Source organism: Pantoea sp. X-Soil-ISGK-275 (genome assembly GCF_059730795.1).
Genome location: NZ_AP035978.1, coordinates 1 through 115,343 on the forward strand (window position 1 = coordinate 1; position 115,343 = coordinate 115,343).

The 115,343-nt window shown below is 54.5% G+C and carries 94 protein-coding genes and 11 pseudogenes (1 of these 105 running past the window's edge); 44 read left to right on the forward strand and 61 right to left on the reverse strand.

Annotated elements, in window-relative coordinates; genetic code table 11:
* Positions 1–269 precede the first annotated feature (269 nt).
* The gene (locus AC6I8A_RS23535; protein WP_497819352.1) at positions 270–1,478 is read left to right on the forward strand and encodes an AAA family ATPase; all 1,209 of its coding nucleotides are present in this window, start codon (positions 270–272) and stop codon (positions 1,476–1,478) included.
* The gene (locus AC6I8A_RS23540; RefSeq protein ID WP_497819353.1) at positions 1,475–2,458 is read left to right on the forward strand and encodes a ParB family protein; all 984 of its coding nucleotides are present in this window, start codon (positions 1,475–1,477) and stop codon (positions 2,456–2,458) included. Before AC6I8A_RS23535 ends, AC6I8A_RS23540 begins: the two co-directional genes overlap by 4 nt.
* Positions 2,459–2,696: 238 nt before the next feature.
* On the opposite strand, the pseudogene AC6I8A_RS23545 reads toward AC6I8A_RS23540, so the two are convergent.
* Positions 2,697–3,742, reverse strand: a pseudogene (locus tag AC6I8A_RS23545) (IS3 family transposase).
* A gap of 1,310 nt (positions 3,743–5,052) precedes the next feature.
* Here AC6I8A_RS23545 and AC6I8A_RS23550 point away from each other — a divergent pair.
* A pseudogene (locus tag AC6I8A_RS23550) lies at positions 5,053–5,944 on the forward strand (RepB family plasmid replication initiator protein); the annotation flags it as partial.
* A 1,587-nt stretch (positions 5,945–7,531) separates the two neighbouring features.
* On the opposite strand, the gene AC6I8A_RS23555 reads toward AC6I8A_RS23550, so the two are convergent.
* Complete coding sequence (locus AC6I8A_RS23555; protein WP_280173333.1) at positions 7,532–8,095, reverse strand: hypothetical protein; 564 nt, start codon at positions 8,093–8,095, stop codon at positions 7,532–7,534.
* A 313-nt stretch (positions 8,096–8,408) separates the two neighbouring features.
* Here AC6I8A_RS23555 and AC6I8A_RS23560 point away from each other — a divergent pair, with 313 nt between their 5' ends.
* Together AC6I8A_RS23560 and AC6I8A_RS23565 are read left to right on the forward strand one after the other, a co-directional pair.
* Positions 8,409–9,125, forward strand: coding sequence for a hypothetical protein (locus AC6I8A_RS23560; RefSeq protein ID WP_497819354.1), 717 nt, complete (start codon positions 8,409–8,411; stop codon positions 9,123–9,125).
* A complete protein-coding gene (locus tag AC6I8A_RS23565; protein WP_497819355.1) occupies positions 9,122–9,709 on the forward strand; it encodes a hypothetical protein in 588 nt (195 codons plus the stop codon). Before AC6I8A_RS23560 ends, AC6I8A_RS23565 begins: the two co-directional genes overlap by 4 nt.
* 214 nt (positions 9,710–9,923) lie before the next feature.
* Here the strand turns inward: AC6I8A_RS23565 and AC6I8A_RS23570 are convergent, their stop codons facing one another.
* Positions 9,924–10,142: a hypothetical protein gene (locus AC6I8A_RS23570; protein ID WP_497819356.1), complete on the reverse strand. Its 219-nt coding sequence runs from the start codon at positions 10,140–10,142 to the stop codon at positions 9,924–9,926.
* Between the two features lie 324 nt (positions 10,143–10,466).
* On the reverse strand, positions 10,467–10,682 hold the full coding sequence (locus AC6I8A_RS23575) for a hypothetical protein (RefSeq protein ID WP_497819357.1): 216 nt from the start codon (positions 10,680–10,682) through the stop codon (positions 10,467–10,469).
* Positions 10,683–10,946: 264 nt separating this feature from the next.
* Here AC6I8A_RS23575 and AC6I8A_RS23580 point away from each other — a divergent pair.
* From AC6I8A_RS23580 to AC6I8A_RS23590, 3 genes and pseudogenes are all read left to right on the forward strand, one after another.
* Positions 10,947–11,398 (forward strand): annotated as a pseudogene (locus AC6I8A_RS23580) (IS3 family transposase); the annotation flags it as partial.
* A 414-nt stretch (positions 11,399–11,812) separates the two neighbouring features.
* Positions 11,813–13,387 carry a sensor domain-containing diguanylate cyclase gene (locus tag AC6I8A_RS23585; protein WP_497819358.1) on the forward strand — a complete coding sequence of 525 codons (1,575 nt, stop codon included), beginning with the start codon at positions 11,813–11,815 and terminating at the stop codon, positions 13,385–13,387.
* A 267-nt stretch (positions 13,388–13,654) separates the two neighbouring features.
* The gene (locus tag AC6I8A_RS23590) at positions 13,655–13,945 is read left to right on the forward strand and encodes a hypothetical protein (protein ID WP_497819359.1); all 291 of its coding nucleotides are present in this window, start codon (positions 13,655–13,657) and stop codon (positions 13,943–13,945) included.
* 886 nt (positions 13,946–14,831) lie between these two features.
* Here AC6I8A_RS23590 and AC6I8A_RS23595 read toward each other — a convergent pair.
* Positions 14,832–16,613 carry a putative bifunctional diguanylate cyclase/phosphodiesterase gene (locus tag AC6I8A_RS23595; RefSeq protein WP_497819360.1) on the reverse strand — a complete coding sequence of 594 codons (1,782 nt, stop codon included), beginning with the start codon at positions 16,611–16,613 and terminating at the stop codon, positions 14,832–14,834.
* A gap of 340 nt (positions 16,614–16,953) precedes the next feature.
* Here AC6I8A_RS23595 and AC6I8A_RS23600 point away from each other — a divergent pair, with 340 nt between their 5' ends.
* Positions 16,954–18,411, forward strand: a complete 1,458-nt coding sequence (locus AC6I8A_RS23600) for a methyl-accepting chemotaxis protein (protein ID WP_497819361.1) — start codon at positions 16,954–16,956, stop codon at positions 18,409–18,411.
* Here AC6I8A_RS23600 and AC6I8A_RS23605 read toward each other — a convergent pair.
* Positions 18,405–18,614, reverse strand: coding sequence for a DUF3606 domain-containing protein (locus AC6I8A_RS23605; protein WP_462063511.1), 210 nt, complete (start codon positions 18,612–18,614; stop codon positions 18,405–18,407). The genes AC6I8A_RS23600 and AC6I8A_RS23605 overlap by 7 nt on opposite strands.
* Before the next feature lie 358 nt (positions 18,615–18,972).
* On the opposite strand from AC6I8A_RS23605, the gene AC6I8A_RS23610 reads away from it, so the two are divergent.
* The 4 genes from AC6I8A_RS23610 (at position 18,973) to AC6I8A_RS23625 (ending at position 23,324) form a co-directional block, all read left to right on the forward strand.
* Positions 18,973–19,212 (forward strand): transcriptional regulator, encoded by a 240-nt coding sequence (locus AC6I8A_RS23610; protein ID WP_280173486.1) that lies wholly within the window; start codon positions 18,973–18,975, stop codon positions 19,210–19,212.
* 526 nt (positions 19,213–19,738) lie between these two features.
* Positions 19,739–21,865 carry a putative bifunctional diguanylate cyclase/phosphodiesterase gene (locus AC6I8A_RS23615; protein ID WP_497819481.1) on the forward strand — a complete coding sequence of 709 codons (2,127 nt, stop codon included), beginning with the start codon at positions 19,739–19,741 and terminating at the stop codon, positions 21,863–21,865.
* Between the two features lie 1,061 nt (positions 21,866–22,926).
* Positions 22,927–23,097, forward strand: coding sequence for a hypothetical protein (locus AC6I8A_RS23620; RefSeq protein WP_497819362.1), 171 nt, complete (start codon positions 22,927–22,929; stop codon positions 23,095–23,097).
* A 68-nt stretch (positions 23,098–23,165) separates the two neighbouring features.
* Positions 23,166–23,324 (forward strand): hypothetical protein, encoded by a 159-nt coding sequence (locus tag AC6I8A_RS23625; protein ID WP_497819363.1) that lies wholly within the window; start codon positions 23,166–23,168, stop codon positions 23,322–23,324.
* Positions 23,325–23,638: 314 nt separating this feature from the next.
* Here AC6I8A_RS23625 and AC6I8A_RS23630 read toward each other — a convergent pair whose 3' ends face one another.
* On the reverse strand, positions 23,639–25,300 hold the full coding sequence (locus tag AC6I8A_RS23630; RefSeq protein ID WP_497819364.1) for a methyl-accepting chemotaxis protein: 1,662 nt from the start codon (positions 25,298–25,300) through the stop codon (positions 23,639–23,641).
* Positions 25,301–26,231: 931 nt separating this feature from the next.
* On the opposite strand from AC6I8A_RS23630, the gene AC6I8A_RS23635 reads away from it, so the two are divergent.
* Positions 26,232–26,624, forward strand: coding sequence for a VOC family protein (locus AC6I8A_RS23635; protein ID WP_497819365.1), 393 nt, complete (start codon positions 26,232–26,234; stop codon positions 26,622–26,624).
* Here AC6I8A_RS23635 and AC6I8A_RS23640 read toward each other — a convergent pair.
* Entirely contained in the window at positions 26,621–28,027 is a 1,407-nt protein-coding gene (locus AC6I8A_RS23640) for an ISNCY family transposase (protein WP_497819366.1), read from the reverse strand. The genes AC6I8A_RS23635 and AC6I8A_RS23640 overlap by 4 nt on opposite strands.
* Before the next feature lie 335 nt (positions 28,028–28,362).
* Between AC6I8A_RS23640 and AC6I8A_RS23645 the strand changes: the two genes are divergently transcribed.
* Together AC6I8A_RS23645 and AC6I8A_RS23650 are read left to right on the forward strand one after the other, a co-directional pair.
* Positions 28,363–29,316 (forward strand): autotransporter domain-containing protein, encoded by a 954-nt coding sequence (locus tag AC6I8A_RS23645; protein WP_497819367.1) that lies wholly within the window; start codon positions 28,363–28,365, stop codon positions 29,314–29,316.
* A 391-nt stretch (positions 29,317–29,707) separates the two neighbouring features.
* A complete protein-coding gene (locus tag AC6I8A_RS23650; protein WP_497819368.1) occupies positions 29,708–29,974 on the forward strand; it encodes a hypothetical protein in 267 nt (88 codons plus the stop codon).
* A gap of 263 nt (positions 29,975–30,237) precedes the next feature.
* On the opposite strand, the gene AC6I8A_RS23655 is transcribed toward AC6I8A_RS23650, so the two are convergent.
* On the reverse strand, positions 30,238–31,107 hold the full coding sequence (locus tag AC6I8A_RS23655; protein ID WP_497819369.1) for a hypothetical protein: 870 nt from the start codon (positions 31,105–31,107) through the stop codon (positions 30,238–30,240).
* 882 nt (positions 31,108–31,989) lie between these two features.
* On the opposite strand from AC6I8A_RS23655, the gene AC6I8A_RS23660 reads away from it, so the two are divergent.
* From AC6I8A_RS23660 to AC6I8A_RS23700, 9 genes are all read left to right on the forward strand, one after another.
* Positions 31,990–33,966, forward strand: coding sequence for an alkyl/aryl-sulfatase (locus AC6I8A_RS23660; protein ID WP_497819370.1), 1,977 nt, complete (start codon positions 31,990–31,992; stop codon positions 33,964–33,966).
* A gap of 163 nt (positions 33,967–34,129) precedes the next feature.
* Positions 34,130–36,016 (forward strand): protease modulator HflK, encoded by a 1,887-nt coding sequence (gene hflK, locus AC6I8A_RS23665; protein WP_497819371.1) that lies wholly within the window; start codon positions 34,130–34,132, stop codon positions 36,014–36,016.
* 61 nt (positions 36,017–36,077) lie between these two features.
* Positions 36,078–37,031, forward strand: coding sequence for a protease modulator HflC (hflC, locus tag AC6I8A_RS23670; RefSeq protein WP_497819482.1), 954 nt, complete (start codon positions 36,078–36,080; stop codon positions 37,029–37,031).
* Positions 37,028–38,113, forward strand: coding sequence for an SPFH domain-containing protein (locus tag AC6I8A_RS23675; protein WP_497819372.1), 1,086 nt, complete (start codon positions 37,028–37,030; stop codon positions 38,111–38,113). The genes hflC and AC6I8A_RS23675 overlap by 4 nt, the downstream gene beginning before the upstream one ends.
* On the forward strand, positions 38,110–40,023 hold the full coding sequence (locus tag AC6I8A_RS23680) for a heavy metal translocating P-type ATPase (RefSeq protein ID WP_497819373.1): 1,914 nt from the start codon (positions 38,110–38,112) through the stop codon (positions 40,021–40,023). Before AC6I8A_RS23675 ends, AC6I8A_RS23680 begins: the two co-directional genes overlap by 4 nt.
* Before the next feature lie 58 nt (positions 40,024–40,081).
* On the forward strand, positions 40,082–40,873 hold the full coding sequence (locus AC6I8A_RS23685) for a hypothetical protein (protein WP_497819374.1): 792 nt from the start codon (positions 40,082–40,084) through the stop codon (positions 40,871–40,873).
* Between the two features lie 47 nt (positions 40,874–40,920).
* Positions 40,921–41,211 carry a YicS family protein gene (locus AC6I8A_RS23690; RefSeq protein ID WP_497819375.1) on the forward strand — a complete coding sequence of 97 codons (291 nt, stop codon included), beginning with the start codon at positions 40,921–40,923 and terminating at the stop codon, positions 41,209–41,211.
* Between the two features lie 10 nt (positions 41,212–41,221).
* Positions 41,222–42,433, forward strand: coding sequence for an OmpP1/FadL family transporter (locus AC6I8A_RS23695; protein WP_497819376.1), 1,212 nt, complete (start codon positions 41,222–41,224; stop codon positions 42,431–42,433).
* Between the two features lie 33 nt (positions 42,434–42,466).
* Positions 42,467–43,270 (forward strand): hypothetical protein, encoded by an 804-nt coding sequence (locus tag AC6I8A_RS23700; protein WP_497819377.1) that lies wholly within the window; start codon positions 42,467–42,469, stop codon positions 43,268–43,270.
* A 73-nt stretch (positions 43,271–43,343) separates the two neighbouring features.
* Here the strand turns inward: AC6I8A_RS23700 and AC6I8A_RS23705 are convergent, their stop codons facing one another.
* Both AC6I8A_RS23705 and AC6I8A_RS23710 read right to left on the reverse strand, forming a co-directional pair.
* Positions 43,344–44,846, reverse strand: coding sequence for an MDR family MFS transporter (locus tag AC6I8A_RS23705; RefSeq protein WP_497819378.1), 1,503 nt, complete (start codon positions 44,844–44,846; stop codon positions 43,344–43,346).
* Between the two features lie 314 nt (positions 44,847–45,160).
* Positions 45,161–54,736 carry an autotransporter-associated beta strand repeat-containing protein gene (locus AC6I8A_RS23710; RefSeq protein WP_497819379.1) on the reverse strand — a complete coding sequence of 3,192 codons (9,576 nt, stop codon included), beginning with the start codon at positions 54,734–54,736 and terminating at the stop codon, positions 45,161–45,163.
* A 535-nt stretch (positions 54,737–55,271) separates the two neighbouring features.
* Here AC6I8A_RS23710 and AC6I8A_RS23715 point away from each other — a divergent pair.
* Entirely contained in the window at positions 55,272–55,526 is a 255-nt protein-coding gene (locus AC6I8A_RS23715; RefSeq protein WP_497819483.1) for a YdgH/BhsA/McbA-like domain containing protein, read from the forward strand.
* Between the two features lie 60 nt (positions 55,527–55,586).
* Here AC6I8A_RS23715 and AC6I8A_RS23720 read toward each other — a convergent pair whose 3' ends face one another.
* On the reverse strand, positions 55,587–56,651 hold the full coding sequence (locus AC6I8A_RS23720; protein ID WP_497819380.1) for a DUF481 domain-containing protein: 1,065 nt from the start codon (positions 56,649–56,651) through the stop codon (positions 55,587–55,589).
* Positions 56,652–56,817: 166 nt separating this feature from the next.
* Between AC6I8A_RS23720 and AC6I8A_RS23725 the strand changes: the two genes are divergently transcribed.
* Positions 56,818–57,603 carry a MipA/OmpV family protein gene (locus AC6I8A_RS23725; protein WP_497819381.1) on the forward strand — a complete coding sequence of 262 codons (786 nt, stop codon included), beginning with the start codon at positions 56,818–56,820 and terminating at the stop codon, positions 57,601–57,603.
* A 513-nt stretch (positions 57,604–58,116) separates the two neighbouring features.
* Positions 58,117–59,151: a tyrosine-type recombinase/integrase gene (locus AC6I8A_RS23730; RefSeq protein WP_497819382.1), complete on the forward strand. Its 1,035-nt coding sequence runs from the start codon at positions 58,117–58,119 to the stop codon at positions 59,149–59,151.
* 8 nt (positions 59,152–59,159) lie between these two features.
* Here AC6I8A_RS23730 and AC6I8A_RS23735 read toward each other — a convergent pair whose 3' ends face one another.
* The 4 genes and pseudogenes from AC6I8A_RS23735 to AC6I8A_RS23750 form a co-directional block, all read right to left on the reverse strand.
* Positions 59,160–59,735 carry a VapC50 family PIN domain-containing toxin gene (locus tag AC6I8A_RS23735; protein WP_497819383.1) on the reverse strand — a complete coding sequence of 192 codons (576 nt, stop codon included), beginning with the start codon at positions 59,733–59,735 and terminating at the stop codon, positions 59,160–59,162.
* Positions 59,732–60,190 carry a helix-turn-helix domain-containing protein gene (locus AC6I8A_RS23740; protein WP_497819384.1) on the reverse strand — a complete coding sequence of 153 codons (459 nt, stop codon included), beginning with the start codon at positions 60,188–60,190 and terminating at the stop codon, positions 59,732–59,734. The genes AC6I8A_RS23735 and AC6I8A_RS23740 overlap by 4 nt, the downstream gene beginning before the upstream one ends.
* A 461-nt stretch (positions 60,191–60,651) precedes the next feature.
* Positions 60,652–60,925, reverse strand: a pseudogene (locus AC6I8A_RS23745) (type II toxin-antitoxin system RelE family toxin).
* Positions 60,922–61,172, reverse strand: a pseudogene (locus AC6I8A_RS23750) (type II toxin-antitoxin system Phd/YefM family antitoxin). Before AC6I8A_RS23750 ends, AC6I8A_RS23745 begins: the two co-directional pseudogenes overlap by 4 nt.
* Before the next feature lie 240 nt (positions 61,173–61,412).
* Here AC6I8A_RS23750 and AC6I8A_RS23755 point away from each other — a divergent pair.
* On the forward strand, positions 61,413–62,573 hold the full coding sequence (locus AC6I8A_RS23755) for a diguanylate phosphodiesterase (protein WP_497819385.1): 1,161 nt from the start codon (positions 61,413–61,415) through the stop codon (positions 62,571–62,573).
* Between the two features lie 80 nt (positions 62,574–62,653).
* Here the strand turns inward: AC6I8A_RS23755 and AC6I8A_RS23760 are convergent, their stop codons facing one another.
* On the reverse strand, positions 62,654–62,926 hold the full coding sequence (locus AC6I8A_RS23760; protein WP_497819386.1) for a hypothetical protein: 273 nt from the start codon (positions 62,924–62,926) through the stop codon (positions 62,654–62,656).
* 367 nt (positions 62,927–63,293) lie between these two features.
* On the opposite strand from AC6I8A_RS23760, the gene AC6I8A_RS23765 reads away from it, so the two are divergent.
* Positions 63,294–63,554 (forward strand): hypothetical protein, encoded by a 261-nt coding sequence (locus tag AC6I8A_RS23765; protein ID WP_497819387.1) that lies wholly within the window; start codon positions 63,294–63,296, stop codon positions 63,552–63,554.
* A gap of 60 nt (positions 63,555–63,614) precedes the next feature.
* Positions 63,615–63,812, forward strand: a complete 198-nt coding sequence (locus AC6I8A_RS23770; protein ID WP_497819388.1) for a hypothetical protein — start codon at positions 63,615–63,617, stop codon at positions 63,810–63,812.
* Positions 63,813–64,284: 472 nt separating this feature from the next.
* Here AC6I8A_RS23770 and AC6I8A_RS23775 read toward each other — a convergent pair whose 3' ends face one another.
* From AC6I8A_RS23775 to AC6I8A_RS23785, 3 genes are all read right to left on the reverse strand, one after another.
* Positions 64,285–64,557, reverse strand: coding sequence for a hypothetical protein (locus AC6I8A_RS23775; protein ID WP_497819389.1), 273 nt, complete (start codon positions 64,555–64,557; stop codon positions 64,285–64,287).
* Positions 64,558–64,663: 106 nt separating this feature from the next.
* Positions 64,664–64,906 carry a regulatory protein YcgZ gene (ycgZ, locus tag AC6I8A_RS23780; RefSeq protein ID WP_497819390.1) on the reverse strand — a complete coding sequence of 81 codons (243 nt, stop codon included), beginning with the start codon at positions 64,904–64,906 and terminating at the stop codon, positions 64,664–64,666.
* A gap of 283 nt (positions 64,907–65,189) precedes the next feature.
* Positions 65,190–65,447, reverse strand: a complete 258-nt coding sequence (locus tag AC6I8A_RS23785) for a hypothetical protein (protein WP_497819391.1) — start codon at positions 65,445–65,447, stop codon at positions 65,190–65,192.
* Positions 65,448–65,743: 296 nt separating this feature from the next.
* Between AC6I8A_RS23785 and AC6I8A_RS23790 the strand changes: the two genes are divergently transcribed.
* Complete coding sequence (locus AC6I8A_RS23790) at positions 65,744–66,001, forward strand: hypothetical protein (RefSeq protein ID WP_497819392.1); 258 nt, start codon at positions 65,744–65,746, stop codon at positions 65,999–66,001.
* Positions 66,002–66,266: 265 nt separating this feature from the next.
* Here the strand turns inward: AC6I8A_RS23790 and AC6I8A_RS23795 are convergent, their stop codons facing one another.
* The 8 genes and pseudogenes from AC6I8A_RS23795 to AC6I8A_RS23830 all read right to left on the reverse strand — a co-directional run.
* On the reverse strand, positions 66,267–66,701 hold the full coding sequence (locus tag AC6I8A_RS23795; RefSeq protein ID WP_497819393.1) for a hypothetical protein: 435 nt from the start codon (positions 66,699–66,701) through the stop codon (positions 66,267–66,269).
* 1,030 nt (positions 66,702–67,731) lie between these two features.
* Positions 67,732–68,016 (reverse strand): hypothetical protein, encoded by a 285-nt coding sequence (locus AC6I8A_RS23800; RefSeq protein ID WP_497819394.1) that lies wholly within the window; start codon positions 68,014–68,016, stop codon positions 67,732–67,734.
* Positions 68,017–68,202: 186 nt separating this feature from the next.
* Complete coding sequence (locus AC6I8A_RS23805; protein ID WP_497819484.1) at positions 68,203–68,430, reverse strand: hypothetical protein; 228 nt, start codon at positions 68,428–68,430, stop codon at positions 68,203–68,205.
* Positions 68,431–68,771: 341 nt separating this feature from the next.
* On the reverse strand, positions 68,772–69,953 hold the full coding sequence (locus AC6I8A_RS23810; RefSeq protein ID WP_497819395.1) for a fimbrial protein: 1,182 nt from the start codon (positions 69,951–69,953) through the stop codon (positions 68,772–68,774).
* Positions 69,954–69,978: 25 nt separating this feature from the next.
* Complete coding sequence (locus tag AC6I8A_RS23815; RefSeq protein WP_497819396.1) at positions 69,979–70,650, reverse strand: DinB/UmuC family translesion DNA polymerase; 672 nt, start codon at positions 70,648–70,650, stop codon at positions 69,979–69,981.
* Between the two features lie 83 nt (positions 70,651–70,733).
* On the reverse strand, positions 70,734–71,144 hold the full coding sequence (locus AC6I8A_RS23820; protein WP_497819397.1) for a Y-family DNA polymerase: 411 nt from the start codon (positions 71,142–71,144) through the stop codon (positions 70,734–70,736).
* Positions 71,145–71,146: 2 nt separating this feature from the next.
* Positions 71,147–71,524: a S24 family peptidase gene (locus AC6I8A_RS23825; protein WP_497819398.1), complete on the reverse strand. Its 378-nt coding sequence runs from the start codon at positions 71,522–71,524 to the stop codon at positions 71,147–71,149.
* A 319-nt stretch (positions 71,525–71,843) separates the two neighbouring features.
* A pseudogene (locus AC6I8A_RS23830) lies at positions 71,844–73,067 on the reverse strand (DUF4158 domain-containing protein); the annotation flags it as partial.
* Between the two features lie 110 nt (positions 73,068–73,177).
* Between AC6I8A_RS23830 and AC6I8A_RS23835 the strand changes: the two are divergent.
* Complete coding sequence (locus AC6I8A_RS23835) at positions 73,178–73,819, forward strand: recombinase family protein (RefSeq protein ID WP_497819399.1); 642 nt, start codon at positions 73,178–73,180, stop codon at positions 73,817–73,819.
* A 228-nt stretch (positions 73,820–74,047) separates the two neighbouring features.
* On the opposite strand, the gene AC6I8A_RS23840 is transcribed toward AC6I8A_RS23835, so the two are convergent.
* Positions 74,048–75,007: an alpha/beta hydrolase gene (locus AC6I8A_RS23840; protein ID WP_497819400.1), complete on the reverse strand. Its 960-nt coding sequence runs from the start codon at positions 75,005–75,007 to the stop codon at positions 74,048–74,050.
* A gap of 240 nt (positions 75,008–75,247) precedes the next feature.
* Complete coding sequence (locus tag AC6I8A_RS23845; RefSeq protein ID WP_497819401.1) at positions 75,248–76,174, reverse strand: alpha/beta hydrolase; 927 nt, start codon at positions 76,172–76,174, stop codon at positions 75,248–75,250.
* A 230-nt stretch (positions 76,175–76,404) separates the two neighbouring features.
* Here AC6I8A_RS23845 and AC6I8A_RS23850 point away from each other — a divergent pair.
* The 4 genes and pseudogenes from AC6I8A_RS23850 to AC6I8A_RS23865 all read left to right on the forward strand — a co-directional run.
* Positions 76,405–76,609 (forward strand): annotated as a pseudogene (locus AC6I8A_RS23850) (IS1 family transposase); the annotation flags it as partial.
* A gap of 66 nt (positions 76,610–76,675) precedes the next feature.
* Positions 76,676–77,221: a hypothetical protein gene (locus AC6I8A_RS23855; RefSeq protein WP_497819402.1), complete on the forward strand. Its 546-nt coding sequence runs from the start codon at positions 76,676–76,678 to the stop codon at positions 77,219–77,221.
* Positions 77,222–77,325: 104 nt separating this feature from the next.
* The gene (locus AC6I8A_RS23860; protein ID WP_497819403.1) at positions 77,326–77,559 is read left to right on the forward strand and encodes a YgdI/YgdR family lipoprotein; all 234 of its coding nucleotides are present in this window, start codon (positions 77,326–77,328) and stop codon (positions 77,557–77,559) included.
* 308 nt (positions 77,560–77,867) lie between these two features.
* Positions 77,868–78,268, forward strand: a pseudogene (locus AC6I8A_RS23865) (IS1 family transposase); the annotation flags it as partial.
* 148 nt (positions 78,269–78,416) lie between these two features.
* On the opposite strand, the gene AC6I8A_RS23870 reads toward AC6I8A_RS23865, so the two are convergent.
* The 3 genes and pseudogenes from AC6I8A_RS23870 to AC6I8A_RS23880 all read right to left on the reverse strand — a co-directional run bounded on the left by AC6I8A_RS23870 (position 78,417) and on the right by AC6I8A_RS23880 (position 79,762).
* Complete coding sequence (locus AC6I8A_RS23870; protein ID WP_497819404.1) at positions 78,417–78,962, reverse strand: YfaZ family outer membrane protein; 546 nt, start codon at positions 78,960–78,962, stop codon at positions 78,417–78,419.
* A 35-nt stretch (positions 78,963–78,997) separates the two neighbouring features.
* Positions 78,998–79,357: pseudogene (locus tag AC6I8A_RS23875) on the reverse strand (MipA/OmpV family protein); the annotation flags it as partial.
* Positions 79,358–79,399: 42 nt separating this feature from the next.
* Positions 79,400–79,762, reverse strand: coding sequence for a hypothetical protein (locus tag AC6I8A_RS23880; protein ID WP_497819405.1), 363 nt, complete (start codon positions 79,760–79,762; stop codon positions 79,400–79,402).
* Positions 79,763–79,882: 120 nt separating this feature from the next.
* Here AC6I8A_RS23880 and AC6I8A_RS23885 point away from each other — a divergent pair, with 120 nt between their 5' ends.
* The 5 genes and pseudogenes from AC6I8A_RS23885 to AC6I8A_RS23905 all read left to right on the forward strand — a co-directional run.
* The gene (locus AC6I8A_RS23885; protein ID WP_497819406.1) at positions 79,883–80,569 is read left to right on the forward strand and encodes a response regulator; all 687 of its coding nucleotides are present in this window, start codon (positions 79,883–79,885) and stop codon (positions 80,567–80,569) included.
* Entirely contained in the window at positions 80,556–81,929 is a 1,374-nt protein-coding gene (locus AC6I8A_RS23890; protein WP_497819407.1) for a sensor histidine kinase, read from the forward strand. Before AC6I8A_RS23885 ends, AC6I8A_RS23890 begins: the two co-directional genes overlap by 14 nt.
* Before the next feature lie 63 nt (positions 81,930–81,992).
* Complete coding sequence (locus AC6I8A_RS23895; RefSeq protein ID WP_497819408.1) at positions 81,993–82,343, forward strand: helix-turn-helix domain-containing protein; 351 nt, start codon at positions 81,993–81,995, stop codon at positions 82,341–82,343.
* A 134-nt stretch (positions 82,344–82,477) separates the two neighbouring features.
* A pseudogene (locus AC6I8A_RS23900) lies at positions 82,478–82,737 on the forward strand (efflux RND transporter permease subunit); the annotation flags it as partial.
* Positions 82,723–83,253 (forward strand): annotated as a pseudogene (locus AC6I8A_RS23905) (hypothetical protein); the annotation flags it as partial. The pseudogenes AC6I8A_RS23900 and AC6I8A_RS23905, both read left to right, overlap by 15 nt.
* A 167-nt stretch (positions 83,254–83,420) precedes the next feature.
* On the opposite strand, the gene AC6I8A_RS23910 reads toward AC6I8A_RS23905, so the two are convergent.
* The 3 genes from AC6I8A_RS23910 to AC6I8A_RS23920 form a co-directional block, all read right to left on the reverse strand.
* Complete coding sequence (locus AC6I8A_RS23910) at positions 83,421–83,762, reverse strand: ASCH domain-containing protein (RefSeq protein WP_497819409.1); 342 nt, start codon at positions 83,760–83,762, stop codon at positions 83,421–83,423.
* A 190-nt stretch (positions 83,763–83,952) separates the two neighbouring features.
* Positions 83,953–84,309, reverse strand: a complete 357-nt coding sequence (locus tag AC6I8A_RS23915; protein WP_497819410.1) for a nuclear transport factor 2 family protein — start codon at positions 84,307–84,309, stop codon at positions 83,953–83,955.
* A 309-nt stretch (positions 84,310–84,618) separates the two neighbouring features.
* Positions 84,619–85,503 carry a LysR family transcriptional regulator gene (locus AC6I8A_RS23920; RefSeq protein ID WP_497819411.1) on the reverse strand — a complete coding sequence of 295 codons (885 nt, stop codon included), beginning with the start codon at positions 85,501–85,503 and terminating at the stop codon, positions 84,619–84,621.
* Between the two features lie 102 nt (positions 85,504–85,605).
* Here AC6I8A_RS23920 and AC6I8A_RS23925 point away from each other — a divergent pair, with 102 nt between their 5' ends.
* A complete protein-coding gene (locus tag AC6I8A_RS23925) occupies positions 85,606–86,700 on the forward strand; it encodes an NADH:flavin oxidoreductase (protein ID WP_497819412.1) in 1,095 nt (364 codons plus the stop codon).
* 38 nt (positions 86,701–86,738) lie between these two features.
* Positions 86,739–87,620 carry an arginase family protein gene (locus tag AC6I8A_RS23930; protein ID WP_497819413.1) on the forward strand — a complete coding sequence of 294 codons (882 nt, stop codon included), beginning with the start codon at positions 86,739–86,741 and terminating at the stop codon, positions 87,618–87,620.
* A 1,293-nt stretch (positions 87,621–88,913) separates the two neighbouring features.
* Here the strand turns inward: AC6I8A_RS23930 and repA are convergent.
* The 25 genes from repA to AC6I8A_RS24055 form a co-directional block, all read right to left on the reverse strand.
* Positions 88,914–89,780, reverse strand: a complete 867-nt coding sequence (repA, locus tag AC6I8A_RS23935) for a plasmid replication initiator RepA (protein ID WP_497819414.1) — start codon at positions 89,778–89,780, stop codon at positions 88,914–88,916.
* Positions 89,773–89,844, reverse strand: a complete 72-nt coding sequence (gene tap / locus AC6I8A_RS23940) for a RepA leader peptide Tap (protein ID WP_369404263.1) — start codon at positions 89,842–89,844, stop codon at positions 89,773–89,775. Before tap ends, repA begins: the two co-directional genes overlap by 8 nt.
* Positions 89,845–90,071: 227 nt before the next feature.
* Positions 90,072–90,326, reverse strand: a complete 255-nt coding sequence (locus AC6I8A_RS23945) for a replication regulatory protein RepA (RefSeq protein WP_497819415.1) — start codon at positions 90,324–90,326, stop codon at positions 90,072–90,074.
* Between the two features lie 134 nt (positions 90,327–90,460).
* On the reverse strand, positions 90,461–90,994 hold the full coding sequence (locus AC6I8A_RS23950; protein WP_497819416.1) for a phospholipase D family nuclease: 534 nt from the start codon (positions 90,992–90,994) through the stop codon (positions 90,461–90,463).
* Positions 90,995–91,211: 217 nt separating this feature from the next.
* Positions 91,212–93,404 (reverse strand): F-type conjugative transfer protein TrbC, encoded by a 2,193-nt coding sequence (gene trbC, locus AC6I8A_RS23955; RefSeq protein WP_497819417.1) that lies wholly within the window; start codon positions 93,402–93,404, stop codon positions 91,212–91,214.
* The gene (locus tag AC6I8A_RS23960; protein ID WP_497819418.1) at positions 93,391–94,521 is read right to left on the reverse strand and encodes a thioredoxin fold domain-containing protein; all 1,131 of its coding nucleotides are present in this window, start codon (positions 94,519–94,521) and stop codon (positions 93,391–93,393) included. The genes trbC and AC6I8A_RS23960 overlap by 14 nt, the downstream gene beginning before the upstream one ends.
* Before the next feature lie 12 nt (positions 94,522–94,533).
* Positions 94,534–95,748 (reverse strand): secretion/conjugation apparatus DotM-related subunit, encoded by a 1,215-nt coding sequence (locus tag AC6I8A_RS23965; protein WP_497819419.1) that lies wholly within the window; start codon positions 95,746–95,748, stop codon positions 94,534–94,536.
* Between the two features lie 110 nt (positions 95,749–95,858).
* A complete protein-coding gene (excA, locus tag AC6I8A_RS23970) occupies positions 95,859–96,521 on the reverse strand; it encodes a plasmid IncI1-type surface exclusion protein ExcA (protein WP_497819420.1) in 663 nt (220 codons plus the stop codon).
* Between the two features lie 66 nt (positions 96,522–96,587).
* Positions 96,588–98,726, reverse strand: a complete 2,139-nt coding sequence (locus tag AC6I8A_RS23975) for a DotA/TraY family protein (protein WP_497819421.1) — start codon at positions 98,724–98,726, stop codon at positions 96,588–96,590.
* Positions 98,727–98,814: 88 nt separating this feature from the next.
* On the reverse strand, positions 98,815–99,018 hold the full coding sequence (locus AC6I8A_RS23980) for an Hha/YmoA family nucleoid-associated regulatory protein (protein WP_497819422.1): 204 nt from the start codon (positions 99,016–99,018) through the stop codon (positions 98,815–98,817).
* Positions 99,015–99,437: a hypothetical protein gene (locus AC6I8A_RS23985; RefSeq protein WP_497819423.1), complete on the reverse strand. Its 423-nt coding sequence runs from the start codon at positions 99,435–99,437 to the stop codon at positions 99,015–99,017. The genes AC6I8A_RS23980 and AC6I8A_RS23985 overlap by 4 nt, the downstream gene beginning before the upstream one ends.
* Positions 99,438–99,466: 29 nt before the next feature.
* Positions 99,467–99,847 (reverse strand): hypothetical protein, encoded by a 381-nt coding sequence (locus tag AC6I8A_RS23990; RefSeq protein WP_497819424.1) that lies wholly within the window; start codon positions 99,845–99,847, stop codon positions 99,467–99,469.
* Positions 99,848–99,858: 11 nt separating this feature from the next.
* Positions 99,859–100,431 (reverse strand): conjugal transfer protein TraX, encoded by a 573-nt coding sequence (traX, locus tag AC6I8A_RS23995; protein ID WP_497819425.1) that lies wholly within the window; start codon positions 100,429–100,431, stop codon positions 99,859–99,861.
* Positions 100,428–101,189, reverse strand: coding sequence for a prepilin peptidase-dependent protein (locus tag AC6I8A_RS24000; protein WP_497819426.1), 762 nt, complete (start codon positions 101,187–101,189; stop codon positions 100,428–100,430). Before AC6I8A_RS24000 ends, traX begins: the two co-directional genes overlap by 4 nt.
* 18 nt (positions 101,190–101,207) lie before the next feature.
* Entirely contained in the window at positions 101,208–102,431 is a 1,224-nt protein-coding gene (gene traW / locus AC6I8A_RS24005) for a conjugal transfer protein TraW (RefSeq protein ID WP_497819427.1), read from the reverse strand.
* Positions 102,432–102,449: 18 nt separating this feature from the next.
* Positions 102,450–105,500 (reverse strand): putative type IV secretion/conjugal transfer ATPase, encoded by a 3,051-nt coding sequence (locus AC6I8A_RS24010; RefSeq protein ID WP_497819428.1) that lies wholly within the window; start codon positions 105,498–105,500, stop codon positions 102,450–102,452.
* On the reverse strand, positions 105,472–106,095 hold the full coding sequence (locus tag AC6I8A_RS24015) for a conjugal transfer protein (protein WP_497819429.1): 624 nt from the start codon (positions 106,093–106,095) through the stop codon (positions 105,472–105,474). Before AC6I8A_RS24015 ends, AC6I8A_RS24010 begins: the two co-directional genes overlap by 29 nt.
* 91 nt (positions 106,096–106,186) lie before the next feature.
* Complete coding sequence (locus AC6I8A_RS24020; protein ID WP_280173394.1) at positions 106,187–106,573, reverse strand: DUF6750 family protein; 387 nt, start codon at positions 106,571–106,573, stop codon at positions 106,187–106,189.
* 77 nt (positions 106,574–106,650) lie between these two features.
* Positions 106,651–107,190, reverse strand: a complete 540-nt coding sequence (traQ, locus tag AC6I8A_RS24025) for a conjugal transfer protein TraQ (RefSeq protein WP_497819430.1) — start codon at positions 107,188–107,190, stop codon at positions 106,651–106,653.
* Between the two features lie 9 nt (positions 107,191–107,199).
* The gene (gene traP / locus AC6I8A_RS24030; RefSeq protein WP_497819431.1) at positions 107,200–107,946 is read right to left on the reverse strand and encodes a conjugal transfer protein TraP; all 747 of its coding nucleotides are present in this window, start codon (positions 107,944–107,946) and stop codon (positions 107,200–107,202) included.
* Complete coding sequence (gene traO / locus AC6I8A_RS24035; RefSeq protein WP_497819432.1) at positions 107,939–109,222, reverse strand: conjugal transfer protein TraO; 1,284 nt, start codon at positions 109,220–109,222, stop codon at positions 107,939–107,941. Before traO ends, traP begins: the two co-directional genes overlap by 8 nt.
* Positions 109,223–109,224: 2 nt before the next feature.
* Positions 109,225–110,232, reverse strand: a complete 1,008-nt coding sequence (locus AC6I8A_RS24040; protein ID WP_497819433.1) for a DotH/IcmK family type IV secretion protein — start codon at positions 110,230–110,232, stop codon at positions 109,225–109,227.
* Positions 110,233–110,236: 4 nt separating this feature from the next.
* Complete coding sequence (locus AC6I8A_RS24045) at positions 110,237–110,929, reverse strand: DotI/IcmL/TraM family protein (RefSeq protein ID WP_497819434.1); 693 nt, start codon at positions 110,927–110,929, stop codon at positions 110,237–110,239.
* A gap of 10 nt (positions 110,930–110,939) precedes the next feature.
* Entirely contained in the window at positions 110,940–111,290 is a 351-nt protein-coding gene (locus AC6I8A_RS24050) for a conjugal transfer protein (RefSeq protein ID WP_455853615.1), read from the reverse strand.
* Between the two features lie 22 nt (positions 111,291–111,312).
* Positions 111,313–115,343 carry the 3' portion of an LPD7 domain-containing protein gene (locus tag AC6I8A_RS24055; protein ID WP_497819435.1) on the reverse strand. Its footprint extends 694 nt past the window's final position, so only the last 4,031 of its 4,725 coding nucleotides appear in the window; its start codon lies off the right edge, out of view; its stop codon occupies positions 111,313–111,315.

Genomic DNA, 115,343 nt, shown 5'->3' on the forward strand with positions numbered 1-115,343 from the left:
ATTACTATATGGAATTTCATCACCATACCTGCACCTGAAGCCCTAATGTGAAGTAAGGCACTCACGTATTAGCTGCTCAATCTCTAAACAACAAAAAGCGAATCTGATTATCAACAGCGAAGGGCGGTCATCAGGAATATCTTAAACATAATAATGGACATCGATGTAGAAAATCATGTCAGTACAACAAATTTATGAATATCAAAAAAAGTTGCACACACAAAATTTAAATGTACACTCGCTTCAATGATTGCCAATGGAGCTAAGTGATGAAAAGTACTTACGGTGGCGTGGATGAAACAGCCCGCAGGGCGACCGCAATGCTACGCAGTATGAGCGATGACATAATAGGTAAGCGTCACGAGTTTGGCCTAGATAAGTATTACCAGACTTACACGCGTAATACTGTGGCAAATATGCCAAAACTGAGTCGCCGCGCGGTAGAGCAGGCGATCGCAGAAATGGAAGAAGAAGGGCATGTGTTCGGAAAAAAAGATGCTGGCAATGCTAGGCACTACGCTCTGACAGTTCAGGACGTCGTGGACATCTATGAACACCGCAAAGTGCCCAAATATCGTGAGCTACACGAAGAGGGTGGTCCGTTCACTATTTTCGTCGTCAATCTTAAAGGTGGTGTGTCCAAGACGGTTAGCACCGTAACGCTGGCGCATGGGCTGCGCGTCCATCCCGATCTCCTGCAATATGACCTGCGTATTTTGGTTGTTGATCTTGACCCGCAGGCATCCAGCACGATGTTCCTTAATCATTCAAGCAGCATTGGTTCCATCATGGAAACCGCAGCGCAGGCCATGTTGAATGATTTGGATGCGGAACAGATAAAGGAAGACATTATTCTTCCTACCATCATCCCCGGCGTAGATATTATTCCGGCGTCCATTGATGATGGCTTCGTGGCCAGTCAATGGAAGGAACTCGTTAGCGAGCACCTGCCTGCAATGAAGCCTTCGGAAGTACTGCGCCGCAATATCATTGATCGCGTCGGTAAGGACTACGATTTCATTTTTATCGACACCGGGCCACACCTAGATGCCTTTATGCTTAATGCTATTGCAGCGAGCGATCTGCTTTTAACACCAACGCCACCAGCTCAGGTCGATTTCCACTCCACATTAAAATATCTGACTCGTTTACCAGAAATGCTGGAGAAGCTTGAGGATGAAGGCATTACTCCAAGAATCAAAGGCAACATTGGATTTATGTCGAAGATGACCTCCAAGCGTGATCATGAAATGACGCATGGTTTAGCGCGAGACGTCTTCACGTCATACATTCTGGACGCGACATTGCCACGCCTTGATGGGTTTGAACGCTGCGGTGAAACCTTTGACACAATTGTCAGTGCCGATCCTCAGTCATATCCAGGTAGTACGGAAGCATTGAAAAATGCAAAGCGCGAGGCGGAACGGTTTACGCAGGCAGTATTCAAAAGAATTGAGTTCGTGAGGGGAATGAAATGAAGAAAGAACTGAAAGGGCTAGGGCGTTCAGTAAGTGAATCCAGCTTTTCTAAAAAATTAAGCGAAACAGACGGCAACCGAACTTTTGTCCTGAAATCAGGTGCGGAAGCAAGTTTTACGCTCACACATGTACTTCACGATGAAATTGAACAGCAAACTTTCGTTGATGCCGGCGTAAACGGCCGTGATCAGTCATTCATCACCAAGGAGTCGGTTAGTGACATTGCCCGCACTATCAAGCTTCAACAATTCTTCCCGGCGATCGGCAGAGAAGTAGAAGGGCGGATTGAAGTACTGGATGGCTCTCGCCGCCGTGCAGCCTGTATATTTAATGGCGCGGCTTTTGATGTTTTGGTGACTAAAGACGATTTATCACTGGCTGATGCCCGTCAACTGGCGATCGATATCCAGACGGCGAAAGAGCACACATTACGTGAACTGGGTAAACGACTAAAGCTGATGTATCCGGAAGGAACGACACAGTCTGAAATGGCGAAGGCAGAGGGCATATCGCCCGCTAAAATCACCCGCGCTTTTCAGGCCGCATCAGTGCCCGATGAAATGATCGGCGTGTTCCCCTTCGTTAACGAGCTTTCAATCAGCGATTATCAGGCTTTGCTTGATGTAGCGGAGAAGGCCAACGTTAAAAACATCTCCATCAGCGACCTTGTGATTAACGTCCTTGAAAAAATGGACGAAGATACCAATTTGAAGGTTGATGAGACGGCTTACAAAGCCAAGATTATTGGTTATTTCCGCACTGAAGTCGCTGGCCTAAAAAGCGGCAAACCAGCCTCTAAAGTCGTGACTATAAAGATGGCGGATTTTGCCGATAAGAAGCAGTTCGCGCGTAAGAAGACTGATTCAGAAAAGCGACTCGTTACATATGAGTTTGCTCGCCTTCCAGCAGTTTATCAGGCCGAGCTCGATGCTGCTGTTAAAGAAGTAATAGCGCGAATGCAGGCTGAAAGTAATAGCTAATTAATACCATCATATGAAAGAGACACTCTTCAGCCTGTGAGCTGTTTGTGTCTCACTCAAGCAATCAGAAAAAGTGAAATGATCTCCCTATAAAAACCCACTGTAACTTCCTGTAATTAGTACAAAGTTTCTAAATATTTCACATTGAAATTCCCAGATAACTGCTGACCTGCCCCAAGATTAGATACAACCTTAAGTTAGTAATGTCGGTTGGTTTTTCTTCATATTTCCCGTTTCGCTAGTCCGTTGCGAATTCTGCTGGTGTCTGGTAATCCAGGATGAATGGAGACGACACTCGCATAATCCTGCCGCCAGTCATTAATCGTTTTCCGGGCATGAAGAATATCGCTGAACCAGTGTTAATTCAGACACTCATCGCGAAAGCGTCCGTTAAAACTCTCAATAAATCCGTTCTGTGTTGGCTTACCTGGCTGGATAAGCCGTAGTTCCACACCATTCTCAAAGGCCCATTGATCGAGCGCGCGGCAGGTGAATTCCATGCCCTAATCGGTTCTTATTGTCGCCGGATAGTCCCGAACCAGCGCGACGCTGTCCAGAATACGCGTGACCTGACGCCTGAAATAACGAAAGTAGCAGTGAGCCTCAGACACTCCTTCGTTAAATCATCCACGCAGGTCGGGTACTTAATCCGGTGGCCGCTGGCAAGTGCATCCATGACAAAATCCATCGACCATGTCAGGTTTGGCGCATCCGGACGAAGAAGTGGAAGCCGCTCTGTTGCCAGCCATTTACGGCGTCGCCTGCGCTTTACGCCCAGGCCGTTGAGATGATAGATGCGATATACCCGCTTATGGTTGACGTGAAAGCCCTCTCGGCGCAGTAGATGCCAGATGCGTCGATAACCAAAGCGGCGGCGTTCACTTGCCAGCTCTGTAATGCGTAGAGACAGTTGCGCGTCAGCAGCCGGACGCTGAGCCGCATAACGACAGGTTCAAAGGGACAGAACAGCTAACCTGCAGGCTCAACGTTGTGACAGATCCGTAGCTTCACACATGGCCTCCACAGCTTCCCGCTTCTGGTCTGTCGTCAGAACTTTCGGCCCAGAGCCACCTGAAGTGCCTTCTCATCCGGCATTGCTTCAGCTAGCAACTTCTTGAGGCGAGCCTTCTCCTCTTCAAGTGAATTGAGCCGCTTTACTTCGAGAACTTCCATACCATCAAGCTTCTTGCGTCAGGTGTAGAAGGTAGCTTCTGAAATAGCATGCTTGCGGCAGAGTTCCCGGGCCGAAACTCCGACTTCGGCCTCGCGGAGAATACTGATGATCTGTTCGTCGGAAAATCGCTTCTTAACGGGACGTCCTCATGTGACTAATGAAGACATTACTAACATCGAGGGGTATTAATAAATGAGGATCTGGTCAACTGGCAGCTGTTGATGGCTTAAAAAACAGCAGCGTTTTCCGTAAATTCAGCTCCTTCATTAAATGCACGTGTTAGCAGACTTTTGTTAGTACTTTTTCAGTGACGACCACTATAGCGAGTAAGTTACTCTCTACAGCGGTCATTTTAAGAAGCAACAAGCACGTCTTGTGTATGAATGCAGACTTCTCAGCCTACAAGATTAGAGAATTTATCTTCTCTCTACAGTGGTCTTCAACCCATAAAAAATGGTCTTAAGGCTTGATTTACAAACCAAGTAATCAGAAAAATTTAATATTCAAACGATGCATTGAGCATCAGTAAGTACCACTCGGTCATCCTCCGATCCCCGACATTTTATTCATAATAACTACCTATTGTCCGTGTTTTGATACACGAAACTAACGAGTCAATTAGCCAAGAGTAAGAACTCTTTCGTGTAGTGGTGCTCCTTGGCTTTTTACGGTTAGGCAGCCCTGTACAAATACGTTAATTCGTAGTCTATAAAGATCGTGCTTAGCTATTATCCTCTAAATCTCCAATATTTTTCATAAGCTAATGGTTATATCGTTCGTCTGGACTTTATCCACGTTATCCACAGGCCAGATCCAATAACTTGATCCTAATATGATCCCATCAAGATCCTAAACAGATCCCTAAATCGCTGCAGGCCATGGTGTTAAAGGCTTAAACCCCTATAGATGACTGCTGTAGAGAGCGTAATGACTATTGTAGCGAGCAACTTGACCGCTATAGAGAGCACTGAGGACCTTTATAATGAGAACATAATGACTGCTATAGTGAGTAACCGCCTGATTTACCGGTTAATAAATCATTTAGATGATTATTTGAGCTTAGCCTTTCTGCTAAAGGGCTCGGCTTCGCTTGTAATCTCTTGGACTCTTAGTTCTAAATAGTTATGCATCGAAAACAGCACCAGAAATTGGCAATAATTCGTTTCTGAAAGTTATCAAATGACTAGATCCGATAACAGATTCATATAAGAACCTAGGTGTTCCTAATAGATCTCGGTACGTTAAGGAGCCTTAATCTAACTGGGTTTACTAATGATCTCCGACCGCTATAGCGAGCAAAAAGACTACTGTAGAGAGTAATTAACCCGCTATAGTGAGTAGAATAACCGCTGTAGTGAGTGCTAGTATCCTCTTTAACGAGTAACGGCGATTATCGCTTGTTCATATCACGGATTTTCAAATGCCGAAAAAAGAACAAGAAATCAACCTGATAGCTGAAGCATTCAGTGAAACGGACAAACGAACTGGTGAAGTTATTCACCTTACGCCCAACAGCAACAATACTGTTCAGCCAGTAGCGTTAATGAGGCTTGGTCTATTTGTCCCAACACTGAAATCCACCGCTAATGGTCGGAAGAATCAGATGTCCTCTATGGACGTAACTGATGAGCTTAAACAACTCTCGATCGTTAAGGCAGAAGGTTATGAAAACATTAAGATCACTGGCGCACGCCTTGATATGGATAACGACTTTAAAGCATGGGTCGGGATCATTCATGCCTTTGCGAAATACAAAGTGCTGGGCGATAGTGTAACGCTCCCCTTTGTTGATTTCGCCAAACTATGTGGCATTCCCTCATTGCGCTCGTCTGCGAAGCTTAGAACGCGTCTGGAGGCCTCTCTAACGCGTATTGCTACCAACACCATCCACTTTGCTAACAAAGAGGGTGAATATTACGTCACGCATCTGGTTCAGTCAGCTAAATACAGTGTCAAAAATGACACCGTGACATTGCAGGCTGATCCTAAGATTTTTGAACTTTATCAGTTTGACCGCAAGGTATTGCTTCAGCTACGCGCTATCAACGAATTAGCGCGCAAAGAGTCCGCTCAGGCACTTTACACATTCATTGAGAGCTTACCCCCCGATCCCGCCCCGGTGTCCATGCAGCGCCTTCAGGCGCGCTTAAATTTGACCTCGCGGCCTAATACTCAATATGCAACAGTCAGAAGGGCTATGGAGCAGCTGAAAGAGATTGGGTATCTCGATTACACGGAGTTCAAACGAGGATCGACGGTCTACTTCTCAATCCACTATCGGCAACCTAAGCTAAGGCCTGCAAATATCCCAATTAGTCTCCCTGAACTTGAAGACGATGAATTGGATAGTGACCATGAAATTGCTCTGGCTAAAAAGCCAGTGAAGCCGAGAACAGCTCCTAAAGCTAAGGAGGGAGCTGCCGGCAAGATGGTCATGTTGTCAGAAGAAGAGCTGGTTATGCTGGAAACCATCAGGAAGCGCAAGAATAACTAAAGTCAAATACTGACAAGATGGCACTCAACTATGAGTGCCTTTTTTAAATTTTGAATAACCAAGACCGCTGTAGTGAGAAGGCTACTCGCTATAGCGGTCTTTAAATGGGTCATAAATGTGACTGTTATCACTCTCACTACAGTGGTCATTTAATCTAACTTTTAGGGGGGTGACTTAAAATAATATTTAAAATTAGTAATTTATCTCGAATCAAAACTAATGGATTTATTGAGAAAACGCTGATTATTGCCCAGTCGGTTTTGACTGCTGTAGCGAGAAGACATAACAGCGTAAGCTTAACTTTTTACAGAGCGTCCTGATGATCACTACCCTTATAATTTTGGTCACAAAGCATGTTGGTAATGACTAACTGTGCGCATTACCATTAGGCTCTATCATTTAATATAAAGCCATCTGTTTGGACTTTAGTCTTTATACTCATCACAGCGGTCATTAATATCTACTCGTTATAGCGGTCATCCTAGTTTTACGTCTCGACTACTCACTACAGCAGTTGTTACTCCCCATAGCGGTCATTGCTTATTACTAACTACTACTCATAAGGTGAATATGTGGAGTCATCCAAGCTCATAGGTAAATCTACCCTTTATTTTGAGCATACAAGGAGCCCATGGCCCACCACGATTTATTCAATTCGTTTAGAGAAGAAGCTGTCCGCCAGATGTTCGAGTGGGGCTATTCCGTCGCCGACTTTTCTGAACATTTTGGCTTCTCGCAACACTGCCTACACAAATAGGGCCGCTACATGATACCAGCTGTTAGCGGGTACCAGGCATGGGATATGCTGCAGGCCTAGACGGAGATACCCCGACTGAAAGCGCAGCTCAAGCGAACTGGGGACAAGCGGGATACACTGAAAATGGCGGCGCGGTACTTTGCAAGAGAGCCCAAATAAAGTGCCGCTTCATTAACGCTCGCCATCAGGTCTGATCGATCACACTGATGTGCCGGGTTCTGAAGGTTCCCCATTCCGATTTTACATCTGGCTCCACTGACCGGTGTCAGCTGAAGAACATCATAATAAGCGATCGCTGACGCTTATCCTCGACTCTTAGACCCTGATTGGCGGTGGTTACGGATCTCCACAGATCCACAACGACCTGCGAGGAACACGAGGACGTCCGTCAGTAACCGCTCCTAACTATCAAGCTGCAGGGCAAGCAGGCCCGGCTTATTAAGCCAGTTCTGTAGAGGCTGATTACCTGAAACTGCTGCATAAATGTCTTGTTTAAAGACTTCTTTTTGAGCGCGACGTCAGCGGCAGCACTTCATTTACCTGGCTCTTTGCAAAGTTAAAACTGAAGCGATTTAAAAGCGTCTCAATGTGGTGAGATCCTGTCATACACCGGGAACACCCGCAAAGCCCTGGAGAAAGTCAGCTTCTTCAGCTTCCACCAATAAGATGCTGGCAACGGTTTTTGGGATCCCAGTTCCGTTTCAGGGGCGTTTTGAAATCTGAAAAGATGCTGGAAGCTTTGGTGTAAGTAGTTACCGGGTAGTCGGACGGAATTTCTCTCGCCCCCAGAGCGGGATCAAGGAAATAGCGTTTACCCGGTTCCGGGATGAATGAAACCCAGCGTGATGCGGTAAATCCGTCTTTATTGAACGTCATTTTCCCGTCAACCAGCGCCCACTGGCCAGCGGAGTAGAGCTGTTGCAGCGCCATCAGCTGGCCGGGTCTGACTTTAGCGGACATCAGTGTTCCTCCGGAGGGAAGAATATTCGAACCCAGCTCGTAGCGCTCTTTTCTGTCGTAGCAGATTCCCGTCTTCTCATACACGGAAAGGTAGAAAGTACCGACAAAACCTTCAGGGTCCTGAGCAAGAACAGTTGCCGCATCCTCACCGGTATAGTTGGTATAGTCACGGGGCAGGAGGGCAGAACAGCCGGCAAGCAGCACGGCCGGGACAAATACAAGGAAGGCGCTGCAGGGGCGCACAAAAGGCATAGGATACTGCTCCATATATCATAAATATGAACATGTATCGGCTTCGTCTTACTAAAGATTAATGATTTCTGGCGGAAAAGCACTTTCCACAAAAAGGCTGAAGTTATGCCCGCTTTGCTTACTTTCAGTACCTTACTTAGTTATTGATTGGTGTAAACCTAACTTCCAATGTAAAAACACTTCTGAAAATCATCATCATTTCTTATAAGAAGCCGATAATCCACGACAGAGGCGTTGGGTCTGCTCTCTGAGATCGGCCATATCCAACGTGATAATAAAGTTAACTCTCCGTCAGTAGAACATTCAGGAGGATATGCATTCAGTGAAACTCTATGAAAACGTGGTCATTGGTAATTTCCTTTACGGGCTGGGCGTTTCTGTGGGGGCCCGGCTGGGAGGAGAGGTACTTCCAGCGTCGGTGAACCTTCTGCAGCAGACGCCGGAAGATAAGGCGCTGGGTGACGTACTCCTTTCCTTCCCCGGCACGCTGCGGCTGATTGAGTTCAAATCTGCGGCAAACCGGTCAGATAAAGAGGAGACCCGCTTCCGAAAGCTCTCCCACGCACTGGAGTGCCGTAAGGGACTGAGTGAGGTCTCTCACCGGATCCACTGGTACGTTGAGACCTCCCCTGACGTTCAGTCTGGCGTAAAAACCTACTATTCGAGCTATCTCAGCGCGCTCTCTCAGCCTGCCCGACAGGCAGAGCCCCTGAACCTTGAGCGCTTTATTGCACAGACGACGCACAGCATCTTTTCAGCTCAGACGGAAGCAGAAGATCCGGTGGCCGTCAGTAACTACCTGAAACTGATCCGGTGGTGCCAGGACGTCGATGAAAAGAGCAGAGCCGGGGCGCTTATCGTCGTGTGTGACGGCCGCGGCAATCTGCACTATGCTGAGCTGAAAAATATCATGGAGCTGTCAATGACGCATGAGAAATGGCTCGAATACAGACTCAGTATGGAACACGGCAAAGAGCTGGAGAGGGAAAAATCAATGGATTACGACAGAGGAATGGATCTGAGCCTGTGAAAAACACAAACATAAATACAATCAGCGACCATGACATACGCCTGTTCTTTGACGCCGCAGACCGGCTGCTTCAGGCCGCGCAGCAGCAGGGAAAAACGGCCGACAGAGCAACGTCAGCGCTGCTTAAGGTCACCGCCGCCCATGAACGACACGTGAGGGAAGTCAGGGATGACGTCATTGGTGCCGTGACGTCCATGGCCGGCTCAACGGCTCAGGAGTCAGCACGGCTTCTGACGGACCATTTCCGCGAAGCCGACAGGGCCGCAGAAAAGGCGGCTGAACGCTATGAGCGGGCCTGTAGATCGCTTGGCTGGCGAAGATGGCTCTGGTTTCTGACTGCGCAGGTGGCGTTTTGTGCAGTAACCATTGGGCTTATCATGACGCTTATCCCCCCGCTGGATGAGATACAGGCGCGGCGGGCAGCGCTGGCGCAGGCGAAAGAAGTGGCCGATCGCTTCCCGCTGCACTGGCGCGACTGCACGGTGGACGGGAAAACAACACGGTGTTTCCGGACCGATGAAAAGGCCGGTGTATTGAGGCTTGATGATGGCAGCATATGGCGTGTTCCGTGGCGTAAGCAGTAGCAGCTCCGAATTTTCAGGAATAAGCACGCCGGCAACCAGGGCCCTCTCTGCCCGGTAAAGTCGCCACGCCTGGCCGAACTTTTCAGCGCTATTGCCTGCACTCCACTGCCAGCTTCGCCTTACACCCCGTGGCTTCAGCTTAGCCGGGTAGCCCGGTGCGAATGGCACCGGGTTACCCCTGAACGTTCAGGCTTATCAGCGATGACAGGCAGCATTACCGCCCGTTCAGCACAAATCCATCCTCAATAAGACTGCTGCCGCGGGTACAGGCGATGATGCCGTCACGGCACATCTCCTGTAGCGCCAGCCAGACGTCTGCCGGCGGCCACTCATCCGGGAGCCAGCAGATCGAGCAGACCTGGTTACGTTCGCGGGTTGCCAGCACTTCGTGGCAGCGCTCCAGAATGGCCTGCTTAAGCTGTGAAATTGTCATGCGTTCGTTTCCTGTGTAGATCTCAGGCCAGCGCCGCCCACTGCTGCACCGTGCCGGATACCTATTCTGCGGAAAGTGTGTTTTCTGAAGGTAAAGGTTTTTTTGATTTTTTTCTGGGCAGATAAAAGGCCTGCGCAGAGCAGAGCCGGAACAGGTCTAGGGGCGCGGACCGCCCGGCAGCAGTAGCCGTTCGGCCTCTCCGGCGTCCATCGAGAACCGCACCCCGAGCTGGCGGTTGACGTCCAGCGCAAACAATCTGGTATACCACTCCGTCGACTTCGCGTCCTTATGCCCCATCAGCGTCTGGATCACCTTCTGCGGCACCTAATGCATTGCAAACGAATCCCTGAACGTCTTCGGCGTCACCGGCCGGATGGAAAACGTCACGCCGTCACGCGCCGCCGCCGCGACCGCCTGCGAAATCCAGCTGCGCGCCGTGTCCTCGCTCTTAATGTCCCACAGCCGGCTGCCCGCCGGCAGCTGCGCCGTCGCAAACCACTCCCGTAGCCGCTGCACGAATCCCGGATCGGTGAGCGGCACCGCGCGCGGCGAGTTCTCGCGGATGGCGGCCTCCGTCTCGCGCTCCGCCTGCTGCTCCTCCTTCGTCGGCCGGCCGCGCCGGCGGCGGTGGCAGGGTCGTCCAGAACGAAGTCCTCCCGCGTCAGGGGAAGAATTTCATTGAGCCGCCCGCCGGTGTTCCACAGCACGTCGATGAACAGGCGTTTACGGAGATCGGTCACCATTGCCAGCAGCACTGCCACCTCGGGGGGCAGCAGGTAGCGGGGCATGTCGGTGCCGTAGGTGGCGGCCAGGCTGGCAGGCCTGTCCCTTCTAACCTGCCATTATGCGGTTCAGCGTCCGGCTGCTGAAGCTCAGCTGTCCCTTCGCATCAGAGAGCTGGCGCTTGAAAGCCGCCGCTTTGGTTACCGGCTGATCTGGAAGTTATTGCGTCGGGAGGGCCTTCACGTCAACCACAAGCGGGTATCACGCATTTATCACTTTAACGACTTGGGTGTAAAGCGCAGGCGACGCTGTAAGGGCTGGCGACTTAGCGGCTTCCACTTCTTAGCCCGGATGCGCCAGACCTGACATGGTCGATGGATTTTGTCATGGATGCACTTACCAGCGGCCGCCGGATTAAGTGCCTGACCTGCTTGGATGATTTCACGAAGGAGTGTCTGAGGATCACCGCCGCTTTCGGTATTTCAGGCGTTCAGGTGGCGCGTATTCTGGATAGCATTGCACTATTTCGTGGCCAGCGCCAGCGGCAGGAACGTCAGTTTCATGGATGCCTCCGGACAGGTTTAAAGGAGGCCATTCAGGGCGGGGAGTGTACGCATTTTATCAGTGTGATACAGGGCCTGTATCAGGAAATAAAAGGGCCGACGCGATAAAAAAATGCCCGCAAGCCTCAACGGCTAATCGTTGATTTATGCCGTGGTGAGACGGCACCGATTTATTAAGCATTTACCGTGACATTAGTCCACGAATATCACGCTAAACAGTGGATTATCAGATTAATTTGAATTAAGAAGAATGAAGTGCGCTAATCTGGCGTGAGCTGGTCCCTGCAATCCTGCCGCGCGGCGCATAAAAGGCGCGCTTTTCTGCCTTTTAACCTGGGCCATTACCATTACACTCTGATGACACCTCAACCGGGTCCTGACGCCATGCCGCTGAAAAAACTCCGTCTTCGTACGCTTCTCCTCACGCTCTCCGTCGGCGGGGTAATCCTGACGTCCTGCCTGCTGCTCGGGGCGCTGCTTATTTTTCAGAAGGGCAACATCGAAGACAGCCTGATGGAGAGCAACATCGCCTACGCGAGGAAGCTCGCCGATACCACCGATCGCTATCTCGGCACGGCTCAGCGTGAGCTTGCCTGGAGCGCCACCCAGATTAAGGGCCTCACCGACCCCGCACTGCTGAGAGGCGAGACCGACCGCCTCCGGCTGCAGTCCGGCTTTTTTAACACGGTGGTGGTGGTGAACCGCGACGCCGTTATCGCCGCTACCTCACCGGAAAGCCTGAGCCTGGTCGGCGTGAAGCTGCACTCTGATGCAAGCCGGCAGGCCATAACCACGCAGAAGCCGTTTATCTCGGCCCCTTTTACCTCGGCCTCGGGCAATTACGTCGTGTTCCTTTCGCAGCCGCTGTTCACGCCGGACGGCGGCTATCTGGGCTACATCGGCGGCACCATTTACCTCAGGAAGCAGAGCATGCTGAGCGATATCCTGAGCCAGCATTTTTACGCCCGCGGCTCTACCGTCAGCATCGTCAGCAATGACGGCCTTATCGTGTTCAGCCACGACCCGTCTCTTGTGGGAACAAGGATGACGCTGAGCCCCGCCCTGATGAAGAGGCTTGCCACGACGGACAGCGGACGGTTCAGCTCCGAGACAGGCGGACAGGCGTTTCTTACAGGATTTGCCAGCCTGCACAAAACGGACTGGAACATTTTTATTGCGGGTACCTCTGAGACGGTCCGGGATATCCTTGTGCGCACGGCAGAAAACGCGCTGTGGTTCCTGCTGGGGATCATCGTGCTCACGGCCGTCGTGGTTGCCCTGATGGCCGGGCGCATCGCTTATCCGCTTGAAAGGCTGGCCGGCATGGTGCGCGATGACGGCGGCGAGGCGTCGCTTGCCTCGGTACCGGCGTGGTATTATGAGGCCGATCGCCTGAAGGAGGCGGTAGAGGAACACCGCCAGGCGGTCGCCGGCCGCATGGCCATCCTGAGCGACGAGGCCATGACCGACCCGCTAACCGGACTCTGCAACCGCCGCGGCTTTACCTTACTGGCGGACAGGTTCAGCGATGACGCCGCGCAGTGCGTAATTGCAATCGACATTGACCACTTCAAAAAAATTAATGACTGGTACGGCCATGATGCAGGCGATGCGGTGCTGGTCAGTCTCGCCGGTCTGCTGCGGCTGGCGTGCCGGACGGGGGACATCGTCAGCCGCTTCGGGGGAGAGGAGTTTATTCTTCTGCTGCCGCAGACCTCTGTGGAGGATGCAGCCCGTACAGCGGAGCGTATCCGCGACGTGGTAAGCACCACGACGTTCCCGTACGTGGGTGCCATGACGGTCTCTGCCGGCGTGGCCGCGCTGTCAGACTGCGGAAGCCGGGACGCGATGCTTCGCCGGGCGGATGAGGCACTGTACGAGGCGAAGGGGGCCGGACGAAACGCGGTGATAATAGCCGCTCCCGGGAGTTTCAGAAGGTATGAAGAGCAGGAGCCATAAGCTCTCTTCTTTTTTGGCTGCATATCTTTCGCTGAGGGGCCGTGATTAGGGTCCGGTGCGGTATGAAAATTTTCTGTGAGGAATGCCCGCTCTGGACGTTTTTCGCTGTTAGAGGCTCGGCATCGGCAAAGAGTGTGAGGAGCGACACGGTTTTTTTTACTGCATTGCTGCATTCAGCGCCATTTATTAACAGAAAATCCCTGTGCGGTTATAATCTGTCGCTTTCAGACGTAGTTCACCGGTTAAGTACAGCACTGTAAAAAGGATATGATGAAACTGGCTCCGAAGCATTTTCGTCTTCTTTTCTTAATGCGGGAAAGAGAATCGGTACCGGCAGACATGATGCCTGCCGTGATGGCGACGCTGGTAAGACTGCGGCTGGCCGAATTTTTTTACGGCGAAGCATGGCGAAGGGTCAGTGAACGCTACCGCCTGACGGCGAGGGGGGAAAAGGTTCTCATGGCGTACGATGCCCGGATTAAGCAGGACCAGCAACGCAGCAAATATCAGGTTGGCATCAGGCGATGCGTAAAAAAACCTGAGTCTGACATAACCTGAGATTTCACCACGATTAAACCAGCTTTCGTCAGCAGCCTGTACTTTCTTTAGGACTGCGTATGCTCCCGCGTATTTTTACTTTTTATAAAAATCGTTTTCTTCTGATTTTTCCTGCGCAGAAAAAATCATTATCGCTGAACGCTGATAGCCGACTGCTACAACGATTAGGGTAGCGGTGGTTTTACTGCATTTATTTACATCTGTACGCTTTAGCTGATTTATATCAGGTTGTTTGTGTGAGGCGTCCCCACACTAAAAGTCAGCTTATCAGTCAGTAAAGTCGTCTGCCTGCACGGTCCGCAGAGTAGGTTAGTCATCGGGCTTGACGAAAGGGCCGCAAAAACTAAGCTTGTCATGATTCCTATAACAACTGCAGTATGAAATCCGCATTGCTGTGCCGCGCCCATCAGCGCGGCTTTTTTTTATGCTGATAATCACCTTCGAGACTGTTAAGACGCTTATCGTCAGGAGTGAAACAAATCATCAACCGTTTTTTCCATCTGTGTTACCGTCATTCCGCGATTATCCCTGTCGCGAATTTCTTTGCTTTTTTTCGCCCGGCATACCTGGTCAGGTTGCGGACTTTTTTATCCTCTCTCCGGTTCAGTACCCCGTTTTTTCCCCTCATACTGCGTCACAAGCTCAACCGGCGCTTCAGTAGCCTGCAGAATCTGACCCGGGTGCGCCGTTAATCTGTCACAGGCTGTTTTTAAGAGAGGTTAGCGTCATCAATTGCCATCAACACCGTTGCACACATCCGCGCTTACCGGCTTAGCACCAGAAACCGTGTTATTGTCGAATCTGAGGCGACGGAAGAGGCAACCTGTAGCATGCGCAGCCAGGGCTGCCTTCCCTCAGCACCAGGCTCATTCCTGAGCTGCCGGCGTCAGCACTGCCCGCGCAGCTTCCAGCCCAGCCACTCGTCGAGCTCCCCTTCCGGCAGCGGCCGGGAGTAGAAGAAGCCCTGCGCCTGGTCGCAGCCGTACTGCGTGAGTGCGGTCACCGTATCTGCATCCTCGACCCCCTCGGCGAGCACCGTATAGTCCAGCTCCTTCAGCATGGCGATGATGCTGCGCGCGATGATGCGCGAGGCGGTGTCGGACGAAATTTCGCTGATGAGCGTGCGGTCCAGCTTGATGACGTCCAGCGGCATGCGCCTCAGATAGCTGATGTTGCTGTAGCCGGTGCCGAAGTCGTCCAGCGAGATGCCAAAGCCCCTGAGCTTCAGCATCTCCAGCCCCTGCATTGCCGCAGGGCTTTCAATGATGCGCTCGGTCTCCAGACACTCAATGCCCAGCAGCGAAGTGGGCAGTTTTGCCTTCAGCATCTTTGCCTCCAGCGCGTCGGCAAAGCCCTCGCGGGAGAAGTCCCTGCTGCTGACATTGATGGTTACCGGGAGCTGGATGCAGCTGTTGCGCAGGCGGGCAAGCCGCGCAATCGTGCGGTCGGTCACCCAGGCCGTCAGCGCGCTGAGCAGCTCGGTCTGCTCAGCCAGCGGCACGAACAGGGCGGGAGAGAGTTCGCCGCGCTGAGGATGATGCCAGCGCACCAGCGCCTCCAGCCCCACAGGCCGGCCGCTGTGCAGGCAGATTTTCGGCTGAAAGGCGAGCCACAGGCCTTTACCTTCCTGCAGCGCGGCCGCCAGGTCGTTCATCAGGGTAAAGTCCTGGGTATGGCGGGCATCGGATGCAGGGCTGAAGCGCATCGAGGGTACTCCGCGCCCGATGGCCTCATGCAGGGCACTGACCGCGCGGCGCAGCACCTCCTGCGCCGTAATGCTGCCCGTGCTGAAGGCTACCTCGCCGGTGTGGGTGCTGAGCGCCACGGCGATGCCGTCGCCCAGATCGGCGCTGATGCCTTCCAGGCGACCCGCCACCCAGTCCGCGCTGAGCGGGCTGTTTTCACGCGTCAGTAACGCAAAGCGGCCGGTGGCAACGGTGTAAAGCATTTCGCCGCTGGCAGGGCGCAGCCGCAGCGGCAGCAACGTGGCGACGTCCTTCAGCAGGCTCTCCACCGGGCTCATGCCCATCGAGCGCGCAAGTTCATAGGCGCGCGGCATATCGATGCAGTCAATCAGCACCAGCCGGCGCGGCGTATCGTCCCCCGCCGCCGCCAGATACTGCAGGTCACGGATGAGGCGCTGGCGGTTAGGCAGTCCGGTCACCGGGTCGGCAAACCCCGCGGAGTGCCAGGCCTCGAGGAACGACATCACCAGCGCGGCCAGCAGCTTCAGGGTAGTGACCTGTTCGGCACTGAAGGGGTGCGGCGCGGTGTCCGTGACGCACAGCGTGCCGAGCACGATGCCTTCGCGGTTTTTCAGCGGCACGCCGGCATAGAAGCGGATGTAGGGGGTGCCCGTGATGAGCGGGTGCGTGACAAAGCGGGCGTCCAGCCAGGTGTCGGGCACCACCACCGCGCTGTCACTGTCCACCGCGTGACGGCAGAGCGAGTCCTGCCGCGAGGACTGCGTGAGGGTGAAGTTGTGGGCGGCCTGCACGTGCTGGTGCTCGTCGTCCAGCACGGAGATAAAGCTGCCGGGGATGCCCAGCGCCTGGCTCGCCAGCCGCACAAACTTGCGCAGCACGTCGTCGCGGCTTTCGTCGGGACTGCGCAGCGCTTTCAGCGCCCGCGCGCGGCGATCGTCGTCGCCGTTAAGATTCATCAGCATGGGCTCCTCCGCTCCGGCCTGATTCCGGTGCGAAATTATAAAGTTAAAATGGACGGTAACGGGGCCGTGTAAAAGGCAATAACTGCGAAAGGGAAAAACGATTAAAGCAATTTTAATGCCGCTTACTATAGGCGCAGCCTGGTCTGATGTCATGTTTATTTTCTTTAGTAAATTATTTAGCGCAGCGCGATTCGTTTATTTTATCGTCTTCCAGTGTCCTTTTTTTAATATTCCTGCCAGACTCCTTTTAAATAAAGGTAGTGCGCAACTTAATCACGCACATAATTAAAGTAAACGATAATAATTCTTATTATTTTAATAGCAACACCGGGGAAATCTTATGCAGTTACTCAGACATTTTACCATCCGCCGCGTCGTGCTGTGGATGATGATCGTTTCATTCAGCGTGGTCGGGTTGGCCGGCGCTAACAGCGCACTAACGCTGCGCGAGATGTACCGCCACGCCGACCGCGCCGACGTGCTGACGCAGGAGCTGACCTTTCTGACCCGCGCGGGCCTTGTCATGCAGGACGGGACCACGGCGGACAGAGCCGCCCTGCTGAACGCCGTTCCGGCAGGCGCAGCGTGGGACGGCTACCGCGCGGCGCTCAGCGCACCGGAGCGCTATCCGGCCGCCGCACGCGAGCGGCTCGGGAGCCTGACGCAGCAGCTCGCGGCCGACGACGCGCCGGTGATGGCTGAGCGCCACCGGCTGGAGATTATTCTCATCAGCGCGCTGCTGGCCGCCGCCGCGCTGCTGGCGTTCTGCGACCGCTATCTGGTGGTACACCTCGTGCGTCCGGTGGCAAAAATCCGCGCGCACCTGAAGACCATCGCGGACGGCGACCTCACGCGCGAGCCGGAAGACCTGGGCCGCAACTGCGTCGGCCAGATGGTGCCGCTGGTTCGCGAGATGCAACACAGCCTGCTCGACGCGGTAACGGCCATCCGTGACAACGCGGTTATCCTCCACCGCGAGGCCGGCGAGATTGCGGCCGGCAACGCCGACCTGTCCGACCGGACCGCCACGCAGGCCGCCGCGCTGGAGCAGACCGCGGCGAGCATGGAGGAAATTACCGCCACCGTTGCACACAACGCGGAAAACGCCCGCGAGGCGCGCGAGCTGGCAGAACGCACCGCCGGCACCACGCAGCAGGGCGCGGAGCAGGTGCAGACCGTGGTTGACGCCATGGGCGGCATCGCGGAGGGCTCAGAAAAAATCCGCCAGTTCACCGCGACCATTAACGGCATTGCCTTCCAGACCAACATTCTGGCGCTCAACGCCGCCGTTGAGGCCGCCCGCGCCGGGGAGCAGGGGCGCGGCTTTGCCGTGGTGGCGGCCGAGGTGCGGTCCCTGGCGCAGCGCAGTGCGGCCGCCTCGAAGGAAATTGAGGGCCTGATTGCCGACACCGTGGCGCGGGTCAGCGACGGACGACGTGCCGCCGACAGTGCCGGCGCCACTATGGCCGGGGTGCTGCACGGCGTCGGCGGGGTCAACGCGCTGATCGGCCAGATTGCCCTGGCCTCGGAAGAGCAGAGCAAAGGCATAGCGCAGGTCACGCTGGCGGTCGCGGAGCTTGACCGCGTCACGCAGCAGAACGCCACCCTGGTGCAGGAAGTCTCTGCCACTGCGGGCAACCTGAGCGGGCAGACGACCGCGCTGGGCGGCGCCATTACCCGGTTTACGCTGCCTGCAGAAGGCGACCACACGGCTGCCGCAGCGTCAGCCCCACCGGTCAGCCCGCGCCGGGTGACCCCGCCATCCAAAGGCGACTGGGTAGCCTTCGGGCATCAGTAACGCGTGGGGCGCGGGGGCGGGTTTTTCTCCAGCCACGCGCGCACGCGGTCGGCTTCCGGGCCCGCCTCCCGCACGGCCCGGGTCAGACGCTCCTGGGTCGTGCGCAGTTCCAGCGTCCAGAAGGTAATCTGCCACTGTTCCCGGATGTCTACGCGGCTCAGGTCAGCGGGTACCCGCCGCTGGATATAATCACGGTTTTTCATCAGGTTATCCTTTTTTCGGTATAGGGTGTGGCGGCGTAATAAATACAGCCACCGTAAGCCCTGCCTATCCTGGCGAATAATCATCCGTAAAATACCGGAATAATCCCTCTGTCAGGATTTCGTAAAAAAAGAAGAGAATTCCTGGCCGTATGGATAATATTCCTCTCGCGCTGAGCGGCTGATTTGACTTAGCGGAATAAAAAATAAATGAAGGGATTGCAGTTAATTACGCCGGGGCCGATTTATGGCGCATTGCATTACGGAATAAAGATTAAGATAATGTAATGAATTACGGTGCGTGCCCCGTATTTTTATCCTGACGGCCCGTTGTGGTCCCCCTGCCTGAAAGGAGTGTTTTCTGGGAAATCAGCTCTCATACCGGCCCGTGGCGGTCGGTTCCGACGTCCGCGAACTCCGGCTTGCCGCCGGCCTGTCGCAGGAGGCCGCCGCCGAGCGGTTTGAGCTCAGCCTGCGCGTCTGGCAGACGAAGGAGGCGGCGAAAAATCCGGCTCCCCTGAGCCAGGGGGAGTATGAGCTTCTCCTGCTGCTCGCCGGGCGTCACCCGCACTATGCCCTTGTGCCGCATAAAAAAAAGTAGCGGCTCTGTCCCACGCTGCCCCCCTGAAGTTCAGTCAGGCCTGGCCGATAAGAGGATAGGGACATGAGTGGAAAATATTACTATGCGGTCCGGCGCGGACGCCCCGCGATCGAAGAAGTGCACTGTGCGGGCTGCAGCGAACTGGCGGAGGCCGGCGGGGGCCGCTTTCTCGGCACGTTTTACTCCCTCAGGCACGCGCTTCAGTCTGCCCGCCTGCGGCACCCCGAATGCGTTATTTGCCTGCGGTGCGCCTCCCTGCAGCCCTGATCCGCAGCCATGAATGGTCCTGAAATGACAGTTTTGTGATGTCCCGTTAGCAGGGCGTCACTGTTATCCCTGACCCCGCCTGCGACGGGGTCAGCTGACGGGCCTTTCTTCCGGCGGCGGGGCAGCAGGCATTTCTGCGGCCCCGCCTGACTGAACGTGTCCCTTTTTGCTGTGTCATGCCGGCCACAGCCCATTCGACATTGGGGGAGAGACCCTGAAACACCCGACATCAGACCACGAGGCCGCGCGCCTCGCGGCGCTGGCATCCTACCAGCAGGCGGATGCGCTGCCGGACAACGCGCTTGACCGGCTCACCACGCTCGCTGCGCGCCTTTTTCGCGTGCCCACCGCCTTCGTCTCGCTGATTGACGACCAGCGGCAGCTATTTGCGTCCCGCTACGGGCTGAACATCACCGGCACCGCGCGCAGCGTCGCCTTCTGCGACCACACGCTGGCGCAGGGGGAGATCCTCTGCGTGCCGGATACACTGGACGATCCGCGCTTTCGCGACAGCCCGCTGGTGCACGGTTACCCGCACATCCGCTTCTACGCGGGGATCCCGCTGGCCACCCCGGACGGGCACCATATCGGTACCGTGTGCCTGACCGACACGCAGCCGCGCCCGCCGCTGACTAACGCTGACCGGCAGCACCTGACCGACATCGCCGCGCTGGTGATGGACCGTATGGAGGTCCACCGGCTCGAACTGCTGCGCCACGCCAGCCAGCAGCGGCTGGAGTCTATCTCGGCCACCTCCCCTGACGCCATTATCTGCACCGACCTACGCCGCGGCATCACCTTCTGGAACCCGGCCGCCACCGCGATGTTCGGTTACGGTGCGCAGGAGATGGCTGGCCAGTACGTGGCCGGGCTTATTCCCGATCGCTGCCAGACCGACTACCGCAACGAGCTGGATCGCCTGACGGCCGACGAGGCGGCGATTTCGCAGCCGCGCACGCTGCAGATATGGGGGCTCAGGCGCGACGGCCGCGAGTTTCCGGCAGAAGTATCATTTTCCGGCTGGCGGGAGGGTGGCGAACGACTGGTGGGGATGATTGTCCGCGACGTCACCGCCCGGCATGAGAGCGAGGCCCGCCTCTGCGAACTCGCCTCGCTGGACATGCTGACCCGGCTGGCGAGCCGCGGTGCCTTTATGCAGCAGCTAGTGCAGCTGACCGACGCTGGCGTGCCCTACACCCTGCTGATGACCGACCTGGACGGCTTCAAAGAGGTGAATGATACGCTCGGGCACGCCGCCGGTGACGCACTGCTGTGTCACGTGGCGGAGCAGATCAGGCGGGTGTGCGCAGACGCGGTCACCGCCGCCCGGCTCGGCGGGGATGAGTTTATTATCCTGCTGTCGGGTGGAAGTACCGATCCCGGCCTGACGGCGGAGCGCCTGGTTGCTGCCGTACAGACGCCTTTCAGCTACCACGGCTCATCCGTTGTGGTCGGCGCCAGCACAGGCATTGCCGCTTATCCCGAACACGGTGAGGACGCGTCGGCGGTGATGTCGGCGGCGGATCTGGCCCTCTACCGGGCCAAGGCCTCGGGCAAGGGCTGCAGCGTCCTGTTCCGGCCTGAATTCCTGGTAGCGGAGCAGCGCCGCCGGCGCTTTGAGCGCGAGCTGGAAACCGCGGTGCGCCAGCAGCAGTTCATTCTGCACTATCAGCCCCGCTATGACGCCGTCAACGGGCGCCTCATCGGCTGCGAAGCGCTGGTGCGCTGGCAGCATCCTGCACGCGGCCTGCTGCTGCCCGAGGAATTCATCGGGATGCTGGTGAAAAGCCCGCTATCCGTTACGCTCGGCGACTGGATCATCCGCACCGCGCTGGCGCAGGTCCGCCAGTGGCAGATCCGCTGCCCGGAGCTTCGGGTCAGCATTAACCTGTTTCCGCGACAGCTGGCCGGGGATGGCCTTGAAAGCGTGCTGCGCGAGTCTGCGGGTGGCGACGCCGCCTTTGTGGACCTGGAGGTAGACGAACCGCTGCTGACGGGGATCGAACAGGATGCACTGGCGCAGTTTGCGGCCATCCGCGGCACGGGGGCCGCGTTCGTCATCGATCACTACGGGCGCACGCTGGGCGCTATCAGCCTGCTGCAGCACGGCTTCGTCAGCGGCTTCAAGATTGACAAGTCGCTGACGCTTAAGCTCGGTACCAGCATGCGCGTACGCATGATGTTCCGGGCCATCTCGGCGCTGGGGAAGAGCCTCGGGCTCAGCGTGGCGGCAGAGGGGGTAGAGGACGCGGGGCAGCGGGCGTTCGTGACAGCCACCCAGTGCGACATCATGCAGGGGAACGGGCTCTGCAGGCCTCTGACGGCGGCGGCGTTTGAGGCGCTACTCAGCGCGGAAGACGACAGCATAACGCTCACGGACAGATGACGAAGCGGGGGCGCTTACCGGCACAGAAGCCAGTGCGCCAGCCTGTCAGGCAGTAGAAAGGGCAGCGAGCCCGGAAGCAGCAGGCCACGCCCGGCCCTGCTCAGAGCACTACTTTCAGAGCAACGGACTCCGCGGTTCCTCCTGAGCGCCAGCCGCTTGAAGTTTGCCAGCTCGTGGTTGGTGGCGGGTGCCAGGCTGAGCAGGACCTTCAGGGCCGCATCCGGGCTTTCGACCGTCAGGCTGCTGTCCCACCTGTGGTAAAGCCGCAGACCGGCTACCGTGAGCGGCGGATCATCCATCTGCCCCACAGCGCCGAGCCTCTCGCGCAGCAGGCGCTGCCGATGCCCGGAAGGTAGCCGCGCTGCAGAGTTGACAGCACGTGCGAGGCCAGTGTCAGCGAACGCACCGAGCTCCGGGACCATTTGAATGGAAAGTGCCCCCCCGGACAGACACAAGGAGGCGGCCCGGCGCGTCAGGCAGAATGTCTGCGGGTAAGCGGCGGACTGTCAGGAAACATTCTACAAAGGGCCCTGCCCCTGTGGCGGCTGACATAAAACGGCTCCTGATGGTATTCAGGGTATCCTGATGTGAGCGGCGCGCGCTGTACAGCAATGCGCGCTCAGCGGGCCATAATTCAGGATAATTTTCACCGGCTGAAACGGTGGTGGTGCAGTTAGTTTAAAAAATCAGTGAATCAGACTCTTCCTGGCATCACTGTCCTGATAACGTAATATATTCATACTACGCTTCCCTGTCTTACTGATGGCGGCCTTGCGCATTATCAGTAAGCACTTTTAGGATGCTGGTACGCCTTTTACACAGCCGGCGTCAGACCGGTTATGTGAAATCCAGCCTTGATCCCGGGTCTGAACATCCCGGGTTACTTTTTGCCGTGTGTCCCGCCACATCAGTTTCCGGCTGTAGTCGCTGTTGCCCCGCGTTGCTCTGTGACACCGTGCAAGGTTATTTATTCCGCCGCCGTCACCTGCTTTACGCTTGCGTGACAGAGTCAGGTCGGGAGTGATAAAACCTAAAAGGTTTAGTTGACAGGAGGCATCCGGATGAAAAATGCTGCCACGCCTTATCGCGAAGCGCTGATACGTCTTTGTGCGCTCAGGTTGCGCTACCGGCGTGCGAGCCGTAATCCGGCAGCCGGAATGGTTGACCTTGCGGCGCTGATGTCCGAGCTCGAAGAGGCAGAACAGGACGTTGAGCGGCATGAAAAGCAGTAAATGCTTCCGGTAGATCGGGCTTTAAAGTTTTACGCCAACAGGCCGATACGAATAAGGTGGCTAATCCGATGGCCGCACTCCACGACACGAGTAAGTCCGTTTATCTCATTGATTTTATTCAGGGGCTGCCTTGCCCCTTTTTTTTCCTCAGGCCTGCCATTGATCCTGATTTTCCCTTTCTGATGAGCGCCCCTGACCGCACCGCGCACCACAACGTCATCCTTTAACTATATATGCAGGCATAACACCGCATCAGTCTGACGTGAATACTACGACCGGTTCATGCCTGACATTTTCTGTCTGGTCAGTTTGATAAAAAATGGCTTCCGGGAGGAAGCCATCAGCACAATCAGTCGCAGTATCGGTTATATGTGCCCTGATGAGGAACACTAAAGATATCGGCAAGCGCAGGCCAGACATATTCGCAGCGACGATGTGTTTATTCTGGCCGGCAGGTATCACGCTTTTAACGTAAAAATGCTGCAGGGCTGAGGAAGGGGCCCTGCCACGTGCTTAAGTCTAAAAAAACGTAGCTTCTGCCTCAGAAGCTCTTCCAGTTATCATCACCCGCTGCCGCAACGGCAGGGATGGGACGTAATGCAGCAACCGCCCTTATTGGCCGGGTTGCCTGAGCGCGCACAGTATCTGCCTGTCCCGAATCGGGAACCAGCGTAAAGGCACTGACCAGTTGGTTCAGCGCCGCCGCCTGCTCCATTAGCGAGCGTGACGCGGCCGAAGCCTCCTCAACCAGCGCGGCGTTCTGCTGCGTCACGTCATCCATCTGGTTTACGGCAATATGGACCTGCCCGATACCCTGAGACTGCTCACTGGCGGCAATGGATATCTCATCGACAAGGTCGGTGACCTGCCGCACGGCGTCGTTCATGCGGGTCATATTCTCCCCTACGCCCTCAGCCTGCGTCGCTCCTGCCTGGACAAAGCCCATGGATGACTCGATCAGCCCCTTGATTTCTCGGGCGGAGGAGGATGAACGCTGCGCGAGGTTACGGACCTCTCCCGCCACCACCGCGAAGCCGCGCCCTTGTTCCCCGGCACGCGCGGCCTCGACGGCGGCATTCAGGGCCAGAATGTTGGTCTGAAACGCAATCCCTTCAATGAGCCCGATAATATCGGTAATTTTTGCAGAGCTCCCCCTGATGTCACCCATGGTGTCCAGCAGCGTGCGTACCCGGCCGGCGCTGTCTTCAGAAGTATCCCGCGCATTCTTCGCCAGCTGACTGGCAAGCTGAGTGTTTTCTGCTGTCTGGCGTACGGTCTCGCTCAGCTCTGACATGCTTGCCGCCGTCTGCTCCAGCGAGGCAGCCTGCTCCTCGGTTCGCGAAGAGAGGTCCTCATTACCGGCTGCTATCTGTGCAGAGGCAGTGCTGACCGACTGTGCAGAGGCCTCCACCTTCGACAGCGAGGCTGAGACATTTTCAATAAGATGATTAAACGCTTTTGCGGTCAGGCCGATTTCATCCCGGCGCGACTCGTCCACCCTGAGCGTCAGGTCAAGCCGCTGGCTGGCGTTTTCCATAGTCTGCCGCATGCCGTTAAGTTGCCCGCGGATACTGAAAACCGTTTTGAGCGCAAAGAAGGCCAGAATGGAAACGGCCAGCGCTGAACCACCTATCAGGCTCCAGACTGTCACCTGATAAGTCCGGTCATTTTCCTGACGCAGGGTGCTGCCGATGTCCACGTTAAGTTTGAACTGTTTCTGGTAGCCCGCAATCAACTGGCGGGCGGCTTCGCCAATGCCGTCATTGCTCTGAAGCGCCCCCAACGCAACGGCGTCATTCTGCGCGCGTGAGCCGGCAAGAAATGCCGGAAGCGAGGATTCCACCTGTTTGATGGTGGAGAACGCTCTCTCTGTCAGCTGCCGGTCCTCCTCGTTCGATATATCGTTATTCAGGTAATACTGGTTCAGTGATTTGATATTACTGATAGCTTCATCGATTTTCTTTTCGACATCAGCCTGCCGCCGAGGGTCTGTTGCGCTCTGGTGACGGTAGAGCCAGATAATAAGGGAGTTACTGCCGTCTACCAGCTTGCCCAGGTCCAGCAGTGAGGCAACGGTATTTTCCTGCACATACTGAAAGCGGGACTGGAATCCGCCGGCAACCATGACGGCCACGATGACCATCGCGACCAGCGCGGCAGAGAGAAGTGAGAAGGTAAGCAACAATCGCTGTGTAATCGTCATCTGTTTTTCCTGCCATTGTAAGTGACTGATACTTTATGAAATCTGAAAATATTAAAAACTTTCAGCATATTTATCGGCAGAGAAGCAGGAAGCGTTATTTAAGATAAAGCGGATCCGGCGAAATAAAGCCTGTCATGGCAATGCCATTGCCTCATTCTGACTTTTCAGGATGTTTACAAATAGCGGCTGCAGCCGTAAATGAATAAAAAGTTCAGAATGTAACCATTTTCGCCCCCTGTGAATTGCTTTACGTCGTGTTGGTGTCTGCATTTAGCTGATGACGCCAGGCAGATAATCACAACTTTCAGCGGCAGGTATGAAAATTAACACGCTAGTTGAGTGAAGTTTTTTCGCAGAAAGACGATAAATATTGTGTGCCTCACCAGGGTACACATAATTGATACTGCGACAGAATGTGATGTGCTTATGGCTTCCTCCCGGAAGCATTAACGGCGAAAGCACGGTTTTAAGTCCAGACTTCACCTGAAATGAACGATTATGTTCACCCTGCACCAAGCATTCACCATATAAGCTTATGTTAAAATTGATAAAAGTTAAGCGGTGAACAAAGTGAAGGATAATTAGTAAAATCTTTTTTATATCGAAAATGATTACGTGGACATCTACGTACAGAACGAATCTGCTCTATTCACTAGATTTTTACTTTATAACGGGCAATACAAAAATTCAGTAAGAGGAAATTTATGAAAAGTTGGGTAAAAACTTTAGGGGGCACATAAAGGGGTATGTGTTGAAGCTAAGCAGAGATGACCGGGTTCAGGCAAATCTGAGATGTCCAATATATACAATGTAGATGCTCAATGAATTTATGTTAAATAAAGTTTCTTTCAGTGCTGTGCTATTTGCAATCTGTGTGGCAGTCCTCAATTATTATCCCTGGTAATCAGCCTGCGAGGTAGCCGTGTCTGTAATGAAAATTGACCATGTTCATCTCTATGTGAATAATCTAGAAGCGGCTGAGGTATGGTACAAAGAAGTGCTGGGATTTGTTCGTGATGAGTCCTTGTTTTTCTGGTTTACTCAGGGAGGACCTTTAGTTCTGAAGAATAATGAAGCGGCGCTTTCACTTTTTGAAAGACTGCACCAGTCTCCGGGGCATACGGTGGCCTTCAGTGTTAAACCTTGTTATTTCAGTGAGCTAATGAAAACGCTGTCGTCTCATTCTGTTTCATTTATCGTCAGCGACCATCAGGTCTCAATGTCTGTTTATTTTGAGGATATAGCGGGAAATAAAATTGAAATGACGTCTTATGAATATCATGAGGCTCGAAAGAATATACAGAGTTATTATGCAAGGCATTAATCTGAATTCTGCGGAAATATATCCTGAGCCTGAGTCTGTAAATCGATCAGAGCTTCAACCAGATCATCTTCGTTAATCGCACGCTGCCGCTTTTTAGCCGGATTTTTCTTGGCACTTCTGCGACTTGGTCCGTTACCAGCCGGCAGAGCCTGAGACCGAGTATTATCGCGCTTTTCCTGCATCAGCTGAGCAACAGCCAGCGCGTGGCCAAGCCGCTTGTTATCCACGATCGCTCCCTGATCCACTTCAGACAGCCGATCGTAAGCAGAGTAGGGAAGAACCGTACCGTTGCTTCTGAGTTCAACGCGGCCGTCCGGGTACTGCCAGGCATCCAGATATTTCCCCATCGCGCGGCGGCTGTCATCGTTATCCTCAAGCAGCAACAGCATTTTATCGTAACGGACCGTCAGCGCTTTTGAGACCTTGCGTAGCTCGCGCCAGGTAAATATCTGGTTCAGGTTGTCGTCAGCATCGAGCGGACGGTGTACGTCAAAATCATGCCTCGGTGCCTTCGCGAAACGCCGGTTGTAGTCCTCCATAAACTCAGCGGCAAAGGCGTTAGCCGCATCGGGGGTACTGATATCACGCAGCCTGAGCTCCTTGACAAGCCGGTCCTGCAACGTGAGATGCGCACGCTCCACGCGGCCCTTGGCAGAGCTGGTGTTGGCGCAGATGCCGGTGATGTTCAGCTCGTTCATCGCGCGACCGAACTGCGTCTGACCGTCGCCGCCAGCCGCATTCTTGTTGTTAATGCGGAACACGCTGGCCTTGTCGCTGTAAAATGCCAGCGGCTTGCCGTGCTGCTCCAGGTAGCCGCGCGTGGCTTCAAAGTAGGTGAACGTGGACTCGGAGCGGACGAAGTGAAGCTGCATCAGGCGGCTGGTCGCATCATCCACGTAAACCAGCAACGTGCAGGCCGGGCCGCGCTCTTCAAACCAGCGGTGATCGCAGCCGTCGATCTGAATCAGTTCGCCGACGCAGGCGCGGCGGTAACGTGGTTGCTGGATTTTTGGTGCACGATGCCTGCGCGGGATCCAGAGGCCAGACTGCATCATCAGCTTGCGCACGGTCTCTTTAGACAGCGTCACGCCGTGCAGCTCGGCCAGCTTCTCGCAGGCGAGCGTCGGGCCAAAATCAGCGTAGCGTTCGCGAATGATCTGAATGGCACGTTCAGCAAGGCCTGCAGGCAGCTGATAGTTGCTTAGCTTGCCGCGCCGCCGATCGGCCATACCCAGCGGACCGTCTGTACGATAGCGCTGAAGCAGGCGACGGCAGTGCCTGTCGGAGATACCGAGACGCTCAGCAGCGAGATGGGTTGTCAGCCGCCGGTCGACAACGTCCTGAATAACTTTAAGCCGGTTAACTTCGTTCATCGTGAAAAACTCCGCACCAGAAGCCGCCATGTCAGGTTCCTCAGCAGGTAGCCCGAAGCGGCCAGGTAAGCTTAGCTCAGAACGGCCAGGTCAGCTTTGCCTCTATAGTAAAGATGCGTTTAATACTTATTATGTTAAATTACATATCTCTAAACGCACCCGCTAGCTATAGGATGATGCCGTTAGCTGATCATTAATGTCTTTATTGGATGTTTATCAGGCCGTAATCAAATACTCAGTGAGAAACTCAACCACAGTTAAGAACATCGTGCACTGAGCCTCCTCAAACTGCTATCCACCTGACCTTTCCTATCTACCTGCCTATAGTTTATAAACCCTTCATCTTACTCAGGCTGCAAACTGCTATGAGTACAGCAATTCGAAACCTGCTAATTATTCCACTTCTATCCATTACGTTTAGCCAGTCAAGTTACGCAGCAGATGGCCAACGCATTAAACAACGTGCGGATTCAGTTCTTACATTGATGAGCTTTATGGTTGTTCCGGACATAACGGCAAGTGATCTGAACATCGGAACGGGAACCAATGAAAGCAATGAGCTCAACATTACCCAGTTTGGTGGTGGCGCAACATTAAGTGAAAATTTTCCTATATATCTCGAGGGAGCAATGGGTTACAGCCGCTACGATCCCCAGTTTGTCGTGAGTAACGGCACTGAGACACGTCGAATACCGACGAAATGGAACAGCCTGACGGCAACAGGAGGAATTGGGTGGGATTTCCATCTCTTTAAAGACCGTCTAGGTGGAAACTGGGTAATTCGCCCTATCGCAAATGTCATGCTGGGCACTATGGCCAGCGACGCTCGTATAGGTGCTTGGGTAATTGATCGGCGTACTAACGCAGATTTTGATTTTCTGGACGGGGGAAGATTGAACGCCTATGGTCTCGGTGGCTCGCTGATGCTGGATTATGAATTACTCTCGGCCTCTCAGGATATTGACATTGAATTGCGTTATTCGGGTATGCAATTGCAGACATTCAGTAATACCTCAAGAGCCGTGGAAGGAAAGGCGAATGCCCAAAACCTTGGGATTTATGTACGGCGTAGAGCACCTATTTCAGACTGGACGCTTTTAAAGAGCCCGGTACGATATGTTCTTGAAGGAGCACATACAGAATATCTCGGAGAGCAAAGGGGAAAACTCGGATTTGACAGCTTAAGTTCAATCGGTGTTGGCATCGAACTGGACAGCAGTCATTACCCTGTCTTTATTTCACGAACGCGTCTTGTGGCGCGCTATATGTTTGGCAATGACACCAGTGGCTATGGAATCGGACTAGCAATGAGTTTTTAGCGTTACCAAATATCTGAGATCGGCCCGGATCCAGCGATAAACGGTTTGCGCATGATGACCTCCTTCATAGTAGGATCATCTAAAAAACTCTTCTGGAGCTCTGATGACAATTTTGTCCATAAAATAGAGTTATCCTGCAAAGTATTACATTGGACTTCGTCATTCAAAAAAAATGGCGATGAAATGTAAAAATGATGAATTATTTTGATTGGTTACTATTGCTGACATTCGTATGCTTATGTCATAATTAAGAATTGTGAGTATAATCAATGCGTTAAAAGCATATGTCTCAGTGGTACTTACAAGGCAATAAAGACCGATAAATTTAACTTAACAAATATTCATTTGTGAGTCATCCTACCAGTCCCCTTTAATGCCGAGGATAATTATAATGAAAGATACTTACTACATCAGCATATCTAAAGTCGGTAACACTCATCATGTACTGCATAACGGTACTTGCCAGATTTACCTTAGCAATAAAGAAGATATGATCGCGCTGGGACGCCACGAGCAGTTTATTGTTGCATTAAATCTGGCGAGGAATAACTTTCAGAAAGTATCACCCTGCCCTAAATGCATATTAAAGAGACGATTGTATAATCTTGCCGCCACTAAACGAGGGCCCATTCCGATTAAACATCTTCCTGATGCATAGTTTATCTTTTTGCAATACCCAACTCTGTTAAGCGTGAGCAGAATTCATATGGATTCTGCTCATACTACGCTTTACAACAGCGATTATTACCCAAGTCATACATTATTTTACCACACTGTTTTATGAATAAATTTAGAGTGTACTGCTGCTGACAACCATCATATGGTCCTGTGAAGTACGGGCAAGTTCGCTTGCCCAGACACTATAATCTGTGCCCTTCTATTCAATACTTAAAAGCATGGCGCACATATCAGAGAGCTGAATCAGATGAATTTGAGTAAAAATCGGACCGGTTTTATTTCAAGTATTTTCTGCCAGATGCTTGGGAGATTGACTATTCCAGCAAGGGCAAGCAGCACGAGAATGATAATGGCCAGCAGAGCAGTCAGGACGACGATGAATCTGAATATATTCTTCTGTATTTTTATTTGATGATCTCGAAATGTCAACTCTTTTTCATACTCCACAATAGTATTGACTGACTTACTCTGGATGAAATATACCCTCTCGGACTCATTCAAATCTCCCGTGATCACAAGAGAATCCAGAAGTAATCTCAACTTCACCTTATACTCTTCCTTACGGATGTGTTTATACCATAAACGGCCATGAATTAAGCCTAATATTTCTGACTCATTAAATCCATTATTTTCACGACCAGCCCTGAGTTTTATATATTCACTTAAAAGTAATTTCAATATAGCATATCGATCGTGACTGAGGCTTCTGGTTTCAGAAAAAAAATTCGAAACCAGAGCCCCCTTCCCCCTGGAAACGAGTTTTTTGATGAATAAAATCTTTGTATAATAATCGAATGCAAAGAGAAAAATATTATTATAAGTTGATGAGCTCTCCTTTCGGTAGTGAATTATCTCACTTTTCATCTCAACGAGCGTAAGTAGATCGACGTTTAAAGTTTTATTACTTTGTGTTTCCAGCAGCACGCCATATCGTTTTCCGTCAGCAGGGTTGTCATTTACCCCATTCAGGAAAAATCGGACATCATCGATATCTCTGAAATACACCGTGTAGTAGTTATAAGGGTCATCAGGTTCCTCAGTTCTGTTTGTCAATGTTGGGAAATGCCTAGACCAGACTTTTATTTTTAGATTCCGGATGAAATCTTTCAACATAGTGTACTCTCCGCACGAGTGCTCTTTTACTCATAAAAGCAGTGCTGGCTTTAGATTAAGGATTTTTTGCGAATATCTATATTAAATATTTGCCGCCACACAGATGGTGAAACCGATCATGTTTTTTTGAAAAACCATCTGTTTTTGGTAAACATATGAATAGTATACGTGGCCCTAAACCAAAGTAAGAAATTACATCCACCGCAGGACAGTACCACTTCTTTTCTGGCCTGATTTGATTAACATATCCTCGCGATTCCTGTATTCCCATTCGTTCTACTTTCAACCAGCGATAACGAGAAAATTTTTTCGCCTTTTTTATAGGGATATCTTCCTGACAACTGTTAGTTCAAAACGACAAGCCACTGGGTGGTCAAGCTAACCGAATGATTTGTCAGAAAATACCTAAGGAAAGAACCTGTAAAAATAGTCGACCATAACCCTAAAAAGATGTAACTAAATTATTTCAGTGCTCTGATATAATTTGGAACAACTGAATTGGTGAATCTGCTCATATGTATCATCTTGGTAGCGTTTTTCCGAAAAAATGCCACTCTTCTTTAATGTTATAATATAACAATAAAGATGCATTTTTAATCAATCTTAATGATTAAGTAATTGAAAATAAACAATAAAAAACAAGTTTTATTTTATTTGGAATTAAGCTAAATAATTGATCATCATCAACAATGCTAATATTAAAAAATAAAATTCATCAATAAAGATTGATTAAACCCAGCGGTGTACTACTTTTAAAGCGAAATGTTGCGAGTCATTTCCCATTTCGCCATGTACACCCTATCAGGAGGAAGGACCTACTCTTGATAGGCTTCTTTTCAGTCAATTAAATTCAGACGTTTAGGCATATTTTCGAGGACAACTATGAAACTGAAGCCTCTAATTGTTTGCATGGCGCTTGCCGCTTCACTTAATTCAATTTCACTCGCTCAGGCTGCAGATGAATTGAGAAAGGATGCCGCAGGACCCACCAAACAGGCGAACGATGCTCTGTATAACCAGTTACCTTTCAATGATAAAACTGATTTTACTGACGCTCATAAAGGATTCATCGCTCCACTTCCTACTGCGGTAATCAAAGGTGAAGCTGGAAATGTTATCTGGAATCCGGAGCAATATTCTTTTATTAAAGAAGGAGAAAAAGCACCGGATACAGTCAATCCCAGCCTGTGGCGTCAGTCTCAGTTAATTAATATCAGTGGCCTGTTTGAAGTGACTGAGGGTGTTTATCAAATCCGTAATCTGGATCTCTCAAACATCACCATTATCGAAGGTAAGAATGGTATCACTGTTGTCGACCCTTTGGTCTCGGCAGAAACAGCCAAAGCCGGTATGGACCTCTATTACAAAAACAGAGGTAAAAAACCTGTCATCGCGGTGATTTATACTCACAGTCACGTTGACCATTACGGTGGTGTACGCGGGGTGGTTGACGAAGCGGACGTCAAGTCCGGAAAAACCAAAATCTATGCACCTCAAGGATTCATGGAAGCCGCCGTAGCTGAGAACATTATGGCCGGTAACGTGATGAGCCGCCGTGCCAGCTATATGTATGGCAACCTCCTCAAAGCTGATCCAAAAGGCCAGGTTGGTGCTGGATTAGGTACAACCACTTCAGCAGGTACGGTAACACTGATTGCGCCCACCGATTACATCACCAAAACCGGTGAAAAGCATACAATCGATGGGTTGACCTATGAATTTATGATGGCACCGGGCTCCGAGGCGCCATCTGAAATGCTGTGGTATATCGAAGAGAAAAAGATTATCGAAACGGCAGAGGATGTCACTCACACCCTGCACAATACCTACTCACTTCGCGGTGCCAAGATTCGTGAACCGCTGCCATGGTCAAAATACATTAACGACGCCATTAACCGCTGGGGTGGAAAAGCGGAAATTATTCTTGCTCAGCACCACTGGCCAACCTGGGGAAATGATAATGTTAACAAGTTACTGAGATCACAACGTGACCTGTATCGTTATATCAATGACCAGACCCTGCGTATGGCTAATGAAGGCCTGACACGTGATGAAATTGCCGCCAAGTTCAAACTTCCACCGGCTCTGGCGAATACCTGGGCGAACCGGGGATATTATGGTTCAGTGAGCCATGACGTGAAAGCAACCTACGTTCTCTACCTCGGCTGGTTTGACGGCAACCCAGCAACCCTTGATGAGTTGCCACCAGAAGAGGGCGCGAAAAAGTTTGTCGAGTACATGGGGGGCGCTGACAACATTCTGCAAAAAGCGAAAACTGACTATGAGCAGGGCAATTATCGCTGGGTCGCACAGGTGGTCAGTAAAGTCGTGTTTGCCGATCCCAACAACAAAGCTGCACGTGAACTGGAAGCGGATGCGCTGGAACAGCTGGGCTATCAGGCCGAGTCTGGTCCATGGCGCAACTTCTACCTCACCGGTGCACAGGAGTTACGCAGCGGTGTGGTGAAAGGACCCACGCCAAATACGGCCAGCCCGGATACGGTCCGAGCTATGACCCCGGAAATGTTCTTTGATTATCTCGCCACACACATCAATGGGGAAAAAGCCGCCAATGCCAAGGCGACGCTGAATGTGGACCTTGGCAAAGACGGTGGCAAGTATAAGCTTGAACTGGAAAATGGCGTACTTAACCATACGTCCAACTCTCAGGCTGACAATGCTGATGCAACCCTGACCCTCAGCCGCGATACGTTGAATAAGATCATCCTCAAGGATGAAACCCTACAGCAGGCTCAGGACAAAGGAGAAGTTAAGGTCACGGGAAATGCTGACAAAATTAATGAGCTGCTGAACTCAATGGATAAATTCGAGTTCTGGTTCAACATCGTCACGCCGTAATAACCGTACGGGCTATTCAGTTGAAATAGCCCGTTTCATAAAGAAACACAGGTCTGCTGTTTTCGGACAGCATTGTCCCTTTGAATACATAAAGCGCTGAGCGCCTTCTTTTCAATCACCTTCTGCTCCATTTTATCCTGGATGATCCTGTGGAGGTTTTATTGTGTCAATTTATAGTGACGAGAACAGTCACACGATTTTCAGCAGAATGCGCAACAGGCTGAGAGGGTATCGGGCCTGTTCCTTGCTTTTGCTTATTCTGTCCTGCGCCCTGTATTATTATCTTCTCACGACAGACGGCCATCAGGCATGGCGCATTTACTCCCGTACTCTGGTTGCCATCAACCTGCTTATATTTGTCGTCATTGAAAACATTCAACTGAATCTGTCTCCTTCTGCCGGGCAGGTGACTTCACGATCATATGAAAATGAAAAACTGTTTAAAAGATGCCGGGAAAGGTTAAGGACTTCAGGGGTAAGAAACTCGGTCAAGTATTTGTATCAACATACTTTTACCACTCTGCTTTCGGTTCTTGCCGTTTATCTGGTAATTGAAAATTTCAATACTGAAAGTGCATTGCCCCCGATTACAGTCGGATTAATACCCATTGTATGCGTACTGGTCATCATCTGTTTTTCAGTGCTTGTTATTGAACGCATGCTCAGCTTTAAACCGATTCGTCAATGGCACTGTCATTCAATGGTCACTTGCTTAACGCGAGCGCTATTAAGCATTCTTATGCTCATAACGGTGGCATTAGCTCTTAACAATTATATTCCCAGGGCCTCGCTTTGGATCGTTTACATTGCCTGCGGCATTATACTTTTGATTGCAGCAGAATTCATCTTTCGTTCAGTCGCGCATATCTTCATTCTGCCCCGCAAAGGATGGTCCGCGCCGTTCCTTTGCAGAAGCACGATCGCTGAGTGTTATCACTGGCCACTTCATCCACTTCTTTTAATCCGGAAAAAAATCTATCAGCACTTTGGTGTTGATATTGGAAAGATTCAGGCATTTTCATTAATGGCGAGAATTTTCACCCCAGTGTTGCTTGGAATCGTTTTAGTGGGGTGGTTAATCAGCGGACTTCATCAAATCCCTCTTTCTCAGCGAGGGGTATACGAACGATTTGGGCAGCCGGTTAAAGTATTGCTCCCAGGTATACACATTGGTTTGCCATGGCCCTTCGGACGGGTGCGTCAAGTCGATTATGGCGCGGTGTATGAATTGCAGTTAAGCGATGAGCGACCGTCGGCTAATTCATCTGCACCTCCGATTCCGGACCGTATTGAAGGGCCAGCTCCGCAGGACAGTTGGCGATTGTGGGACAACACGCACTCCACCGATCAGGCTCAGGTTATCGCCAGTTCCATCGGTGATAAGCAGAGTTTTCAAATAGTTAATATGGACATACGACTAATCTGGCGGGTTGGCCTGCATGATGCTGATGCCATGAATAGCCTGTACCACGCTGATGATTTACCCAAGATGATCCAGCGAGTCGCCCGGCAAGTCCTCACGCAATATTTTGCTCATCAGCAGCTGGATGTATTACTGAATGAACAACGCGCAGGTATGTCTGTTGCTCTGAATAATGCGATTAAGCAACGTCTAAGCCATTTAAATTTAGGCGTGGAGCTTCTTTTTACCCGCGTCGAGTCTATACATCCGCCTGCTGGGGCAGCCAATGCCTATCATAGTGTGCAGGCAGCCCAGATAGCAGCGAATGCACTGATTGCGCGAGAAAAAGGCTACGCAGCTGCACTCGCCAATGACTCCAGGCGCGTTGCACTAACTGCCATCAACGCATCCCAGGCATTTTCACATGAACAACAGGCTCAGGCAGATAATGCTTTGACCCGTTACAGCGCTGAACATGATTCGTGGGAGATCAATCCGCAAGCATTTATTAATGAAAGGCGTTACCAGATTCTCAGCAAAGCACTGTCCCATACTCCACTGCTTATTCTTGATGATGAAATCTCGGCGCACCATGCGCCCATTCTTGACTTAAGACAGTTCTGGCAGACATCTGAAAGTAATAAATAAAGGGCGGCGCATAATGAAGATCCGGACAATTTCATCACCCGTTGAGCCAGATAAGATCGGGATGAATCAAAACCTCAATGGCAGTTCGCGTCAGACGAAAAGTGGATGGAAACGATTTTTCGTTGCCGCAATGCTGGTTATTTTGACTCTGCTTATCGCGTGTTTGGTGCAGGTCCCTGCTGGCAGCGCCACCATTATTACGCGCTTTGGCAGCCCTGTGAGGGTCATTTTAGATCCCGGGCTGGCCTGGCGCCTGCCCGCACCGTTCGAAACACCGATGGAAGTTGATTTACGCAGTCGTTCTACTTCCAGTGGGCTTCAGGATGTGGGCACCCGTGATGGCTTAAGGATTATTGTTCAGGCGTGGGCCATCTGGAAAGTTGATCCTGATGAGGCACATGTTCTGCGTTTCATTCGGGCGGTGCAGAATCAACCTGAAGAAGCTGCAAGGCAGATCCGCACGTTCATCGGCTCCTCTCTGGAAACCAGCACAAGTAATTACGCTTTGTCCGACATCGTGAATACTGATGGGAAAAAAGTAAAAATCCCTCAGCTTGAACAGCAAATAAAGGCTCAGCTCAAGGAGCAATTATTAAAAAGTTACGGCGTTGAACTTGTCGATGTGGGGATCGAGCGACTGACCTTACCGGCTGTCACCCTGAACGCAACGGTTGACCGGATGCGTGCTGAGCGCGAAACGATAGCAACGGAACGTACAGCTGAAGGGAAAAGGATGGCAGCAGAAATCCATTCAAAAGCAGACCGAGATGCGCGCGTCCTTGAGGCAGATGCATCCATTAAGGCAGCAACGATTACTGCTCAGGCGCAACGGGATTCTGCTGCAATTTATGCCAAGGCATATTCACTGGATCCACAGCTATATAACCTGCTTCGCTCACTGGATACGTTGAATGATGTCGTTAATAAAAGTACGCGAATTGTACTCAGTACCAACGCTGCACCATTTAAAGCGCTGGTGCAGCAGCCCACTGATGCGGAGCACCCCGCACAATGAGAAGCCAATATGCTGGTTATTCCCCGTGGGGACAATCTTATCGTATCGCCTTTTACGGCTTGTATGCTGCGACGCTTTTGGCTGCTCTGGTGTGGCTCTTTTCAAGCTTTCATCAGATCCCGCCTGATAGTCAGGCGGTTGTTATGCGCTTTGGCAATCCGGTTGCGGTTGAACATTCCGGAGTCCTGTTCGCCTGGCCCAACCCGGTAGACCGGGTTGAGGTGATCCCCGGACCTGCCCGCATTCTTCAGCATGATGTGCTGCCCTTACAGCGCAGCCAGCAAATGAAACTCCTCTCTCCCGATCAGTATGACTCTGATGCAGGCGCGGGCGCCGGCTATCTTCTGACCGGGGATGCAGGGGTTGTTCAGTTAAATATGCAGATTTTTTATCGCATCAGCGATCCGCTACGATTCGTCTTACAGCGGCCGCACATCGCTGCGTTGATTGACCGCCTGGCCCAGCATGCTGCTACCCTTGTCAGTGCCAGCCGCGATTTGGACACCATTCTGGTTGCCCGACCGGAATCGGTCCAGAACGATAGCGACTCCGCACAAGCACGCTCAAAACTGCGTTACGATCTGAAGCTAAAGATGCAGCAAGATCTCGAACAGCTTAACGAAAGTGGTAACGCGCCGGGTATTGAGATTGAACGTGTTGATATCGCATCTTCATTACCCTTTGATGCCGTTCCCGCCTTTGACTCCGTGCTGACCGCCAGCCAGCAAGCAGAACAACATATTGCGCAGGCACAGAACGAAGCGGCTCTTCGGTTACAGCAGGCCCAGCAACAAGCCGACCGGTTACTCCAGCAGGCGGACGCCACGAGCAGTGAAGTGCGTGCTCAGGCTGAAGTCTCAACGCAAACCATTACAAAACTTGCGCAGGCGCGTGCTGACGGTTCAGCCGTTGGCCTGCTGCCAAGGCTGTGGCGGGAAAAAATTACCCGCATCCTTTCATCTGCCGGGCAGGTTATTACGGTGACGCCAGGTGACAGTAGCCAGTTGCTGTTACAGGGCCCAGCGCCTGACGACACCCCACCACCTGTTTCTTCTCAGAAAATTTACGGGAGCTTCCCATGAGCCACCAGTGTAGCCATGGTCATATCCACCCCAACTTCAGCCAGGGATTGTTAACGCCTGAAGAACGGCGCCGTATGGCCATCCAGCTGACGCTGGCAATGACCACCGTGGGCCTTATTCTGTTGAGTCTGCTGTGGCGAGCGCTTTCCCCGGATCAATCAGCGATAAGCGATCTGCTGGCCGGTGTTGCGTGGCTGATTGTCGCCGTCCCGGTTTTTCGCGCGGGCTGGCACAGCCTGCGACATCCAGACCTGCATGGTGTAACCGATTTGTTGATCGTGCTGGCGATGCTCGGTGCCTGGGCGCTGGGGGATTTAATTACCGCCGCACTGCTTCCGGTTTTAATGATTTTTGGCCACATCCTTGAAGAACGAAGCGTCATGGGGACACGCCAGGCTATTGCGGGTTTAACCAAATTAACGCGCAGTCGCACCCGGCGTTTGCTCAGTGATGGTACGTTTGAAAATGTAGACAGTTTATCGCTGGTGGTTGGCGATACGGTTGAAATTCGGGCTGGTGACAGCATTCCTGCAGATGGAAAGATAGTCAGCGGTAATGCCAGCCTGGACGTGGCTTCTATCACCGGAGAATCCGTCCCGCAGGAGGCCGGGCCAGGCAGCCTGGTTTTTGGCGGCGCCATAAACCTGAATGGCTTGCTGCGAATGGAAGTCACACATACCGGTGCGCAATCCACTTTAGGAAAAGTGATTGCGCTAATGAAAGATGCCGAACAGGCCAAACCACCCATCACGCGGTTGCTGGAGCGATACGCCTCTCATTATTTAATTCTGGTTTTGCTGATAGCCGCCAGCACCTGGTTTTTAACCTACGATAGCCAGGCCATGTTAGCCGTTTTAGTCGCCGCCTGCCCTTGTGCGCTGGTGCTGTCCGCCCCTGCAACCGCAATGGCCGGCATCGCGGTTGCAGCCCGCCATGGCATCCTGATCCGCAATGCCGCTTTTCTGGAAGAGTTAGCGGATGTAGACGCCCTCATTATCGATAAAACCGGTACGTTGACGCAGGGGCGCCTGCACGTCGTGGACTCTCTTCTGGTCTCAGATGTGAATTACCGGGACGTGCTGGCGCTCGCCGCGGCGTTGGGCGCCACCAGTAGCCACCCGGTCAGCCACGCTCTGGCTGAGTATGTAACTAAGGAGAACCGGCCTGCACTGAGAAACGTTGAAGAAAAGCAGGGGCTGGGCGTGGTTGCTGAGACGCAGTCAGGCATCGCGTTAATGGGGCGCGCAGACCTGTTTGCAGCGTACTCCGTTCCGCTTATTCCCGCACCGGAACATGATGGTCCAATTGTAGGGCTGGCACATAACGGCCAGTTTCTGGGATGGCTGCTTCTGGCAGATACCCTCCGGCCCGAAGCGGCAGAAGCACTTAAATCACTGGAAACGCTGGGCATTGAAAGGCGGTTGTTGCTCACGGGTGATCGGCTCTCTGCCGCCAATCAGGTTGCTCAAACACTTCATATCAATGAAGTCATCGCGCAAGCCCTGCCCTCGACAAAGCTGCATGAAGTGCAAAAAGCGGTCAACGCAGGCTGGCGTCCGCTGGTCGTGGGCGATGGCATAAACGATGCGCTTGCGCTTAAGGCTGGAGCAGTGGGTATGGCGATGGGTGCAAATGGCGCTGATATTGCGATGGTGTCTGCTGACATTGTTCTGACAGGAAGCGACCTCAGAAGATTACCCACGGCGATAAGGCTGAGCCGCAAATGCCGCAGAACTCTGCTGGTCAATGTCTTCATCGGTCTGGGGTGGACGCTGTTGATTGTTTCTGCGGCGGCACTGGGATTACTGGGTGGGGCCGGCGCGCTGATTGCCGCCCTCTTACATAACCTGAGCACCTTAATGGTCCTGGCAAACACCGGCCGCCTGCTCCAGTTTGATGAAACAAAATGACCGGGTAATCATGATGATAAAAGTGAAATTCAATCTGGGATCAATAGCTGGGGTATACATGAAATTAATTATTAAGCAGTCTGTCCTTGCAGGTTTCGTCGTGCTGCCAATTTTTGCTCTTGCAGCTGAAGGTGGGGGGGATTCCGCTCAGGCTAACAACCCACTGGCCAATATGACGGCGTTTAACATGCAGAACTACTATATCGGTGATGTCAGTGGCAGTGATAAAGACGCCAACCAATTCTGGTTCCGCTATGCGCAGCCTTTTTCCCTGGGTGAAAGCAAATGGCTGTTGCGTGCCTCTCTTCCTGTTAACACATGGCCGTCTGCACCTACCGGTGGGCACCAGACGGGCTTGGGCGATCTCAACCTGTTTACCGCATGGCTGATTGATACAGGGAATCCAGCGGTGAGCTTTGGTTTTGGTCCGCAGTTAACTGCCCCCACCGCTACTCAGGATGAGACAGGCAGTGAAAAATGGTCAGCAGGTCTGGTCAACGTACTCTTTGACGCCAGCTCACCTAAATTTCAGTTCGGCTATCTCGCCTCATGGCAGCATAGTTTTGCCGGGGAGAGCAACCGGAGTGATGTCAACGTGGGTGCATTTCAGCCGTTTCTGTTTTACCAGCTGGGCGGCGGAACCTACCTGCGTTCTGCGCCTGTCTGGAACTACAACTTCCAGAATGACAGTTATGGGGTACCACTGGGTTTGGGTATTGGCCAGGTCATCAAAAGTCAGGGTACCGTATACAACTTCTTTATCGAACCGCAGGGTTCAGTGGCCGAAGATGGTCCGGGACAGCCGCGGTGGCAGATTTTTGCTGGTTTGAACATCCAGTTTTTAAACTGAGAACAGGCATAAGCTAATTCAGTCATGATTTAAGGCAGGGGCATACTATGAAGAGAATCATCTTAACGACACTGTTAGTTTTCTCGGTGCCTGCACTGGCATCACCCTATGACAACCTGGCATATGCCCTGAATGAACAGGTCATGGTTAAAGATCTGCGAACCCATTGTGATATTCCTCAAACCGTTTCCGATGAAAAAGTGAAATCCGTCTTCCTCAACAGCCAGATTAATCATCAGTCGCTCAGCGCCGCAGGCAGCGCATTAAAAGAGGGGCGTCACGATCAATATCAGGCATCGATTGACAGTATTCGTTGCCCAACCTTTTTAAAACAATGAGGGTGCCTTCATGGATAAAAGCGGACAGAAACGGCTGCTGCTCACTTTCACCATCGCAAGTGTGATTTATGCCAGCCAGGCGCACAGTAGCGGATTGTATTTATATGAAATTGCCACGGAAGACACGGGATTGGCGGGAGCGGGACAAGCGGCACGAGCCCAGGATGCCTCAACATTGATGACCAACCCGGCGGGGATGACGCGTTTGCCGGATAACATGATCACTGGTGGGTTACAGGCGCTTTATGGGGACACAACTTATCGACTGGATGATGATGCAGGTTATCAGGGCAAAAGCCCCGGCAATACCATCGGCTGGTTTCCCGGCGCTAGCCTTTTCTACCACCATCGCCTGACTGATGACCTCTCAGCAGGCATCGGCCTGTATGGCAATTATGGATTGGGTCTCGACTTTGGGGAATGGGCTGGCGACCGGCTAATAAAGAAAAGTACTTTAGTCGGATTGACACTCAGCCCTGCCCTGGCGTGGAAAATAAACCCTCGTTTGTCCTGGGGTGTGGGCTTAGGCATCAACTATGGCTATCTGTCATTAACGCGCAATGTCGATGGCCAGGATGAAAAAGCCACCGATCATGACTGGGCTCTTAACTTCCGTACTGGCCTGCTGTTTGATATTACAGATAAGACACGTGTTGGCCTGAATTACACCAGCAAAACGGAGTACCATTTTAGTATTGATGGTAAAGCGCGTTTCCCGCAGTTGCCTAATGTTGAATATACCCTGCCGCTTTCTGCGCAGATCAACACACCGGATCAACTGATGCTGAGTCTGGTCCATGATTTGAACCAGCAATGGTCGGTCATGGGCGATCTTGGCTGGCAGAACTGGAGCCAGTATGGCGGCAATCAAATTTACGTTTCAGGTGATGCGATAGATCGGGATAACCGTCTGAAGGATACCTGGCATACCGCATTGGGTGTTCAGTTCCGGCCAGACGATCGCTGGCGTCTCAACACCGGGCTGGCATACGACAGCAGCTTCTACCGTAATCAAAATGACGCCTCAATGACGATGCCTTCAGGACAGGCATGGCGCTTTGGTGTAGGCGCGCAATACCAGTTGACTGCGTCAAGTAACGTGGGCGCTGCGTTTGAATACCTGAAAATGGATTCATCTGGCGTGGCTTCACCGCTGCTGAAAGGCACCTATCACAATCCGGACATTTATTTTTTCAGCATGAATTACAGCTACACATTTTAATTTCAAAGATGCATAGCCTTCTGGGGGGGGTATATGAAATCAACGGCTTCCGGCATTACTTTCATTATTCTCGGCCTGATATGTGGTGGTGCAATGGCAGCAGGAGCGGATGATGCCAAAGGGGATCATAAACTCGACGATGATCCGACTAAAGTCACTACCAAGGCGGGGGTGTCTTGGTCGGACACCTATGACATGGATGACAGCAACGTCTCGTTTTCTGGTTCGATTGCGCTCGACAAGGCCAAGAAGCTTAATGCCCGCATCAACAGCGATGCCAGCGAGTGGCGCATAGGCGGCTCATGGCTGTTTCCCGTGGGAATAGTGAATTTCAACTTTGGTAAAAACGAATATACCAACGGTGCTACTCAGACAAACTATTCTGTCGGCACGTTCATTCCACTCAGTGTCTTTGGCTTTGCCCCGGGAGGGTTTCAGATTTTCCCCATGGCTGGCTATACCTACAACACAGGGGAAATCCAGGACTGTCAGCGTGATGATAAAGGTGCGTGCGTCTCACCGCAGTTTGCCGAAAACCTGTCACCCGAATCCAATTTTGAAACCATCACAACATCAGGCAGCAGTGGATACCTTGGTGCGTTTACGCTGAAGCCACTGACGCCGGATTTAACGATGATTGCCTTTGCGGCTGGTTCATACGGTTCAAAGAATGATGAGGGTGAAAACTACCGCGGTTATTTCGGTGGGATCGGGCTGGGTTATTCAATTGATAAGCATAACTCGATCAATGTGGTGACATTCATCATGGACAATAACACCTACCTTGATTCTCCCGACAACCGCTTTGTCCTTTCCTATAAATATCAGTTTAATTAAACGTCAACGAATGACGTTTCAGCGTTTAAAAATCAAGAGATGTCGTTAGCCGCACATCTCTTGATTGACGTTCTTACCGTCCCTTCAGCTTTTCTTCAATCATAAAAAATGATGCAGCAAATGCCACGATCATCAGCAGTGCGGCCATAAAGAAAGATGTGTGAACCGCGTGACCTAACACGGTTAAATAACGCTCGCTTAAGTCAGCGGGAAGCTGGTGAATTTCTGCGGGGCTCATGGAGCCTGATGATATCCCAGAGTCTGATGAAATGTCATTGAGCCCTGCCCGCAGTACCATGCTGAATACCGTTCCGAATAAAGCAACACCTATTGAACCGCCCACGGATCTGAACATGGTTACGGCTGATGTCGCTACACCAATGGAACGGGCATCAACAGCATTTTGAACGATAAGAACTAGTATCTGCATGACCATACCAATCCCTATCCCCAGGAATCCTGAATAAAGATAGAGTAACCCAATGGGTGATGACGAGGGCATGGTAGACAACATCATTAATCCCAGGGAGGCGCATAATGTCCCGATGATTGGGAATATCTTGTACCTGCCCGTTCTGCTGATGATTCTTCCGCTAACAATCGAAGCGCTCAACATTCCCATCATCAATGGGATGAGCTGTAAACCGGCTTGCATAGGCGAGGAATACTTAACAACCTGTAAATACAGGGGTAAGAAAGTCACACTCCCAAACAATGCCATCCCGATGATAAACCCTACAAAACTGCTCACGACAAAACTACGGTTTTTGAAAAGCGATAGCGGAATGATCGGCTCAGCAGCCTTTCTTTCAGCGACAATGAATGCATAGATACTGAATAATCCGACTACCATGAACAGCCACAATACCGGATCTGTCCATGTGCGTGAGGTTCCGCCCTCACTGGTAAAGAGCGTAATGCCCAGCAGGGCCAAACTCAGGAACAGAGCACCCTTATAATCGATACGGTGCTTCTCTTTTTTTGTTTCTGAGTTGAACGCACTGGCGATAACCATAAGGGCAATTAACCCAATTGGGATATTAATGTAAAATATCCAACGCCAGGATATATGCTGGACAATTAAACCACCCAATAATGGACCTAGTACCGTGGCAAAGCCGAATACGGCACCGAAAAGCCCCTGATATTTTCCGCGTTCAGCCGGTGAGATAACATCAGCCACTGCCGCCATACTGATGACAATTAATCCTCCACCGCCAAGACCCTGTAAGGCGCGGGTAAAAATAAGCTGCGTCATATTCTGCGCGAATCCACATAATGCAGAACCACAAAGGAAAAGAATTATTGAAAAAATAAGGACTTTCTTCCTTCCCAATAGATCGCCAAATTTACCATATAGTGGGACGACTATGGTTGAGGAAAGTGTGTAGGCGGTAACGATCCATGAGAGTTTATCAATCCCACCCAGTTCGCTCACAATCGTTGGCAGTGCTGTCGAGACGATAGTTTGATCCAGGGCAGAAAGTAGCATCACCAGCATTAACGCTCCCAGTAACAAGCGTAAAGATGGCGCATTATTTTCGACTCTTTTTGAGCCAGAAAATTGAGCGTTCATAGTGGATTCCAGTTAATAATTAAATTAATATTTAATTATGCTAGCACAGCACTAATTTCGTTCAAAAAACATTCGCATTAAAAGCACATTAACCAAGCATTGAGAGTGGCAGTATTTTATTTACTATTACATTCAGTGGATTATGACGTTAAGTTGATGTTAATAATGTGTCTAAATTATAAGGCTTAATGAAACATTATGAAAAATGGAATATTAAAATTGTCTTTAAAGGGCTGGTTGTATGAGTATCAGACACACTATTTTATTCTGCACCCAACCCCTGATAACAAGAGTTCGGTGCAGCGCTTTATTACTTAAAAACGCATCTTCACGCCAACTGTTGCTGAGATGTTGGCTTCAACCTGAGTATCGCCCCCGCTGCTCCAGGCCCTGCCAATTTCAGAATAGGCCTGAACTTTTTTACTCACTGCCCAGGTTGCCCCTACCGCAGCTTCCGTCATATTGTACTGCTGGTCGGCGGTGATGGTAGTCGTGCCCGCGTTATTCGCCTTATTAGCAAATTTAACCTTATCCTGACCGTTGCTGAGCATCGTCCAGTAATTAACACGCAAGTAAGGTTTTACCTGACCATATTCGGTGTCGTAATCAGCCGTCAGTCGTGCACCGATGCGGGTTATCAGCGACCCATCCGGATTCACATCAACGCGAGTTTGCGAGGCACCGTCAAGCGTGACGCTGTCAAAATCGCTGTACTGGTATATCAACTGCGCCTGCGGTTCTATCTTCCAGGTGCTGTCACCCAGTTGCCACGGTCTGCCGATTTCTACAGAAGCCGCGAATGAGTTACCGTCCGGATGCACCGTCTCCCGACTGCGGCCGTTTTTAAGATCCACGGCGTGATAGCCATACTGCAGCACGTTATCGACATAGAAACCGCTTTCATCGGTCCAGGTGGCATAGCCGCCGATATAGGTTGAGAAGGTTGAGTTATACGCGAGGCTGTCTGTGTCGCCATTTCTGCCGGATATAGACGTATCGTTATCAAGGAACGTGCCATAGATACCGGCTCGCCACTGGGCATCCTGATACATGTCTCCCCCTACCTGCATACCGTTGTAATTGGATGAAGTACGGCTTTGCAGCGGATCGTTGATTTGCTGATCAACGGACTTGACCAGATATCGCATCCAGAAACGACTCTGCTGATCCTCAGCAACGTCCGCGCGCCAGGGTTGCTCATCCCCCACGCGCTGATGCAGCGTACCCAACACCGCTAAGTCAGCCTGACGGATAATGGCGCCGAGAGTATCGAAACCCGGAACATCGGGTCGATATCCTGCACGCAGGAACCAGTCCTCCCCTGCACCCTCAGCATTACCCGCAAACAACTGGTATTGGTACGCGCCTGACAACAGAACATCAGCACCAATGGTAAACGCATCTTTGGTCGTCTGGGCGGTGGTGGTCCCCCCGTTCAGGGCTTCCACCACCATGATGCCGTCGCCTTCGGTAGGCTCGCCTAACTGGCTGACATCGATATCTAACAGCGTGCGTCCGCTTGCCGTTCCCCCATCAATGACCAGCCTGTCGGCGACACCGGGGCTGTGTTGCTGTGCCGCAATTTTGAGCGTGCCGTCACTGCCCACGTAATTGCCGGTGACAGTGAGCGTTGACCCCACATCGCCCCCCCGTAAATTGACGGTGCCCTGATTCAGCAGGCTGGCGACACGTTGGTTGTATCCACCGGTATCGAGGGTGGCATTCTGGCTTACCACATGCGCCGATGCGGCACTGAAGGTATTTTCAGCAGCCCCCTGCAACGTGCCCTGTTCCACAAGCGTCAGGCCACTCCAGCTGTTCGCGCCCGCCAGTCGGGCAACGCCGGTTCCTTGCTGCCACACCATGCCTGTACCCGAAATGTCGCCTGGCAGCGTGAAGGTATCACTACGATCCAGCACCAGCGTGCCCTGGTTATCGATATTGCCCGCCAGATTGCCACTGCTGCCGCCATTACCCAGCTGCAAAACCCCCTCACTGATGTGGGTAGTCCCCTGGAAAAGGTTATCGCCCGACAAGGTTAGCGTGCCGCTTCCGCGCTTGGTTAACTCACCCTCACCCGCGATGATGTTGGTCAGGCCGGCATTGAATGCCTGGGTATCAATCGTACCCCCACCCTCAATAAGCGTGACGCCTCGGTCGCTGCTGAAACCCTGGGTGTAACGAAGTGTCCCGCCAGCCAGGGTAATGCCTCCTTCGCTTGCGCCTAAATTGGTGTCCTCAGACACCTGCACGGCTCCCGCATCGATCACGGTACCGCCGCTGTAAAGGTTATTGCCGTTCAGCTGCAGCGTACCGAGATCGGTTTTATGCAGCGTGCCGCTGCCGACCAGCGAAGCGTTTATCGTCGCAAGATAATTCGCGCCCGACGAGGTGCCGTCACCGACACGAATCTGCGTGTCGCCTGCCGCCAGGGTCAAGTCATCCCCGTTCAGGGTGTAACCGTCGGTCGTAAACTGCGAACCGGTTATGCCCACATCACCTAAAGAATTATCGATAGTGACGTTACCGGCCTCACCGCCAAACACCGCGAAAGAGGCATTACTGTAAGGTGAGTTATAACGGCCTGCAGGCGACGTCGTGTCAGTGGTCCAGTTGTCATTGCCGCTGCCGTTTTGCCAGACGCCGTCGCCGCCTTCAATAATGCCATTGTCCTTCATCTCGCCTGCGCTGCCGCCTGTTCCATCCCAAAAACGCAGCTCTGCCCCTGCGTGGTTGACGAGGTTGACCTGACCCGCGATGGAGGTTTGTACATAGAGATCAGCAGCAGCTTGCGGTGCCGTCCCAATCACCAGCTGGTTATTGGTCAGCGCCCCGCTGTAGTTCAGAACGCGGTAAACACCGACATCAAAAGTCCCTCCACTGCTCTGGGTGATATTGAGCTGGCCATTCAGGTTCAGATCGCCATTAACATTGATCAAATCGTTGTAGGTTCCGCCAGTGGTGTAGGCTTCGCCAAACTGGTAATCCAGTTGCGAACCTTCGTTGAGCGTCAGCGCCCCCATGGTCAAGGTCCCGACGCTGCCAATGCCTGACCCTGCGGCCAGCCGACCACCGTTATCCACGGTTACGCTGCCGCCGACAGTGCCGTTACCACCAAGGGTTGCGCCGTTGTTGACCGTGGTTTGCCCGATGGCTGGCGATTGATCGCCATTGATAAGCAGCGCACCTTGCGATACCTGCGTCGTGCCGGTGTAAGTGTTGTTGCCGGTCAGCGTCAGGGCACCGGTACCGGCCTTGACCAAGCTACCGCCGTTGCCGCTGATGATCCCCCTGATGGTGTCGTCACGCCCCAGATTGCCTTCAAGCAGCGTGGCCGAGCCTAAAACAACATTACCCTCCCCCGAAAGCGATCCAATGCTGGTTTGCGCATCGGCTGCGCTGAGATCCACCACACCACCACTGGCGTTGCTGATGGTGGCGTTCTCTGCCTGAGCGGCATCGGCAACGACGGTCTGGCCACTGTTGTTAATCAGGGCACTACCCGCATTAGCACTGTTGCTTAGCAGCAGGAATGAGGAGGCGTCGGTGTTGATGGTGGCACTGCCTCCGTTGCTGTTATCAGCCAGCTGCATCCGACCGCCACTGGTAAGGTTGAACAGATGTGCCTCGGCCAGCGACGCGTTGTTGAAATTGAGCTGTGCCTGATCGGTGACATTGATGGTGCTGTCCGTTCTGCCTAATGCACCCGTGATATTGGCATCAACGATCAATTGCCCGTTGCCTGATTTGCCTTGGATAACGGTGTTGCCCTGATAGGGGTTGGCCTGATTCAGTGCCAGCGTGCCGGTTGCCGATCCGGCAGACGTGTCTACAACGGTTAAATCCCCGTTTCCCGCAATAACAGAATCCACCGTCAGCGTATGCCCGTAAGCATCCAGTGTGCCGCCACCGGTGGTATCCAGGAAGACATTGCGGTTCAGGGAGAAATCAGCGCCGGCTTGCAGTGTACCGGCATTTTTTAACGTTAAACTGGTCGCGGGTGCACCCAGGCTGGCGTTATCTGAAACCTGTAATGCCCCTCCCCACACCTCAATTCCCGCCGAGAAATCATTGACGCCGTTGAGGATCAATCTACCCGCATCGGTTTTCAGTAAACGTATGCGGTTGGTGTCGAGCGCATCCTGTCGCAGGCTGGCGTTAATGGTTGTGGTGACGTCACTACCGCTCGCGCCATCACCCACACGGATCACGTAGAAGGTGTCAGCGACAGATTCTCCCTGAGCCTGATAAGTGTTTGTCGGCACGGGCACGCTTTCGGGGAATGACTCGGTGACGGTGCTGATGTAGTTAAGTGCGGAGGCGGGATTGAGCTGGTTCAGAACATAGTTATCGGCTGTAAACTGCATACCGGAATTCACGACGCGACCATTGATATTGCTGATCTGAACTTCACCGCCCGTGCCCTGGAATATCGCAAAGGCCGTCTGAGACCAGGGGGCATTACCGACGCCACTGGCCTGCGTCCAGTTGTTAGTGTCACCGGCGATATTGGCTTTCCATATCCCATTCCCGCCATCTACCTGACCATTACCTGTCGTCCCATCGCCGTGATTTGCCGTGTCTTCGCCATCCCAGAACTGCAGTTCACTGGCGGGGTCAACAAAATTCAGAATGAGGTTTACCTGGTTGGCAATATTGGTCTGGATCGCATAGGTGCCACCGTCATTGGGCGGCAGACTGTCGATCTCCAGGGTATTGTTGACCAGCGAGCCAGCATAGTTAAACAGGCGATAGACACCTGGCAGGAAGCTGCCGCCAGGGGTGAGTGCCACATCCAGCAAACCATCCAGCACTAAATTGCCTTTCACATTCACAAAGTCGTTCAGGCTGCCACCTGGTGTGTAGGCTTCCCCCAGTGAAAACTGACTGTTTGTCGTGGCGTTCAGATTCAGATTGCCATTGATGGTCAGTGTACCGGTGCCGTTATCGCCGGGCGTCAGGACGGTATCATTCGCGAAGGTGACATCCCCTCCGATGGTGCCGTTGCCCCCCAACGCAGAGAAAGCGGCAACATTGGTCACCCCTGTCGCAGCAGACTGATCGCCATTAATCAGTAACGTGCCCTGGTTTACCGTCGTGCTGCCTGCCCAGCTGTTATTACCGCCAAGTCGCGTAAGCCCCGAACCGAGTTGTTGAAAGTCACCACTACCCGAAATGACGCCGTTCAGCGTCACCTCATCGCTGCGGTTAATCGTCAGCAACCCGTTATCAATGATACTGGTGCTGGTTGAGAGCCCACCCACGGTGCCGCCATTACCCAGTGACAATTCACTCCCGTCAATCAGGGTCGTACCGGTATAAGTGTTATTACCCAGTAACACTGTACTGCCACCGCCGGCGCGCGTCATACCGCCGCTGCCGCTGATAACGCCGCTGTATTGCTGATCGTCACTGCCATCGAAAATCAACTGGCTGCCGCTACCGGAGGTCGCGACATCATAGTTGCGTATCGAGGCAGTGCCTGCGGTGTTGACGTTGTTGCCGCTGCGCAGGACGGCGCCATTATTGACGTTGATATCCGGCGTGCCTGATAACGCCAGATCATCAAGTACCCTGATATCTGCCGCATTGAGCGTCATGCTGCTCCAGCCACTGCCAATATTGGTGCCTTTGCTGAGATCATCCACAGCAAAGGAACCGACAGTGGCTGCAGAGGTGCCGTTGAATGACAGCATACTGTCGCTGCCGCCTTCGCTCAGAATATGGCGCGTGGATGCCAGAGAGACGTTACCGAGGGTGGCGCTGTCGCCGCCATCGCCCCCGCTGAAATTGACCGCACCCGCAAAGGTTCCACTGTTCCAGTTAAACTGATCGCTGCCGCTGCCAAGGGTAATTTCACCCTGTGTGCTGCCCCCATTGAACGTGACATTATCAGCTCCGCTGCCGGTAAGGATCGCCAGCGCATTGCTGTTCGCAGCCTGAAGCGTACCGCTGTTGGTGAGCGTGGTGTTGCCACTGCCTGATGCATCAATTACCGTCGCGTTACTGCTGGCTGCACTGATGGTACCCGTGTTGGAAACTGTGCGGTTCGCGGCGCTACCATTGATGAGAATGAGAGGGTTGGCGTTAGTGGTGCCCGTGCTGCTGATTGAACCGCTGTTACTGAACTGACTGGCATTTTCCGCCAGTATGGTGCTCCCGGTATTACTGCTCGTGTTAATCTGTCCACTGTTGCTGACGCTGCTGGCGTTCGTCGCGGCAATCGCTGCACTGGCGCTGCTGCCCATGGTAATGTTGGCACCTGAGCTCACGCTACCGTCCGTGTTGCCCAGAATACCGATGCTGCCTGCTCCGCTACCATTAATGGTATAACCATTGCTAATCGTGAGATCGCCCGAAGTCGCCGCGCCATTGCTGTCTTCGAACGCAAATCCCTGACCGCTGCCACTGACGTTCAGTACATTGCCACTCCCCTGCGCGTTAAAGGTCACGGCGGTGCGGATGGCCGGTCCATCGGAGGCATTAATGGTGACGTTGTTGAGATTGATATTAGCGGTATTGGCATTGTTATTAATGCCAGCCCCGCTGTCAGCGATATCAATGATGGTATTGCTCGCCGAGAAGCTGCTGGCCCCATTGTCCATCCGCACGCCATCTGCGCCGCCAGATGCGGTTATCTGATTCGCATCACCGTTCACGGTTAAAGCGGCACCACTACCGGTGAGCTGAACGGCCGCCAGACCGCCATTGGCGCTCACGCTGCCTAATCGATCGACAACTGCGCCTGCGCCCTGTACCCGTATCCCGACATTCCCACTGTTCAGGGCGCCACCCACACTGATGGCATTGTTGTTGGTGAGTACGCCACTGTTCTCAATATCGACGCCGATGTTGTCATCTCCCAGTACGCTGACGGGCGCGTTAACCGTGGCGCTACCCCCATCGTGCAGCCAGATCCCTTTACCGCCACTGCCATTTAAATTGATGCCGTTTACACCATTTAAAACCAGGTTACCCGCATGTGAGATGTCGTAGCCAATAATGCCGGTCTGGCTGGACGTGGTGGTGGTAGACGCCGTGGATGTGACGTTGGTCAGTCGCTGATCACTGTCCAGCGTACCGTCAATATTGTAGTTTCGGCCATCAATTCGCACGGCGGTTGAATTATCATGGCCAAGCACAATACCGCCGTCACTGATGGTGCCCACTGCGCCGCCTGAAACCAGCACACCTACCGCATTGTTACCGTTGACATTAATGGTGGCCGGCCCGGTAATGAGCGAACTGGCAATATCATCAGACTCATCCGCCGTACCGCCATCATCCACGCCGTTAGCAATAACACCAATCGCACTGTCACCACTGACGGTGAGCTGATAAGCGCTGCCGCTTCCGTTATCACCATTGAACACTGCACCATTATCAACGGCAAACAACACGGAATTTGCCTGGCCATTGTCGTTGATGATGGCATTACTGATATTGATTTTTGCCAGATTTCCCCAGGCGTAATAACCAATCTGATGATCGTTTTCGAACGTCAGCGATGCCGAGTTGCCGATATCAATTTGTGCATTGCCACGTGCGTGCACACCAATAGCACCTGCTGACAGCAAACGGATAGTAGCCTGAAGATCGACTCTCGCTGCCTGATTGTTGAGTCCCTCAGCATAGACGGCATAGTTTCGGTATGTGTACACATTACCGTCAGAGCCACCTGTGTCGCCTGCACTCCCCACGGTGATAGTGCTGCTTGCCGATGAAGTGACATTCGCAGCGGCATTTTGTGCCTGCAGATAAATGGCCACGTTGTTGTCACCATCAACGAAAATATTCCCGTTGTTAGTGACGCTCCCCTGGTTATCGACCACATACAGACCATAGTTACTTGCCGCTGCGCCGTTGACCAGTTTGCCCAGTACGTTGATGGATCCGTTATTTACCAGTGATCCAGTCGCACCATTGGTGAAAATACCAACGGCATTACGCGTGCTGTCCCCTATAAAAATATTGCCATCGTTGAGAACATTCCCACTGCTGGTGGAATAAATACCGGCGCTCAACGCACTGCCGCCGGTTAAAGGGACAGATGCTGGCGTACTCGAATCAGTGACCGGCGCATATCCCAGATAGATTGCCCCCTGATTGAGCACACTAGCGGCCTGCTCAGCATAGATGCCATAGCCTGCTGCCCGCCCTGCGCTGTTTCGGCTGTTATCGGTGAGGACTATGGTTCCATTACTGGTGTTGGTCGCACTACTGGTGCCTGATACCGTCATACCCCGGGCGTTAGCCGTTGTGCTGTCGGTAATGGCAATGTTGATATGACCATTGTTGGTGAGGGTACTTTGTCCAAGGCCCTGCATTGCGATGCTACCGGCATTGCTGACGTTCTGATTGGTACCGTCCTTTTCTAAAAACAATCCGGCATTGAGGGTGCCATTGTTCACCGCCGTGGCGTTCGTCACCTGCATCCCGATGGAGGTCGGGCTGGCGCTGTCACTTCGCCAGTGATTAATGGCTCCATCGTTGGTGAGTACTGCCCCCGTATCGCCGCGCATCACTGCGCTTGCGCCATCTACTGCAAGTGAGCCCGCGCTACTTACTGTGCCTGAGGCATTGTTTCCAGTCGCATAGATGACGTTCAAATCTCCCACAGGTAACGTCGCATTATTGCTGTGGGCAGCGTCGTCATCCCAGACGTGATAAGTGAGATTTATCGACGTCTGCTGCTGTTGATTCAGTAAGCCTGTGATAATGGCGTTGTAAACTGACTGGGCCTCTGGAGCGGAGTCAATTACCTGACCGTTCACCGAAGCCCCGGCAGTGAGCCAGTACTGAACTTGCGGTTTTCCTGCGTAAGCATTTTGACCAATCAGGTAATCATTAACTTCTGCGATATCTGCTGAAGAAGTAATGTTGAAGGTTTTTGAGCCCGCCTGGATGACCCGCTGTCCGACCTGGACATAGTTGGGGATGGTCAGAGTGTAATCGTACTGCGCACTCTGTGCCGATATACTCTGAGTGTCATTCGATAATACCGAGGCAGGCCGGAAATGGATCAGATTATCGGACAACCAGTTCACCTGACTGGCAGCGGTTCCAGTCCCCTCTGCTTTAGCAAGAACGCTGTTTTTAGCCAGCAAGTCTAAAGTGTTTGCAGGCGCCGAAATCGGGGTTGTACCAGCCGTATCATCTCCCACATTGATATTCGCCGTTCCGCCTGAAGAGGCTACGGAAACAATGCCAAAATTATTATAAATCCGGAAGGAGGCTGGATCGTAAACCGCGAGCATCAGGTTGCTGACGGGCGTGTCGCCAGCCGAAACAAAGGTGGTGGAGTCATAAACGTTGATGACCTGATAGCTGCCTTCCAGACCCGGGATCTCTACGTTGAGCTCCTGGTTTTGCTGAGGATTAGCGGGCGACGGAGAGTAGGTGAACTGATTGATATTTTCGGCAGTAATGGGCGTGACGTTCCCCTGAGCATCGGTCGCGGTGATGACTGTGATCCTACCGGCATCTGCGCCTCTGCCCCCGGGTAAGGCATCGAAGACACTGATACTGGTTGAAGTCCCATTATTCCCCGTTGCAAAGGTTGGCAGAGGACCCAGAATGTTGAGCGTTGTGCCCGGGGCAAAGTGTTGGGGTAATGACTCACTGTCGATTGAAAAGGCTGACCCAGTGCTGAGTACTGAGTCGTAATTAATCCCCTGATTATCCGGGAAACTGTAGCTTGGATAGGCATCTACCCATTGAACGTCATCCGCTTGCACTGGCCCTACTAAAAAAAAGACCATGATCAGAGCAGGTAACCCGATTGAGCGGTTTGTTCTATTACCCGAACCGTGATGTCTTTTTGTGATCTCGGATACTGGCACAAAAACGCCCCGCGATGCACTCCAAATAAGCCTATAAACAAAGTTCATAAACGCACCCGCCCCGTAAGTAATCAACCTGTTGTTTTTAAAAGATTGCTAAAGTTACATTCTGTACCAAGTCATAATAAAAAACTTACAATCAACATTAGTTCAAATATGAAAAGTAGCAGGTAAAATATTTGTTTGGATTTCAGGCTTAAAATAGCCATTTCTGGAGCGCGTATAAGCCCGACGCATCCGCTGACTTCATTTCCTCAGTAACTCACGGTATCAATTTATTAAGCATTTATCAGGGAGTTAACCAGCAATTTAAAGAGCTGAAATTTCCGCCTAGTACACAACAGGTTGGAAATCAAATCACGCATGAAACAATCAAGACGAAGGTCTAAATTTTTATTATTTTTAACTGACTTTCAATTGGTTAATACAAATGACGAAAATTTTTTATTGATATTTTCTTAGGTTAAATAAATACTTAGGTTGCTTCTGGTAACATTCTATTCTCAGCCATGATGGCTGAATTCATGACTGAGTGACTATGTTGTTAACTTTAACAATTCGGAGTGTATAAATGAAAAATGTGATGATGAAAGCAATGATTCTGGCGGGAGCTGCCTTCGTAACGACCAGCGTATTTGCGGCACAGGAAATAAGTAAAGAAGAAGCCAAAAACTACACTGAAGTTGCCACTATTTCTACATCTGGCACATTTACCGATCCAAAAGATGCTAAAGATGAGCTCTCGAAACTGGCAGATGAAAAAGGGGGTAAATATTACGTTATTACCTCTGCAAGGGTCGAAGGTAAGGTTCAGGGTACGGCGACCGTCTACAAGTGATTTTCGAACTGCCAGTCCTGGGGACTGGCAGTAATCAATTAGCGATGTGATTTTTTTCTTTTATTTCCAGGTCATGCCTAAACCCGTTGAAAATATACGTTCATCCAGAGTATCCCGTGTCCCTTTCACGATATTTCGGTGATATCCAATATGAAACGTTGACCAGGATGTCAGTGCATATCTTAGCCCTAATTCAGCGTCAACAGATATTACACCGTCATTATCCAGAGAGTGTCCGGTTTCACCATTGCTATACAGAGTGAAGCTTTTATCCATGAGGTATCGCTGATAATCCCAGTGTATGGACGCACCCAAATGGCTGTCACGCCGGTCATCGCTGTAACCATAACTGAAGGCTCCACCTAACAGCGATATCGAGAAAGCCCCCGTATCATCATCCCAGAGCTGATAGCCTGGGCCGGTGCCCAGAAGTAACTGACGGGACAAATCTTCCACCCAGTCACGCTTATAACTTAACCGCGACTGCCAGAAATACTGCTCTTCAAACAGATAATCTATAGCATAGCGAAAGCTGTAATTATTAGTGTTAACATTGCTGTCCTCGACTTCACGGTTGTATGTCGCAGAGATATCGTGTCTCCACTTTTCTTTCTTTAACTTAGTATTCAGTGAAAGGTTATAGTCATCTGTGCTGGTAGACGAATTTTTCAGATTCACGCCTGCATCTATATTTCCTGTCCAGTCCCATTGATCTGTTCGTACTTCAGACTGCATGAACTCATCGATTCGTTTAACAGAGACGATTTCTTTTTTTTCACTGCATTTTATTACCACATACCCAGCGTTATAGGGAGTAAAGTAAACGGGGTAGTTTTCTTGTGTTTTATTATTTCTAATCAAAATCGGTGATTCTGTCTGCATGGTACTGACAGATTTCCATTTTACTTTCAAAACGCCGGCGTAGTCTGTCTTTAACTCAAGTATCCCATCACTCAGGGATTCTACCGTTCCGCTCAACCGGTCTCCATTAGCTAGCCAGACTGTGTCAGCCTGCACAATACAGGGTGAAGCTAAAAATAAAATAAGCGAGTGGGCAAAAATATAAATTACGGTTGTTCTCATTTTAGATTTTCCGTCGAAAATTATTAGTGGCGAAAAATTCATGAATTCCTGTCATCGTCAGTTTTTCTAAAACCACCCCAACTTGTAAGCGTAAGTATAGTAGACTTAAATCATAACGACTGACCATGCAACCTGAACAAACTTGAATTTCTTGTGGTTTATGAATTGCAGATGGTTAAGCCAGATTCGAGGATATAAGGTGAAGACTATGCGATATCATATTTATTTAATCACCCCATTATTATTTTGTTTTTATTCCAATGCAGAACCTGATTTAAGCTCACTGAGTTTAATCTCTGAGGATCGTGCTGACAGTCCAATCCCTAAAGGATTTATTATTGGAGGTGCGGCGATATCTTCCCAGGCAAGATATCGTGAAAGCAGCAATGATAATCTGGTCGTTCCTGGTGCACTCTATTTTGGTGATAACCTGATGTTTCTCGGAGACAGGGCACGTTACTACTTTAATAAAAATGACGATGTTGCATATTTTGGATATGGACGATACCGTTTTTCAAATCTCGATCCTTCGGACGATGGATTCCATGGCATGCACAAACGTAAAGGAGAACTGGAAGGCGGTGTGGGCTTAACCTGGATTACGAATTATGCGCTTCTGACAACACGAATCGTTACTGATATATCAGGCCAGAGTAACGGACAGGAGCTGCTGGTTTGGGCTGACTTTCCGGTCATTAGGGATAAATTTCTATTTATGCCTGGGATGGGGGTTATTGTCAGAAGTAACAAATTAGCAAACTATTATTTCGGCGGTGTTTCCTCCTCTGAATCATCTCCCGAACGTGCAGCCTGGAATACAGGCACCACCCTTTCGCCGATGGCTTCAGTTGTCACAACTTATCGTTTTAACCTGCACTGGATTGGTCTGATCGCAGCCAACTATGAGTATTACGATAAAGGGATCGCGAATAGCCCGCTGGTTCAACATAATGGCGAGTGGCTGTTTATCACCGGGATTGGCTACTCGTGGTAGTCAAAAATTCGGTCTAAATTATTTATACGCCTCTTACTTAATATCGAACTTAGCCTAGCTTTATCAGCGGTAATAATCACCCGATATGGTTGTTACTTTTCAAACCCTTATAATTAAACTTTTACAAGTCACCAATGCTCACGCTCCCCATCTCAGTGAGGACGATTAGGTAACGCGCTAACTTCACATAGTGGGAGCTATATGAGCTTGGAGACTCTCGCACCACCTATCAACCATTAGCTTAACAAATTTTATAACCTTATATAATTACCATTATATAAGGCCAGACACCGGCATTGATACGCGCTATCATCAGGATCCGGGGCGGATCCTCAGCTTTGTAGCCATTTATACGAAACGGCGCGGCCTGAACCCCACCCGGCTAAACAGGCGCTGAGCGCAGGCGGCTAAAACTCCGGCAGCGCTACGTGAATTCTGGCGGGTATCTGCCCTGCCGTTTCCTCAGAATTCACGTAGCGTTGCCGCTTCATAAGCGGGCGAAAACTGAGCAACATGAGCGAACTCTCCGGTTTTAACGGTGTTGCCCTTAGCGGCAGCAGTGATAACGATCTCAACGCGAGGCTGGCCGCGTTCGTCCGGCACCGCGAGGCATTTTCGCCAAATACGTGGCGGCAGCTGCTGAGCGTGATGCGGATCTGCTGGCGCTGGTCGCAGGAAAACCGGCGGTCGTTCCTGCCGATGTCCCCCGCGGATTTGCAGGACTACCTTTTTCACCTGCAGGCCACCGGACGGGCAACTTCAACCATAGCGGTGCACGCCGCGCTTATCGCCATGTTACACCGTAACGCAGGACTGGTCCCTCCGACGGTCTCACCCGACGTTGTGCGCGCCAGAAAGAAGATCAACCGTACGGCCGTCGTCTCGGGTGAGCGCACCGGCCAGGCGGTCCCCTTCTGCCGGCCGGATCTGAACCGCCTGGATGCGGCATGGAACAACTCGCCCCGGCTTCAGCACCTGCGTGACCTCGCCTTCATGCACGTGGCCTACGGCACGTTGCTGCGTATGAGTGAGATATCCCGGCTGCGGGTGCGGGATATCTCACGCGCGGCCGACGGGCGCATCCTCCTCGACGTCGGCTGGACCAAAACCATCCTGCAGTCGGGCGGTATCGTTAAGGCGCTCAGCGCCCGCTCTTCCGAACGGCTGATGGCGTGGATCAACGCAGCCGGTCTGGCTGGCGAACCTGATGCGGTAATTTTCTGCCCCGTACACCGGTCAAACAAAGTTACCGCAGTCTCAGGCGTGCCCATGAGCGCGCCGTGTCTGGAAGATATCTGGCGGCGTGCCCGACGTCAGGCGGGTGTCGGGAAGCCGCTGAAAACGAATAAAGGACGTTATTCCAGCTGGAGCGGCCACAGCGCCCGGGTGGGCGCCGCGCAGGACATGGCGAGAAGAGGGATATCCATCGCACAGATTATGCAGGAAGGCACCTGGACACAGACGCAGACGGTGATGCGCTATATCCGCAGAGTCGATGCGCACAACGGGGCCATGGTCGGGCTGATGGAGGATGAGGACTGGCAGTAATAATCCTGTTAAATCAGTGCCGTCAGGGGACGCAGGCGTGAAACGGTTTCGGGCAGCTGCTGGCGCAGCAGGCAGTCCAGAAATTCGTCAGGAGTGAATGGCGGCGATTTCAGGCTGGCGCGCTGGCGGCGCGCGGCATCCAGTACCACGGTAATGTCCAGTTCGGTCAGATCTGTAATAAAGCTGTCAGGATGAATGGCCCGCAGATTCCATGTCGCGAGAACGTCGTCAGGAAAATCTTTCAGGTTAAATGTGACAATGCCTTCAGCCTGGGCAACGATTGCCGCAGCGACAACGTGACGATCGTCTTTATCAGGCAATCCCCTGATGGATTCAGTCAGAGACTGATATCCGGTGACGAGAGCATCGGGCACGTGGCGATCCATTAAGGTACGGACCCGCTGAAGCTGAGTCCGGTTCAGTTCGGTGCGGTTGAGCAGCACGTTCCGGATCCACTCTTCGTGTATGTCTTCCGTCCATCTCGCGCGAAACTGTCCGCCGGCAGCAAGGTACATCAGGAAGCTGCGCAGAGGTGCAGGGTAGAGAACGCAGGCGTCAAATATGACGGTATAGCCAGAACTCATTCGTAACCCAGCCCCAGTTCCTGGTCTAGCGCGCCCAGCTCATCAAGTGCATCATGCCTCTGGTTCACCAGTTTTTCGCGGTAGGCCAGCGCGTCCACGTAGCGGATTTTACGGCGGTTTCCCGCGCGGTGGTAAGGCAGTTCACCGTTGTCCAGAAGCCGAATCAGCGTCGGACGCGATATGTTCAAAAGGTCTGCCACCTCCTGCGTAGTCATTTCGGCCCCTACCGGAACAAGGCGCACGGCGTTCCCGTCACCGAGTTCGGTCAGCACGTCAACCAGCATACGAAGCGCGCTGACCGGAATGCTGACATTGTGGATCCGGCCACTTCTGTCAGTGAGTGAAACCTGCTGAGACTCTGCCCGTGTTTCAAGGACGGCGGAGAGCTCCCGGCTACACAGGCGCGCAAGTTCCGCTTCCTGCAGGGAAGGAAGCTTATTCTGAAGTTGTGTCATTTGAACACCTCCTGTATCTATTATTCGAAATTTTCGCAAATGCTGGCGCCTTATGCAACAGCATTGTGGTGTGATGGTGTGGCTTAACGCCCTGGGTTATGTAGCCCGGCAGCGCGGGCATGGCGGTGAGGTCTGTTTACCGGATGTGCTGATGCCATGTCCATGGACTTTTATACGAAGGTTGCGGACCCGTCAGGCGATAATCGCTTACACCGCAAATACCATAGCGTCTGGCTGTTCAGTGACTGCAGAAATTATGCGTAGTCTGATTTCTGCAGACTTATTTGAAATGCTGAGGATGAAAGCCATACCCGGAATGAAACTCTTATACACCGGAAGTGATGAACGCCGGAAACTGCAGCGACTGATGAAGGGTTTCTCACGACATATGGAGGTCAACCATTTCATGCCGTCTGAAGCAGGGTGTCAGGATGTATGGAAAGGTCTGTTGACCCGGCCGTTCAGCGCATTCTTTCGCTGGCAGGTTTGAATACGTCGCTGCGCTCACGCTTGGCCAAGGCAACCGCTGCGATAATAAGCACCTGATAGACCAGACGAAAGCCGGATGCTCTGAGTTGGCTTTTGTAACTGTCCTTTATGCCACGGAGCTTTGCGGAAAAAAATGGGGGTTCTCACAACACTTTTAAGCTTTCGGGCAAACTGCTGCTGGATAGCCTTGTCCAGCTTGTGCCATTCTTTTAAAGCATCTTCTCTGAATTTAACCGTGTAGGTCACAGAAAGGCGTCCAGATCAACGTCATGCAGCGGCTGCTGGCCACGTTCCCTGGCAAGTATGCCCAGCTCCTGATCGTCAATGGCATCAAGCATCTGCTCGTAGAGTTCCGCCGGTACGCAGTAAAATGCGGGCTGGTTTCGGTTCAGAATGGCTACAGGAAAACCGTCACCGGCGCTTACGGTAGCCATCGGATTTTTTTCCGCTCACTTACGCTGGCGCTGGTATCACTCAGGATAATGTGTGGCATAGCCCCTCCAGGACTGTCTAACCGGTCCTCAAAGCATATGCTCATCCGTTATCAGCTGACTGTCTTTCTGTCATGCGATCGGAATCTTTTCCGCCTGACTGACTCTGGGGAGCGGACAGAGCCACATCGGCCTGCAATAAGCTTGTTTACAGGCCCGCAGCGATTTGCCGGTCCGGTTTTGTTAATGCCGTGAGGCTGATAAAGTGTCCGATGACCTTCTGCGACAATCCGGAGTACGCCATGCTTACCACAATCATTTACCGCAGCCATCTCAGCGACGAAATCCCTGTCAGCGTTCTGCCAGAGATGGTGGATAAGGCGAGCCTGCTTAATGCCCGGCATCAGGTGACGGGTATCCTTCTGTTCAACGGCACGCACTTCTTCCAGATTCTGGAGGGGCCCGAAGAGGGAGTGGTGGAAATTTACGCCCGCATCTGCGCCGATCCCCGCCATCACAACGTGGTGGAGCTGATGCGCGATTACTCCCCCGGCCGGCGCTTTGGCAAACACGGTATGGAGCTTTTCGACCTGCGCCTTCATGACGGCGGTTCCGTACTGCAGGCGGTACTCGATCGCGGAACGTCCCGGTATCGCCTGACCTACGACGATCGCGGACTGCAGTTCCTCAGAACTTTTGTGGAAGATCGCGAAAAGGAATATTACTACGAGGTGCCCCCCGCAGGGCTCTGGGAGTTCATTCCCGACGTGGACAGGACGCCGGTCCCGGACAGCGGAATCCTGTTCCGTCCGGTAGTTGATCCGCTGGGCCGCAGGGTCACGGCCATGGAAGCCATTCCTGACGCAATACCAGCAGGACTTAAGGAGTGTGAACGCCACCATCATAACCTTTCTGCGGTCAGGGAAGCCCTGAGCAAAGCGGGAAGATCGTGTCCGGACGGCATGACGCTCTACGTCAGCATTCTGCCTATGACGCTGGTTTTAATACCTGACGCCGTAGCCCGGCTCGTCAGCGCGATTGAGAGTGCCGGTCTGGTGCCTGAACAGATCATACTGGGCGTCAGCGAAACGGAGGTGATCTCCCGGCTGGACGCTTTCGCTGACGCTGTCAGGCATCTGCGCCAGGCAGGCATCAGCCTTTCGATCGATAATTTCGGCGACGGCACCGCTGGCCTCTCATTGCTCGCGCACGTTCAGCCCAGCCGCGTACGCATTGGCGCCGGTATCATTCGTGATATTCACCGCAGCGGCCCGCGTCAGGCGGTGGTTCAGGCGATTATTCGCTGCTGCTCAGCGCTGGAGATCAACGTTATTGCGGCGGGCGTGGAACGTCCGGAAGAGTGGATGTGGCTTGAGGCTGCCGGCGTCATCGACTTCCAGGGCAGCCTGTTTACCCCGGAAGGCACCTGCGTGGCGTGGCCGGAAGTACGCGATGCAGGTTGAACAGCCTGCCCCGGGCCTGGATGGATGGGGCCCGTAGGCCCCTGTTGCACGGTAAGCAGGCACGTATTTGGGTGAGCCGGTTATACTGCCCGCGATGCGCCGCTCAGAAAGGCCTTCTTCTGTCGGCTATTTCTTCCCCGGTTGGCTTTTCCCAGCCACAGGCGAAAGTGGGATGCCATCGTGCCAGCATCCTGCGCATCCGGCGTGCGGTACATCAGCAGCCGGCTCCGGGTCTGACTCGTGCAGTCCGTCGCATAGATTTCGAAAGCCGCCCCGCGCTGCTCACACTCGATTGCTGTAAAATGCAGCTGTGGCCAGCGGCTGACCTTCTGCATAAATTCATTCAGAACCATATTTGTTTCCTGTCTTTTTTGTTATTGAAGCTTTGCTGTTTTCCGGGTCAGTCCAGACTAGATGGAGATGGTGATTTTTCAAGTAAACGGGGCCTGCGGTATTTAAAATTTACCCTGATGCCGACGCCGCACGGCATATGCACTGGCTGGCGCGCAATTCTGAACCGGAGAGCCGCTCATTCAATTCATCATCTGCGTCCCCGTCAGTCCTAACAGTGACTACTATTAGAAGTTATTGTTCTTTTCTCAGAAGTCTGCAAGCTTCCCTTCTCCCCGTTCCTGCGGGGATTTTTTTGCCCGCCCGCCTGATTTTCCGGGGTGCTGCAGTATGATAAGCTCAACCCGACTCTTGAGCCGGAAGGACCTGATGAAAAACAACTTTGACGACAAAATGACGGAAATCATGATCGGCGAAGCCGTGACGGCGCTACTGGATGAAGACGTGGCCATCAACTGGATAGCGCTGACTGAGAGGCTGCGCGCTGCAATTGAGGGCGAAACGGATGAAGATCGGATCAGAGCCGGGATGCGTGCCATTGAGGAAGTGCGTCGTGAAATGAACGCGCAAAAGGAGACAGGCAAGACCGGCGCGGCACAGGTACACGTGCATCAGGGAAAACTCCACTGAGCCGGGGCAGGGAAAGCTTTCAGCGCACCCGTCAGGTGATCCTCTGCAGATGGAGGTCATGTGAACGATGACACCATAGCCGAGGATATTTTCGCTGCTATCGGGATCGTCGTGGCGCGCCTCCTTAAGCCGGATCAGCATCTCACGCTTCATGAGATTATCAGTGCGCTTCACGCAATGGGTGAAGAGCCGCATTCGCCTGCAACCCGCGCCTGCTGCGCGCGCGCGGTCAGGATGCTGTCACAGCAGATGCATTAGCTGACGGGCCTGATAACGGCTGACTGACCGCTCACCGGTGCTGATGCCCTGACGAACTAAGCTACTCCCCCGGTACGCGCGATAACGATGACCGTTCAGAATCCCCCCTCGTCGGTTCGCCCCACCACTTTCTAAGGCGCAGCACCACCAGGCCGGAGGTGCTTTCGATCTCAGCAGTCATTCAGAAGATGGTAGCATCAGGAATCTCTTTTCAACCGCTGATGAGAAATTCGCGGATGACCGCAGCAATAATTGACGTTTTCGTCGCGAATTATGAACCGCTGTTACTGAGGAATACAGAGGATGAGGTCTGCTTCAGGCGTGGAGTGTCCGGTATGTGGCATGCGTGCACCCCACTCCACGGCTGTCATTCAGAAATGATGAGCCCTGATATTATTTCGGTCAGAGGCAGGACGGTCGTTCAGTGATAGCTGAAGCTCTGAGCTGCGCATCTGGTTTTCCGTGAACAGATTTACTGCTTCCGGCTGCTTCCGGAACGGTTACGTTCGGCAGAAGAGAGAACGTCAGCTTCCCGGCGTTCACGCGACTGGGTAAATTCAGACTGCATCTCCCCAAGAGCCATAGCGATAGCCTCAAGGCGTTCCGGATGCTGTTCGCCCTCAGCCATGTCCCGTAGCTGCTGCACGATATCGCCGGCGCTTACCTGGTCACTGCTGCCCAGCAGGGAGGCTACAGCCTCGCCCAGCGCAACGTCGGCTAGGCGCTCGATCTTACTTTTATTCATACCCGCACAATCCAGTACTGATCCCCTCCGGGCAGAATGGCAGCGCTGCCTCTCCGGGCGGCTCCGTATAAGTGCAGCAGCTACGGTTCACATCGCGGCACACAGGTCAGCGTCCGAATAACAGGCTAATGAGCGTGTGATAGTGGCGCTCTTCTTCCGGATCAGCAGCTGCCTCAAGACGACGCAGCAGGCTGGCGCAGACGGCCTTGCGGTTGAGGACCTTGCCCGCACGCAGAATTTCAACGACTATCATCCCAAGCGTTTCCTGCTGAGTCGTCGCAGTAGCCTTACTGAAACAGGCGGCGAGGCCGCTCTCGCTGTCGGGATGATTTTTAACGTTCTGACGCATGGGAAACCTCACAAAATGGTCGAATGCAGCCGGTTCGATATGTGGGCAAATTTATACAAAACCGTAAATGTGTACAACATTTTTTTTACTGTACACATTTACGGTTTGTACTAAAAGTGCCTTTTTGATGGCGCGCGCACAGGATTTTTATGGCAGGACAGGCCTTTTGCCCGTGGGGTGGGGTTCATAAACGCATTAACTGTGGCGGGAAAGTCGGCTACGGATGAACGCCCGTAGCCGACTGATAACCTGCTCTTCTGGGACGGGGTGATGTCTGGAGGATTTAATGCTCAGTACCCCGTTCTGACTGGACTATCCAGCGAAGCTCAGAGCGGTGGACGTGTTCTACCCTGATAAACCCTTTCAGCCAGCGCGTTGCCCCGTCAATCAGCGCCAGACGTGCAGCGTTTTCTTCCTGCCCCGCCATACTATTTAGTTCGTCAAGCAAAGATCTTACGCAGATTTCTCCATCATTCAGGGCAATATGCAGGACGGCTTCGCCGATAATGTTCTGGCAATCTTCGTCATTCTGGTTCAGCACGGGTCTTCTCCGGTGGAGCAGGTTCAGTCATTCTGAAGTTCATTTTTGTGCAGAACGCGCACTGAACCCGGTGGCAAATCCGGTATCCATCTTCTGTTTGTCTAATATTTTAAATAATGCTGAAGACATTTAAATACAGAAGATCGACGCATATTACTCACGCATGATAGTTCATTTCCATTGATAAAAATGCTAAATAAAAATTATATTTATTGTGAAATCGATTTCATCATCAACAGGCGCGCTGACAACAAAACGCAAAGTTTTTAAAAGGCCAAATAACCTCGCCAAACAGCATGAGCAGTCTGATTTTCATGATATTATTCAGGAGCCTGAAATTAAAAAATCAAGACGGGGTTTTTCGCGAAGCAGAAGAAAAAAATAAATTCCTGCGCGCCCAATTTAGGAAAGATTCATTTTCTATATTTGGCAGTAAACAAAATCTGGATTCGACTTCAGAAATCATTGTATCTCCTGAGAAAGATGCTGGTGTCCGGGATGGAGAGCGGTTACAGGTTAGCCACCTGACAACCGGTGCGTTGAATAACCGGTAATCTGTACCATGCTTAGCACGCGGAACGGCGCGTTACATCCTCTCCGTGAAGTTGTTCTGCACCCGCGTCGTTCCGCGCCGCATTGGCTTCGAACCCCCATCCCTGTGTGAATCGACAAGGCCGGTGGTTCTTCAGCAAGCGTCCAGCCGCTGGTTAAGCGGGCGCGCTGGCGGAATGCATATGCGTGCCGCTTTTAACCCTTTAACTGCGGGTCGGCTGCCAAATCAGCCGGGGGCTGTGCTGATTTGGCATCCCTGAATCATCATCACTGTACACGCCTGCCTGCATCGGTTATTTTGCACACGGCCCTCATAGATAAGCAGGTAACTTCATGCGTCAGAACGGACTCCCACCAGACAAATCTATCGGGCTGACGGGCTATTTCAGCCAGGTAACGCATCCCCGTCAGATTAAGCTGCTGGGCATGATCACCGTCGATATCATCAGACAGGAGCGCCGGGTAACGCGAACAGCGCTGTGCCTCAAGCTCGTAGGCCGGCTTGAGGCCACCGATGATGAAGATGAAGCCGCGCACATCACGGCCCTGATAAAAATCCTTTTCAATCGCTGAGCAGAAAGAGAAATAGCGCAGAGTAACAGGCCGTGGGAGCATACCGTCCACCGGTAACAGTTCTGAGCCTGACAACGTGATGCAGGCGTATTTCCCGATACCGAACCTGCCCTTTATTTCTGGCTTCACGTAAATGATACTCCTGCCCCGCTTCTCCCGACGCCTGACACTGCTCAGTCGCTGATGCGGACCGCGTTATACGACTGCAGCCCGGCATTAATGTCTGGCAAGACCGTGACAGGATATATTTTTCTGATACTGACCACTGACGCGGAATATAAATGCTGACTCTGAGATGCGGTTATCTCATCCTGATGCGATAACATTACTGGCGGAATATATCATGCAAAAAAATAAGAGATCCTGAAGTTTCAAAATTAGATAATACATAAAGAAGGTCAGCATATTAATAAAGTTCAACTGACCTCTTCACTTTCATTGATAGGATTAACAAATCCCAACATTTAAATGCGCAGCCTGTTATTTGTTATAATTTAATTGCTTAGGAAAAACCCGCACACCATTATTTAATGGAGGTCTCAGCGTGTTATACAGTGAAGGTATGACTAACCACGCCATTATTGGTGAAGCCGCAGTAAATCTTGCCGTTCGCAAACAGGATATTACCTTAGATACCCTGACGCGCGAACTCAGCAGCATGTTGCAGTCAGAAAGTCTCCCGGAACGTGTTCGAATGTTGCGCGCAGCCATTGGGTAGCTTAAAGACATTCGCCCGCTCAGCAAACGTGATGCGGAAATGCCGCGCTGGATGAGCGCTTCCCCCGGAAATATTGCCCCGGGCAGTGACAGCATCATCCGGCTGCGCCCGGATGACAATGAAAACGATCCAGGGTAGTCGCCCTGGCGGAGTGGGTCATAAACCATGCCCCTGACGCCGGTGTTGCGCGTACGCGTATGCCTCACGGACTCTCAGCTCATGGCGAGGGGGTTTCGCTACCGTATGATCGCTGCTGCGGGTCAGGCAAGAGAATGCATCTCTCCCTCCGGATTAACGCTCACCGCCAGCGGCGATACTATTATTACAAAAAGGCTACAGGCAAAGGGAGGGTTGTGCAGCGAGGCCCTCAGCACACGACTGCTCTGAAGGTTCATAGCCCCCGGACATAATGCCCGCAGCGAAGGCTTTCTGAATTTGCGATCAGTTGAGCTTACGGGCGAGCCGCCGTATTGCCTGCTCGCAGGCGTCGCGCACTGCAGATTCGGGGCTGCCCTGCTGCAGCCGCCACAGGCTAGCGATGAGTTCATGAACGTGAAGTTTCTCTCCCGGACGAAGCAGCTCTTTCACCACCCTGCCCAGTACCTCATTGACCAGCTCTGATCCGGCTTTCTCTTCGTTTATCGGATACGCTCCGCTTATTGGGGATATGTACAGTATATCGCTATCAGCTCCTGGCTTAAAGCTATCCCTTTTCTCTTTTCTCACGGGGAGCAGTCCTCGCCTGAGCAGGGGTATGCGACGTTAAACATTTCTGCGGGGAGGCTTAATGGTCAAACGATGGCTGAGGAGAGTGTCGTCCCTGACAGGTTCTCCGGCCGGTACACGCTCTCGCGCGACCGATGAGGTCATCTTCGTCGTATTCCGGCCGGAGCCGAACTACGTCCTTTGGCGTCAGTTCTTCTCGTCGTTAAGGCCTGCCAGAGTGCGCAGGTACGGTACGTGCCTGACGGCCTGCTCCGGTGTCTCAAAACTTTTCAGCCAGCATCTGGCTTCTGAGATCATGGAGAGCCGGTCATCGCTGCCGCCGGCGTTCATCATGTTCCCGAGTTCGTTAATAAGCGAAAGCACGCTTATTTCCTTTTCGCTCAGCGCCAGACTTAGCGCCGCTTCGCCAATGATGACATGCCCTTTCTCGTCGTGTTAAATAGACAATATTACTTCCTCCATTTCACGTAGATGACAGCCTCAGGTCACACTGTAAACCTCACGGCGGAATCTGCCGGGGTAAAAGTCTGAAATGCTGGTGATTCAGAAAAAATGCACGGCACATGAAGTTTCCTGAGGACCGTTCTGACTGGATACGTTCTTTGCGACATAATTCCGGGCTTTTCGGAACCGCTCTGATCGCTGGTCGTGGTATCTCGCCTATTGCAGTCACGTTACCCCGTTACTTCTATACCTCACAGTGTCTACCAGTGTGTTGCCTTTGCAGGCAGCCCAAAACATCATCGTTGTGAAAATTAGTAATAGTTAATTGTGAACACAGCTTTGCTGTTAGCTTTGCCGGGAGTTACCCGGGTCTCGGTCTGGTAATAGCGAGCCTGCATCGGGATGGTGTGCGTACCCCGTGTTCCGCTGTCTACCGTAGTCTGATAAATATTATTCAGATTGAACGGAACAGGTGAAGGAGCAGAGGCATCGCCGGTTGCCAGCTGAATACCAATACCCCTGGCGCTGTCAGCTGCACCATCAAGTTTAATAATCCCCTGCAGCGCATCAATGGCGCCAAAGGTGGGCGAAATGTTCATCGCGAAGCGGTTCAGCCCACGAAGGCCCGGCGTAATGGCCTCGCCCACAACGTACCCTGGTGAATTATTCGCATCCGTGTAAGAGCCATAAAAAGCCGGGCAGTTCGTCAGCGTAATGTTAAAGGGCTTCCACGGGGTGGTTTTTACGCTTCCGTTGAAATATTTGTCCGTGCTGTAGCTGCCCATCGGCACCGTTACGTCAGGTGTTTTACAGGTTCCTGCGATGACGTTGATTGATCCGCTGAAATTTTCCCGGTACGTCTCTCTTGGCAATCCCGTCACGCTTCTTGAGCCTTTCACGTCAAGAATAACCGTCGGCAATTGGGAACCGTTTATACGACCGCCGGCAATCGGGCCGGTCTTGACGAAAACCAGTGAAAAGCTGTTGCGGATCAGCGTTGGATTCGCGCCGAACTGGGTTGACGGATAGGACCACTTAAACATGGACGACAGGCCCAGCGGCTGGCCCACACTTGCTGCATTACCATCTTCGTTGATCACGGCCACACCAATACCCTGTACAGTTGTCTGGTAAAGCATGCCCGCGTACTTTCCGCCCCATCCGGGTACCAGCCCGGGAGTACTCGTAACGCGAACGTATTGCTCAATGTCAAAGGGCAATGTCTGGTCGGTCGTGTGACAGATTAGCTGGGGCGTCATGCCACCAGTTGTGGTGAGTCGCTGTCGATGAATTATGGAATCTACCGGCACGTCGGCGCCCACAGTAATATTTGGTGTGGTCAGGGGGATGGTATAAACCAGTGCACCCCGGCCCGTTGCAAAATCGCAGTCGTCAGCATAAGCCGCGTTTGCGAACAGCCCGAAAGACAGTGCGAAACCGCAATATATAACGTTAGTTTTAATTCTGTTTTTGAATTTTTGAGTAGATTTCATTTTTCAGTTTCTCCCGGCCATCCGTTTAACGGGTACAGACGCGTGTCATTTCGTTAAGGGTGCCCGGCTTTTTGCCTTTACTGGCCGGAATACGATACTGCAGCGTGCATTTACCCTGATCACCTTCAGCCCAGCTCACCGTCAGGCTGCCACTTTCCTCTTTCACGCGTGCATAGCCTTCCCGCCAGATAGTGCTTAGTCCACTGAGAGCTAATTCAATAATATCGCGCGTGTCATTCGTGGGATAATCGCTGATGCGGGAGGCTGTGTTGGAATACTGAGGCTCACTTCCGTGACGCCCGGTTGCGATCGACACGCTGATATGCCGGCAGTGGGACTGCTGCTCCCTGAGCTTTTCTGCTGCGCGGGTGGCATAAAGCACAACAGCCTGCTGCATATCCTCGAGTTGAGTAACGCGCTGGCCAAACGATCGGGAGTTGACGATCTGCTGTTTAGGTGGCGGTGCATCCTCAAGGGCAAGGCACGACTCACCGTTAAGCTCCCGCACGGTGCGCTCAACGATAACGTCAAAGTTTTTACGTATCATACTGACGTTGCTGTCGGCCAGCTGCAGGCCAGTGTTGATGCCCAGCTGGTTCAGCCGGACGCTGATGCGTCGTCCGATGCCCCAGATGTCGCTGGCGTCGATCAGCTGCAGCAGCTTCCGCTGCCGGATCCGATCGGAGAGGTCTACCACGCCGTTTGTCTGCGTCCACTTCTTCGCCGCGTAGTTGGCGAGTTTGGCCAGCGTTTTAGTCGGCCCAAAGCCAACGCCGATAATCAGCCCGGTTTCCTGCCGGTTTCCTGCCGGATGCGCGCGCGCATCTGCTGCCCGAACGTCTCCAGCGGAATGAGGCTGCCAATGCCGGTGACGTCAAGAAAGCTTTCGTCAATGGAGTAGACTTCCTGCCCGGCCGCCATCTCCCCCAGTATGGCCATCATCCGCGCCGACATGTCGCCGTACAGCTCATAGTTGGAGCTGAACACCTGCACGCCATTCTCACGAAAGAAGCGTTCGTTCTGGAACAGTGGAGCGGCCATTTTAATGCCCATGCGCTTGGCCTCTGCCGAACGTGCGATAACGCAGCCGTCGTTGTTGGATACCACCACGACAGGCCGGCCCCGGATGTCGGGCCTGAATATGGTTTCACAGGAAGCGTAAAAGTTGTTGGCATCGGCCAGAGCAAACATGGTCACTCTCCCGCCGGTTCGCTGAATCCCTGGCCGGCCACATCGGTGAGGGAATAGGCCACCACGCCCCAGACGGGCAGCGGCTGGCTCACATCGATAAGCGTGACGGTTTCATCCGCATCCGGCGCCTGCAGGGCGGGGATAGGCTTGAGCAGCAGACGCCGCAGCGTCAGCTCGCCTTCCACCTCGGCAACAATGAGCTGGCCATGCGTTGCGGTCAACGCGCGATCGATGGCCAGCACTGAACCTTTCACGATGCCGGCGTCAGGGAAATCGCTGTTGCTGCGCATCAGATAGGTGGAATAAGGAGAGAGGCTGACGAGGTCACCCAGGTTCAGGCGTGTCTCTCTGAAATTCTGGGCCGGGCTCTGAAAGGCCATTGACAGCCTCCGTTATGACAGCAGGTAAGCACGGTATAAGGAACATGCATAGTTTAACCGGCTTTAGTGTCGGCAGCGTGTCACATGCGTGCCCTGCAGTACCGTACGCGCCCGATTATCCACTGTAACCAGGGATGAGAGGCCGGGCGCTAGGCAGCATCTGTGTACAACTCGTGCAGGCCGGATGACATCTCTGATATCAGTATAAGCCGCTATCCTAACAGCAACAGTGGGAGGCCACCCTGTGTGGAAGATTTGCGCAGTACAGCAGCCGTGATGAGTGTTTTGACGCGCTCGGCCTGAACCGGATGAGATAACCCATGGCCCCGAACCTCTCAGTAATAACTTGCAGCTGGTCAAAATTATTTTTTCTGGCGAGATGGCGTGTTTCCTCCAGACTGGCGACAAATTCAGGCTACGGGAGTATGTTTTCTATTGCGAGCCATGGATCACCACCGGAATCACGGGCATCAGACAGCGCCTGACCGACATCGATGTACTGCCTCAGTTTTGACTGGATCAGCTTTCCGGTTTGCTGAAGGCGCTCAGCCTGGATTCTTTTGGCTTTGCTGAAAAGACTGTTCAGCATGCGCTCATGCAGCTCAATCACTTCGTCTGTCAGTGTGGCTCTGGCTTCTTCCAGTACGCACACCAGGATTGCATGACGCCGGGCTGCTGAAAATCGGGTCAAATCCCGGCTGCTCATCTTTCGGCCTTCCCGCGCCAGTTTCAGCAACCGGTTCTGGTGAATGGTACGATCTATACCTTCCGGTAATGCCAGCGATTCAATGCTACTGAGCCGATCAAGATGTTGCAGCACGTTCTTACCATTGATTTTACCCGGCGGTTGCAGAAGCCATGTCAGCCTAGAAGACTGATTATCTGATGACTCAAGTAAACGATCCAGGGCATCCCTGTGAGCCGGAGTTAACGGGGCATTCAGGGTCTGAAATACGATTTTATCGCCGCCAGCCATGGCCTCTGCACAGGTACGCTACACGACATCAATCGCGGGGATTATCACGTTGTTCTGCCGGAGATAGATTAGTAACTCTTCGGCCAGGAGAATACCTTTATCGGTGCGCGTCGCCATCGACAGCAGGTGTGTAATACGGTCCTGCTGTATTTTTCCGGCGAACGCCTTTACGCCAAGATAGCGATACAGTTCGGTTAAATGCTCGCGCCGGGTGGTATCTCTGCCGGAAAGGTAAGCTGGCCAGAGATCCCCGGTGAGTTTTAGCCTGCTGGCGATATGCTTCAGCAGCGCATCAGAGGGTGAAATTTTTTTATCCGGGGCAAAGCCGACATTTTTCAGATAGCAAAGCAGGACGGCAAAACCAAAACGGCTGGCGGGTTTACGGTGAGCACTGATAAGCGCCAAATCATGTTCACTGAAATAGGCCATTCGGGTCAGCGTTAACTCATCGTCCGGTAATGCCAGTAATGATTCCCTTTCCGACAGAGAAAGAATCTGCCTCCTTGCTATATAGTTTCCCTCATAAATTATTGGATGCGGTATTTTTAACCAAAATGGTTTTCGCATAAGGGTACACCCTGACGCCATAACCAAAACGTGGCGGCACACCATGAATGACATAACCTATATACGATAGATTAAATGCAATAACCTATATGCGATAATACGGTGAAAAAATGTTCATCAGAGCTTATTTACGGGCATCAACAGAAGATCAGTTCGCCGATCGAGCAAAAGAAATGCTGGAGCAGTTCATTCAGGAGCGGGGGCATAAAATAGCCAGTTATTTCCGGGAAAATATCAGCGGGACAAAGCTTGACCGTCCGGAACTGGGACGCTTACTGCTGGACAGTCACCGCAATGATATTTTGCTGGTCGAGCAGATAGACCGCCTGACCCGTTTGAGTAACAGCGACTGGATGACGCTGAAGAGGAAGATCGGACAACACGAGCTGCGAATTGTCAGCCCGGATGTGCCTACCTCATGGCAGGCACTTTCAGATAAAGACTCTTCGCAGGCTGACCCGATCACCCGTGCCGTGATAGCCGCAATCAATAACATGCTTATCGACCTGATGGCCGCAATGTCGCATAAGGACTGGCTGAGCCGCCGCCAGCGGCAGAAGCAGGGAATTGAACGGGCACATACTCTGGGGAAATACCGGGGTAAACAGGCCGATCGGGAGCGACATCAGAAAGTCCTGTACTACCGACAGGTAAAGAAACTGAGTATCCAGGAAACGGCAGTTGCTACGGGCTACAGTGCGTCACAGGTTTGTCGGATACAATCGTTTTATAAAAATAATGAGCCTACCTGAAAACCTGGGATAGCGGTGATTATGATTATTCGTGCTCATGGCTAGCTGTTAGACATTTTACTGGGTAGTCGCCTGAAGAAGTCCGCGATGTGCCAGAAGCGGACATCGCATCATCATATTGCGCGGAAACACACTCAATTGCGATTATATAGCCTGTTCAAAAAACAGGCTTTCCTTACTATAATTATCTGTATAAAAACTGCTCCCGTAAAGACCTCATGGACGGTCTTAATCAAGCGAAAGGTATTGGTCAAGATAGGCATCTATCTTGGCGCCAAAAGCCTTGGACATACCTGAATCCCGATTGAGTCCATGCCCGGAGTTAGGGAATACGAACACGTCGTGCGGCACGCCTTGTGCCTGAAGTGCCTGCAAAAGCCCTTTGCTGGCCAAGAAGGGCGCAACCTTGTCCAGTGCGCCGTAGGCAAGCAGTGTAGGCGGTGCGGCAGATGTGAGCAATGCCGTGGGGGTGATGGGTTTGAGCACATTTTGGAACTCGCCTGAACGCATCATCTGGGCCGTGACCCGCTCACCGGTCATGACCGACACAAAATCAGCACCCGCCGCCGCCGCCGTATTGGATGCGAAATCATCCTCAAGCCCAAACCATGCCCGCGGATCAAATGCCGCCGGCCCGACCATCGATATCACCGCTTTGACCGGCACCGGTGCCTGCACGGCATCTCGGTAGGCATAGATCATCGCCAGCGTACCGCCAGCCGAGCCGCCGGCGACGGCCATGGCATCGACCTCATAGCCCCGAACTCTGGCCTCCTTCACTATTGCAGTGACACCCTGCCTGATCTCCTCGGACATAGTCTTGACATTGACTTTGTTGGACCCATTGCTCAGCGAATAATTGATGGTGGCCGCTACATAACCTTTGGCAGCGAAATACTTGGCTATATTATCGTCATCAACCTTGTCGCCTCCTGTAAAGCCTCCGGCATGAATATAGACCACCAACTTCGTGGCGCGATCCCGATTGACGGGAAAGTACAGATCGAACTTATTCAACGGACCGCTTCCGTAGGCGATGTCCTTTTCAATGGAACCCATGGACTCATTCCAGTCGACTTTGCTAAATCCTCCGAACTCACCTCCGGACATAGCTGTCAACACAACGCCGAGACTAAAAGACAACAGAAATATTAGAAGGTAAAGCATCACCCAAATGCTTTTTTTCATCCGAACATCCTTCCACCCAGCAGGTAATCAAGCGCAAAATTAAAGCTCAACCACCCTGTGGTCATCCCCGCAGCAATAAGCATGCAGATGATCGTGGCACGTTTCTGTCGATGGGTCATACAGTTTCCATATCAGTTTTAAATTGATTCTCTGGCCGAAGTACTTGGGCAAAGCTGTTTGCCTATTTCGCGGCAAAACATCTCAAGTTGCCTCCCTTAAGTCTCTGGCACGGTCCTGGCCTCACTTGATGCGTACATCCTGCCAGTTGCGTGTATTGGTGCGCAGCTCCGGGTTGGTACCGGCGAACACCCCGGCGGCTTGTGAATCATTGAGCAGCGTGTAGCGGAACCATGCCGTCATATATCCATCAGCGTTGACCAGCATCGCCCCATGCTCAGTATTTTTCCGGCGCGCCAGAGCAGTTGTACCGTTATCTCTGAGACTATCAAAAGTTGCCAGCATGGAATCCAGGGGAGAAATGGATTCACTGTCCGAGCTCCCGGTCCCCGCAACGATGAAGACCGGAATTGTGATTTTACCGGTGTCATATCGCCAGGAATCCCACTTCAAGTTTTCGATCACCTTTGGTGCAGTCATACTTGCAAGGTAAGCCGAAGAAAAAAATCTGCCATTTTTACTGCTCGTGATCGCGTTGACAGCACCCACTGCGCCCTGGGAGTGACCCGATACGCCAATTTTCTTGAAATTAACTTTGTTCTGGAAGATGCCTGGCTGCGAATTCAAAGCTTGCAGCTTATCCACCATCAGGGAGACGGTTTGGCCCGTGGCGGTGCTGTCCACATCATCGCCAATGACAATGAAGCCCCAGGAAGCCAGATGCTGAAAGGTTGCCTCATAGTCGGGGAACCGTATACCGGATCCGTTCGACATAACCACAGCAGGAAACGCAGAGTTTGTGTTCTTCAGCGTGACAGGGTACCAAATCTTATAATTATGACCGGACTCGTTGAATTCGTACGACGCAACTTCGCTGTCGCCATAGTTGATATATCGCTGCTCAAGCGCACCACCGGCTTCAACACTTTTGTAATAATCAGGCTGTATGCGCATTGCTCTCTTTAGTGCGTCCCCTAATCCGCTGCATCCCACTAGAAAAGTGGCGGCAACTGAAAATATTCCGACAGCTAAAAACAATTTATTTTTCACTTTACCTTCCTGTCAAACAGATTCCAGATATACGTCACATGCGCTGAAATCCGACTGCAGGCATGATGGTACAAAGAAGATGGAAACGAAATATTAAGTTAAAAGGTTACATTTTGGCAATGCAACCAACTTACCGATTTAATGTTTGGTAGTGCTTTTGATATGCTCTTGTCACTTCCGTCCCAGTCTGTTGTCCCTCCTGTTCCGTTACTTAAGCCTTGGTGCGCAACGGCAAGTTGCACGTTATCAACAAGCGGTTTATGCAGCAAATAGAACGGCGTAACGCGAATGCTGAGGCAGCATCTGGCAAGGATGGGCAGGAAGTCGCTGTCGTTCTCAACATCGGCAGAACTGCATGACAACTTCAATGTGAATCATCCGAAAATAAAACACTATCAGTTAGTTAGTAGCATTACCCCTCTCATTTTCATATAATTCTCATTGCCAGCCCCCCAAAAAAAATTAAAATCAGTATTCGAATTGAAATAATGGAATGTCAAAATGAGCGGAACTTTTAAAGTAAATGAAACCACCTTATTAACCTCTTTACTATTTAGCTTCTGTTCTGTCGGAAGTGCTTTCGCAGCTAACACCGCCACCTTCCCTTTCACTACTGACCAATTTGTAAACAGCCAAAACAAATTGTATAACGAAAAAAATATTGATTTTAAAGCAATAGTGAAGTCCAAAGATGGAAATGTTGCAAATGTCATTACGACATCGGATGAAGCAAAAAATAAAACTGGCGTTAACCTCATTAGCCAGAAAATAAAAAGCGATGCTAACAATAATAAAGTAGAATCCGCTATTATGCAGATAAAGTATGAGGACACGGGACTCTACAAACTTTACACGGCAGTTACGTTCTCTGCCTTTGTTATAGCAGTTGAGCAATCTAGCAGTGATAATGCAAAGCTTCCTGTGTTCGGTGACTGGGACATTTCCAAGCAGTCTAATACTGACAAGACGGTAATTCAAAACAATGTATCATACCACCTGATTCAAAATGGAAATGATGTCACAATAGAAGCATCTCCTGTTAAGTAAGCAGGTAGGGCTGCGATAGCAGTCCTACCCAGAAAAAACTCTGAGCCTCATCTGTTTAATATAAAGAAACCGTCCATAATGAGATTATTAATAGGATTATTTTTATGAAGTATCGAAATTCACTTTTTTTATTACTTCCAGTTCTAGCCATCTTAATGATCACTGGATGCTCTTCAAATCAATCCATCAAAACAACGCATGGACGAACAATTGTGACATCAGGCAAACCTGAAATTGACAGCGATACAGGTTTTATATCTTACAAGGATGCTCAAACTGGCGAAACAGTGCTAATAAATAGAAACGAAATAGTTAACATGAGCGAACTTAACAACTAGCAATCATGTTTTAACTGAACAATCCAAAAGCTGACCTGGCGGTATAGATGGGTATAATGACTGAGTAGCTGTGACAGCCGTCATGTCAGCTGTATAGGGCACGATCATGCCGGGGCGTGGTCATTCCACTATAACAGGTAATCTTGCGGAAGTTATATGTTAAACGAAACTAGGGCTATCAAAGTTGTGGCAATTAACTTCCGTTCCTCGCTCAAAGCTGCCCGTTAAGGCGGTTAAGCTTTAACATAGCTCAGAGGTACAAAAAACAACCTTAACGTACAATAATTTTTGATATCCAAACTGACCCCAGTGATGTCATTGTCTGCGCTGAAATGGGCGAGCAGTGGGGCTACGTCGGGGCTAAATCACGCCAGCGCTGGCTGTTCTACGCGTATGACAGGATACGCAGGACGGTTGTACTCACGTCTTTGGTGAGCGCACCATGGACACGCTGGAGCGTCTTCTTAGCCTGCTGTCTGCCTTTGAAGTGGTGGTGTGGATGACGGATGGCTGGCCGCTATATGAATCACGCCTGAAGGGAAAGCTGCACGTTATCAGCAAGCGATATACGCAGCGCATTGAACGGCATAACCTGAATCTGGGGCAGCATCTGGCAAGGCTGGGCAGGAAGTCATTATCGTTCTCAAAATCGGTGGAACTGCATGACAAAGTCATCGGGCATTATCTGAACATAAAATACTATCAGTAAACTGGAGTCGCTACCGCCATGGTCTACTGCACCAGTCTTGTCGGGATGACGTGGCGAGGCAATGTCAGACTAAAATTCCTGAACGAAAACGCTCTTTCACAGCACGTAAAAGAGCGAAATTTAAGATGAAGGTTTTACTCAGAAGCCATCAGAAGTGCACTGAAGCACCAATGTATGGACCATCAGCAAGGACGTTGTCCTTACGCCCGTCTTTTCCGTTGACCGCGATATATTTATAACCAAGGCGAACGTCAATCAGCGATATTGGACGCAGACTCACGCCAGCGGAAGCCTGCTGGAAGCCGTCGGTGTGTTCAGACATGGATTCTGGTGACCAGTAATACTGGCCGTAAAGGCGAAATGCCGGTGACAGGGAAACCAGCGCTTCACCGCCAAATGCAAAAGCATAACCGTCATGGCTATCTTTTGGATTTGTAAATAATACTTTGGCACCAGGTGAAATCATAAATGACTCGTTAGCAATGCCATAATTCAGTCCAAGGTTAGCAAACTCACCGTCGTGATCGCTTTTCAGCCATTCTCCGCTGACAGCAAGCCCCGGAGTATCAGTGCCGAGGCCGGCGCGGAGTTGAGTAAACTTCTCACCAGCATCTACGCTTCCTTCAATAGCGGATGCAGAATAACTGATGGCAGAAAGTGCCGCTGCGACAAACGCAATTTGTAATTTTTTCACATTGAGCTCCGTTATATTAACCACTGCTTAAAAAATCAAAACCGGTAACTTATTGACGCCAAAAATGAATACGTATAGCGATTATCAGCCATAGGACTATCGTAAACAGCATCAGCCAGTCTTGACACTTTGGCGCCACCGGAAACCTCCACGCTGCTTGTCAGCGGATATAAGGCGAGAAAACCCAGATAAGGCGAAAAGCCCGATCCGGCATGATATTCATTAATGCCGCTTTTGCGGGATTCAGCCTGTGTTACGCCAAAATAATTGTCGTTCAGGTCTGCGCTGTTATAGTCAGCACCAACCGATGGGATAAGCGTGGTCTGACCCATCTGGATCGGGTACCCATAGCTCGCACCCGCAGATATTCCCTCTTTATTGCCTGATATGCGCTGCCTGACAGAGACCGCCGTGCTGCCCCATCCGGCCTTATGCGTCTAGCCAAAACCTGCCATTGCGGACATTTTCCGTTCGTTAAGAGCGCGCAGCGCGCGGGTGTCTGCATCAGAAGGTTTAAAGCGCAGCGGCAGGAGAGATGCTGAAAATGTTAATTCATCATTTTTAGAGTGAAATAACCTGAAACCGGCCTCTCCCCCCCGGATAAAGACCAGTTGCCCTTCATATACGATTAAGGGAAACGGAAGCGGCAGCACCTTACTTGAATTGTCGCGGTAAAGCCCTGAGCTCCAGGCCTGAATAATACCTGCACTGAAGCCGGATCCCGTTTCCCTGGGGGTGTCGGGAGAGGCAACTGCACTAACGGTGAAAAACGTCAGCGCAGGTAAGAGTAATAATTTCATTTGCTTAGTCCTGTCATTTTATCGGACTAAACCTTAAAGGATGAACCTTACCTCAACATTACGTCACGTGAGAGGGATATATGCTACTCTCCGCCTCAGAGTGACAGGTGAGACAAAGAAATGCGTGTGCTGATAGTCGAAGATGAACCCGAGCTGGTTTCCGCTCTTGTTAAATCATTTGAGAAAGAAGGTATGATCGCTGACGGCGTTGCGTCCATCAGTCAGGCAAAGGCAGTTCTGACAAACGATGCCTATGGACTGGTTTTGCTGGACAGGCAGCTGCCAGACGGAGACGGGGCATCACTCGTACCTTTGATACGTAGAGTTAATGCGGATATACCCGTGATAATTCTGACGGGAAAATCGGGCATAAATGACAGGATAAAAGGGCTTGATATGGGGGCCGATGACTATCTCATTAAGCCATTTTCCTTTGCGGAGCTAATGGCGCGCACACGTGCGATTGGCCGTCGTCCAGCCAAAGTGACGATCCCGAAAGTGCATATTGCCAACCTGACCTTTGACTTTAACAGCCGTGATGTACAGGTTGACGGTATATCCCTTACGCTGCCGCGCCGCCAGCTTCTCGTTCTGGAAGCCCTGTGTACACGTGCGCGCCGAACTGTATTACGTGAATGGATGGTGGAACGGGTTTACGGATTTAACGAAGACGTCCAGTCTAATTCTCTGGAATCGCATATCTCACGTCTGCGCCGTTCACTGGAATCGGCAGAGGCGCAGGTGACGATTCACGTCATCCGGGGCGTTGGCTATCTCCTGAAGGAGAGCGATAATGCTTCGTCATAAATTTTCCATCGCCTCAAAACTGTCATTGAGCATTGTACTGCTTCAGCTTCTTACGCTGTATGGTACGGTCGCCTATTTGATGTACGCCACCCTGAAAACGCAGAATACTCTGGACGGAATTATTCCTGATTCAGATGTACAGATTATTTCCGGTGCCGTGTCTTACGACAATAAAGGAAATATTCAGCTGGATAAAAACGACGCGGTAAAAAATCTTTTGTCCAGACCGGAAGCCTGGGTAGTCATAAAAGATAATGCTGGTCATGTTATCAGTGAAGGTAATATTCCAGATATATATCTGCCTGTGGTTAGTAACCTGAAGGATTTTACAACTGCAGAAATGAAAAGTTCACCTGAAGAAAGCCGGCTTTCGATGAAAATCGTGACACAGCACATTGACGGGAACCATGTGCAGCTCATTGTCGGAGGTATCCCAGTATATAATAAACTGGATGTATTTACCCTGATTGCACAGCTGGTAAGCCTGAAAATATTTCTGCCCATGGCTGTGACTACAATGGTCTTCACGCCGTTTATTACCCGCAGGATCCTTTCCGGCATTTCAAGCGCTGCTAAAGATGCCCGTCATATTAATGAAACCGATCGTAAAACACGGATCCGCGAATCGGGTATTCCCCGGGAAGTCATGCCTCTGGTTACGGCAGTGAATGACGCACTGCAGCGCCTCAGCGATGGTTATGATGAGCGCGACCGGTTTTTATCCAGCGCGGCGCATGAGCTCCGGGCACCCATAGCCATTATTGAGGCGCGTCTCAGCATTGTCTCAGACTCCAGAGCGCGAAGGATTCTGGAGAATGACGTGGCGAGGCTTTCAAACCTCGCAGAGTCACTTCTTGATTTGCAGAGGCTCAGTCAGGGATGTTCGAATTTCCAGACGTTAGATGTAAAAAAAATTCTTCGGCAGATTTTATCTGACTTTTCCCCACTGATCATTTCGGCAGGTTACGAAATTGAATTCATTGACAGTCACAAGCCGGTATTTATCCACGGAGACGGCGCGTCGCTCTCCCGGGCAATTATTAATATTCTGCAAAATGCTATGATTTACGGGGGCGGTAAGGGCCTGATTTCGGTGGTCCTTCACGATCAGGGGTTTATTACCATTCAGGATGAAGGACCCGGGATAGTCCCTGAAGAAAGAGGGCGCGTATTTGAACCCTTCCATCGCCTCAAACCCCGCTCGCAGGGCGCCGGGCTTGGCCTTCATCTCGTGCAAGAAATTATTCAGTTGCATCACGGAAGCGTTACGGCAGGGGAAGGAGACCGGGGGGGAGCCTTGTTTGAAATACGACTTCCTGTTATCAGCTCGTTCAGACCAGTCGTGCAGAAACCGGATTGAAACTGGGTCAGGAACCTGGTTCCGGTACCTTCACTTTATGCTGCATCAAGAAGGAGAATGGGGATGACAAAAGTACATGAAGATATCATTGAATCGCTGATTGCATGGATGGATAAAAACGCTGGGCAGCAACTTACTGTTGCCGCTGTCGCGAAACGATCGGGCTATTCCCATTATTATATACAACGATTATTCAGACAGTACACGGGTATTCCTGTTGCCCGATATATACATGAGCAGAAAATTATCAAAGCCACAAATGCCCTGAATGAAACGGATGCGTCAATTATTCAGATTGCGCTGAATAATGGTTTTGGATGCCAGCAGACATTTACCCGAGCATTTACAAGATATCACGGCTTATCGCCGGGGAAATGGAGGAGGTCTATGGCCGCAGAAATAATTCGTTCCTGATTTTTAATGCAGTTATTGAATACCTGCGTCATTACGTAAAGTTCTGATGCTGTCAATTTTTTCTTTTTTCTTGAACGTTGCTGAAGTCCTGCCGCCGCGAAGCCGCACGTCTGATTTAAACAGGGGCACGCCATATGTCCTCGCGTTTTTTTATTTACCGGCCCGTTTTTGCCTGGGTCATTGCCATCCTCATCATGTTACTTGGAGGGCTGGCAATAAAGCTTTTGCCTGTGGAGCAGTACCCTGATGTTGCCCCGCCAGCAGTCAGTATTGATGCAACCTATACGGGAGCTTCTGCTGAAACGCTGGAAAACAGCTTACCCAGGTACTAGAACAGCAGCTGACCGGCCTGGACAACCTGCTCTATTTTACGTCCAGCAGCGTCTCAGATGGTTTTAAGGCTGAACAAGATGGCGCGAACATACACAACCAGACGGAATGGTTCGGGCCCCATCGTCGAGTACTCACTTTGAAGAGCAACACCCAATTAACGCTGGCCACTGATGGCCTCTCGACACCCTGGGCTGGCATTGCAGACCCGGAAAATGGCGTAGGATGTGAACTTTTCATGGAATTAGACGCTTCGAGTATTACCAGCCACCTGATTGATGACTGGACTCATCTCTTGATTAGCCTGGGGGATCTCGTTGCCGATGGGTATCAGGTTGCTGCCGATGTTGAAAAATATGGTGCAATCCTGTTTTGCACTCTTACAGACGAATATAACCCAATGACCCGAATCATCCTCAGCCGTGATGGCCGTAAGATTGATAATTTGCCTTTCGGTTCCGTTCCGCTGATACGTGTAACGCCGATAGCAGAGTCAGAGATTGAACACCTTGAACAATCTGATGAATGGGCATCAAGCGCAGCAATACATGCTCTCGCGGAACGGCAGATTGAAACATAGACAATTAGCGCGACGCTGTTCACGCCCCTTCCGGGGTAAAATGAGTTCGACCACTTTACTTAAAGTAAGAACAGCATCAAATAATTGAATCTTGTTCTGCTGTGAGCGAACAGCGGACATTTACTGATAACGACTGGAGTTTCATCACATTAAACATAATAACCCGGTCATCTCTGCTTAGCTTTAACATACGCCTCAGGCGGTAAATGGTGGATGACCACAACTTCGGAATCCATCTCTATGCTCGGGTAGTGCTCACGCATCCCTTCCAGAAGTTCGGCATCCGGCCATTCCTTGCTTTTCCCAAGTCTGGCCGCGACGTCAGAAAGCGACATCCTTTCAACGCGCGTGACCCACACCATGACCGTGTCGGATGCATCCCGCACGTTTACGTAAAGCATCGGACCCGGCACAATTTCACGCTCCCGCCAGCGGATGGTGTGAAGTTTCCTGCCTGCGCGGACGTCTGGCAGCAGACGGGGGACGATCTCAAGATTCTGCAATGACATGACCTCCGGCGAAAAAAAGGCTCCCCGCAGCGGGAGCCTTCAGCACATACAGCAGCAGTATCAGTGTATACCCCTGGTGAGGCACACTAATGTTATCGGCCTCTTCTACATGCACATAAGCGCAGCCGGCATCATTTTTCCTGGTACCTGCCAGGTGTCACGTTTTTAACATAAGAGTTCGGTCACGAACCTAGGCACCACATGCTGCTGGCGTTCCCTGGTGAAAAACCAGACTCCACTGTCCTTCCTCTGAACACAACCAGCATGAGGAACGTAATGCAGGACGGCTGCCGTCAGCATAAGACGTCCTGTAGTGAAGCATGACGCAACCTCCCGCCATTTCGGTAAGCCGGAAATTGCTGCTGATAATAGCCGATGCCATTTTCTCGCTTAACAGCGATGTGATCGTCTCTGAACGGTCAACCATCACGCCTGACCGGGTAATTTCGCGAAATTCCGGGTGAAGAAGCCGCTCAAGCCACTCGCGATCGTTGCGCCTGTCGCCGTGAAGGCTGCATTCAAGCAACCTGAGCTTTTCCAGAAGCATTTTGCTTATCCTCATGTGATTCTGCCGGACACTCTCTTTTAACATAAAAGTGCTACCGGCACCCCCTGAGAGGCCCTCAGCGCGTTTCTGACGCGAGCGGGTCGTTTCCGGCACCTTTTAACGCCCCTGATGGTTTCGGCGCTTCTGCATGGTTATGCAGTGAAATCTGTCCTCCAGGGATTAGTGCATGCAGATGTTGGAAACGTCCGCTTTTGGCACAAAGTGGACGCTATCCGGCCCAATGTCCGCTATGAGCGAAAAGCGGACATCACGATCCCTTCACCTTCTGCAAAAAGGAAAAATTTCTGTTCATGACATCAGGTCTTTCAGCGATGACTTTAAAGCATCAAGGAAGACAGTAACGCGGCTCGGCAGGTAGCGCTTTGTAGGAAATAATGCCCATATCGCCAGCATGTGAGGCTCTGCATCAATAAGAGTTATTTCAACGAGTTCTCCGGCTGCAAGTTCAGAGTGAACATCTGCTTTTGTTAATTGAGCCAAACCCGCACCGGCCTTACACATGCTTCGGACACCTTCAACATTGTTGCAAATTAACCGTGGCTCAAATAGATGGCTGAGTTGATTTCCATCCTTTTCAAACGTCCACTGAGACACCATTGCTGTTCTCAAACATTGGTGATGAGTCAGTTCTGCAAGACTGCCGGGTATCCCGTGTCGTGACAGATAAGCCGGTGAGGCACAGAGAACCCGGGGATTGCTACTGAGTCTGTGTGCAATCAGGTTTGAATCACTAAGGGGGGCGACCCTGATGGCCACATCGTATCCCTGACCCACGATATCCATCACGTCATCGCTGAGGTTGAGATCGATTTTCATTTTAGGATTAAGTTCCATGAGATCAGGCAGCAGGGGAAGTATGTAACGCCGGCCGATACCGGAAGGAGCCGTAATTTTCAGCAGGCCTGAGGCCCCGCCAGCGTCCTCACTGAATATAATCCGCGCGCCCTGCTCTGCTTCCATCATGGTTCTGGCATAAGGAAGAAATTCTTCGCCCTCACTGGTCAGTGAGACGGCGCGGGTCGTACGCTGAAATAAACGCACACCTAAATCCTTTTCCAGTTGAGCGAGATGTCGCGACACGCTCATCGCACTCATATCAAGCCTGCGGGCGGCCTTAGAAAGATTGCATGTTTCCGCAAGAATGGTGAACAGTTCGACATCGCGCAAATTCATTTTATCGAATTCCGTTATACAGTGATGCATTTTCTACCAGTATTACATTCATTATAACGGGATTATAATTATTTTTATTATAATTGTTATCGGAGAGTCATCATGTATCACGCATCTTTATATCAAGCCAAATCCATTAACCGTGCCCTGTTCCGCAATCGAATTATGGTTGCCCCTATGACGCGTATCTCCGCGTCTGAAACCGGCGTGCCGGGTGAAAAAATGCAGGACTATTACTCCCGCTTTGCCCGTGGGGGTTTCGGTGCCATCATCAGTGAAGGTATCTATATTGACCAGGCGTGGTCACAGACCTATGCGTTTCAGCCGGGCATTGTGAATGAAGAACAGATCTCAGGCTGGAAAGTTATCGTCGAAAATGCTCATCAGAACGGTGCACGCGTTATAGCTCAGCTTATTCATGCCGGGGCACTGTCTCAGAAAAATATCTATCGGCCGGACTCTGCCGGTCCTTCTGCCGTAAAGCCTAAAGGTCAGCAGCTTGAGTTCTATCATGGTTCCGGAGAGTACCGTACACCCCAGGCGCTCGGTGAAGAGCAGATCAGCGAAGTCATCTCCAGTTTTGCTGAAAGCGCAGAGCGGGCCGTCGGTGACGCAAAATTTGACGGGGTGGAGATCCATGCGGCTAACGGGTACCTGCTTGATCAGTTCCTGACAGACTACACAAACCAGCGTACAGATGGATGGGGCGGTTCACTGGAAAACAGGCTGGCCATTACGCTGGAAGTTATCCGCGCAGTGCGCCGCAGAATTAGCGCAGATAAGGTTCTGGGCGTCAGAATCTCGCAGGGAAAAGTAAACGATTTCCATCATAAATGGAAAGAAGGCGAAGAAGGCGCCAGGACAATTTTTGGTCTGCTCGCAGATGCCGGTGTGGACTATATCCATGTTACTGAATACAAATCCTGGCTCCCTGCATTCGAGAACGGCGATAAGAGCCTGGTTGAGCTTGCCCGTGAGGCCGCTCCGAAGACAATTATCATTGCTAACGGTGGGCTGGATGATGGTGAAACGGCAGAAAAACTGCTGGGTATGGGGGCTGACTTTGTTTCTATTGGTAAAGCTGCGCTAGCCAATCCTGACTGGCCACGTAAGGTCGGTAGCGGTCTGCCACTCCACGATCTGCCTGGCGACATTCTTTCTCCGGTTGCTGACATTAAGGAAAAAGAGCGCTTTTAGTTGTTATTACCGGCTGTTCTGAAACCCAGGGGGTTAAAATGACTGATAAGACGGAAAAAACGATCAGGCTCTTATTTCCACAGTGGCAGGGTGGCAATCAGGAGCTTTATGGGTTTGGTGCCCGGCTGCTGCACTGGCTTTCCCCGGAGACATGCTCCCCTCTGCATACTATCAGCGTGCCGGAATTTAACCCGGACACACCTGAGCCTGAAGAGGGGCTTCTTTATCGCCGGCAGTTACTCAGCCAGCATGATGAGGCCTGGGCGATACTGGAAAAAGAAGATCCAGATCATATCGTGGTATTTGGCGGTGACTGCCTTGTAGACCAGGCCCCCTTTGCCTGGATGAACCACAAACACAATGGCGAAATGGGCGTACTGTGGATTGATTCACACCCTGATGTGAAGACTCCGCGCGATTTTACCAACGGCCATACTATGGTGCTGGGCAATCTTTTAGGCGGCGGTGATCCGGAGTTTGCTTCTAAAGTAAAGACCCCGGTAGAACCCTCACGCGTCATGTATGCCGGCCTGATTAAAGAGGGGCTGACAGAACAGGAAACGGCCGTTATCAGCGATCTGGGTCTGCAGGTAGCCCGACCGGAAGATCTTTATGAAAGCAGTGGCATGATCACCCGCTGGATAAAAGAACAGAACATCCGCAAACTTGCCGTGCATCTGGACCTGGACGTCCTCAACCCGGACGTCTTCCGTTCGCTGCTGTTCGCAGAGCCTGAACCTGAGTTTGACTGGCAGGCGATGTACCCGGTAGGAAAACTGAATCTTGCTCAGACGCTCAGGATCATCCGTGATGTCTCTGCTGAAACAGAAATTGTGATTATAGGTATTACCGAACATCTGCCGTGGGATGCCTGGAATCTAAAAGAGTTTCTTAAAAAGCTCCCTATTTTGAATGAGTAAGTGCCAGGTCTAATGTTATCCGCACGTTCATCTTCAAGATGGACGTGCGGATAACACTAGACATTAAAAGCAATGGAACCTTTACTCTCATCACCAGTTATGTCCGCTTCTGGCACACAGCGGACGCAATGTTTCATCGTAATCCGATTTAAAGCAATTACGGCGGGCGAGCAGTGCGCAGCCGGCCTTCTGAATGACGCCCTGGCGTCATGGAGGCGCCAGATGACTTGAGATATATAACTCCGATGGTAAACGGCGCCGTACGCCCGGCGTAGCCGGTTGATGACCCATAAAGACTGCAAGTCCATCCCCTTCCCTGATTAGCCTAACTCCGCTTTCAGCAATGAAGAAGTTTATGTAACCCCTTTTAACCCCGGTGAGCGGGCTTTACGGCGCTTGCGACGTAAAGGGCGTGATTTCCGGGGCCTTGGCGGCGGCAGCTTGCTGCTGACGCTTAGGGGGGTGTTAAACGCGACTTTAAGCGATAAGCACGGAACTTAATACGGTAGCTGCCAGACGCCGTTTAAGCAGCGGCCTTTCAGCCGCGTATTAGTCTGATGGTCGAAGACGAAAGACAGAGACCGCGGGCCTCAGCATTACAGCAATGCCTGTGGTAGTTACATCATCCATCTATAAAGCGACTCTGTTCCGGCCCTCTGGGCCGGGGCGGCGGCGCTTTTCAGGGTGGATTTCGCACAGGGCTTAAGTTCGGTTGTTTTGAGGGTGAATTTATTGTGTGTTGTAACTACTGGGTCTGCCCGCCTTGGCGGGAGCTACTTAAAGATGCGAAGCGCCTGTTACGAACCGGCGCGAACGACAGTTCGCTGCGAGGGCGGCATTTAATTGTCCACACGGCGAAGGCGTATAGGTTTTTTCCTTAAAGGTAAGTAATAACGGTTTTTTAAAAGAAAGTAGATCGGGTTTTTAAAAGGATCATCGCGGTTTGAAAAAAGTTCGAATCGCAGTTAACTGGCTCTTCGGTCAGGAGATTATATAAACACCCTCTCGCGGTTAATGTAGATAACTCAGAAACTCGCCAGGGCGTGACTTCAGCGTCGCTGCTTCGATGAATTAATGGGCTGAGTATGACCTGGACTTATGGCGGGCATCAGCCACAAGTGGATAATATTCATACATATGGAGAATCACAGGCGAGCGTGGGCCTCCGGCGCAAACCGGATAGCTGAAAGAATGGGGGTGAAGGTAAAGAGCGGAATTTCAGGCCGGATTGCGAACGCGGATAAGCCTGCGCCAGAGCGCCATTCGGTAGAACCGAAGGATATCAGAAACGCGTCAGGTGGTTACAAGCTTGTCGTCATCAAGACGCGTATAATGGCCACGCGACATCTTCATGCGCTCCGCCACGCGGCGTTCGATTTCTGCTCTCACCGCGTCCAGGCCACCAAAGAAGCGACCGTTAACGATATCTTTGTTCAGCTGAGTGCGGACCAGCACCTCAATATCTTTACGAGTGCGCGGTGCGTCTTTGCGCGCACGGTGACGTTTCATGCCGTGCTCCCGGCGCGACTTCTGGTACTCGCGGAAGCGTTCGCGCACGAACGCCCAGGCTGCGTTGATGAGTTCACCGGCGTCTGCGCGTGGTAACCCCCTCTTCTCACGCAGACGGTTTTCCCACTCGATACGGCTGCGGCGTGCAGCAGCAACGGCTTCCTCCGAAACGTCCAGTACCTGCCACATCAGCGGCGTGAAGGTGATATCTGTCGGGATGTTACAGCCGATCTCTTTATCGTACTCGGTGTTGTAGGTGATGAGCTTCAGCTGCTCAAGCGTATGGCAGGCACCCGTGAATCGGGTGATCGAGAGACGTTTTTTCTCTGTGGCCAGCCCGCAGCGGATGCTCATGGTCGTGAGCGAGGCGCCCACGCGGTTGGCCAGCGGATTCAGATACCAGCACATTGCCTGAAGTGTTGCTTCCAGCGCGCGCATACGAAGCTTGGGTGGCCGGCGTTTGCGTTCGCCACGGGCGATCGACATTGCAACCAGCATCTGGAATTCCACGCGTTGCGTAAACCCCACCGCCTTCTTACGAATTTTTTCGCAGAACGGCAGAGTTTTCTTTCCTTTTTCGGGGACGAATTCCGGATTCGGATTTTTTACCTGCCGGTAAAATGAAGTGTTTTCAGGTACCTGTTCAGTCACGCCTTCCTGCGCTTATGTTGCACAGAAGGAGTAAGCACCGAGGGTATTGCAGTTTTTCGGGCATGAATCTATACTCCCCGCATAGAGCAACAGCTTCTATGCAGAATAAGTGGGCCCCGTTAGTCTTCTACCTAGTCGCCAAACTGAGGAAGATTATCGGGGTTTCGTTTTTTCTGGCCTTCAGTAATCTGTAAGTACCAGTCTCTTGCCATATTGCGGCGTGGCCCGCCAGAATTCTTTACGGTTTGCAATCTATCACTTCAACAGACATACGACAAGAAAGTAATGCCATTACTTATTGCCAGCTTCAAACGCCTGTTCTAAAAGACGTTCAATATACTCAGCCTGTGTCATGCCTAGTTTGTCACACTCGACCAAAAGCCGGTCTTTTAATGGATTGCGCACAAAAATCTTAACTTCTTTATGAGTTAGTTTTTTTCTGGCCACCGCTGCCTGCTGCTTTTCAGAAGCACTTAACGGATTACCTTTGCGATATGGGCGCTTAGATCCTGCTGAGGAAGTGACCTCGTTAGCTGACTGTGACATCTCTGCCTCCTCCACTAAATTCAGAGCGAATTTTGCAGAGAATACTACATAACCCATAAATCAGCGACTTAACTTTAAGCTGGAGAGTGATCGGCGTTGGCGCGCGGACCACTCTCACTTTTGTCAGGCGTAATTCAGTAAGTCGATCGCCAGTCCGTACCGCCATCCCAGCGAGACTGCCAGTGCGTCAGGTACATCTGCGCCAGCGAGGGCACCCCGCGTACGACCAGCACGTTCTCGGAATTCGACTCCGCTGCGCTCCGGGTATAGTTAAACGAGCCGAGCTCCACGTTCTGGCCATCGGTGATGATCACTTTGTCATGCATGATTTTGTACTGCCCGTTAGTGCGCAGCGGGATGCCGGCGTTGACCACCACGTTCATTGCTGCCTGGCTCGCTTTGCTGCGGTTGCCTTTGTCGTCCACGACTACCCTGACGTCCACACCGCGACGTTTTGCCGCAACCAGGGACTTAACGATCGTGGGCGAGGTGAAGCTGTAGCCCATCAGGCGGATACTCTTGTGCGCCTCGTCCAGCGTGCGGAGGACCAGCTGCTCCGCGCTGCCCTCAGGCGAAAATCCGACGTCAATGGAAGGCGTCGCGGCTGATACGAGCGCGACAAAGCTCAGCGAGGTCGCCATAGCGATCGCTGCAAACGTTAATTTCATGTTTTGTTCCTGCAGTAAGCCGGCAGTGGCCGGCAATCAGTCTGATGATTCATGTTGCAGAGGCAAAAAAAGAGGGCCTTAAAGGCCCTTAAAGGGATCAGCATTACAAACGTTTATTCAAGCAGTGGCAGACTGTGAAGCAGTCTCACGGTTGTTATCGGACTCAGGCTAAAATGCTTTAGCCCTTTCGCTGTAAATAACCATACGTGACAATCGGTTAGCTAAACGTTTTAGTGTTTTCAGACGCCAGCGCCACATAGTTCTGCGCGGCTTTTTCAATTGCCTCGCGCCCCACACCCATCAGGCGGGGTTCGCGCAGCCGGACCTTATAGCCCCGTCCCCGCGCAGGCAGGCTTTCCAGCACCATGTGCCAGAGTATCGCCGAACGCACCGCAGCTGAGGGCGCCCGCTTCCAGCTGTATTCGCACTCGAGGGAGAATTCACATACGGCGGCAAGCGCCGGGTCGGTCAGCACCAGCCCACGGGTATCCTGCGCGGCCGGGGGCGCGTCCAGGACCTGCAGAATGTGCTGAACCCGGTCGGCCCGCACGTAGCTGCGGCGACGGCGATAAGGCATGGTGGCCAGCAGCCGGGCTTCGGATGGCGGGCTGACCTCCATAAAGCGGTTGATGCGCACCGCTTCCTTCGTAAACTTGTCGGCATCGCTGATATATAGCGAGCTGCCGCGCACAACCTGCCCCCTGAAAAGCGTGACGTTCTCACCCTCCTGCAGCGCCTGCACCTCCTCTACGTCGACCTTTTTCTTTTCGCTCACCTGCAGGCGCGGATCATCGCTCAGGCCGCTCCCGAGGATGCTGCCCTGCTGCACCAGCGCACTCATATGCGCGCGGTATTCGGTACCGGCCATCAGCTGCAGAATTTCCAGCGTGTCCTTCGGATCCATAATTTTGCCGGTGATGCGCACGCCCATGTTGGCAATCAGCGTCCACACCGCGTCGCCTGCCGCCGTCTTCAGACGCTGCACCTCCTGCCCGGCCAGCAGCAGGCAGTAGCCCAGCGAGCGGATCTGCGTGGCCAGCTCGCCGAGCTTCTCGCTGTAACCGGCGCCCACCTCGTCAATAATCCAGAGCAGCGGAAAGCGGTCCTTAAACTTTCGCACCTTCATGTTCTCGTCCGGCCGCCCTTCCAGCTTTTCGCCAAGGTCCTGGCTTAATATCATGGCCAGCTGCGACTGGTAGAGGCGGCCCAGCGTGCTGCTTTCCGTGGCGGACAGCTCCAGCGCCGGCACCAGCACGGTCAGGATACGGTCGTTGTGCACCACGTCTCTCAGGTCGATGTCGCCCGCGTCGCGCGCAAAGACGTGACCATAGGTGTCGTTGAACAGGGTCAGCATGCGCGTGTACTGCTGCATCAGGTAGCCGTGCTGGCGGTTCGCCTCCGGGTCCCACTCGGACGGCGTGGCCACCTTGTCCATGTCAAAGCCGGCCAGCGTGCTTAGGTAGTTCTCCAGCGCCACGCGGATTTCCTCGTGCCACTGCTCCTCAACCGCCTGCACGTAAAGCCCGGCAATTTTGCGCAGTGGCAGGTGCGCCTGAATGGTGCGCTGCGACATCACCGTGCCCTCGCGCCGGCACTTATAGACCAGCGCGGTCACCAGCGCCTGGTTCATGGAGCGGGCCTTTTCCTGCCAGTCGCTGCCGCTGCCGCCAGTTTTGGGCAGCATGGAATCCATCAGGTTGATGGTGTAGGTCTCCTGCGCGATGCCGAACACGTTGGTGGTGTTCGTCTGCGGGCGGCCCTTCACGTCTTCCAGCAGCTCCTGCGCGCGGGAGCGACCACCGGTGATGAAGTTCATCATGCGCAGGTCGTCCTCACGGCCGAAGCGGCGGGCCATGGACATCATGGCCAGCGCCACGTCGTTCTGCGCCTTGTGGTCAGAAAAAATGACGCCCTTACCCCAGCACAGCGCGTTAAACACCCAGCCCAGCAGCGTCTCCGTTTTACCGGCACCGGTGGTACCGAACATCAGCACGTGACGCGTCAGGTCGTCCATGGAGAGCCACAGCTCCCGCCCGGCGTCCCTGCCGCGCAGGTAGCCGGCGTACAGGATACCGGCCGCGCGGCTCGTGTGAATGCGCACGGTGGCCACCGGCAGAAAGCCCAGCACCTTTGCCGGCACCTTTCGCTCGTTCGACGGATCGTCCCGGTTAATGTCGGTTGGCATGCGCATCGGCATCTTCCAGCGGCCGGCGGGCGCCACGACCAGCGCCCAGAACATCAGCACCGGCAGGCTCAGCACCAGCGTGGCGGGCCAGACGATGCCGGCCACCACGGCGGCCAGCATCCCCCAAGCCAGCGTGCCGGTCTCGCTCAGTACGTCGATGAGCCACGAGCGGCCCGCGTGCCGGTTGACGCGCGCGCTGTCGAGTGCAGCGTTATTGTCCGCCATGATCGCCTCCGTTCAAAAAGTCCGCGAGCGCCGCCGGCGAGCTCAGTACGCTCTGCGGCACGTAGCGGCCGTCGTCTGAAATCGTCCAGGGGGTGCCCGGCAGTCGGTAGGCCCGGAAGGCCACCTCGTTGACGCCGATCGCCCCACGCGCCGTTTCCGCCTGGGTCTCACTGGTGTCCGCCGGTGCGGCCGTTGCGGCGCCCGGAACGCCGATACCGGCATCGGCGGCAAAGAGCTGCTTCCACGCGCTAGGACGGTCAGCTTCGGGCAGTGCCATTACCGGCGTCAGCGTCTTCAGTGACGCCTCACGGCCCTCGATGGTGACCGGGAAAATCACCACGTTGACGGTGCCGGCAGCGGTTTCAAAGTGGCGCTCCATGCGCTGACAGTTCGGGCATGCCGGGTCGGCGAACACGTAAATTGTGCGCGCGTGGCCGGATGACAGCGGTACGGTGAACAGCCCTCGTGATGCCGCGTTATGAAGTTTTGCCGGCAGCCCCGCGCGCACGCTCAGCGGAAGGTCCCAGCCGTCGGCTGCGGCGGCGGACGGCTGCCCCCGCGGCGCAGGCGGTTGCAGTGCCGGACGGTCAGGTTGCACATCATTCTGGTTCGGCATCAGTACCGGGGCACTCCGCTCAGCGGATGTGTTGCGGGCAGGGCCGGCCACTGAATTGAACACAGGCTGGGCATCCACTGTAGTGAGAAGACGGGAGCCTGAAGACGAAAGCAAGCCAAAAGCCATGACGGCTACTGTCATCAAGGCACCCGTCAGACAGACCGCTGCAAGGGCGCAGCCGTACTTCGTGAGTCTCCGGCTGCGTATACGCTTACTCTCTGTAGTGGTCAGCAGGTCAGAAATACAGCGCAGCAGCTGCGCCGCGTCATCGCCGCGATATAGCGGAGCCAGCCCATCCTGTGCGTTCTGCGCGTACAGGCCGTCGCCGTGCAAGACAAACCACGGCTTCTTCTGGAGCGAACAAACAAACAGCATGGTTAAGCCTCGCCCTGTCAGCGAGTCCGCACCCACTTTTTCGTCAGTCTGTAAGCGGTGGACGCTCAGCAGGTCGCAGGTAATTTCAGCCCCGAACGGGCCCTCTCTGCGTGAAGTTGTCATCATCAGATCCTTGTCTCAGCGCACGCCGGCGCCGTCAGAAAATTCATCTTCGCCCGGTCCGGGCAGATAAAGTGCGTCAGGGAACGGTATGTCGCGCTGCGGTTTCGCGCGTTTCGGCCGCGCGTCGCGCGGGTACACGAGCCCCAGCGACTCGAGCTCAAGCTGCAGGCCGGTCACTGCCTCATCCGTCATCAGCGGCGGGCGCGGCAGATTCATGCGGGCGGCCATCCGCTCCGCCCGTGCCTGCGCCACGATGCCCGCTCCCTCCACGAACACCTTGGCGGTGTCAGCGGTGTGAAGTCCGTACCACAGCGTGCGGTCGCAGCCCTTTAGCCAGCGAAAGCGCGCCGGCGGCAGGCGGAGGTCGCGTCCGTAGAGCCCGGCCAGAGCAGAGCGCACCGTCCCGTGCATGTTCAGCCACTCGCTGACGCCCGGACTGGCCAGCACGCGGGCCACGTGCTTTTCTGCAATCAGCCAGTCGGGCACGCTGCGAAATTCCGGCGTGCGAAACAGCCGGCGGGTCATGCAGGACCGGTTCAGATCATCCAGCAGCGTGGTGGCCGCCTTCCTGTCCCCGGTGAACACCTGCAGGCCAAAGACGGCCAGCAGCGCACGCTCATGCGGCTGCCACTGGTCAGGTGACGTTATAGCCGGCCCGTTCTGTGCATCGAACAGGGCTTTCGCCGCGTCGCGATCGAGCACGCGGCGCTTAATCAGCCCGTGCTGCTCCGCAAACTCTTCGGGCTTCAGCGCCCAGGCGTTTTCCGGCGTGGTGTCGTTCATGAGTCCGTCACCGCGATGCCCGGACAGCACGGGGATGACGGAAGGCGCGAAGGTGGCCATTACGCGCGGCAGCGAATGGATATCGATCGCGCGGCGGCTGCGAAAGCCCAGCGCAGGATGACGCGCCAGCGCCCAGCTGGTCACCGCGACTAACGGCACCATGGGCACGAAAAGGATGCCGGCGGTGAGGTTCATCACGTCGCGCCATTCGGTCAGCTTCACCGACTCCGCGCCGTTGCCGGTGGCGGCCAGCAGGTTGATACGTTCGGCGGCGTAGCGGTGAATCTGCGGAAAGTCGGCGAAGCGCCACAGCCAGTAAAGGAACCAGCAGCTCCAGCGCACAAAGTCAGCAAAGAAAAGCCAGCAAAGCAGCAGCGTCAGGCCAAGGGTGATCATCACCATGGCCGGCTCGTTATTGCCGGTGGCGTTCGGATTAGAGGTGTACATGTGAGAGTTTCCGGGATCGGAGACGGACGCAAGGGCCCGCCAGACTTCAGATAAGAAAACACCGGCGCGGGGCCGGTGTCAGAGGAAAAGCGTCAGAATGTCGGGATAAATCAGACGACCTGCGGGACCACCACGTTGTGTTCGAACTCAACAAAGCGGCTCTGGCGGCCAACATACTCCGGCCACGGCTCCTGCGGGAACGATTCTGAATAACTCTTGTGGCTCATTGCGCCGATCGTATTAAACAGCTCTTTGGTCACGGTCGGATGCGCATTAATGCTCAGCACCGGTACCTCAGGATTTCTCGTGTTCAACCGCAGCGTACTGCCTTCCAGTTCGCGCTCCGTCCAGTCACGCATGGTGAGGCCGATGACGTCGACGACGCCCTTCTTCACCATGTGGATGTACAGAAGATTGCCTGATCTGATATCGACCCCCAGATATTTACCCCGGCCCGCATCCATAACCTGATGATGCTTCTGTGGACTGAAACGTTCGTCACTGCTGAGCAGGGTGACAATCTGTTTAAGCTGGCGACGGCGACTAAGTATGCCAAATCGACGATATCCGAGGGGGATAATAATCGCAGCCCATATCAGGGCAGAAAAGAGATAGTAACCACCGTCAGCTCGAACCATCGTATTGCCAAAGATACCAACCAAGGTGGCAAATGCCAGAAATACCAAGCATGGAAGTACCAAGAAATAATAAAGTACTCGGGTAAGTGCCCAGATAGAATCAATCAAGTTATCATGACGTTGTACTGTTTTCATGGCATCCTCCTGCCGTAATCCCTCTGATTAAATTATACGCACAACTGTAAATAAAGCCAGGTGAAATTACCTGACTCCGTCTTTATTACCGGGCCCTTCAGGATTGTTAACTTTTTGAAGACCAGGCGTTCTGCGAGCACCACCTCCTGCGCCGGCAAACATCCCTTTGACGTCTTCAACCAGTCCACCCATGATGCCGGCCATACCAGCACCGCCTAGGAAGGTAATCACGTAATCGGCAAGCGTGGCCTGCAGCCCGAATACGCGCGTCACGCCAAATGTCGCAATGCGGGCGTAGATCAGCAGCCATCCCACCATTTTGAATAACCCGATGATTGAGTCGGCGTTAGCGTTGGCCAGCGCGGTTCCAAACAGCAGGTTTAAGAGCGTCCCCCCCGCCATAACGGCAACAGAGGCAAAAAAGAACCCGAGCACCATCAGGGAAGGACGCAGCATCATATCAATCAGGAAGATATAGCCATACGCACTGCGGCTGCCCTTATCTTCCTCGGCACCAAGGTGTGTCGCCGACCACATAGGCCCGGCCGCACAGCCCACCATGACGCTGACCAGCCAGTTAAATACCCCTACCATCCAGTACAGAAACGGTACCGCTGGCAAAAATACCGCCAGTGAAAAACCCACTGCAAATAAGAGCAACAGCAGGAAATAAAATGGCGGTGACAGTTCAGTCAGAACGTCTTTAGCCGCTGCAGTTACGTTGAAAGGAAGTATTCTTCCAACGGTGCCCAACAGTGAATTATCAGCAGCGGAAGCCGCCGCGTAGACCAGCGTGTAAGTTGTTAATGCACTCTCGCTTGCCAGAAGTGTGTAGTCACCTATGGTCTGCATCTTGATAAGAGGATTTACCTGGTTGGAAAAATCCGCCTGAGTGCCAATTGTCCAACTACCTAAGGCGGTAGTGAGCTTCTGCATTGGGCTATTAAAAATACCAACGAATATTGCATCCGAATCTGTTGCGTTCGCAGCTGCGCCGTCATCTTTAGCCGTCTGCGAACCGAGAGGGGCTGTGTAGGTGCTGTTCTGCACCTGCGATCGATACGCCGTAAACACCTGATGAAACAGGTCACCGGTGCCCGTTTCGCCGTGCAGGCTGGCCCCTGCAGTCACCGGCGCAGCGTTGGCCACCTCGTTCGTTTTGCTGTTGGCCGTCGCAAAGGTGTTGTACCAGGCGCCCAGCGATATCCAGCCGTAGGTTTTAAGCTGCGTCGTCAGCTGACTCTGCAGCGAGTCTTTGTAGTTCAGCTGGTTCAGCGCGTTGTTGACCGTGGTTTCATACGCGGCCGCCGCGTTCTGAATGGTGGTCTCGGGATCGCTCAGGGTGCCGGTATCCTGATCGCGCCGGCTGAGATAGGCATCGACGTAAGCCTGCGCGGCGGCATCGAGCGTGGACTGCATGGTGTCCAGCGCGCCTCGCGATGCCGTGGTGACGCTCGCCGTGTTCACGGCCGATCCAAACAGGCTGTCCATGACGCCGGTTGACGGCTCGGGGATGCGGGCGCTGCCGCAAAGCGCGCTGCCGTTACCCGTGGTGTAGTCGCCGTTTCCGCCTTTCGTTTCCATCAGCGCCGTTCGCGCCTGCCCGTCCTGATAGAGCGAGGACAACTCGCGGTTGGTCGCGTACTTGCACAGGTTCATTTCGAACACCGCGCGCGCCGCCGACCGCGTGGAGGGCGCCGTGGGCTGCACGACCAGCGACATCCCGCTGCTTATCATGTCAGCCGCCTTGTCGGTGAACAGGTTCGCGCTGCCGATGCCCATGGTGGAGGCTGCCCACAGCATCACCAGCTGCGACAGCGACCAGCCTGACGCGGTCGGCACTAGCGTGATAAAACCGGCAAAGCTCATCACGGGATGCAGCATGGTCCGGCCGGCGCTGAATACCTTACCGTCCTGTCCACCTTTGAACACCGTCTTCAGCGTCACGATGAGGAACCACACCAGCGCGACCGAGCAGAGCACGCCGTTCAGCAGCGCAAACAGCGAGCCGATAAGCGTGACCTGCCCGGGCTGAAACGGCGTAAGCACCACGTCGCCGAATATCATCACCAGCGCCTGCCGGGACAGGTCACCGGTCTTACTGGCGGCATCGCTGATTGTCTGGTAGTCCACGCCGTCGGCGAACGCCGGGCAGGACGCGGCGCACAGCAGAGCCGCCGCCTGAATTTTTGTCAGTAGCTTCATGGTTTACCTGTGGGTCAGGGGATGACCTGAGTGAAAAGTGTTGGGGATGGCAGTATGTGAAGTGCAGGCGGGCTGAATGCGCTTAACGTTACTCCACGAACCGCCACACGTGCATCGGCACGCGGTCGAAAAGCCTGCCGGCGGCGAGCTCCGCCCTGCGGTGGTCCCAGGCACAGGTCATCGCATACTCGTCCGCCGGGTCGCCGCTGTATTTCAGCATCTCGTAAACCTTCTCCAGCGTGTCGGGCGACTGGTGACGCCGGAACTTCAGCAGACATTCATCACGGGTCATGAGCTCTCTCCGTCCGATACGCGCCTCAGAGCGCTGACAAAACGGCTGACCGCCGCCGGCTCAAACAGCAGCTGCCCTTCGGACCTGACCGGCACCGGCAGCGTGATACCGCGCAGGCGCTTACGCCGGCTGACAGCCTGCCAGAGCGCCAGCGGCGCAATGCCCGCCTCTCTTGCAAACGCATCAAGCGGTATCAGCGGTTCGCCGGAGGGCGCGGGATGATCCGCAGGCTCACGGGCGTGCCAGCGCGCAGCAAACGCCGTGGCCTCAGCCTGATCGAACATCAGTGCCGCACCGTGCACCTGCCTGCGGGCAGGCAGCAGCATGCCGTCCAGCTCGCCCGTGGTGCGCACGGCGTGAAGCAGCTCTCCCGGCCGCACCCGGAGCAGGCCGGCAAACACATCGAGCCGTATATACATAAAAGTCCTCCTTCAGCTCAGTCAGCCGCTCACAACGCGAAATGAAGCACAAGCGTCAGCAGCAGGGTAAAAATCAGCAGGTAACACAGGGGTTCTGTGAATTCCGGATTCAGCCTGAAAGGGGATGACAGCGTATTCTCACTGGCGGAGTCAAGCTGGCTGATAGCCTCATCAATGACGACGGTAACCGCGGGTTCGGTTTCCGTTCCCTGCAGGCTCAGGCGTGCATTATGCAGATGCGTAAGCACCTCTGACCTGCATTGTTCCGCTACACTGCTCTGCCCTTCCCTGCAGGCACGGCGGGCGCTGTGCACCAGGTTCATGATCGTCTCATGCCGCTCACCCAGCTCCGCATCGTCCAGCAGGTTGATAACGCGGATAAGAAGCTGTTCGCGCGTTTTATTTCGCATGCGTAGTCTCCTTAAAGCAGGCCGCCGCTCAGCACCTGCCGGCACCAGCGCGTCTCCTGCAGATAGTCCTGAAAACTGCCCTTCTCTGACGCCGACACCCGTTTTTCCGTCAGCTGCCACAGGCGGAAGCTGGTGACCAGCGCCTGCACAAACCCGGTCGCCGCGAGTAGCAGCAGCACGAGCATCACGCAGCCCACGCGCAGCCAGCCGGTCCCGCCGATGCTGCTGCCCGCAGCAATCAGCATCAGCAGGAACCCCATCACCGGCAGGCCGGTAAGCCACATCAGCCCCCACCATATCCAGCGGCTGACGCGCAGGTTACGCGCAAGGCGGGCGGGCGGAAGCCCGCTGTCCGCCACCGCCTGCGACCAGTCAGCGGGGCGGTAATCTCCGGCGCCGCGCCCGGCCGTGACCTCGCGCAGGCGCTGCCACAGGCGCGAGACGTTGCGCCCGGCGTGGCGGCTCCAGCTGGACACCTCCCACGCCGGCAGGACAACGTTCAGCGCTATCCAGCCCACGCGCTTCGGCGTGATGCGGGACGTCTTTGCGCTCCCTTGCGGAGCGGCTGAATCAGATTCTTTCACAGGGGATCTCCTTCTGCGGTCAGGGTTGGCTCAGCGAGCGAAAACGTGACGTGATGAAGCGCCGCCAGCGCCTGCAGCGCGTTAAAGAGGAAGCCGTACACGGACGTCAGCGCCTCACTTTCCATGCAGCGGATGTCGGGCGTCAGGAAGATGACCTGTCCCGGACGCTGGCGCAGCGCGCTGAGGCTGAATCCCGGCGCGCCCGTAAACGTCTCCGCCACGTGCGGATGGTGGAAGATGGCCATGCGGCCGCGGATAGCCAGAACAGACTCGCCGGCGCCTTCATGCGTCAGCAGCGCGCGCGCCGCCTGCAGCGCCGGAGGGTGCGGATACTGACGGCTCCAGCGGGCGATAGCCGTCCACAGGTCGTCAGCCCACAGCTGACCGGCCAGCGCGCCGAGCCCGGATGAGCGCCCGATGAAGTGGGCCGTGTCGTCCGCGAACGCCAGCACGCAGGCCATCAGACTGCGCGTCAGGTCGCTGTGCACGTCTGCCGGAAACAGCGCGGCGGCCAGCGCCTCGCTCCCGTCCGTGGCGTGCACGTGGCGCAGCGCGCCCAGCACGTCCCATACGTCGCCCTCCTGCGTCTGTCCGGGCGCCAGGCGCCACGCCTGCCACAGCGTTTTCCAGTGCGGCGCCTGCCAGAAGGCCTCCCACAGCGCGCCGCAGGGGTCCAGCACCAGAACCGGGCCGGCGGACGCGTCCAGCAGGGAAGAAAGCGCGCCGGCGTCCGGCGCGAAGGTACCGCTTGTCGTCATGGAATGCTCCGTAAGGAATTACTTAGCGCTCACGCCGGCGCTCATCTGCGAGGACAGCGCCTGAAGCTGCGGGGCGTATTCATTTTTTGCCGCCAGCGCCAGCTGCTGGCCGCTGATGATGTTGGCCTGACGCAGCTCGTTTTTAATGCCGAGCGCCAGCCAGTTGGCCAGACTCTGCTGGCGCGCCATCTCGCGCGCCAGGTTGTCGCCGTCCATGCCCTGCAGGTCGGTGACCCACGCGGTGTTGGCGTAGCGGCGGCCCACCTCGAACGCCTCAAACTCGCGCTCGCTCATGGTGCCGGTCTGCTTTGCCTGCGCTGACGCGGTCTGCTGGAAGTAGCTTTCCGCCGACGGCGCCTGCCGCGCCTCGGTGAGCGCCGCCTGCGTGGCGTCCTGCGGCTGGCTCGCCGCCACCATGTCCAGCTGCGGCTGCATCGCCGCGCTCTGCATCGCCTTGTACTGCGTGAGCAGGCCCTGATACTCCTGACCGGTGGCGGTCTGGATTTCACCCTTGCCCGGCGTGCGCCCGGCGTCGAGCTTCGCCGAGTTGTTCACGTAGGCCATCGCCGCATCGGTCTGCGCCTGGGTGAAGGTGAGTTCGGGGGCTTTACCCGCCGGACCCGCCCCGTCGTAAAGCGAACGCGCCTCGGTATCGCCGCCCGGCAGCGGCGAGACGCCCGGGCACAGCCCGGTACCGCCGTACAGCTTCGCCTCCTCCGCCGTACAGTAGCCCGCGTGAATAAGCGCGCTGCGGTAGCCGCCCTGCCGGGGCGAGGTGGGCAGGCTTGCCAGCGTCTCCCGCACGACCGCACTCGACACGCCGCTGCCGCCGGCAAGCTTTGACGCCGCCGCGCGGGTTGCCTGACTCACCTGCGCGGCCGTGCCGGAGGCCGACTCGCTGCAGATGCTGTCCGGCACCGTGTAGGCCGCCCGGGCCTTCTCCAGCCGGTCCGCCTGACGGTTAAAGTTCTCCGCTTCGCGCTGGGTGCGCGCCGCTTCCGTAATGGCCGTGGTGGTTTTGTCCGAGGACTGCACCACCGCCGTGCCGGTCTCCTTCTCCGCCGACAGGATTTCAGCCAGCGTGGCCTGCATGGTCTGCAGCGCGGGCATCACCTGCGTTGTTATGGGCACACTGCTCATTTCCTCTGTCGGCCAAGCCAGCGCTTTCGGCGCCAGCGCCGCCAGCACGCAGGCGGCAAGCAGCCGGCGCCCCGCGGGGCGCCATGGTGTGGATGTATGCATGTCAGAACTCCTGAGGGGTCAGAGGTTGTAGCCCTGTTTATCGATAAGCTCGGTGGCGAGCGTGCGGATGACGTTGTCGCCGCGCGCCTCGCCCGCGGTGCGCTGACGGTGCTCGATGACCTTCTCGGCCGAGCCGTTCGGGAAGGAATTCCCGAGGATGCGGCGGGTCGTGCCGGCCCCAACGTCTTTTTCAAGCATGCGGCGCAGCGACATATCCACCGGCGTGGTGCTGTGGCCCCACAGCTCCTCCGGACCCACCGTGTTTTTCATGATGTGGGCAATGGTGCTGCCTCCCCTGATGCGGAAGATGCCAAGAAACGGTACGCCGCTGCCGTCGGCCGCCGGGCCGCTGCCCATGCGCTCAAAGCGGTCAAGCGTGGCGTCAGGTACCTTAAAGCGCTCTTTCAGCAGCGCGCGGTCTTCCGGATCCACGCCGACCATGTAGACGGAGTTGGCTGACTGGCGCAGCGCGTCGGGCATGTCGCGGTAGTACTGCGAGGACAGCACGGTGCGCACGCCAAACTTGCGCTGCTCGCGGTCGGCGGTTTCGAGCATCGGGAAGATAAAGGAGACGCCCTTCGCGTTGTGCAGCTCGTCGTACTGGCGGGTTTTAACCTCCTGGTCGAGCTGATCCACGCGCGCGCGGTGCATGGGGTGCCAGCGTTTATGAAGCGCGGGAAAGAGCTCGTCCTGATACTGCGGCAATACGAAGTCGCCGCCCGCGATGTGGCCGGCAAACAGGTACATCATGCCGGTCTGCAGATAGCCCGCCTTTGACTTGTCGCCGGCGACGTACTGAATGTCGACCGTAATGACGCGCGCCTTCGGGCTTATCATGAAGCGTGTGCGCCCGGCGAACATGCGGTACTGGCCGCAGGCGTCGCGCAGGCAGCGGGCGATGTACTCAATCAGCGGCTCGCTGCTGCCGTCGCGCTGAATGTTTCCGTACATGCTTCTGAAGTTCTCGCTGAGCAGGCGCGGCGCCATGTCGGCGAGCTCCGGCACCGCCTGAAACTGCGCGCGCTGCGCGGCGGCCGGGTGGGCCGCGTCCTGCAGCAGGTCACGCACCTCGTACCAGGTGGCGTTGTCGCGGTAATCCGGGTGCGCCTCCCAGATGCCGGCGTCACTCAGCGCCGCGTCCACCTCCGGCACGAGCCCCGGCTCGTAGCGCCGCGGTTCCTCGCGACAGGCCTTAAACGAGTCGCTGACCAGACGGCGCAGAATGATCGGCGTATCGCGGCCGTTGGGCGGCACGCTGGTGCCGGGGTCAATACACAGGGCCTGCAGCGCGTTCTCCATAAATTCGGATTCGTAGCTGAGCGGCATCGAAAGCCCCAGCTGGATGTCGAACAGGTTGCGGCAGTGATTCGCGTCGTTACGCAGCACGACGCTGAGCACCTCGTCCTGACGCTCCGGCGGCAGCGCATCACGCAGTATCGAGACCATGCCCTGCGAGCTGAACCCCTTATCAATGCCGGCAAAGAAGGGTAACTGATGCTGCGCGGACATCGCCAGGATGATGGGCTGCCGGTTGATGAACACCGATTTACCGCCGCCGGACTCGCCGGCCACGATGCTGGTTTTTTTGGTCTGGTTTGAGGGCGCGAGCGCCACCGGCATCAGCTTGCCGTCCGGCGACACAAACAGCGCGTTGCCGTCCTCGCTCCAGGCCGTCGTCGGACGGGTAAGCGGCATCAGGTTCAGCGCCTCAGACAGCGGCGGATACATCAGGCACGGCCCGCCTGACGCAGATGAGGCCGTGAGCGTAGCCACCCACGCCTTAACCGGGTCGCCGAAGGTCTGCGTTACGCCGCAGATCCCCCACGACGTCAGCGCCTGCTGCAGCAGCGTCAGGTTGCGCGTCACCGTTTCCGGAGAATCCCCCCAGGTCGCTGCGGTGATGGTCATCATGCACACCGGCTCGTGCATCTCGCGTTCGGCCAGCATCGAAATGGAATCGAAAATCGGTTTCAGGCCCGGCACCCAGGACGCCATGCTCAGCACGACGTGTTTGCCGCCGAGGCGACGCATGCCGCCGGGCATCAGGTCCTTGCGGATGCGGAACGGCACGCTGCGCGGAATCAGTTCGCGCAGGCGGGCAAAGCTCTGCGGACTCTGCGGCCCGAGGTTCACGGCGAGCGTGCCGTGCCAGACGCCTTTAATTCTGATCAGGTTGTTGCGTATCTCATCAACGCCCGCGCCCATAACCTGAAAGTTCAGCCAGGGGGCCAGCAGCGCGGTGGCGTCCTCCCCCTGACGCACCCCCCGGGGGATAATGCGATCGTCCGGCAGCAGCGGCTGCCAGTCAGCGCCAGTGCCCGGGTCCACCTGCGCGCGCAGCACGCGCCCGGCTTCGTGCGCATCGATGCGGCGCATCAGTACGCCCCTGCCGCTGTCGCCGAGCGCCCGCTCAACCTGCGAGAGGAAGGCGTCGTGGCGGATTTTAAGGCCCGCCAGCTCGGTGAGCAGCGGATTCTGCCCAAACGCGGCCGCCGGGCTGCCCTTCACCAGCTCCTTCAGGCGGGCGTTTTCATCACGCAGTTCGTGCCCGGCCAGCACGCCGCGGCCGCTGTAGCAGACAAGCCAGGTGCGCTCCGCGTTGACCCAGGGCGTAAGCTTCTTCACCTGCTCATCGAGCATGTATTTCAGATCCAGGCCGGTGCGCTTCAGTGACTGATACTGCGGCGCCAGCAGCCGACGGAGGACAGCCCCGCCGCCGTCCGGATCGCACTCGTGTACGGTGCTGATTTTATGACCCGTATGGCGATAGTGGGAGTTTAAGGACTCAGTCATGCGGTCAAGCCGCCCCTGCCACGCATCGTCATGCCCGGCGGCCAGTTTTTCGTCTGCCTCACTGTAGCTGCCGGCAACTTCATAAACCGTCAGATAGTCGCCGCGATGAGTCACCATGATGTACGGCGCGCTCAGCTCCGGGTGACGAATACGATCGTCGTCGGTGAGGCGCACCACGGTCTGCAGATCGCAGTAGTCGGGCAGATCGCGCGACACGGCAAAGCGCGTCGCGGCGGTGATCACTTCTTCAGTCCAGCGGATGAGGCGGTTTGGCATACAGGTCGCTCCGAGTATAGGTTGCCCATGCCGGGGTATGCACCGCGTTATCGGCGGTGCGGCCCAGCGGCAGCAGCAGGGTCAGGTCGTTAAAAACGTCAGCGGGCAGAATGAGCGCGCAGCCCTCGAGCCGCTGCTGCATCTGCGCGCGCTTTACAGGCGGAAGCCGCGCGAAGGCCGCGGCGAACTCGGGCGCGCGGGAGGTGCCCCACATGCCCTCCACCTCACGTGCGTGGCGGGCCAGCCAGTTCCAGACGCGCCTGCCCTGTTTACGCACGGCTTTACTCTCGCTGTGCTGCCCGATAAGCGCACGGCGCTGCAGATTGATGATGTCGGCGGCGGGTGCATCAGGCAGCCAGGCGAGATGTCCGTGCGCGGCGGTGGGGCTGTCGAGGTTAAAGGTCAGCCAGCACAGCGTGCAGATCGGCTGCGCGTCCGGCCCCTGCCACAGGCGCTGCGCGCGCGTACCGCAGCAGCGGCAGGGCGCGCCGGGAGACAGCGCCACAGGTCGCGGGGATTCGTCTTCACCGCTGACGTCCGGTAAAAGCGGCAGCAGAGAACCTGCCACCGGAGCCGGCGTATGATTCAAAACCATAGTGATGTCCTGTTCGAACAAGAGGAGAACTGTCCGGGTAATCCGGCAGTGATGCGGAGAATTGCCGCCCCATTCTGGGGCGGCCGGTCAGTTAACTGACGCTCACCGGCGTCATGCCCATCTGCGTCATGCCGCGCTTGATGATTTCCGGTATACCCATAGCCAGCATCCCGCCAACAATGGCCAGTACAATCATCCACGGCTTGATCTGCGGGTTGTTCTTCATGGCCTTGATGGAGAGAAGCCCGCCGGCGAACGAAAAGAACCCGATAACCTGAATAATGACGATCCCGCTGGTCTGCAGGGACTTGGCGCCCTCGGATACATTTTTTCCCATATCCGCTAAGTCACCGTCGGCCATGGCCACCGGCGAGATAAGGGCAAGCCAGGCGCAGAGTGCGCGTAAAGTCATGCGGCGCAGGGTTTCAGACAGCATCAGGACGCGTGCGTATGCCGCGCAGTAAAAGCGAGTAATCATGGTGTTTTCCTTAATGAATAAGAGTGGCCGGATGGCCGGGTGAATCGTCCATGAGGACGGAAGTCTTTGAATCTGCCTCAGCGCATACCGAGGGTTTTCTGTAAGGCGTCGAGCAGGTAGGGGTTACAGATGAGCAACACCCCAAGGATAAATCTCACGGTACCTTTGTTGACGTCGTCGCCCGCCGTCAGGCCCGAGTGGCCATCTTTACGGGAACGGCGCCACAGCATCACGCCCGCCAGTGCGAACCAGACACCGACCATACGAAGCAGGCTCAGCAGGGCGTTGGCCGCGACCGCGCCCTGCCCGAACGTCCCCTGGTCCACATAGCTGATGGCGTCAAACGAAACCTGCCAGCCCACCTGTCGCGCCCCCGCGCCGATAAGCTGGTCCAGCCCCACCAGGCAGCCCGACAGCAGCAGACAGGCCACCATGGCCCCGCCGCTCGCCGACTGACCGGGCGCCTTGCGGGCAAGCCACGACTGGCGGATCAGAAAGCCGCCGGCACCGAGCACGCCGAACAGTGACCCCAGCGTCAGGGCCAGGGTGATGAACGAGCTCTGCAGCCCGGATGCCAGGTTAGACAGCATGGTGATGCCGTCAAGCGATCCTCCCATGACGCCTCCCTAGCGCAGAACGCCGGCGCTGGTTGTGACGCTGCGCTCCGGTGCGTTAATGTCGCGCACGGTGACGCCGCCAAGTGTGTCGCCCGCCTGCACCGCCCACGTCCTGCCCTGCCAGCTGACCCACGCCATCCCCTCCTGCAGGCTTTCCAGCCGCATGCCGGCGAGCGCCGATCGCGGCGCGCGTTTACCGGCGGCGTGTCCGCCTCCCTCGGGGTAAGGCCGCGCGGCCAGCACGGTCAGCTGATTACCCAGGCGGGCGTTTTCCTGCGCGATGCCGGTAAGCTGCTGCTGCAGGGTGGCCAGCGCCTTCGTCTGCGCGCGCACCGTGTCCGACAGGCGGGTGATCGCCTCGCGGTTGGCCGCCTCAAACTCGCGCCCCTCGCGGATGAGCTTCACCACGTCGTCCGGCACGCTGCCGGCCGGTTCCGCCACGCTGAGCGCGGCGGCAGGGACGCTGATTCCGCCCGTCTGCAGCGGCGCCGGCGCGGACGCGGGAGAGGCGGGCTGCACCGCCTCAAGGCCGGCGTCCTGCCCGAACGCGCGCTGGCTGGCATCCTGTGAAAAGCCTGAGGGCAGGAACACATACCAGGCGATGCCACCCAGCACCAGCCCTATACCCGCCAGCCAGGGCAGGGAGTAGCCCAGCAGCAGCGGGCGCGTCAGAAAGCTCTGCTGCTGCGGGGCGGGCGGTGAAGCGGCGGGGGTGACCGGCGCGATGACCGCCGGCTGCGGATCGAATTCATTCACGGGGCATACCTCTCTGTTCGGCGGCGCGGATGCGCGCCTGGGTTTCTTCGCGCAGGTCCGCGGCGCTCGGGGTCGGGTTGCTGCTCAGTGCCGCCGGCGACGCGTTGCCACCGGTCGCCTGCAATACGCCCTGCGGCGACTCGGCGTCGGTGCTGTAGACGCCGCGCATAAACTGGATGGCCACCACCTCGCCGTTTTTCACCGTTACGGTGCGGTCCGGCAGGCGGGCCGCGTCGCTGTTCAGCACCTGCGCCGCCTGCTCCGCCGTGCCGCCGGCAATCACCCCGGCCACCGCCGTGCCGTCAGGCGTGGACGGGCGCGTGGTGACGGTGTTGAATCCGTTACTCAGCAGCTGCGTGTTGGCCTGCGCGTAAAGCTGGCCCGCGCTGCCGATGCCCTTGAATATGGACGGCAGCACGATGCGGCGGAAGTAGTGATGGTCGACGTCGGTGGCAATGTTGGCCACGAGCGTATCGTCCTGCAGCGCATAGGCGTCCACCTTGTAGTTCTGCCCGTTCAGCGCCATCGTGGTGAAGTGGATGATGACCCCGTCGCCCGACAGCTTCGCCCCCTCAGGCGCCTGCAGTATGGCGCCCGCATACTGGCCCGTGGTGATGCGGCCCAGCACCGGCGTGGTGCCGTTATCCGAGTTCACGCCGGTGTAAATTTCACCCGGCCCGCGCCAGTAAGGCGCCACAACAACGGAGGCCGGTGGCGTATTTGCGGCGGCCTGCTGCACGTAGCTTCCCGGCTGCGAGTCGCGCCATGCGGCCCAGCCGCCGTCCTTTCCGCCCAGCATCTGCGCGGCGGGAAGATCGGTCTGTGGCTCCGCCTGGATTTTTGCAAGCAGCGCGGTCAGCGACTTCTGCCGCGCCTCGCTGAGCGCCTTCTCCTGCTCCTGCGTGCGCCCGTTACCCTGCGGACGGGGCAGCTCACGCGGCGCCACGGCCGGGGCGACCTTTGGCGTTTCTTTCGGCGTCACCACGTCCTGCTGCAGCGGGATGCTGGCGATAAAGCTGCCGTTCGAGGCGGCGGCGGTCTGTGCGCCCCGGGCGTTGTTTTCGCGCAGCAGCTCGCGGTAAGCCGCCTGCTCCTGTGCGCTCACCTGCGTGCTGCCGCCTACCCGCGTCAGGTTCACGCGGGAAGGTTCAGGCGGCGGTGCGGCAAAGTAGCTGTACAGCGCGTAGCCGCCGCCCGCCACCACCACGATGCCGCCAAGGATCAGGCCCATCATCAGGCGGATGTTGCCGCCGCCGGTGTTCTGTTGATCGCTCATGATTACTCCAGGGCAATGCTGAGGGCTTCGGTGCGCCCGTCAACCGAAAAGGCCACGCGCGGCGTCACCGGCAGCTTCCACAGGTGGGTGCCGTCGGCCGACGAAAGCGTGGTGTCGAACTCATCGCGGATGTCCGCGCGCGAGCGAATGTAGAGGTCGTCGCCCTGCTGCCACACCGCCGTGTCCGGCACGCTGCCGGTGGTCTTCAGGCGCTTCGCGCCCGATGGCGGCACGCCGTCCAGAAACGCCTGCAGCACGTCGTCGTGCAGCCCGATACGCGAGGGGCCCGGTGCGTCAGGCGCCGCGCCCGGCCCGCGGCGGGGAATGCGCAGGTCAAGGCGCGCGTCCACCGTCCAGGTCTTTTTCGCCGTGTCGGCCTCGCCGCTCATCACGCTTATCTGCAGCGGAACCGGCAGGCCCTCAAGCCCCACGGTCACCAGCGTGTTCACGAAGTCGCGCTTTGCGGTGATGACCATAAAGGACATGCCCGGGATCCACTTCACGTCGATGTCCGGGGAGCCGCTCACCGGGTCGCCGAGGATTTTCCAGGGCGCGCCGGTGCTGTCGATAAAGCTCACGGTCGCCGGCCAGTTCACCGCGGTGCGCACCAGCGGCAGGCTCGCGCCCGGCTGCAGGCTCACCGTCTGCGCGGTGATGCGCGGTACCGCCGTAATGCCCGGCGTGGCCAGCGCCCGGTTCTGTTCGGTCTGCTGCGCACGCAGCTGGCGGATTTCATCGGGCGTCAGCGGGGCAATAGCCGCCTGCGCCTGGTCATACGTGACCGAGGTGGGCGGCGGCAGCGCCTGCCCGGGGAACGGACCTGCTGCTGCCGGCGCGGCGGGCGTGCCCGTGCCGCCACCGCTCTGGCCTGTTGCGGCAGCACCCCCGGCGGACGCGGTCGAGCGCCAGCCTACATCGGTGCCGGCCGCCGGGGCGGTCCCCGTTGCCGTGGCGGCACCCGCGCTGCCGCACAGCGCCAGCCACAGGGCCAGCGTGCGAAAGTTGCTCATAGCATTATCCTGCGTTGTTGGTGATGGTCTGCGTGACCTCAAGGCCGCGCGGTTTGAGGCGCGGATCGGCCTGCTGAATGCGCAGCGTGAAGATGTAGCGCAGCGGCGGCGTACTGGTGTTCTGGCCCTGCAGGCGCAGCGTCACGGGATACTGGAACTCCCACGTGTAGCGCCCGCCCACCACGCCGCGGCGGGTGATGACGCCCGGCTCGACGGTGTTGGTCAGGTTCATGCGCTTGTCCTTCACCAGCGACAGGGTGTTTGAGTCGGTGCTGAGCGCCCTGTTGTAGCCGGTGAAGCCCTCCTCAGAGAAGTCAGCGGCCGCGGCGGTCATCTGGTCGCGGTAGTGCACGAAGTCGAGCGTAAACGCCTTGCTGATGGTGTCCGCACCAAACTGCCGCACGTCGCTCTCGCTCCAGACCGGCTTGTCCGTTGGGTAAAGCGGCGTGATGCGCCCCGCTTCGGTAGCAAAGTACTCGCGCGGGAGAAACACGATGTAGACGGCCAGGGCGCCGATGACGATGGCCTGAATGACGTTGACGCTGAGGCTCCAGCCCAGCCTCTTCAGGCAGGTGCGCGCAAACTCTGCGCCGAGCGTGCGCTCGTGCTGCGCGTGCAGGGCGTGTTCATAGGCGTCCGGGTCGGTCAGGACCACGGCCGCCTCCTGAGGGGGCGCGGCGTGTTGAGGGTTGTGCATGCGGTACTCCTTACATTCCGTAGGACTGCCACGGATCGATGCTGGTCGGCAGGTTGCTGTTGATTTTGTCCGTCAGCGCTCCGCAGACCTTCTCTGACGCCTGGTTCATGATGTCCTGCAGGCTCGGCAGGTTCGGCAGGCTGATGGAAATGTTGCGGATGCCGGAGAGGCAGTTCTGCAGCTGATCGGACGTCTGGCTTTCGCGGGCGGCCCACGCGTCGTTAGCCTTTTTCGCGGCGTTATAGCCCGCCTCGCTGCCGGTCTGCGCGGCGCTGCCGGCGCGACAGGTCGCGGCGCCGGCGGCAAAGGCGGTGCAGCAGAAAAAGACCGCCACGAGGGCGGTCGCTGAATGTTTCTTCATGTGAGAACTCCGGAAGGATCGATTACTGAGCCGGCCGCGGCGGCGTGACCGGTGCTGCCTGTGGTGCTGCTGCCGGCTGCTCCTTTACCCAGCCGGACTCCGCTTTGAAACGCTCGTCATACCCGAGGCGGGCGTGCAGCGCGGCAGGAACGTCGGCGGGCGCATCCAGCTTCGCGATGCGCGGCTCTGCGTCACCGGTGAGGCGCACCACCACGTGCTCACGCGGCACGGGCTGACCGTTTGAGCGGTTGATGCCGTTGCCGCTGCCGATGGGCTGCGCCCCTTCCGGCGTCAGCAGGTTGACCACCATCGGCGGCGCGTCAGCGCTGCCCGGCAGGCTTACCAGCACGTGCTGGTAGGTGCCGCCCTGACGTACCACGCCCTGCAGGTAGTCCCCGTCACCCTGCACCAGGTGCAGGTCGAGCCGGCCGTCATCGCCCCACGCGGACATCACCGGGATGCCGGCGCGCTCGCTGTGCGCCGGGCGCGGCGCTGAAAGCGCATCGCCCGCCTGCGCGCTGCCCTGTCCGTCCGGCTTCAGCCAGTACAGGCCGTCGGCCGGCTTCGGCGGCGCGTCGACGTCCAGTCCGAGGCGGCTTACCAGCGTGTGCTGGATCTGGATGTAGCGGTTCACGTCCACGGCCGCGAGCGGCACCATGTCGTCTGCACCGGTCTGCACGCGCGTCCCGCCGGCAGGCGCCAGCGCCCACTGGTTGCGGTGCGTTTCCACGCTTTCATAGTGCGTGATCACGCCCTCCTTATCCTTCTTTGGCACCCTCACGGTGACCGGCTGTTCGCCCTGCCACTGCAGCGTGACCATGCGCCCGGGCTTCAGGTTGGTTTCGCGCAGCAGGCCGGCAAGCTCCTTGCCCCAGAACGTCTGTTGCCCCTCTTTAGTGCGCAGGGTGATAAAGGTGCTTTCGCTCTGATCCGCTTCAAAACGGAACGGCGCCTGCCCGCAGGCGGTGACCTTGCCGGTCACCGGCTCCCGCGCCTTTTCCGCTGGCGTATGAACCGCCGGTGACACCTTCGACGCGGCGGAGTCAGGCGCCGGTGCAGAAGCGGGCTGATGTGACGCTGTCACGGGCGCTGCGCTCTGTGCGGGCGCCTGTGCAGGCGCAGCCTGCGTCACGGGCGGCGTCTCAGTGGCCCGCGGTGCCTGCGGGTCTCCGCGTACCGAATCAGCGGGCGCGGCCGGCGTAACGGGCTGACCCGCTGCGCGGCGCGCGGCGTCCAGGTCCGCCTGCTGGCTGGCGTTTTTCATGCTCACGTCAAGCTTATTGGCCACAATGACGCCGATCGCAAACGCCTTAAACTCGTCGCTGCCGGTCAGCTCAATGCGCCCCTGATAGTGATTGGCGGCGGTCAGCAGCGCGGCGAGCACTTTCTCCTGATGCGCGCTGGCGCCCTCTGCCATGACCAGCCGATTACCGCGGTCAATGAAGGCCGCCTCGCCGTCCAGTTTGTACAGCACGCTTTTGCCGTCCGGGTGCTTCTCGTGCGTGACGCGGCTCAGCAGCTTATCGGCATCGATGCGTGCCGATGTCGATCCGGAAGAGGCTGGCGCATCTTCATCCTGCGCCGCCACGCGCGGGGCGCCGACCAGGATGGCATTTTCTGCGCCAAAAGCGGAAGTCAGCGGGTTGACCGGCGGCACGTCTGGCTGCGGAATCGCCGCCGCTGCTGCTTCTTCGTGCGCAGGCTCCGGCGCGCGGGCAGCGGGTTCAGGTCGGGCGTCCGCTGCTGCCGTTTGCCAGGAGACATCCGGCACAAAAGAAGCAGCAGGAGCCCGGACCGAAGATGCCGGTGGTGCCTGCTCAGCTGTCGTGGCGGGCACCGCAGACGATTGGGATGCCGTTGCAGCTGGCGCCGCATTAGTCTGCGGAGCCGTCACACTGGCGTCTGTCACCGGTGTCGCTGGTTCAGGCACGGCGGCCACGGACGGTGTGGCAACGGGAGTCGCCGCAGGCTCCGGAGAGGGTGCGTCAGAAGATGTGACCGGTACGGAAAGCGGTGCCGGTGTGGCCGCAGCGGCCGGTAGCGGCTGTGCGCCCAGGTTCGCAAAAGCCCCTTCTGCGGCTGACAGTGCCGCCGGCGTGACGTTGCCGGTCTCTGAGAGCCGCACGACCTCATTGCGCAGCACCGCCAGGTTATCCTCAAACTGAGCGCGCGTGACCTCACCGCGAACGAGCAGGCCAATCTGCGCCTCAATGCGTGAAGGGACGCTGGCAACGTCGAGCGAGGCGGATCCGGGATTGCGGGAGAGGTAGTCTCCGCGGGGAGCCGGTGCGCCCCGCGAGGGCATACCCGCAAGTCCACCCTGCGTGACGCGGTCAAACGCGCCCTGTACTTCTTTAAGGTGGCCGCCGGCATAAACGCCCAGCGCCTTTGCATCATCAAGCTGCGCCTGCAGTCGCGCCACGTTTTCCATAAGCGCCGGCGCCGCCGTTTCACCGCGGGCCAGCGACACAAATTCATCGCGCAGGGCCGTCTGAATACGATCAAGCGCCGTGGCGTTAGGGTCAGCGGCGGACGCCGGCGGCAACTGCGCCGCGAGCACCGCCGCGCCAGCCGAATACTGCGCGGCGCGCTCAGGGCTCTCCAGTGATGCCATGCGTTCAAAGACCGCGCGCGTTTCCGCCTGACGACCGGGCGTAAAGCTCCCCGGTTCGGCGCGGGTAAACTCGCCGTAAAGCATCCGCACCTCACGATCAAACTGCGCTCGCGTCACGTCCCCGCGCGCCAGCAGCGCGTACTGCTGACCCACCCTGTCTGGCACGGTATTAATATCAAGCGTGCCGCCGGTCGGGTGCAGTGAACTCCAGGTATCGCGCTGCCCCAGCAGGCTGCGCAGGCGGCTGAACCCGCCCGTCTCCATGACGTTTGCCCCTGCCATTCCGCCCTGCGTCACCCGGTCAAAGACCTGCTGCATCTCCTTCACGTGCTCACGGGTGTACACGCCGGTTATCGCCGCGCTCTCCACGCGTGAACGCAGCGTGCTGATGTCCTGCAGCAGCGCCGCCGGTGAGACCTGACCGCTGGCCAGCGCGGCCAGCCTGTCGCGCAGTTCGGCGCCGGTGCCGTAGAGCCCGGTGAATCCATCATAGGTGCCCGGTGAAGCCGGCGCCAGCGTCACCGGTGCTTCGGGTGCTGGCTGCGCTGCCGCGACGCTTTCAGCCGCCGGCACGGTGGCAGGTTGCGCTTCGGCAGTCGATGTCACGCCGGCCGCCGGCAACGGGACATCAGGTTCGCTGACGTTAACGGCAGGCACCTCTGCAGGCACAGAGGTCGCGGCCGGGATGACCGTCTCGCTCACAGTGGCTGCAGACGGAGTGCTGTCCGCCGCCGGCGCGTCAGCCTGCTGCGCCTTCAGAATGCGATACACGCTGGTCTGCCCGATGCCGAGCTGCTCAGCAATCTTCGCGGGCGTGAGCCCTTCATCACGCAGCTTCAGGATTTCACCCGTTTTCTCTTTTGCCGCCCCGGGGCGACGGACGGGTGTGGATTCGGCTGCGGCGTCCGGGGACGCGGCGGGAAGAGTGTCCGGCGCTGGCTGTGCGTCGTCGGGTGTGGCCATGACGTTTTCCTTGTAGTTAAGCCCGGCAAGGGCCTGATTAATTTGCTGAAGGAGGTCAGCCCTGAGGGCTTCCGTACCGCGTGACTGGTGTACATCGTTGAAATCGGTCAGGCCCGCGGCGCGCTCTGCGGACGTGAAGTCGGGGATGATCACCTTACCGCCGGTGTTACGCGCGGCCTGCTCCCCCATGACGAGCCCGGTGTTAACCGGCTTGCTGTGGTCGAAGTCGACCATGAACAGGTGTGGGCTGTCGGGATAGCGGGCGCTGAGAACGTTAGCCACGTTCAGCATGTTCCCGGCGTCGATGGTCATCACTACCGGACGCCCGGTCACCTGGTTCAGGCTGCGCGCTGTGGCGTAGCCTTCGGCGTACAGAATCGGCTCCCCGTCCGTGAGCGTTCCGCCCACCACCTTGAAGTGGCCGGCTTTCGGCGCCTCGGAAAACAGATATTTTTCGCCGTCAGGCGGTATGTACT

What these genes read in the sequence shown, in the direction of transcription:
- AC6I8A_RS23535 (WP_497819352.1), top strand. Translation starts at nt 270, where the DNA reads ATGAAAAGTACTTACGGTGGCGTGGATGAAACAGCCCGCAGGGCGACC.
- AC6I8A_RS23540 (WP_497819353.1), top strand. Translation starts at nt 1,475, where the DNA reads ATGAAGAAAGAACTGAAAGGGCTAGGGCGTTCAGTAAGTGAATCCAGC.
- AC6I8A_RS23555 (WP_280173333.1), bottom strand. Translation starts at nt 8,095, where the DNA reads ATGCCTTTTGTGCGCCCCTGCAGCGCCTTCCTTGTATTTGTCCCGGCC.
- AC6I8A_RS23560 (WP_497819354.1), top strand. Translation starts at nt 8,409, where the DNA reads ATGCATTCAGTGAAACTCTATGAAAACGTGGTCATTGGTAATTTCCTT.
- AC6I8A_RS23570 (WP_497819356.1), bottom strand. Translation starts at nt 10,142, where the DNA reads ATGACAATTTCACAGCTTAAGCAGGCCATTCTGGAGCGCTGCCACGAA.
- AC6I8A_RS23585 (WP_497819358.1), top strand. Translation starts at nt 11,813, where the DNA reads ATGCCGCTGAAAAAACTCCGTCTTCGTACGCTTCTCCTCACGCTCTCC.
- AC6I8A_RS23590 (WP_497819359.1), top strand. Translation starts at nt 13,655, where the DNA reads ATGATGAAACTGGCTCCGAAGCATTTTCGTCTTCTTTTCTTAATGCGG.
- AC6I8A_RS23595 (WP_497819360.1), bottom strand. Translation starts at nt 16,613, where the DNA reads ATGCTGATGAATCTTAACGGCGACGACGATCGCCGCGCGCGGGCGCTG.
- AC6I8A_RS23600 (WP_497819361.1), top strand. Translation starts at nt 16,954, where the DNA reads ATGCAGTTACTCAGACATTTTACCATCCGCCGCGTCGTGCTGTGGATG.
- AC6I8A_RS23605 (WP_462063511.1), bottom strand. Translation starts at nt 18,614, where the DNA reads ATGAAAAACCGTGATTATATCCAGCGGCGGGTACCCGCTGACCTGAGC.
- AC6I8A_RS23620 (WP_497819362.1), top strand. Translation starts at nt 22,927, where the DNA reads ATGAAAAATGCTGCCACGCCTTATCGCGAAGCGCTGATACGTCTTTGT.
- AC6I8A_RS23625 (WP_497819363.1), top strand. Translation starts at nt 23,166, where the DNA reads ATGGCCGCACTCCACGACACGAGTAAGTCCGTTTATCTCATTGATTTT.
- AC6I8A_RS23630 (WP_497819364.1), bottom strand. Translation starts at nt 25,300, where the DNA reads ATGACGATTACACAGCGATTGTTGCTTACCTTCTCACTTCTCTCTGCC.
- AC6I8A_RS23635 (WP_497819365.1), top strand. Translation starts at nt 26,232, where the DNA reads ATGAAAATTGACCATGTTCATCTCTATGTGAATAATCTAGAAGCGGCT.
- AC6I8A_RS23640 (WP_497819366.1), bottom strand. Translation starts at nt 28,027, where the DNA reads ATGGCGGCTTCTGGTGCGGAGTTTTTCACGATGAACGAAGTTAACCGG.
- AC6I8A_RS23645 (WP_497819367.1), top strand. Translation starts at nt 28,363, where the DNA reads ATGAGTACAGCAATTCGAAACCTGCTAATTATTCCACTTCTATCCATT.
- AC6I8A_RS23650 (WP_497819368.1), top strand. Translation starts at nt 29,708, where the DNA reads ATGAAAGATACTTACTACATCAGCATATCTAAAGTCGGTAACACTCAT.
- AC6I8A_RS23655 (WP_497819369.1), bottom strand. Translation starts at nt 31,107, where the DNA reads ATGTTGAAAGATTTCATCCGGAATCTAAAAATAAAAGTCTGGTCTAGG.
- AC6I8A_RS23660 (WP_497819370.1), top strand. Translation starts at nt 31,990, where the DNA reads ATGAAACTGAAGCCTCTAATTGTTTGCATGGCGCTTGCCGCTTCACTT.
- hflC (WP_497819482.1), top strand. Translation starts at nt 36,078, where the DNA reads ATGAATCAAAACCTCAATGGCAGTTCGCGTCAGACGAAAAGTGGATGG.
- AC6I8A_RS23675 (WP_497819372.1), top strand. Translation starts at nt 37,028, where the DNA reads ATGAGAAGCCAATATGCTGGTTATTCCCCGTGGGGACAATCTTATCGT.
- AC6I8A_RS23680 (WP_497819373.1), top strand. Translation starts at nt 38,110, where the DNA reads ATGAGCCACCAGTGTAGCCATGGTCATATCCACCCCAACTTCAGCCAG.
- AC6I8A_RS23685 (WP_497819374.1), top strand. Translation starts at nt 40,082, where the DNA reads ATGAAATTAATTATTAAGCAGTCTGTCCTTGCAGGTTTCGTCGTGCTG.
- AC6I8A_RS23690 (WP_497819375.1), top strand. Translation starts at nt 40,921, where the DNA reads ATGAAGAGAATCATCTTAACGACACTGTTAGTTTTCTCGGTGCCTGCA.
- AC6I8A_RS23695 (WP_497819376.1), top strand. Translation starts at nt 41,222, where the DNA reads ATGGATAAAAGCGGACAGAAACGGCTGCTGCTCACTTTCACCATCGCA.
- AC6I8A_RS23700 (WP_497819377.1), top strand. Translation starts at nt 42,467, where the DNA reads ATGAAATCAACGGCTTCCGGCATTACTTTCATTATTCTCGGCCTGATA.
- AC6I8A_RS23705 (WP_497819378.1), bottom strand. Translation starts at nt 44,846, where the DNA reads ATGAACGCTCAATTTTCTGGCTCAAAAAGAGTCGAAAATAATGCGCCA.
- AC6I8A_RS23710 (WP_497819379.1), bottom strand. Translation starts at nt 54,736, where the DNA reads ATGAACTTTGTTTATAGGCTTATTTGGAGTGCATCGCGGGGCGTTTTT.
- AC6I8A_RS23715 (WP_497819483.1), top strand. Translation starts at nt 55,272, where the DNA reads ATGATGAAAGCAATGATTCTGGCGGGAGCTGCCTTCGTAACGACCAGC.
- AC6I8A_RS23720 (WP_497819380.1), bottom strand. Translation starts at nt 56,651, where the DNA reads ATGAATTTTTCGCCACTAATAATTTTCGACGGAAAATCTAAAATGAGA.
- AC6I8A_RS23725 (WP_497819381.1), top strand. Translation starts at nt 56,818, where the DNA reads ATGCGATATCATATTTATTTAATCACCCCATTATTATTTTGTTTTTAT.
- AC6I8A_RS23730 (WP_497819382.1), top strand. Translation starts at nt 58,117, where the DNA reads ATGAGCGAACTCTCCGGTTTTAACGGTGTTGCCCTTAGCGGCAGCAGT.
- AC6I8A_RS23735 (WP_497819383.1), bottom strand. Translation starts at nt 59,735, where the DNA reads ATGAGTTCTGGCTATACCGTCATATTTGACGCCTGCGTTCTCTACCCT.
- AC6I8A_RS23740 (WP_497819384.1), bottom strand. Translation starts at nt 60,190, where the DNA reads ATGACACAACTTCAGAATAAGCTTCCTTCCCTGCAGGAAGCGGAACTT.
- AC6I8A_RS23755 (WP_497819385.1), top strand. Translation starts at nt 61,413, where the DNA reads ATGCTTACCACAATCATTTACCGCAGCCATCTCAGCGACGAAATCCCT.
- AC6I8A_RS23760 (WP_497819386.1), bottom strand. Translation starts at nt 62,926, where the DNA reads ATGGTTCTGAATGAATTTATGCAGAAGGTCAGCCGCTGGCCACAGCTG.
- AC6I8A_RS23765 (WP_497819387.1), top strand. Translation starts at nt 63,294, where the DNA reads ATGAAAAACAACTTTGACGACAAAATGACGGAAATCATGATCGGCGAA.
- AC6I8A_RS23775 (WP_497819389.1), bottom strand. Translation starts at nt 64,557, where the DNA reads ATGAATAAAAGTAAGATCGAGCGCCTAGCCGACGTTGCGCTGGGCGAG.
- ycgZ (WP_497819390.1), bottom strand. Translation starts at nt 64,906, where the DNA reads ATGCGTCAGAACGTTAAAAATCATCCCGACAGCGAGAGCGGCCTCGCC.
- AC6I8A_RS23790 (WP_497819392.1), top strand. Translation starts at nt 65,744, where the DNA reads ATGAGCAGTCTGATTTTCATGATATTATTCAGGAGCCTGAAATTAAAA.
- AC6I8A_RS23810 (WP_497819395.1), bottom strand. Translation starts at nt 69,953, where the DNA reads ATGAAATCTACTCAAAAATTCAAAAACAGAATTAAAACTAACGTTATA.
- AC6I8A_RS23820 (WP_497819397.1), bottom strand. Translation starts at nt 71,144, where the DNA reads ATGTTTGCTCTGGCCGATGCCAACAACTTTTACGCTTCCTGTGAAACC.
- AC6I8A_RS23825 (WP_497819398.1), bottom strand. Translation starts at nt 71,524, where the DNA reads ATGGCCTTTCAGAGCCCGGCCCAGAATTTCAGAGAGACACGCCTGAAC.
- AC6I8A_RS23835 (WP_497819399.1), top strand. Translation starts at nt 73,178, where the DNA reads ATGTTCATCAGAGCTTATTTACGGGCATCAACAGAAGATCAGTTCGCC.
- AC6I8A_RS23840 (WP_497819400.1), bottom strand. Translation starts at nt 75,007, where the DNA reads ATGAAAAAAAGCATTTGGGTGATGCTTTACCTTCTAATATTTCTGTTG.
- AC6I8A_RS23855 (WP_497819402.1), top strand. Translation starts at nt 76,676, where the DNA reads ATGAGCGGAACTTTTAAAGTAAATGAAACCACCTTATTAACCTCTTTA.
- AC6I8A_RS23860 (WP_497819403.1), top strand. Translation starts at nt 77,326, where the DNA reads ATGAAGTATCGAAATTCACTTTTTTTATTACTTCCAGTTCTAGCCATC.
- AC6I8A_RS23880 (WP_497819405.1), bottom strand. Translation starts at nt 79,762, where the DNA reads ATGAAATTATTACTCTTACCTGCGCTGACGTTTTTCACCGTTAGTGCA.
- AC6I8A_RS23885 (WP_497819406.1), top strand. Translation starts at nt 79,883, where the DNA reads ATGCGTGTGCTGATAGTCGAAGATGAACCCGAGCTGGTTTCCGCTCTT.
- AC6I8A_RS23890 (WP_497819407.1), top strand. Translation starts at nt 80,556, where the DNA reads ATGCTTCGTCATAAATTTTCCATCGCCTCAAAACTGTCATTGAGCATT.
- AC6I8A_RS23895 (WP_497819408.1), top strand. Translation starts at nt 81,993, where the DNA reads ATGACAAAAGTACATGAAGATATCATTGAATCGCTGATTGCATGGATG.
- AC6I8A_RS23910 (WP_497819409.1), bottom strand. Translation starts at nt 83,762, where the DNA reads ATGTCATTGCAGAATCTTGAGATCGTCCCCCGTCTGCTGCCAGACGTC.
- AC6I8A_RS23915 (WP_497819410.1), bottom strand. Translation starts at nt 84,309, where the DNA reads ATGCTTCTGGAAAAGCTCAGGTTGCTTGAATGCAGCCTTCACGGCGAC.
- AC6I8A_RS23920 (WP_497819411.1), bottom strand. Translation starts at nt 85,503, where the DNA reads ATGAATTTGCGCGATGTCGAACTGTTCACCATTCTTGCGGAAACATGC.
- AC6I8A_RS23925 (WP_497819412.1), top strand. Translation starts at nt 85,606, where the DNA reads ATGTATCACGCATCTTTATATCAAGCCAAATCCATTAACCGTGCCCTG.
- AC6I8A_RS23930 (WP_497819413.1), top strand. Translation starts at nt 86,739, where the DNA reads ATGACTGATAAGACGGAAAAAACGATCAGGCTCTTATTTCCACAGTGG.
- AC6I8A_RS23945 (WP_497819415.1), bottom strand. Translation starts at nt 90,326, where the DNA reads ATGTCACAGTCAGCTAACGAGGTCACTTCCTCAGCAGGATCTAAGCGC.
- AC6I8A_RS23950 (WP_497819416.1), bottom strand. Translation starts at nt 90,994, where the DNA reads ATGAAATTAACGTTTGCAGCGATCGCTATGGCGACCTCGCTGAGCTTT.
- trbC (WP_497819417.1), bottom strand. Translation starts at nt 93,404, where the DNA reads ATGGCGGACAATAACGCTGCACTCGACAGCGCGCGCGTCAACCGGCAC.
- AC6I8A_RS23960 (WP_497819418.1), bottom strand. Translation starts at nt 94,521, where the DNA reads ATGATGACAACTTCACGCAGAGAGGGCCCGTTCGGGGCTGAAATTACC.
- AC6I8A_RS23965 (WP_497819419.1), bottom strand. Translation starts at nt 95,748, where the DNA reads ATGTACACCTCTAATCCGAACGCCACCGGCAATAACGAGCCGGCCATG.
- excA (WP_497819420.1), bottom strand. Translation starts at nt 96,521, where the DNA reads ATGAAAACAGTACAACGTCATGATAACTTGATTGATTCTATCTGGGCA.
- AC6I8A_RS23975 (WP_497819421.1), bottom strand. Translation starts at nt 98,726, where the DNA reads ATGAAGCTACTGACAAAAATTCAGGCGGCGGCTCTGCTGTGCGCCGCG.
- AC6I8A_RS23980 (WP_497819422.1), bottom strand. Translation starts at nt 99,018, where the DNA reads ATGACCCGTGATGAATGTCTGCTGAAGTTCCGGCGTCACCAGTCGCCC.
- AC6I8A_RS23985 (WP_497819423.1), bottom strand. Translation starts at nt 99,437, where the DNA reads ATGTATATACGGCTCGATGTGTTTGCCGGCCTGCTCCGGGTGCGGCCG.
- AC6I8A_RS23990 (WP_497819424.1), bottom strand. Translation starts at nt 99,847, where the DNA reads ATGCGAAATAAAACGCGCGAACAGCTTCTTATCCGCGTTATCAACCTG.
- AC6I8A_RS24000 (WP_497819426.1), bottom strand. Translation starts at nt 101,189, where the DNA reads ATGACGACAAGCGGTACCTTCGCGCCGGACGCCGGCGCGCTTTCTTCC.
- traW (WP_497819427.1), bottom strand. Translation starts at nt 102,431, where the DNA reads ATGCATACATCCACACCATGGCGCCCCGCGGGGCGCCGGCTGCTTGCC.
- AC6I8A_RS24010 (WP_497819428.1), bottom strand. Translation starts at nt 105,500, where the DNA reads ATGCCAAACCGCCTCATCCGCTGGACTGAAGAAGTGATCACCGCCGCG.
- AC6I8A_RS24015 (WP_497819429.1), bottom strand. Translation starts at nt 106,095, where the DNA reads ATGGTTTTGAATCATACGCCGGCTCCGGTGGCAGGTTCTCTGCTGCCG.
- AC6I8A_RS24020 (WP_280173394.1), bottom strand. Translation starts at nt 106,573, where the DNA reads ATGATTACTCGCTTTTACTGCGCGGCATACGCACGCGTCCTGATGCTG.
- traQ (WP_497819430.1), bottom strand. Translation starts at nt 107,190, where the DNA reads ATGGGAGGATCGCTTGACGGCATCACCATGCTGTCTAACCTGGCATCC.
- traO (WP_497819432.1), bottom strand. Translation starts at nt 109,222, where the DNA reads ATGAGCGATCAACAGAACACCGGCGGCGGCAACATCCGCCTGATGATG.
- AC6I8A_RS24040 (WP_497819433.1), bottom strand. Translation starts at nt 110,232, where the DNA reads ATGAGCAACTTTCGCACGCTGGCCCTGTGGCTGGCGCTGTGCGGCAGC.
- AC6I8A_RS24045 (WP_497819434.1), bottom strand. Translation starts at nt 110,929, where the DNA reads ATGCACAACCCTCAACACGCCGCGCCCCCTCAGGAGGCGGCCGTGGTC.
- AC6I8A_RS24050 (WP_455853615.1), bottom strand. Translation starts at nt 111,290, where the DNA reads ATGAAGAAACATTCAGCGACCGCCCTCGTGGCGGTCTTTTTCTGCTGC.